The organism is Novosphingobium sp. NDB2Meth1 (assembly GCF_900117425.1).
Lineage (GTDB): Bacteria > Pseudomonadota > Alphaproteobacteria > Sphingomonadales > Sphingomonadaceae > Novosphingobium.
The window spans coordinates 403,003-518,345 of sequence record NZ_FPEH01000012.1 but is presented as its reverse complement, the minus strand read 5'-3'; the positions used below and the strand labels follow the sequence as shown (position 1 = coordinate 518,345).

The window sequence follows — 115,343 nt, the reverse complement described above, 5'->3', positions numbered from 1 at the left end:
CGCCGGCATGCGCACCAGCACCGAGGTGTTCGGCCCGCCCGCCTCGAGCAGCAGCACGCGCATGTGCGGGTCTTCCGACAGCCGCGCCGCCAGCACGGCGCCCGCGCTCCCCGCCCCGATCACGATATAGTCGAACTCACCTTGCGACATGCCGTTGCCTCATCCCGAACACACGGGTGCGAGGCTAGTTAATCGAACGGTTAAGCGCAAGCCACGGCTCACTCCGCCGCCAAGTAGATCCACGCAGCCACCCGGCCTTCCGCAGTCTCCACCATGACTTCGCCGCGCCGGTACTCGTCACCTTCGAACGCATCGAGCCGGTCCCAGTGCGCAGGCAGGTCCGGCGACGTGAACAGGTGAACTCGATAGCCTCACCGTCTTCGTCCAGCACCAAAGCCGGATAGCCCAACGCTGCGCCCCAACCCGTCTCGATCAGGCGCCCCCTGATCGTGCCGGTGGTCCAGGTGCCGGACAGCAACGCGAGCTGATGATGGTTCGCCCGCCCCGGCGCGAGCGGGCCGTACGTCGCAAGGCGATGGTCAATGCCCATTCAGCCCGCCACCAGGCTTGCGAATTCGGCCGCATCGATCGGCCCTGCGCGCAGGAAGCCCTGGAACACATCGCAGCCTTCGGCACGCAGAATGGCGAGCTGGCCTTCAGTCTCCACCCCTTCGGCGATCACCTTGAGCCCCAGCGCACGCGCCATCGCCACCATCGCCGAAAGGATCGCCCGGTCGCGCGGGTCATGCTCGATATCGACCACCAGCGAGCGGTCGAGCTTCAGGGCATCAAGCGGCAATGCCTTGAGCGCGCGGAAGTTCGAGAAGCCCGTGCCGAAGTCGTCGAGCGCAACCTTGACGCCGATGCCTTCCAGCTCGCGCAGCGCGGCGGCGCAGGCCTCGAAATCGGCGATCAGGGTCTGCTCGGTGATCTCGATCGTCAGCCGTTCGGGAAGAAAGCCGCTCGCTGCGATTTCCGCCTTCAGTGCCGCCGCGAAATCGCCGACCGCGAAGTCTTCCGCGGTCACGTTGAGCGAGAGCTTGAGCGGCAGCGAGGCTGGCCATGCCGAGGCCATCGCCAGCGCGCGCCTGCCGATATGGCGCGAAAGCTGCGCCACGTGGTCGCCCCGGTCCGCCACGGCAAAGAGCGTCTCGGCGCAAATGCGGCCAAAGCTCGGATGTTCCCACCGCGCAAGTGCCTCGGCCCCGGCGAGCGCGCCGGTCGCAACGTTGAACTGCGGCTGGAACAGCACGGTGATCTCGTCGCGGTGGAGCGCGCCGAGGAGATCGCCCTCGAGGCTCGCGGCGCTGCGTCCGCGCGCCGGATGGCTGCCGTCTGCCCACAGCACGCGGCGGCCGCTGCGGCGCTGGAGATCGCCGGAAACCTGATCGAGCCTGTCGAGCAATGCACCGCCGCTTTCACCCGGCAGCCCGCGCAGCAATGCGGTGCGCGGGGCAAGGCTCAGCTTCTCGCCGTCGATCACCAGCGGCCGCGCGATGGCGCGGCCCAGCGCTTCGGCCAGCCATTGCCAACGCTCGCGGCTCAGCGCCGCGTGCGATGCGACAAGGAACGCCCCGCCACTCGCCCGCGCCACCAGCGCCTGCGGGCCAAGCTCATCCGCCACGAAATCCCTCAGGCGCCGCGCAATCTCCACCAGCACGCGGTCGCCGCCCGCCATCCCGTAGGCGAGATTGACCGCCGGGAGCCGCTGCAGGCTTACCATCATCGCCTGGACAAAGCCCGTCTCGCTCGAACCATCGAGCCACTGCGCCGCGCTGTCGAGCCCGGGGAGGCCGGTCAGGACATCGCGATCATCGCCGGAGAAAAGAAGCGTGGAACCATTCATCGCGGGTCGTCTTAGGCGATTGGTTTGGCGAAATCATCCACGCTGTGCCATTTGCCATTGCACCAGTTTGGGTCGCTACATATCACTGCGGCGCGGATGCGGATTGCCGCGCCGTGCCCGAGGAGAGCCTTACCCGATGCCCGAAAGCCCCCGGCTGGCGCTGCTCGCCTCCCCCACCGACCGTGCGCAGGAAGCCGAGGCCGCGCTGATGGCGTCGCACGATTGGGTATCGCTCGAAGAAGCCGACATCGCCGTCGTGCTCGGCGGCGACGGGTTCATGCTGCAGACGCTGCATCAGATGCTCGATACGGGCCGGGTGATTCCCGCCTACGGGCTCAATCTCGGCACAGTCGGCTTCCTGATGAACCGTCACAAGGCCACCCGCCCCATCGCCGAGCGCGTCGCCAAGGCGCGCAGCGTAGCGGTCGCCCCTCTTTGGATGGAAGCCACGACCCACAGCGGCGAGCAATTCTCCTCGTGGGCGATCAACGAGGTCTCGCTGCTGCGCGAAACGCGCCAGACGGCCAAGCTCGAAGTCTCGGTCAACGGCAAGGTGCGCATGCCCGAGCTTTCGTGCGACGGCGTGCTGGTCGCGACGCCGGCGGGCTCGACGGCCTACAACCTCTCCGCCAATGGCCCGATCCTGCCGCTCGGCAGTTCGATGCTCGCGCTCACCCCGATCAGCCCGTCCCGCCCCCGCCGGTGGCGCGGCGCGATCCTGCCGGACAGCTGCGAGATTCTGTTCCGCTCGCTTGAGGCGAAGAAGCGCCCGGTTTCGGTCGTGGCGGACCAGAAGGAAGTGCGCGACATCTGCGAAGTGCGGGTCAGCGCCGCGCGCGAGTCACGGCTGACGCTCCTGTTCGACAAGGGCAAGAGCCTCGACGAGCGGATTTTTGCCGAGCAATTCCTCGTCTGAAATCCCGTGTGGATTTTTGGGCAATCAGGCGCTTGCCAAACCCGAAACGCCTGCTATTAGCGCGCTCCTGCCCCGGGCAACTGGGTCTGGTCCCTGATAGCTCAGCGGTAGAGCTCTCGACTGTTAATCGAGTGGTCGTAGGTTCGAATCCTACTCAGGGAGCCACACCCTCCATCGTCAGCCTCAATGAACCGAACCGATGCGTCCGTCGAGGATAGCGTCGAGCACAGCTGGATGCAGCGGCGCTTCGAAGCGCAGGCCGGCCGTGAAGCCGCTTGTCCAGTCGATGATCGCAGGACGGGATTCAAGGCCTGGCAGCGTGATCCAGACCAGCGTGCCAGGCTTCACCGCATCCATCGAATCAATCCGTGCCGAAGAGCAGGTCAGGTCGCTCAGGGCGACTTTCGCGCGCAGCACGCCGCGGCGGTAGGTGGCGGTGATCACCGGGCGGCAGGGTGCCGCGCCGCGCGGATTGGCCTCATGTCCTGCAGCGTGCTTGACCAGCATGGCAATCATTCCCTGTGCAGGAACCGGTGATCGGTCCTCACAAGGAAGAACGGCCCGGTAACCCTGCCTTTTAGGCAAGCAGGGTCCCCGGGCCGCTTATGCGGATTCGTACTTAGCTGCGCGTCCCTCAGGCCACGCGAAGCGCGGCGTCAGTCTCCAACGACTGGTCGATGCTGGCCGCCACCATCTGCGCGGTGACAGCGCTCAGGGTCCAGCCCAGATGGCCATGGCCGGTGTTGTAGAAAACCCGCGAACGCCTCCCGGCGCCGACACGCGGCATCATGTCGGGCAGCATTGGCCTGAGGCCAGCCCACGGCACCACTTCGCCTACGTTGACGCCGGGGAACAGCTGGCGCACCCACTGCACCAGCGGCGCGATGCGATCGGCGCGGATGTCGCGGTTCTCGCCGTTGAACTCCGCCGTGCCCGCCACGCGGAAGCGGTCCTTGCCGAGGCGCGAGGTAACGATCTTGGCGTCCTCGTCGAGCAGGCTGACCCACGGAGCACCGACCTGGCTGGCCTCATCCCGCAGCATGACTGTGATCGAGTAGCCCTTCACCGGATAGACATTGACCCGGTCGCCGATCATCGCGGCGAGGCGGCGGCTGCCCACCCCGGCACAGATGACGAGCCCGTCGAAGTGGCCCACGTCTTCGATCCGCGCATCGGTCAGGCTGGCGGTGCGGATGGTGACGCCGCGGTCATGCACCGCAATCGCCTGCACCGCCCGGTCGAGCTGCAAGACCGCGCCCTTGCCTTCGCAGGCGGCAGCAAGGCCGCGGGTGAACTTGCAGATGTCGCCGGTGGCGTCGGAGGGGGTATAGTACCCGCCGCAGTAGTCACCGGTGACCGTAGGATCGATCCGCTGCATTTCCTCCGGGCTCACCTGGAAGCGGTCGAGCCCACCCGCGCGGACGAGTTCATTGGTACGCGCCGCATCGGCAAAGCTCTGCGCGTTGCGGTAGATGTGCAGGATCCCCCGCTTCTCGCAGTCGAACTGGATGCCTTCGCGCTCGGCAATGTCGAACAGGTACTTGCGCGCCTCGATCGCGAGCCGCACGGTTTCCATCGTGTTGGCATCATGCTTTGGGATCGCGCCAAGAAATTCCGCGATCCATGAGAACTTGTGCCAGCCCGGGCGCGGGTTGAACAGCAGCGGGGCATCGCGCCGCGCCATCCAGCGCAGACCCTTGAACACGGTGCCGACCGAGTTCCACACCTCGCCATTGCTGGCCGAAAGCTGTCCGCCATTGGCGAACGAGGTTTCCATGGCCGGAAGCGGCTGACGATCGATGACAGTAACATGATGACCGCGCTCGAGCAGCGCGTAAGCCGTGGTAATGCCGGTGATGCCGGCGCCGATAACCGCAAAATGCGACATGAGCCTGTGCTCCTTGATGTGAGAAATGCGTCTGTGCCGGCCCGGATGGACCAGCGCGGCGTTCATTTCCCCATCTCTGTCGCTTGTGCCTGAGAGCTTGACCGCTTCGGTCTCACACGCGGACTGCGCCTGACCCTACCATACGGCTTTCTCCGTCGGCGGATGGCCGGGCAGGTGATAAACCTTGCGCGCCATCACTCTCCAGAGTGTCAAGACCACACGGTTCCTGGTGCCTGAGAGTTTCCTGGGGGGTTGCTCCGTCGGCGCCGGATCGAAACGCAGTTTCTACCGGGCTCTCCCATGCGGTCATCAAGACAATGGTTGCGGCAGTCTCCTTCGTCCAAACTGCCATGACTCGTCGGCATGGCTTCATATCATGGGGTTATTGTGCATCAGCGAAGCGGATAGGTCCAGCCCCAAAGCCGCTTATACCCCGTAACATCGATCAATGGGCGGGCTTTGCCGCATCGCCGACGACCACGAACGCCGCCCAGTAGAACGGATGCGAGGTCTGCGGATCGTCCATCAGCGCCGCTTCGGCCCCGGCGAGCGCATCGCCGACCGACTCGCCGCTCCTGCCGGCAATCAGCCCGCCGATGAGGCGGCGTGTGGCGTTGAAGTCATCCGGCACCGGCCAATGGCTGGCGATCACCGCCCGCGCCCCGGCTCCGGTGAAGGCGCGCACCAGCCCATCGAGCGCATAGTTGCCGCCCGTCGTCACGCCCGCCTCGCGGCTCGCGGCAATGGTTGCCATGCCCGCCGTGTCGCAGGCCGAGAGGATCACGAGATCGGCGTCGAGCTTCAGGTCGAATACCTCGCGGAAGGTCAGCAGCCCGTCCGATCCCTTGCCGCCAAAGCTGGTGACCAGCGCCGGGCGCGCCGGGCAATCCTTGCGCGGGGCCGATACGAGGCCGTGCGTGGCGAAATGGAGGACACGGTACTTGTCGAGCGCCGGATCTGACAGGAGGCCCGTATCGGTAAAGCTGCTGCCGGTCTTCACCACGCTCGTGCTGCCGAGTGTCCTGGCCGCAAACAGCAGTTCATCCGCTTTCACTGGACGCTGCCAAAGCGCCAGCGGCCAATCGCAGCTGTCGGCGACCGCCGTTACCGGGCGCTCACGGGGAACGCTGTTGTTGCCGAGGCCCAGATAGGGGCGCTGCGCCGCCGAGGGCGCGAGGGCTCTCAGATCGAGAAAGGCGCGCGGGCTCACCGCGATGGAAATGGCCCGCCCACGCCCGAACCACGCAATGCCGGTGAAGTCGAAGGCATCGGCATCGATGTCCGCCGTACGCGCCTTGTAGGCGGCGATCCCCGCATCGGACGCGACCAGCACCGCAGGCGGCAACTGGAGCATCGCCGCATCGGGTTCGAACACGAGGTGGCGCACCTGGGCCAACTCGGCATCGACCGGGCCGAACAGCGCCTTGTAGAGCGCGCGCGACCGGTCGAGATCGAAGGGCCGGTTGACCGCCTTGCCGTTCTCGACGGTGACGATGCTGTCGCGCACCTTCTGCACTTCGCGCGCGAGCTCCGTGCGCGAAAGCGGCACCGGGATCAGGCGCGCCGAGGCAGGGGTGGCATAGAGGCCGTAGAGGTCCTGACCGACCGCCACGAGCTTGTAGTAGGCCTCGCCCGGCCTCAGCGCGGACTGCATTTCGGCGAGGGCTACGCGTTTGGGCGCCAGCGCGGTGTAGCGGGGATAGGCGGCCAGTTTGGCGAGAATTTCGGTCTGTTCGCGGCGCAGGCCGGCGAGCGCTTCCTGCTGTGCGGCAAGGTCCGCGCTTTCGCTCACACTGGGCGTGGCCAGCGCACCGAGCCGGGCCACTTCACCCTCGGCGCGCACGATGTCGCGGCTGCGCGCGAGCGAGAGGCGGAACAGCGCGGCCGCCGCATCGTTGCCCGCAGCGAGCTGACGCGCGAGGATGGCCTGCGTCTGCGCAACACCGGGGCGTTCCAGCACTTGCGCGGCTGCAAAGGCAGGAGCGGCGCTTGCCACGGGATCGCTGCCTTGCCCTGCCAGCAGCGCGAAATAGGGCGCCAGCAAGTCGCGCAGGGTCGTGCCGCTGTCAGGGATCGCCGCACTGTCATCGACCACGCTGGCAAAGAGCTTCGCCGCCTGATCGCGCTCGCCCGCGTCGAGCAGGAAGGCAGCCTTGCGCGCCCGGGCAGAAAGCACGGCGGGCGAAGAGGGATAGGCCGCTTCAAGCGCCGCGATCGCCCGGTCAAGGCCCGCTTCGGCTTCGTCCTTGCGCCCGGCAGCACCCGCTATCCGCGCCATCTCGATATCGATTTCCGCCGAGAGCCAGATGATCGAACCGACCTGCCCGCCGCGCACCATAGCGAGGCGCGTGCGCGCTTCGGCAAAACCCTTGGCAGCTTCCTCCGTGCGGCCCGCCATCCGCGCCGCCGTCGCGCCGATCGCCAGCGCCTGCCCGTCAAGGATCTGCGCCTTTTCCATGCGGGTCAGCGACGGGTCCGGCACGCCCATGCGCCGGGTCGCCGCGTTCTCGCGGTTGATCGCATCGGCCAGCGGCAGGTTGATCACCCCGTCGGCCAGCCTGGCGCTGTCGAACACCGCGTTCACCGGATCGACGGGCCGGGCCAGTTCCGCTGCCGCCGCATCCGGACGGCGCTGGTTGAGCTGATCGAGCGCGCGGTAGTTGCGCAGCAGGCGCTGGCCAAGCCCGTCCCCTGCCAGCTGCGCCCGCTCGCTCTCGCCAAACAGCCGCGCCGCCGCCGCGAAATTGCCGAGGTTCGATTGCTGCAACCCTTCGTTGGCAAGCGCTTCGGCCATGTCCGCCTGCTCGCCCTTTTCGCCGCGCGCCTTTTCGGCGAGCACTTCGAAGAACGCTGCGGATTCGGCAAAGCTGCTGCCGTTGTTGCGCAGATAGCCCTCGCCGCGCACGCCGAGCGGATCGAGCAGCCCCGCCTGCAGCCGCGCAAAGGCCGCCGCATCGGTCACTTCGGTCGTCGCCACCCTGATCTCGCCGGGGACCGCCTTGCCCAGCACCACGCTCGCCAGCGCGAGCCGCAGCGCGGCGTCGTAGGCGGCAAGGCCTTCGACATAGTAGCTGGTGTCGCCGCGCGTCAGCGCATAGCGGCGGTAGTCGAGCCCACTTGCAGGATCGCGGCAGATCATCGCATCTACCCCGCCGAGCGCATCGATCACCGCGCGTCCAGTCCCGCCGCAGACCTGCTGCGGGCCAGCGGCGGCGGCAATCCCGGCGACAGGCGGCGCGTCGATCGGGAACGCGCGGCGCACGGCAACCAGTGTGCCGACCGGCCCTGCCGCATCACGGCACGACAAGGTGAACGCGCGGTCGAACATGCCGCGCAGCCGGGTATCCCGCGGGGCGACTTGCGCTGCGCAGACCACGCCCGCCGAACCGAGCCGGAAGTTGCTGCGTACCGAAAGCGGCACAGGACGGGCAGCCAGATCGACCGGCGCCAGCCCGCTCCCCAAGGCAGCGAGCGAGACGAGGAACCCAAGCACGCGCTTCACGGCCGCGCTCCTTCCAGCCCGCCACCCGCGATCAGCGCCGGGTTGCCGCTGCCGGCGATCGGCTCGTCGACCTGGCCCGGCAAGGCATCGGGCTGGACCGGCAGTAGCAGCGGCGGCGGCACGATCGCGTCCTTGCTCTGCGGCGGAGGGTTCTCGGGATCAAGCGGCGCGTCGTCGAGGATCGGCTTGTCGACAAATTCAATGATCGTGCGGATGCCCGGATCAGGCTGTAGGCTCACCCCGCAGGTCAGGGCGGTCAGCAGGCAGCCATTGAGGCGGCTGTCGGCGGTGAAGCCCGAGAAATCGAACCCGCTGGCCTTGAACTGGCGCCAGGCGGCCGCCCCGCTGACAAGGCCCGTGGCGGTGCGGAAGGTACCATTTATGATCACGGCAATCGGTGCGGCACTTGCCTGCGTCACCCTGAAAGTATCGAGCGGTTCCTCGAAGCCCAGCGGATCGAAGCCCGCGCCGGTCCGCTGGATATAGAAGCTGCGGCCCACGGTGAAATCAAGCGCCCCCGCGCGCAGCACCGGCCCATTGCCGCCCGCGCTGACCTGATCGAGCGCAGGCTCCACGCCGGCAAAGAACGGATCGACAGCCAACTGTGCGAGGAGCGATCCTGCCGCGACATGAATATCGCGCGCGTTGATACGCAAGGTCCCGGAGAGTGCCCCGCCTGTGCCCTGCACCGCGATGCTGCCCGTGTCAGAGGCGAGCTGGAACTGCCCGGTGCGGAAGACCAGCGCGTTGGTCGCGCGGAAACCGGTGGTGGCTAGAGCACCGGCGACGCGGATCGTCCCGCCGAATGTCCCGGCAGCCGCCGCGCCGGTGGTGAACTGCACGGCCCCCAGCGGATCGTCGATGGTGCTCCCCGCATCGGGGCCGGTCATATCGAGCTTGCCGATCAGGATATCGACCGGCCCGGACACATCAGGCGCGGAAACGAACAACGAACCGCTGTTGATCCGGCTCCATTCCCCGTTGTCGAGCGAGAAACCGCTGGTCGGCACGACACTGGCATCGAGCCCGTCGCCGATGCGCAGGCCCGCCGCATTGCGCGAGACCAGCGTGATCGTGCCCGTCAGACCCGCGTTGAGGCCGGCACCCGTCGGCAGATCGAGGTCGCTGGCGCGCAGTTCGATCACGGGTGATTGCCACACACCGCCAAGCCGCGCGGTACCGCCCGCATCGACCAAAATACTGCGAGTGGCCGAAATGCCCTGCGTCGCCGCATCACCTGCCACCGCGGCGGCAAACGTGGCGCCCGTGGCCGCTCCGACCAGCGTCAGACTACCGCCCGCCGCTACGAGCGGCTGCGCGAACACGGCATCAAAGTTGAACGCACCAATGGTGCCGCCCGCAGCCGCCAAACCATTGCCGGCGGCAAGAATGCGGCCGTTCGGCGACGTAAGGCGATCCGCGCGGATGCTTCCGCCCGCCAGCAGCACCATGTCGCGTGACTGCACCGCGTCCAGCGCAATATCACCTGCCGCGATCAGCGCAGCATCGGTGGCGGCGGTGACGGCGTTCGCCGTGAGCGATCCGCCGTTGGCCCGCACCTCGACCGTGCCAAGCCCCGCGCTCGCATTGCCGATCTGCACATTGCCGGTTCCATTGATCAGGACCGTGTTCGCCGCAGCAAGGTTGCCGAGCGTCACACCTCCCGCACTATTGCCGAGCTGGATCGTGTCGGCGGCGGTGATGGCTCCGCCTGTGATCGTGCCGCTCGCATTTCCGGACACCGTGCCGGTCCGCGCCGAGACATTACCGAACCCCAGCGTGCCATTCGCCGCCATGGTCACCGCCGCACCATCGACGGCGCCGGCCAGCACATTGCGCCCGCCAAGCTGGACCGTACCGCCGCCGGTCACCGCACCGGTCGCGAGATCACCCGCCGCCGTGACCGCCACGTTGCCGCCAGTAGCCGACAGCAGTCCGGTCGTTACCGCACCGAGGCCGGTGATCGTCACCCCGCCCACGCCTGCAAGATCGCCCGCTGTCAGCGCGCCGCCGGCACTCGCCACCAGGACATCGCCGGCAGTGGCGGAAGCGGTGGTCATCGTCGTGCCCGATTGCAGATCGATCCGTCCGCTCGCCCGAACGGCGCCCGTGCCCAGCGCAGTGCCCGCCTGCAGGTTGACCGTGCCGTTCGCGGCGCCCGCCGCCTGCACCGTCACATCCTGCACAATGATGCTGCCCAGCGTCAGCGCCGTCAGCTGTCCTGCACTGGTCGGGCCCGACAGGCTGATCAGCCCGCTCGTGGCAATTGCCGGCTGCGCAAATACCCCGGCGAGATTGTAGGAGACGAGCGGATTGCCGCCGAAGCCTGCCATCTCGTAATCCGCCAGCAGCACCCGCCCGGCTGCGGTGATCCCGCCGAGCACCTGGTTGCCCGCGCCGAGCACGACCACTTCGTTGCCGCTGATCGATCCGCTCGCAATCGCATTCGGCGAGAGCAGCGCGACATCGCCCCTCGCCCCCACATCGCCCAGCGCGATCCCGCCCCGACCCAGCGCGGTAACGCTGTATGTCGCGCCAGGCAGTGCCGAAGGGCTCACCAGACCGGCCGAGACCGCACCCGCGCCGAGCGTGCCGTCGGAATTGAGCAGCACGCTGTCACCGGCTGCGATCGGTCCACCCGAGAGAAGGCTGACGATGCCATCGAGCCTGATCCTCTGGCCCGCGCTGACCCCGCCGGTCACCAGCGCCGCCTGCGAACTCACGGTCGCGGAACCGACCGCGCCGACATTGCCGACGGTCACATTGCCCGGCGCGGTGATGAGGGCAGACCCGCCCGCCTGCACATTGCCCAGCGTTACCGTCGTGTTCGCGGTGACATCGATATCCCCCACCGCGGTCAGGTCATCGAGCCGAACCAGACCCGCCGCCGAGGTCAGGCTGAGCGCACCGCCGCTGTTGGCCGACAGATGGCCGAAGAGATTGCCGGACGTGCCCAGCGCCACCGACCCGCTGCCGAACAGCGTCCCGGCGGCTCCTGCAGGTACGGGTCCTTCGAGCCAGTCCGCCGCCGTCAGCGTGACATTGACGGCCCGCACATCGGCGGCGTCGAACGACGCGGTGAGGGTCCCCGGCGTCACGAAGCTGAGGTCGCCGGTCAGCGTGGTGTTGCCCCCGGCCAGCGCAATGTCGGAGGACGGTGCGGTGGCGGTCGGTGTGCCGACGGCAAGGAAGCTCATGTTCCCGGCATCGATGGTCCCGCCGCTCATACGCCAGGCCAGTGGCCGACCCAGCACGGTGGCATTGCCCGGCGTGCCGCCCTTGCCCGTCTCGGCCGAGGCGCTGAACGTCAGATCGGCGGCGACGAGCGCGCCCTTCTGTGCCGGTTGCCCGCTGCGGCTGCCCACTTCGAGCCGCGCGCCCAGCGGCAACGGCGCGCCGCCCGCATCACCGACGAAGCCATTTCCGGCCGTGCCGCCCAGACCAGTGCTGCCGCCGATGCCACCGGCATCGACCAGTGCAGGCGCGGCGATGGTAACCTTGCCGCCCTGCGCGACAAGGCTCGCGCCGCCGCCATAGCCAACGCCGCCATTGCCAGCGGCGCCAGGTGTCGAGGCGCCCACGCTCGCCGCGCCGCCGCTACCACCTGTCCCGCGGGCAGTGACCGATAGAGGCGCAAAGTCGGCCGATCCGGTGTTGACCGCCCCGGTATCGAGCCCGCTCACCACCCCGATCTGCGCGGTCCCTGCTCTCCCGGTCCCGCCAGCCCCGCCGTTCTGGCCGGTGATCGGAATGCTCGACACCGTAAAGCCGGCGCCGCCATTGCCGCCATTACCGCTCGCATTGATGCTGGTCTCGCCCAGGCTCAGCGCGCCGTTGCCCGCCTCGGCCAGCGCACGCGCGCTGCCGCCGGTGCCATTGCCGCCTGCGCCGCCGGGTGCATCGAAGAAGGCCGGCGAACTGCCCGTCCCGCCATCGCCGCGCGCGCTCACGCTGGCGCCGAGGAACGTCACCTTGGCATCGCCTTCCAGCGCGCTGTAGGCGATCACGTCGGCAGATGTGCCCTGCCCGGCGCCGCCATAGCCGCCATTGAAGCCGCTCCCGCCGATCCCGTCTCCACGCACCACGAGCGCCGAGCCGGTGACCGTGCCATTGCGCGCGGAAACCGCTGCCGTGCCGCCGAGACCAGCTCCCCCGTTGCCGCCAGAGCCGCCAATGCCTTGGGCCGAAACAACGGTGTCGCTCACCGACGAGATCAGCCCGCCGCCACCGATTGCGCTCGCATCGCCGGCGATGAGCCCGGCCGCGCCGCCGGTCCCCCTGCCGCCGGTCCCGCCCGAACCGGGCAAGCCCGAAGCAAAGGCGTTCACGGTCGCGCCCGCGCCGCCAAGGCCGTCGGCCCGCACGACCAGCGACTGCGCGGTGGTGATCCGGCCGCCGGTCGAGCGCACAAACGCGCTGCCGCCCTGTGCCGCGCCGCCGTCCTTGCCGCTATCCGTCGCCGCCGAACCGCCGCGCCCGGAAGCATCGAGCCCGAGCAAACCATCCAGCGTAAAGGTTGCCCCCGACGCGGCAATCACGCTCGCGCTGCCGCCCGTCCCGGTGCCGCCCTCGACCGTGCAGGAAATGCAGCGCTGTCCGTCACCGCCGAAACCGCGCGCATCAAGCGTCGTGCCACCACCCACGCCGAGCGTGCCGCCGCCCGCCTTCCCGTCGATAAGGGCCTGCCCGCCGGTGCCGCTCGCCCCGACCAGTCCGTCGAGCAATGCCGAGCCTCCGACACCGCTGGCATCGAGCAGCAGATTGCCGCGGATGGTCACCGTCGAGGCGCCCTCGAGCGACAGCTGCGCCGTGCCGCCGGTGCCCGCGTTGGGACCGGTCGGCGGGGCTGCGGGACCGGCAGTACCCCCGGCAATGCCCTCGGCTCTTGCGGATATGGTAAGATCGCCGCCGACGCCGACCGTGGCACCGCCGCGTGCCGCGAGCGCGGCGGTGCCGGCCAGCGCATCGAGATCGACCGTGGGGGCGCGAGCACTGCTGATCGTGGCGGAACCGCCGACCGTCAGCGTGCCCTGATCCACCGTGACCGAAGCATTCCCGCTGTCGGTGATCGCCGCTCCCGCAACCTGTCCGGCATCCAGCGCCGTCAGTTGCAGATTGCCTGTGAGATCGAGCGTCGACCCCACACCACCGACCGAAATGAACGCGCCGTCGTCCGTCGCCGCCGCGGGATCACGCACGCCGGAAAGCGAAAGGTTCGAGGCAAAGTTCGATGTGTTCCCGCTGTCCACCGTCAGCGATGCCTGCCCGGTTGCCTTGCCGGTCACTTGCGACGTCGCGGTGATCGCGCCCACGGCAAGCGCCGCCGGGACAGCACCGCCCGCCGCAGAACGGACCAGATCGATCGCCCCGCCGGTCACACCGTAGCCCGCCGAAAGCACCACGGCATTGCCATCGACATCCGCGGCGCCCGCCACGTCGAAACCGAGCGAACTGCCCGCCTTGATCGCCATCGTGATGGCATCGTTGCGCGGCACGGCAACCATGTAGACCCGGTGCGCGGTGTTGATCGTGCCGACCGGGCCGGTGATCGTGCCGTCATGGGTCACCACTTCACCCGCCGCGCTGGTGCCCTGATCGATCTGGATATCGAACAGGCCATTGGGCCGGAACGAGATTGTCGATGCATCCGCCGCGACGATCACGGCCGACCCGTCGACATCGATCGTACCCGATTGCACCACCTTGGGCGCGATCAGTGCGACATAGGCATTGGTCAGCCCTGCCCTGATCTGCGCGCCCTTCTGGACTTCAACCCGGCTGCCAGCATTGGCCGGCAAAAAGTTGAAAGTGCCTGCAGTTCCGAACGCACCGGTTGCGGTATCGTAATTCAGGTCCGATGCTGTCAGCACGAGGTTGCCGATATCGAACACGCCCGTCGAGGACACGAGAATGCCGCCTGGGCTATAGAAGAACACGGTCCCGCCCCGGCTGATCGCGCCGGTGCCAAGATCGACGAGCTGCGACCTGACCGTGCCGTTGAACACGATCGGACGGGTCACGTCATTGGGCACGATCCGGTTCAGCACCGTGAGCACCGTGGCATCCTGATTGGTGAACAGCGCGCTGGTGCCTGCCGTCTGGAATTCGATCGGGCCGCCTCCGATCACTGTATCGTTGGGCGACCAGTTGATCACGACATTCGGCGAATTGGTGGCGACTGTGGTGGTGCCCGCTCCGGTGATGATCGACCCGGCCCCGGCGACGATCGTGCCCGTCGCGTTGAACGACTGCGCCCGGGCGGCCATCGGGGCAGAGGCAAGGATCGCGGCCATCGCGAGCAGCGAAGCGGCGCTGGCAAAGCTCGGGCGCATCAGCGGCCTCCCCACGGCAAGAGACGCGTGGTCAGCGAGACCAGCACGCGCGGCGCCGGCCTGCGGCCGTTGAACCCCGCCGCGTCAAGCGGGACAGCGACGCTGGCATCGAGCCGGAACCGGCTGCCCAGATCCGCGCGCAACCCGCCGCCGACCGAACTCAGCCGCTGCGGCTTGCCCGCGCCGCGATCCCACGCCCACGCGGCATCGACAAACGCGAAAGGCTGGACCACCGGGCCATTGCCGCGCCCGATCGGCAGGCGCGGCCCGCGCAATTCGGTCGCCACGCCGACTCCGCTGTCACCGGTGATGACACCAGGATCATAGCCTCGTCCAACCGTGTAGTTTCCCGGTGCAAAGGCTTCAAACCCAAGCACTTTCCGAAACGCATACTGCCCGCGCGGATGGACCACGAACGACAAGCGTCCCAGCGCGCGTTCGTACTCCACCTCGGCGCGCACCACCGTTGCGGCAGGAGAACCATCGAAGCGGCTCGTCGGCACCCGGCTGCCGCAAGCGATCCCAAGGCACGAAGGCGAGGCTCCCAGCGCGGCGACGCCCTGCCGGACTTCCAGCGATCCATCAAGGCGCCACGCCGGTTCGGCGCGGGACAAATCCATCCGGTCGAAATCAAGCCGCGCCCAGAACACCCGCAGCCGGTCGCGGCTGAGCGGCAGGATCAAGGTGGCGTCCTGGTTGAGCAGATCGAAGCCGCCGCCAAGCCAGAGATCGCCAGCCTGCGAGCGCACCAGCGGGTAACGCGCATAGAGGCTCGCGAGCAAGGTCCGCGCATCGAGCTTCGCGCCGCCGGCCGCCTGTCCGAGATCGGGCTGCGTCCACGCATATGTCAGCGAAGCGCCGACCACGAGGCCTTGGCTGCCAGGCCGGAACTCGTGGCTCGCCTGAAAGATCCGCTGCTCGCGAAAATCGGACGTCGAATAATAGGAGAGCGTTGTCGCATCCCCCATCCCGGTGATGCCAAAGGCCTGCACCCGCAACTGGCCGCCCCAGCGCCCGGTGGCGGCAGAAGCGAGGTTCTGGACCGAGAAGTCGGCGGTAACAGCTTGGCGCAGAACGGTTACATCACCTATCAAGTCACCTGGCGCAGTACCCGCCGGACGCAAGGTGAGCTGCACATTGTAGCCCGGCAGATCGCGCGCCAGCAGCAGATAGCGTTCGGCCTTGTTGCGGTCGAAGATATCGTCCCGCGTCAGCCGACCGAGATAGGCCATCAGCTTGCGCTCGGCCCCGCGTGTCTCACCCCGCGCGCGGATCGCGGTGATCCGGGCATAGAGCACTTCGAGCCGCACCTGCCCGTTCTCGATCCGCTGGACAGGTACTTGCACCGCAGCCAGATAGCCCTTGGCGCGCAGGATCGTCGCCGCCGCATCGCGGATCTCGCAGAGCACGGCAATCGGCTGCGGCGTTCCCGCATAGGGCTTCCACGCCGCTTCCATGTCCTCTGCCGTCGCGCCTTTGAGGCCATTGAAAGCGACGGCGGTGATGGTGGTGGTGATCTTGGCGAACTGCGGATCGGCCAGCGGGCAGCCCGACCGTTCGATCCCGCCGGAAACAGAGAGCCGCGGCGCCTGAACGGCAGGCGCGCGCGTTATCCCGCCCAGTTCGTCACGGCTCGGTCCGGCAATCGTCGGCGTGCTCACTTGTGCGAAAGCGGTGACCGGAACCATGACCGGGCAGAACGCCAGGGCGAGGGCGTTGGCCACCCAGCCCCCAAGGACCGCGAGGCCCTTTCGTTTGCCGCCTTTTTCCCCCTCTCGCATTGCCGAGACCCTTGTTCATACTGCGGCGGTCGTCGCGGCCCCATTCTCGTGTTTTCTCTGCGCGTAGCAAGCGCGGAGTCGAAGAGTCAAACAGGATGTGCGTACCGGTAAGGCCCTGTTTACCAGTGACTTTTCGCACAACTGCACCAAATCGGTACCGATGCGGAGATTGTTGGAGCGAAGATGGCAAACCGGACCGAAAGGCCCGGACGCCAGCCCGGGCGGCAATATACCGCAACAAATCAGTCCGTTACGGTTCTTTGGCGTCCGAGACTCGTGCCAGACACGTCAGGGAGCTAAGGAGCTCCTGCCAGCCACGTACCCCGGATCGCAGCTCCCGGCCTCAGGCCAGCGCGCCATGGCAGTGCTTGTACTTCTGCCCCGACCCGCACGGACAGGCCGCATTCCGGCTGATGCCCATCCCCGCATAGGGATCCGTACCCGCCGCCGCCAGCGCGCCCGAACCGGCCATCGGCGGCGTGAACGTGCCAAACAGCTGCCCCGCAGGCACCGGCCGGGCATCATCCTCGCCGGTCAGCGGATCGATATGGCTGGTGAGGAAGTCGGGCAGTTCGGGCAGCTGGAAGTCCTCCGGCGCGCTCATGCGGATCTCGCTGGTCATGAGAATGCGCGTCACGTCCTCGCGGATCACTTCGAGCATCTTCTCGAACAGCCCGAAAGCTTCCTGCTTGTATTCGTTGATCGGCGTCTTCTGCGCATAGGCACGCAGGAACACCACCTGCCGCAGCGCATCGAGCGTCGCGAGGTGCTCCTTCCAGTGGTGGTCGAGCCGCTCCAGCAGCACCGACTTCTCCAGATTGCGCCACGATGCCGGTTCCACCGTCTCGAGCTTGGCCGCCATCTTCGCCTCGGCGAGCGCGGCGATGCGCTCCTCGATGACTTCCGGCTCCAGCCCGTCTTCCGCCAGCCACGCGTCAAACGGCGGCTCGAGGCCCAGCACCTCGCCCACGCGTTGCGCCAGCGCCGGAACGTTCCACTGCTCGGGGTACGATCCCGGCGGGCACGCATCGCCGACGATCGCGTTGATCGTGTCCGTGCGCATGTCGAGCACGACATCGTCCACCGCCTCGGCATCCATGATGTCCGCGCGCTGCTCGTAGATCACCTTGCGCTGGTCGTTCATCACGTTGTCGTATTCGACGACCTGCTTGCGCACGTCGTAGTTGCGCGCCTCGACCTTCTTCTGCGCGGTCTCGATCGCCTTCGAGAGCCAGCGCGAACCGATCGCCTCGCCGTCCGCGAGGTTCGAATTCATCATGCGGGCAAACAGCGTATCCGGCCCGAAGATGCGCAGCAGGTCGTCCTCGAGGCAGAGATAGAACTTGGAAAGCCCCGGATCGCCCTGACGGCCCGAACGGCCGCGCAGCTGGTTGTCGATGCGGCGGCTTTCGTGGCGCTCGGTGCCGATCACGCAAAGCCCGCCGGCAGCAAGCACCTTGGCTTTCTCCTCGGCGACTTCCGCCTTGATCCGGGCAATCGCGGCATCGCGCTCAGGCCCTTCCGGCATGTCGCGCAGCTCGTCCTCGATGCGGAACTCGGCATTGCCGCCCAGCTGGATGTCGGTCCCGCGCCCGGCCATGTTGGTGGCGATGGTGACCGCGCCGATCCGGCCCGCCTGCGCCACGATATGCGCTTCCATCTCGTGGAACCGCGCATTAAGCACGCTGTGCTTCACGCCTTCCTTGTTGAGGAACTCGGACAGCATTTCCGACTTCTCGATCGATACCGTGCCGACGAGCACCGGCTGCCCGGTCTCGTACCGCTCGCGGATCAGCTTCGCGATGGCCTGGAACTTGTCGGTGGTGTTCTTGTAGAACTCGTCTTCCTCGTCGCGGCGCTGCACCGGCACGTTGGTCGGAATGGTGACGACGTTCATCTTGTAGATGTCGAAGAATTCCGGCGCTTCCGTCGCGGCGGTGCCGGTCATGCCCGAAAGCTTGGGGTACATGCGGAAGTAGTTCTGGAAGGTGATCGAGGCCATCGTCTGGTTCTCGGGTTCGATCTGCACGCCTTCCTTGGCTTCGACCGCCTGGTGCAGGCCATTCGACCAGCGCCGCCCGTCCATCATGCGGCCGGTGAATTCGTCGATGATGACGACCTTGCCGTCCTTCACGATGTAGTCGATGTCGCGCTTGAACATGACGTTGGCCTTGAGCGCCTGATCGAGGTGGTGGACCACCATCGTGTTCTCGACGTCATAGAGGTTCGACCCGACCAGGAGCCCGGCTTCTTCCAGCTTGCGCTCGACCCACTCGACACCGTCTTCGGTGAGCGAGATGTTCTTGGTCTTCTCGTCCGCCTCGTAGAGCGAGGGATCGATCTGCTTCACCACAGCATCGACCGAGACATAGAGCTCGCTCTTGTCGTCCGTGGGCCCCGAAATGATCAGCGGCGTGCGCGCCTCGTCGATCAGGATCGAGTCCACTTCGTCGACGATCGCGAAGTTGAACGGGCGGTGCACCATCTGGGACCGTTCGTGCTTCATGTTGTCGCGCAGGTAGTCGAAGCCGAGCTCGTTGTTGGTGGCGTAAGTGATATCGGCCTCATAGGCCTGCCGCCGCTCGTACTCGTTCATGTTGGGCACAATCACGCCGACCGTCAGGCCGAGGAACTTGTGGATCTGGCCCATCCATTCCGCGTCGCGCCGGGCGAGGTAGTCGTTGACCGTGACGACGTGCACGCCCTTGCCCTCGATCGCATTGAGGTAGGACGCGAGCGTCGCGACCAGCGTCTTGCCCTCGCCGGTGCGCATTTCCGCGATTTCGCCGCGGTGGAGCACGATGCCGCCGATCATCTGCACATCGAAGTGGCGCATGCCGAGCACACGGCGCGAAGCCTCGCGGCAGGTGGCAAAGGCTTCAGGCAGGATGTCGTCGAGCGTCTTGCCCGCTTCCAGCTGGGCGCGCAGCTTGGCCGTCTGGCCCTGCAGTTCCGCGTCGCTGAGCGCCTGCATTTCGGGCTCATAAGCGGCGATGGCGCGCACGATCTTGTCGAGCGACTTGACGTAACGATCGTTGGACGACCCGAAAATGGCCTTGGCAATGCTGCCGAGCATGGCTGGATTCCTGTTGTAGAGAATGGGGTGCGCGGTGAGTGCCGCGTTGGTCAAAGGTCCACGCAACGGGGCGCGGACGCGGGAAGCTTATGGAAGGCGCGCCCTATTCGAGCGGGCGGTCGCAGATCTCGATGCTGATCGTGCGGCCAAGGGCGAGCACGGGCACCACAACGGTGCGGATGAGGCGCCGTCGGCAAGCGGGGCGCTGTGCCCTTGCATGGGCAGCAACGGCCTTCTGCTCGGCACTTGCCACGAGTATCGAGCCCGCCGCCGAACCAACAACTTCCGCACGCGCAGAAGACGCCGTCACTTCGGCAAGCGACAGGCCCGAAAGCAGGGCAAGAAGAACGAGCAGAAGCCGCATCGAGGCGCCAGATAAGCGGTAATGCGAAGAACGTCCACCACCGCGCCGCAGATTTATTGAAGCGCGCCGCTCCGCGCGCTAGGGCCGCTGGCCATGAGCCACGCCATCTCCCCCCTCGCCCAGCCCTTCCCCGCGCTTCCCGCGATTGCCGGAGCAACCCCGCGCATCGCCCGCGCCGGGTACAAGGACTGGGGCCGCTGCGACCTGACCTTTGTCGAACTCGCCGAGGGTACGGCGGTGGCCGGGGTGTTCACCCGCAATATCTGCTGCTCCTCCGAAGTCGACCTCGGGCGCCAGAACGTGGGACAAGGCCGCGCGCGGGCGCTGGTGGTCAATGCCGGCAATTCCAACGCCTTCACCGGCTATCGCGGGCGCGAGGCGGTCGAGGCGATCATGGATCAGGTCGCCGGCCACATCGGCTGCCCGCGCGAGCAGGTCTTCGTTTCCTCCACCGGCGTGATCGGCGTGCCGCTCCCCAAGGACAAGGCGCGCGCCGGGATCGAGGCGGCGCTGCAGGCCAAGCCTTGCACATGGCAAGACGCCGCCAACACCATCGGCACCACCGATACGTTCGCCAAGGGCGCAACCGCCACCGCCATGGTCGGCGGCGTCAAGGTGACGCTCAGCGCCATCATCAAGGGCAGCGGCATGATCGCGCCCGACATGGCGACCATGCTCGGCTATGTCTTCACCGATGCAGCAGTCGACCCGGCCTTCCTGCAGGCCTGCCTGTCGGACGCCAACCAGCGCACCTTCTCGTGCATCACCGTCGACAGCGACACCTCGACCAGCGACACCGTCCTTGCCTTTGCTACCGGCGCAGCCGGCAACGCCCCGCTGGTCTCGGCGGACAGCCCCGGCGCCGACGCCTTCGCCGCCGCGCTGCACGATGTCTGCCGCCAGCTCGCCCACCTCGTCGTGCGCGACGGTGAAGGGGCGCAGAAGTTCATCGCGGTCGCCGTGAGCGGCGCTGTCAGCGACGAGAGCGCCCGCCGCGTCGGTCTCGCCATCGCCAACTCGCCGCTGGTGAAGACCGCCATCGCGGGCGAGGACGCCAACTGGGGCCGCGTCGTCATGGCCGTCGGCAAGGCCGGCGAACCGGCGGACCGCGACCGCCTCTCCATCGGCTTCGGCGGCACCTGGGCCGCGCGCCAAGGCCAGCCCCTGCCGGACTACGATGAAGCCCCCGTCGCAGCGCACCTCAAGGGACAGGAGATCAGCATCGAGGTCGATCTCGGCCTCGGCGAAGGCCGCGCCACCGTGTGGACCTGCGATCTCACCCACGGCTACATCGCCATCAACGCCGACTATCGGTCGTAAGGGTGGCGCTCGTGAGCACCGCGCTCGATACCGCCGTCGCCGCCCTGATGCGCCGCGTTGCGCGGGAGGCCATCCTGCCGCGCTACCAGACGCTGGCGGAGCACGAAGTCATCGCCAAGGCGGCGAACGACACGGTCACGATTGCCGATACCGAGGCCGAAGCCCTGCTCGCCGAGGGCCTCGCGGCGATCCTGCCCGAAGCGGCCATCGTCGGTGAAGAAGCCGTCCACGCCGATCCCGCCCTCATCTCGCGGCTCGATACCGGCCTGTGCTGGATCATCGATCCCGTCGACGGCACCAACAACTTCGCCGCCGGCAAGCCGCCCTTCGGCATCATCCTCGCGCTCAGCGACGGCGGCGAAACGCAAAGCGGGTGGATCTACGACCCGCTGCAAGACCGCCTCTGCATCGCGCACAAGGGCCAGGGCGCGTTCGTAAACGGCGAGCGTGTCACCGCCCGCACCACCGGCGAAACCCCGCCCATAGCGGCGATCAGCACGGTGTTCCTCGATCCCGCGCAGCGCGCCGCCGTGCAGGCCCGCATCGCGCCCTACTACACGCTCGTCGACATCCCGCGCTGCGCCGCCGAGCAGTACCCCCGCCTCGTCCTTGGCGTGAATGACATCTCGGTGTTCGAGCGCACTCTGCCGTGGGACCACGCGGCGGGCGTGCTCTTCGTCAACGAAGCAGGGGGCAAGTCAGCGCGGCCCGACGGGTCACCCTACCGCACCGATCAGCATGGGCAAAAAGGCCTGTTTGCAGCCTCTTCACCCGCACTGTTCGATCAGTTTATAAAGCACAGCACGGTGGACTGACACACCCGACCCCCCATCCCAAACCCCGCTCATGCTGAGCTTGTCGAAGCATCTTGAGCAACCGTGGTTCTGGCACCCTTCGACAAGCTCAGGGTGAGCGGGCATGGAGGAGGCATTGCCCAGCCCCCGACCTCGCCCGACACTCACTGCGAGGGATCGCGCACCTTGAACGGGTCGGTCGGCGCAGGCTGCGTCGGCAGCACGGCGCGCGGCAGTTCCTTGTCGCTGTTGGCCGCCTGCCACAGCATCCCCGCCATCACCACCGCCGCCTGCCGCATATCGTCGGCACGCATGTGGTCCACCGTATCGAGGTTCGAGTGGTGGACGCGACTGTCATAGTCGAGCGGGTCCTGGATGAACTGATACCCGGGCAGACCGATCGCCTGCAGGAACACGTGATCGGTGCCGCCGGTCTTGCTCACCACCAGCTTGTCCGCACCCAGCATGTCGAACGGCGCAAGCCATTCCTTGAGCAGCTTTTCCGCGCCCAGATTGCCCTCGCTGTAGATGCCGCGGAACCGGCCCGAGCCGTTGTCCATGTTGAAGTAGGCCTTGAGCTGGCTGTATTCCGGCTTCGGCGTGATCGGGAAGGCATTGCGCCACGCGATGTAGCTGTCGATGCCCTTGAGCGAGGGATCGACCGGGCGGCTCGCATAGTGCTGGTCGATATAGGCGCGGCTGCCGAGCAGCCCCTGCTCCTCGCCGCTCCACAGCACGAAGCGGATGGTGCGCTTGGGCTTGATGCCGAGCTTGGAAATCAGCCGCGCCGCCTCAAGCACCGTGATGCTACCCGCGCCGTTGTCATTGGCGCCGTCGCCCGCGATCCAGCTGTCGAAATGCGCCCCGGCCATGACGTAGCCCGCCTTGGGATCGCTCCCCGGAATTTCGGCGACAACGTTCTCGGCCTTGAGATTGCTTTCGTCATAGCGCGCCGCGACGGTGATCGCGATGGTCGGCGCATCCCCGGTCTTCGCCAGCCGCACCAGCTTGCGGTAGTCCTCCTGCGCGAGCTCGACGGCGGGCCGCGCAAGGGTCTGGCCGGGCTGGAAATCATAACCCTCGCCGTGGACGAGCTTCCCATCACGGTAGCTCATCTTGACGACGGCGAGCGCGCCCTCGGCCTTGAGAAACGCCGCAAGCTTGCCGAAAAAGCGGCGGTTCTTCACCTGCAAGGCCGCCGCGTCCGGATCGAACACAGGCTTGGTGTAGGTATCAAGCTCGGCGATCTCGGCATCGGTGTAGCGCTGGAACACCGGCCCCTTGCTCTCGCTGGTCTGGCCCGGCAGCGAAACGAGCACGATCTTGCCCGCGAGCTTGCCTTTCCATTCCGCGAAATGCTCCTCGCGCGACATCGGCGCGATGACGACCGGCGCCCGCACCGTGCCGCTGGTGGCCGGCGACCACGCGACGGGAATCGCCGTCAGCGGCAGCGCCCGCGGGGTGACCATGGCCACCGAATAGCTGTCGAGGTTCCAGCCAGCGCCGAAGTCGAACGGCTCGACATGCACGTTGGCAAGGCCGCGCTGCCGCAGCAGGTCCATCGCCCAGCTTTCCGCCTTGCGATGGTTCTCCGAATTGGTGAGGCGCGGGCCGATGCGGTCCATCAGCGCGGAGGCGGTGGTCATCGCCTCGCTGCGGTTCATGCCTTCATCGATGATCCGGGCAATCGCGGCACTGTCACCATCGGGCGCGGCAGCAGCGGCAATCGGGATCGCAGAGGCAAGCAGCGCCGCCGCGAACAGAGGGACAAACCGGCGAGAGGCAGAAAAAGACATCAGGCAAGGCTCCGGAACTGGGTGCAGACTGCGAACCGGCAGTCTTGCACCCCGTTCCGGCCTTGCCAAGCCGCTGTCTTAAAGAACGCTCTCCAGCCAGCCCTTGAGCTGGCTCTTGGGCGCAGCGCCCAGCTTCTGCGCGACCGCCTTGCCGTCCTTGAACAGCACCATCAGCGGGATCGACTGCACGCCGATTTCGCCGGGGATCGAGGTGTTTTCCATGATGTCCATCTTCACGATGGAGACCTTGTCCGCGAGCTCTTCCGAAATCTCTTCGAGCGCGGGGGCGATCATCTTGCAGGGGCCGCACCAGTCCGCCCAGAAGTCGACAAGCACGGGCTTGTCGGCGCCCAGAACGTCGGTGGCGAAGCTGGCATCGGTAACGGCTTTGGTGGCCATGGCAGAGAACTCCTATCGGTTGATCCGGTATGTAAGCGGTCTGGCGCGCCGCGCAAGAAAGAGCGCTAAAAGCTTTCCTGCGCGGCCTGAAGGGCAGGCTTGTGCGCATTGATGACGTCAGCCGAAAGCTCGATCAACCGCGGCGTGTGCGTATACAGTAGCGCGGCTTCGACACGGCGCCCCGGATAGATCACTTCGAGCGCCGCCACATAGGCCGCCATCTGGCGCAAGCTGGCGACTGGGACTTCCCCGATATCCTGCGGCGGGCGACGGTCGGTCTTGAAATCGACGATGCGCACGCGGCCCTCCTGCACCAGCAACCGGTCGATCGTGCCACTCACGACTCGCTCGCCGACCACCGCCGCAACCGGCACTTCGGCAAGCGATCCAGCGCCAAACACCTCGGCCCAGGCCGGTTCGGCCAGCACGCGCAGAGCCGCCTCGGCCATGACGTCACGCTCCTCTGCCGGGAACTCGGCCGCCATGCGTGCCAGCCAGCCCCGCGCGGCACTCGCGCGCGCCTCAGGGGCAAGCTCGGGCAAGCGCTCGATCAGCTTGTGAAGCAATGTCCCGCGCCGCGCGGCAGTCCGCGCTGCCGGACCGGGCCGCGTCGGCGGATCGGGCGCATCGTCCGCCTCACCCAGCCCCGACGGCGCGAGCGGGCGCGGTGGGCGCGGTTCCGCCGGGAGCGCCGCATCGAGCCACGCGGGCAAGTCGTCATGGGCTTCAGTCGGAGGCTGCACCTCGGCAATCGCTGGCGGTAACGGCCCCAACCCGCCCAACTGGCGCGAGGCACCCCAGATCGGATCGTCGCGCCACGGACCATCCACATCGCCAAACAGCGGCGCCAGCTGCGCGTACCAGCTTTCCTCCGGTACGCCCTTGGCCTTGCTGCCCAGTGCCCCGCCGATGAACAGCGCTTCCTCCGCCCGCGTCATCGCAACATAGAGCAGGCGCCAGTGCTCCTCGCGCTCCGCCGCCGCCGCGCGATCCGCCGCTTCGCGCACTGGCCCCGCCTGCTCGGCCTTGCGCAAGGGCGGGAGCGGAACGGTGCGCGCCTCATCCACCACCTGCTCGACAAGGCTCAGCCCGCGCGGGTTCGACTTGTCCGGATCGGCGCAGGCATCGGCGAGAATGACGATGGGCGCCTCTAGCCCCTTCGAGCCATGCACCGTCATCACCCGCACGAGATCGGCCTTCTGCCCCGCCTCGCGCTTCAGTTCGCCGTCGCCGACATCGAACCACTGCAGAAAGCCGACCAAGCTGGGCGTCTGCCCGCCCGCATAGGCCATCGCGGCGTTGAGCAGTTCGTCGATCGGATCATTGGCCTCCGCGCCAAGCCGCGCGACCAGCTTGCGGCGCGCCTGCCACGGCCCGACCAGCAGCCAGTGCAGCAGCTGCGCCGGTGTGCCGAAGTCGGCGCGCGCAAGCACGCCGCGCAGTTGCTCCATTGCCGGATACGTCGCAGGCCCCTCGATCTTGCGCAAGTGATCCCACAGCCGCACTCCCTTGGCGCGGTAGCCATGCTCGAGCAGCATCTCCTGCGACCAGCCCACCAGCGGCGAAACCAGCAGCGATGCAAGGTTGAGGTCATCGAGCGGCTGCGCGCAGAACCGTAGCGCGGCAACAAGGTCCTTGACCGCCAGCGGCGCGCCGAGCCGCAGCCGGTCCACCCCCGCCACCGGCACCCCGCGCGCGTGCAGCCGCGCGACGATCAGCCCCGCCAGCGCCTTGCGCGAACGCACCAGCACCATGATGTCGCCCGGCGTAGCCCGGCGCGGCCCGCCCTTGTGCAGCGGGAAACCGCGCCGCAGCCATTCGCTGACCTGCTGCGCGATCTGATCGGCCATCACCCTGTCCGGACGCGAGAGCCACGTCTCGGCACCCTCGTCGCCCTCGCCCGGCGGCGTATCGTCCTCCTCGTCCGCCGCGCCGCCCACCGGCTTCCACAGCGTGACCAGCCCGGGCCGCTCCTTGTCACCTTGATGCTGCTCGGGCGCGTCGGGCAGGCCAAACCGGTCGGGGCCGATCGCCTGGATCGCGCGGTCGACGAAGGCGAGCACCGAATGGGCCGTGCGGTAGGAACGGCCGAGACCAAGCGGCAGCAGCGCCTTTGCAGGGTCAGCGGTGACTTCAGACAACTCGTCCAGCTGCCGCTTAACGCGCTCTCTAGCAGCGGCGAAGTTTTCCGGACTGGTGCCCTGAAAGCCGAAGATCGCTTGCTTGTAATCGCCGACCACGAACAGCGTCCGGCCCGCGTCCCCGCGCTGCCCTTCCCCGCTGAAGAAATCGCCGACGAGGCCATCGAGCACGATCCGCCACTGCGCGCTGTTGGTATCCTGCGCCTCGTCGACAAGAATGTGGTCGAAGCGCCGGTCGAGCTTGTAGCGGATCCATTCCGCCGGCGCCTGCTTGGTGAGCAAGTCGGCTGCCGCGCGGATCTGGTCGTCGAAATCGATGAACCCCTCGCGCGCCTTGGCCTCGGCCCACGCCAGTGCGAAGCGTCGGCCCAGCGTGAGCGCCGGATCGAGCCGCGCGGCCAGATCGACCAGCGTGCGCATTTCTTGCACGCGCTGCAGGTCCTCGATCACGCAGAGCTGGTACTCGGCGTAGGCCGGCTCGTGCTTCACAAGATAGCGCGGAGATCTTGGCTCGCCCTTCCCGGTAAGGAACTTGCCAGCGAAGTCATCGAGCCCTGCAATGCGGGCTTTGGGCGCAGACTCCAGCCAATCCTGCATCACCGATGCCGCATCAAGGCCTTGTGCAGCCCCCCAGCGCCGGTTCGCTTCCATGCAAACCTCGACCGCGCGCACATCGAACACGCTGTCGTGCACCAGATCGGCGAGGCCCGAACCATCCTCCTCCGCATCCAACCCCAGCAAGCGGTTGATCCGCGGTCGCAGCGGCGGCTGCCATGCCCCCGGACCTTCCCACAGCCCATGCACCGACGCGCAGCGGAGCAGGAACGCCGGCACGGCATCCTCGCCCATGCGCAAGCTGAGGTCCTCCAGCGCGGCAAACAGCGCCTCGTCGCCCTGCTCCTGCGCGGAGATCAGCAGGTCCGCCAGCACTTCGCGCAGCAGCAGATCGCGGTCGCGGTCCTCCATCGCCCGCGTCCCGGGAACGAGCCCGGCCTCCGCAGGAAAAGCGCCCAACAGCCACTGCGAGAACGCATGGATCGTCTCGATGCGCAGGCCGCCGCCGGGGCAATCGAGCACAGCGGCAAACAGGCTGCGTGCGCGGGCGACGGTCTGCGGTCCCATCGAAGCGCCGATATGGCCCAACTCCAGCGCAAGCTCGGTATCAGGCAGCCGCACCCAGCGCGCGAGCACGTCGTTCACGCGCGTCGCCATTTCCGCAGCGCCGGCCTTGGTGAAGGTCAGGCACAGGATCTGATCGGGCGAGACACCCTCCTGCAGCAGCAACCGCAGCACGCGCGCGGAAAGCACCTGCGTCTTGCCCGTCCCCGCCGATGCGGAGAGCCACACGGTCCGCTCCGGCTGCACCGCAAGCCGCTGGTTGTCCTTGAGCGGAAAGACCTTGCTCATGAGGCGTTCCCTTCCCGCCCCTGCCATTCCTCGAGCCGCATCAACTGGTCATAGTCGGTATAGCCCGGCAGGTCCGGATTGGGCCGCGCGGTGAAGGGATCGGTGCCCAATATCCACTTGTCGATCGCCTCGCTCAGGAAGCGCAGGGTCTCAGCAACAAAGGTCTCGCGCGGCAGACCGGTCTTCTTGCGCCCCTCCGGCACCGGTTCCTCGCAATAGCCGAACACATCCGCCTTCTTCTGCAGCGACCAATACTCGAAGCGATGGACTTTGCCGCCCAGCCCCTCGAACCCGCCGCGCTCCGCAATCAGCGCGACGAGGCCCAGCTGCAGCGCAAAACCTTCCTCCACCATCTTCCCCGAGGGCGGCTTGCCGGTCTTGTAGTCGACCACCGCCAGCGTGCCATCCGCCAAGCGGTCGATGCGGTCGGCCCGGCCATGGAGCTTGACCCCCTTGATCTCGGTCACGCCGGTCTCTTCCCACAGCACCGGCTTGCGCCCCTGCAGCGCAAGTTCTGCGTTGTAGTCCTCCACCCATTGCAACGCCGCCAGCAGTCTTGGCCGCCACAGCCCGCGCATGAAGGGGTGCGCGCTCATCTCGGCCAGCGTCTGCTCGGCGAGCGGGAGCAGTTCCCCGCGCCTGCTCCCGCCATCATGCCAGCGCTGCAGCACTTCATGGACCAGCGTACCCCGCCACGCCGGGGTCGGCGCGGCATCGAGCGGATCGAGCGTGCGCAGCCCCATGATCGCCGAAGCATAGAACTGGTAGGGATCGCCGCGCAGCCGGTCGAGCGCAGTCGAGGCAATACTGACCCGGCGCTGCTCGGCGCTGGGCCGGGGCGCGGGCTGCGGATAAGCCGGCGCGGCTTGGGCCTTGTCGAGCGCCCGCGCGATGCGGACAGCCTCGGTCTCCGGCTCCAGCTCGCGCCCCAGCATCGCCCGGATCCGCAAGAGGAAGCGCGAGGGGATCACCGGCCCCGCCGCATCGCGCAAGGCATGGCTGAGCACCACTTCCGGCGCCCCCAGCGCAGCCGCCAGATCGTGCGCGGCAAGCCCGATGCGAAAATCTGCCCCCGGAATGCCCAGCGCGCGCAGCACCGGCGGCGCAAGCAGCGGATCGGGCGCGGGCGAGGCGGGCCACTTGCCCTCGGTCATCCCGGCGCAGATCACGAGGTCAGCCCGGCTCATCCGCGCCTCAAGCAAGCCGTAGATCGCAAGGCGCGGGTGGCCGCCATAGGGCGGGCGTACCGCAATCTCGGCCAGCGCATCGCTCAGCAGCGCATGCAGGTCGGCAGGCTCCACCGGCAAGGCGCTATCCTGCGCCGCCTCACGCCACTGCTCGACGAACGCCGCCAGCGCCCGCCCATCCGCCTCGCCCCAGATCGCCGTCCCGCACAGCGCTTCCGCCGCTTCCGCCAGCGTATCAAGGCCGAGGGCCAGCGACGGCGGCGCGGCAGGATCGACCAGCGGCGCCAGCATGACCGCCGCTTCCTCCCACCATGCGGTGAGCCCCGGAAAGTCCGTCTCCTTCGCCGCCACCGCGTTCCGCACGGCCTTCAGCCCGGGGCCGGGACGCGGCCCGCGCAGCACGAGATCAAGCTGCCGCACCCGCTCCAGCCACGCCGCACGCCCCTCCCCCCGCCGCACCAGCGGATGGCCGAGCAGCGCCAGCAGCGGCACCGGCGCGGCGGACGTCGCGGCCACTTCTGCCAGTTGCAACAGCACCCGCCCCGCCGGCGCCTGCGACAATGGACGGCCCGCCGTATCATCGGCATCGATGCCCCAGCGCTGCAAATGCGCGACAAGCCGCTGCGCGAGATCGCGGTCGGGCGTAATCACTGCGACGCGTTTCTCCGGCTCGGCCAAAGCCTGCCGCACCAGCACCGCGACCGCCTGCGCTTCCTCTTCGGGATGCGCCGTTTCCATCAGCCGCACACCCGAAAGCCTGCGTGCCTCGGCGGGAAGCTGCGCCCACACCGTGCTCGCCTCGGGCGGCAGGAACAGATTGGAAATCGCGCGGCTGCGCTCTGGCGGCGCGGCGGCAGGTCCCGATCGGTGCCAGGCCGACACTTCCCCCCGCGCCACGCCCATGCGAGCGAGCAACAGCTTCAAGTGATACTGCGGATGCGTGGCCACATCGCCGCGCGCGAAGACAGGCCCTTCCGGATGCTCGCGATTGCCCGCCGCCCCCAACGCGTCCCAGACAGGATCAGGCAGCGCCAGATCGAGATCGGGCAGGATCACCGCGCCCTGCGGCAGCTCGGAAACCACCCGCAGCAGCCGCGCGACCGCAGGCGCCGCCGATGTCACACCCGCCGCGACAACCGGATGCGGCGGCGGTTCTCTCCGCCAACGCTCCGCGACATGGCCCAGCAGCCGGTTCCGCCGCACCGGCGCGTCGATCTCGCCCCGCTCATCGCACCGCGCGCGCCACCGCGCCAGAATGCGGGCGAACTGCGCCGTCCCGCGCTGCCAGTGCTCGGCCAATTCGCCGACCAGCCCGACCACCTCGGGATCGAGCAGCGCCTCAAGCTCCACGTCCTCGACCGCGAGCCGGTCCATCGCCTGCGCGATGCTGCGCGCCTGCCGCAGCAGGCCCGGCGCTGAGGTGGTGCGCGTTTCGGGATCGCTGCGCAGCATGTCCGCCAGCGCCAGCAGCCTTGCGGCGGGGTCGGCGGCAGGAGGCAAGTCCGCCCCCTGCCCCAGCGGATCGAGCAGCGGACCCAGCGTTTCGTCGAGATCGAGATCGCCGACGACCACCATGCGCGGCAGCAGCAGCCCGCCATCGACCCCGCTCGCCCGGATAAATGCCTCGGTGACGATCCGCACCGCGCGCCGCGTCGGGAGCAGCAGCGTCAGCCGCGCCAGACCAAAGCCCTCCTCGCGATAGCGCGGGATCAGCCCCGCCACGAGTGCGTCGGCAAAGCCGCGATGGGCGGCAATCGAATAGATGCTCGGTTTTCGCTCAGCCACGCTGCAAGGCGGCTTCGGTCGGCGCGATCATCTCGGGCGCGCCGACTTCGAACCACTGGCCATAATGCGAAATGCCGTAGAGCCGCCCTTCCGCGATAGCGCGATCCCACAGCACCCCGGTCGAAAACGCGCCTTCCGGCGCCTCGCGCAGCAGCTGCTGCGAAACGATCTGGATGCCGGTATAGATGAACGGCGCGACCCGGCCCGGCTTGCGCCGCGTGATCCGGCCCATCGGATCGAGATGAAAATCCCCCCGCCCGTTGTAGTTGAACGCCCGCGCGTGGTTCACCAGCAGCAGCAGCGCGTCCATCTTGGCCGGGTCCCACGCCTCGCTCAGCGCGGCGAACACATTCTGCGGGCCATCGAGCCAGACATTGTCGCTGTTGAGGCAGAAGAACGGATCGGCATCGATGAGCGGCAGCGCCTTGACCAGGCCCCCGCCCGTTTCGAGGAGCGCCTCGCGCTCGTCCGAGATGACTGTGACCGGCGCGCTGCGCTGCGCCAGATGCGCCTCGATCTGGCCGGGCAGGTAATGCACATTGACCACCGCCCGCGAAACGCCGGCCTCGACCAGCTTGTCGAGGCTGTGATCGATCAGCGCCCGGCCATTGACACGCACCAAAGGCTTGGGCCGCGTCGCGGTCAGCGGGCGCATCCGCTTGCCGATCCCGGCAGCCAGCACCATCGCGACGTCGCTTGCGAGCTTCGTCATGCGTTGAACGTCCCGCCAAGCTTTTCGCGCAGATCTGCCGGCACATTGGCATCGAACCAGCGCGCCACCGGGGCGAGCGCCGGATGCGCCAGATCGCGCTCCAGCAGGGCCCAGACGCGCGGGATGTAATCGAGGTAGCGCGGCTTGCCGTCGCGCTGCCACAGCCGCACGAAAATGCCGACGATCTTGGCGTTGCGCTGCGCCCCGAGCCGCGCGTAGTCCTCGGCGAAATGGGTGTCCGCGCCGCTCGCCGCGATGTAATGCTCCAGCATCGCGCGCTCCAGTGCCGGATCGACATCACGCCGCGCATCCTGCAGCAGCGAGACGAGATCGTAAGCCGCATGGCCGACCAGCGCGTCCTGGAAATCGAGCAGACCCTGCTTGTCGAGGCCGCCATCGAGCATGATGTTCTCGGCGTGGTAGTCGCGCAGCACTGTCACGCCGGGCCGCTGGCGGGCGAGCAACTGGCCCAGCACTTGCTCCCACGCCTGGGTCCACCCGGCCAGATCCACGCCAAGCCCCTGCACCGGGCAGTACCACTCAACGAAGAGCCGCGCCTCGCGCTGGTACTCCGCCAGCGAATAGGCCGTGAACGGCCCTGGCGGCAGGCGGTGCAGCTGCAGCAGCGCCTCGACCGCATGGGTATAGACCTCGCGCTCGTCCTGCGGCCAGGCGTCGACATACTCGCGCATGCGCACTTCGCCGAAATCCTGCAGCAGGACAAAGCCCTTGGCCGTATCTTCGGCGTAGATCTGCGGCGCGCGCATGCCGTTGCCATCGAGCCAGCGAGCCGCGCGCAGGAACGGTTCGGGGTCCTCGCCCGGCGGCGGCGCGTGCATCAGCATCGCGGTTGCACCCGGGCGGCGCAGGCGGAAATAGCGGCGCGCCGAGGCATCGCCGGGGATCGGCTCGACCACCGCGGTGTCCCAGCCCGCGGCGGATAGAAACGGATGCGCGCCTTCTGGCAGGGCGCTTGCAGTCAGGGTCACGTCCATCCTCTGCGCTCTAGCCAATCCGGACCGGCTTCCACAATGGCGCTGCGCTCGTTTTCGAGGATTTCCAGCCTTATCGACAGGCACGCCGGTTCATGCGTGAAACCGCCCGCATGCTCGGGCCATTCGGCGATCAGCACGGCATCCGCGCGGTAGTCGTCAAGCCCCAGCTCGGCGACTTCCTCCGGGTCTTCGAGCCGGTAGAAGTCAGCATGGACCACCCGCAGCCGCAGCGCGGGCGGATCGTAGACCTCGATGATCGCAAAGCTCGGGCTCGGCACTTCGCCGGCATACCCCAGCGCAGCAATGATCGCGCGCGCCAGGGTCGTCTTTCCCGCACCAAGACCGCCGCTCAGCGCAATCACGTCACCGGGATGCAGCAGACCGGCAATGCGCTTGGCCAGGGCATCGGTCGCCGCAAGATCGGGCAGCGGAATGATCATGGCAGCGTCACCATCGCGCTTGTTCCCTCGCCTTTCTCGGACAAGAGCTCGAACGTCCCGCCATGCGCCGCCACCAGCTGGCGAACCAAGGGCAGGCCGACCCCGCCTCGCCGTTCGACCGAACGGCCATCGGCGCTGATCTTCAGCCCCTCCAGCGCGCGGGCCAGCTGCGCCGGGTCCATGCCCTCGCCGTTGTCGGAAACGACGACCTGCAGCGCGCCCTTGCCGCTCTTGCCACCCTTGCGGCGCGATGCCTCTACAAGAATGCGCCCACCCTTGGGCGTCGCGGCGATCGCGTTGTCGATCAATTGGCCAAACAGGCGCCGCAGCCGCTTGCGGTCTCCCGTTGCGTTGCCGATGGCCGAAGAGCCGCGCAGATCGAGCGAAATCCCGGCCTCGCTCAGCCGCTCCGCCCGCTCGCGCACGACATCGCTCAGCAGCGCAAACAGATCGACCGCCTCGGCAGCCAGCGGCAGCGTGCCCGCCTCGCTCTGCGACAAGTCGAGCACGTTCTCGATCTGCTCGCCAAGCCGTTCGACCGAGGCGAGAATGGCACCGACATACTCCTGCGCCTGCGGAGTCAATTCTCCCGCGATCCCGCTCTGCAGCAGTTCCGCGAACCCGCCGATCGACGTGAGCGGCGTGCGGAATTCATAGCTCATGTTGGCGATGAAGCGCGTCTTCACCGCGTCCGCTTCCACCAGTGCGGCATTGCGCTCGCGCAGCGCCGCTTCGGCCTTTTCGCTGTCGGTTATGTCGAGCACCGTCAGCAGGCCATTGCCATCGGGCAGCGGCACTCCGGCAATCGCGAACGAGCGGCCATCCGCCAGCAGGATGCGCCCGCTCTGCTGCTTGCGCTCCAATGTGGCGGCCTGGATCACCTGCCCGATCGTGCTCACTTGCGCCGGGCGCTTGAGCAACTTGGCGATCCGGCCGAGCAGCGCGTCGGCGCGGGGATGGGTCCCGAGGAACTCCTCCTCCAGCCCCAATTCGCTGACAAAACGCCGGTTCCACAGCTGCAGACGGCCATCGGGGCCGAACACCGCGAGCGATTCGAACAGGTTGTCGAATGTCGCCGTCCGCGTGCGCAGCAGCGTGTCGCGTGTTGCGGAAAGCTGCAGCTGCTCGGTGCGGTCTTCGAAGATCATCAGCAGGCCGCCGTCCGGCATCGGCTGCCCGATCACGCGCAGATGGGTGCCATCCCCCAGATGCCATGATTCCTCCCGCGGCTCGCGGCTGAGGAACCAGCCTTGCCGCTCGCGCCGCCATTCCGGAAAGTCCCGCACTTCGGGCAGGCGCGCGCTGTCGCGCATGCGGTCGAGCACCCGGTCGAACGGCGGCGTATCGACCACCCAGGCCTGCGGCACACTGAAAATGCGCAGGAACGGCTGGTTCGCGAAAACAAGGTTCCGCTTCTCGTCAAACTGCGCGATGCCGGCGGAAAGCGTATCGAGCATCTCGCGCTGCGCCTCGCGGAAACGGCGGAACTGGCGCTGCAGCTCCTCCATTTCCTCGGTATCGACAGCGTAACCTGCCACCCCATCCTCGCCCAGCGGCAGGTCGGAAACGCGGATCGAGCGGCGCTGCCCGCCGATCGTGGCCGAAACGACCCGCTCCATCGGCAGACGGCGGCTATAGACCTGCTGCGCGATCTTGGCTGCGCTGACGCCCTCGACCGGCTCGATCAGCTCGGTCCCCGTCGCCACGACATCCGCCGCGCTCGTCGCACCCACCGCCTTGACATAGGCGCTGTTGACAAGCCGCAGCGCCATGTCTGGCCCGCGGAACCACATCGGCAGCGGCGCCGCCTCGATCAGCCCGGCCAGTGCCACGAAATCGGCCCGCGCCGAAGCCGCTTCGGCGCGCAGCTTGCGCAGTTCATTGGCGCTGTCGGTAAAGTCGAAGAACCAGACCAGCGCCGCGCCGCCGGGCGAGACTTGCGGATCGGCGAGATGCCCCCGTGCGCCAAGGCTGCGCTTGCCGCCGCGCGGGGTCAGCGCCAGCTCGAACGGCGCACCCGTCTTCTGCGCCCGGCGCACCGCATCGCTCAGCTGCGAGAGCTGGACCTCATCCAGCCCCTTCTCGCCCGCATCGATCTCGCTGAGGAACCCCGGCATCGCATCGAGGCCAAACCAGCCCGCAAGCCGCGCAGGCCCTTCGATTCGCCCGTCGGCGCGCACCAGCAGTGGCAGCGCCGGGGCTTCCTCGATCATCCGCGAGAGCCGCCGGGCGAGCCGCTGCGTCGCCTCGGCCCGCGCGAGCCGCCCCCGCGCGGCAAGCACCGCCCAAGCCGCGCCCAGCGTCCAGGCGGCAAGCACAAGCGCGATGAGAACAAGGGCAAACGGCGGCAGGACCATCGCTGCTTGGCTAGGGTGCCATGCTGCAAATTACAATGCGCCGCGCGGCACAAGCTGTGGGATCGCCCCACGAAAAAGGCCCGCGCTTCCACGCGGGCCTCGTTCTGCCTGCCGCAGCGGGCGAAGGCTCAATAGCGGTAGTGATCCGGCTTGAACGGACCTTCGGCCGAAACGCCGATGTAGCTGGCCTGCTTTTCCGAAAGCTTCGAAAGCTGCACGCCCAGCTTGGCAAGGTGCAGCGCCGCCACCTTCTCGTCGAGGTGCTTGGGCAGCACGTAGACTTCGTTCTTGTACTGCTCGCTCTTGGTGAACAGCTCGATCTGCGCGAGCGTCTGGTTGGTGAAGCTGGCGCTCATCACGAAGCTCGGGTGACCGGTCGCGCAGCCGAGGTTCACGAGGCGGCCCTTGGCGAGCACGATGATCTGCTTGCCATCGGGGAATTCGACGAGGTCGGTGCCCGGCTTCACTTCGGTCCACTTGTAGTTCGACAGCGCCGCGATCTGGATCTCGCTGTCGAAGTGGCCGATGTTGCACACGATCGACATCGGCTTCATCGCCTTCATGTGGTCGGCGGTGATCACGTCCTCGTTGCCGGTCGCGGTGACGAAGATGTCGCAGCGCTTGACCGCTTCTTCCATGGTGACGACTTCATAGCCTTCCATCGCCGCCTGCAGCGCGCAGATCGGATCGATTTCCGTCACCATCACGCGCGCGCCGCCCTGGCGCAGCGAGGCGGCCGAACCCTTGCCGACATCGCCGAAGCCCGCGACGCAGGCGACCTTGCCGGCCAGCATCACGTCGGTCGCGCGGCGGATCGCGTCGACCAGCGATTCCTTGCAGCCATAGAGGTTGTCGAACTTCGACTTGGTGACCGAGTCGTTCACGTTGATCGCGGGGAACGGCAGCTTGCCGTCCTTGGCGATCTGATAGAGGCGGTGGACGCCCGTGGTGGTCTCTTCCGAGACGCCCTTGATGGCCTTCACCGACTGCGTGAGGTAGCCGGGCTTTTTCTTGAGGAACGCGGTCAGCGCGCGCACGAACTCGATTTCCTCGGCGTTGCTCGGCTCGAACAGCTTTTCGCCCGCTTCGACGCGCGCGCCCCACAGCGCGAACATCGTGGCATCGCCGCCGTCGTCGAGGATCATGTTGGCGGTCACGTCATCGCCCCAGTCGAAGATCGAGCCGACATAGTCCCAGTATTCCGCCAGGCTCTCGCCCTTGATCGCGAAGACCGGGATACCGGCCGCGGCAATCGCGGCGGCAGCGTGATCCTGCGTCGAGAAGATGTTGCAGGTCGCCCAGCGCACTTCGGCGCCGAGCGCCACCAGCGTCTCGATCAGCACGGCGGTCTGGATCGTCATGTGGAGCGAGCCGGTGATGCGCGCGCCCTTGAGCGGCTGCGACGGGCCGAATTCCTCGCGCAGCGCCATCAGGCCGGGCATTTCGGTCTCGGCGATCCTGATTTCGGCGCGCCCGAAGTCGGCCAGGCCGATATCGGCGATCACATAGTCCTTCTGGGCTTCAAGCACGCTGGCCACGAGACAGTCTCCAAGATTGCAATCAAACGAACAGGCCTGCCGGAAGGACAGCCCCGATGCCGTCCCCTTAGCGGGCCTCTCGCCAATACGCAATCCGGATATAAAGAAGTCTTTATATCACGCTCTGCAACCGTCCCGCCTCCGAATGGTTGCGCTGTCACACACCGCGCCTATATCGGCCTCTGCGCATCAACGCACAGACCAACACACCAAAAGAGGATCCTTGCCCATGACGATTGCGGTTGGAGACAAGCTGCCTGACGTGAAGCTGGTGAAAGCCACGGCCGACGGCATCGATGCGGTGCAGTCCGCCGAATACTTTGCCGGCAAGCGCGTCGCGCTGTTCTCGGTTCCGGGTGCCTTCACCCCGACCTGCTCGGCCAAGCACCTGCCGGGCTTCGTCGAAAAGGCCGCCGAAATCCGCGCCAAGGGCGTGGACGAGATCGCCTGCACCGCGGTCAACGATCCCTTCGTGATGAAGGCATGGGGCGCCGCCGCCGGTTCGGCCGACGTCACCATGCTGGCGGACGGCAACGGTGATTTCGCCAAGGCGCTCGGTCTCACCATGGACGGCACCGGCTTCGGCCTCGGCATCCGCGGCCAGCGTTTCGCGATGGTCATCAACGACGGGACGGTCGAACAGCTCCACGTCGAAGCCCCGGGCGACTTCAAGGTCTCCTCGGCCGAGTATGTGCTCGAGAACCTGTGACGTAATACTTCGTAATACTCATGCCGCAGTGCAGCGCATACGGCGCGGTACTGCGGCAGGTTATTAGCCCCAAAGGCCCGATTCTACGGGCTTGACGACTGTCAAATATTTGCCATCCTCCCCGACGCTGCACCGCACCATGGGGACGCATGATGGACGGTATTCGAGTCGGAAAGCGGATTGTCGGGACCCAGTCGCCCGTCACCATCGGTTGGGAAAACATCCCGAAGGTCGAAGGCGGCACCTTCAAGCGCTTGTTCTTCACCTGGTTCCAGCCCGCCGTCCTGTTCGGCATGATCGCGTTCTGGTACTATGCACCCAACTCGATCGCGAAGTTCTCGACCGCCATCGGCATCGGCATCGGCTTTCGCATTTTCCTCCAGATCCTCGAATTCGTGAACCCGCGCCACAAGTCGTGGCAGATCACATGGAAGGAACTGGCGACCGACCTGTTCTACGTCGGCATATCCGCTACCTGCGTCCAGCTGGTCGAAAACTACATCGGCAGCGACGCGATCATCGAAGCGCTCCAGAGCACGTTCGATTTCGACAAGTTCGCGTGGTTCACCGGCCTGCCGCTGCTGGTGCAGGCCCTGCTCAGCCTGTTCATCTTCGATCTCGGCCAGTACTGGATGCATCGCGGGATGCACAACTGGTACCCGCTGTGGCTGCCGCATTCGGTGCACCACTATATCACCCAGCTCAACGTCCACAAAGGCGCGGTCGGCAATCCGCTCGAGCTGTTCCTGATCGGCCTCGGCATCGGCGGCCTGTTCGATTTCCTGCCCCGCGCGTTTCTGCTTGCGGGCGCCATCAGCATGTCGATCGGCGCGTACCAGCACATCAACGTGCGCTTTGACAGCCCGCGCTGGTGGCGCTTCCTGTTCAACACGACCGAGCATCACAGCCTGCACCACTCGCAGGATTTCGAATCGACACGCAGCAATTACAGCAACTGGTTCATCGTGATCGACCGGATGTTCGGCACCTGCATCGATGGCGAGGCGGAGCTGCTCGGCATGGAAGGCGGCCGCCGCATGTCGATCCGCGAGCAGATGCTCTATCCCTTCACCGAAGGCTGGAAGGCGTGGAAGGAGCGCGGGGTCCGCGAGCCGATGTTCGGTGATCACCCCACCGCGGTTCCGGCGGAATAGGGCGGCGTGACCTCGCTGAGCGCCTCCGGCATGGAAACCCTCCCCGCCCCCGCCGAAGCGCCTGCGATCCTGCGCCTCATGCAGCGGATCTGGCACATCCGCGGCGAAGTGCCCCTCCCCGCCGATCTTGCCACCGACGAGGCCTTCGCGCGCCTCGATCCGCTCTTCGCGCATGCGGGCACGGTCCATGCGCGCATGGGCGATGTGGTCTTGGTCACCAAGCGCGACCAGCTGGCGCAGGATCCGCTCTCGGTGGTCGACAGCGGCACCTTGCGCATCGAGCCCGGCGAGCAGGGCCCCACGCTGCGTTACCACCTCGTCAGCCGCGCGCTGCTCTACTGCTTCCTCGCGCCGCTGCTGTTCCTCGCGATCAGCCAGCTGACCGTCTTTCTCGGCACGCTCGACAAGCCCACGCCCGAGGAAATCGCCAAGGAAAAGGCGAAGAAGGACAAGCAGGGCGAGATCAAGCTGAACCCGATCGACAAGTTCCTCGGCGCACCCGCTCCGGAGAAGCCGAAGGACGAGAAGAAGGACGCGAAAGACAAGAAGAAAGGCGATGATGAGGAGAACGAAGGGTTCTCGCCCATCACCGCCTATGTCTTCGCCGGCATCTTCGCGGCGCTCTATGTGCTGGGCCGCCTGCTCGAGCCGTGGCTGATCAGGCGGCTGTTCCAGCGTACCCTGGCAGGCTGATCAGACCAGATCGAAGCGGTCCGCGTTCATCACCTTGGTCCAGGCCTTGATGAAGTCGGCCGCGAACTTCGCATTCCCGCCCACTTCGGCATAGACTTCCGCCACCGCGCGCAGCTGGCTGTTCGATCCGAACACGAGATCCGCCCGGCTCGCCCGCCACTTCACATTGCCGGTCTTCCGGTCACGCCCGACGAACAGCTCCTCGTGGCTGCCCTCCACCGCGCTCCACGCCGTGCCCATGTCGAGCAGATTGACGAAGAAGTCGTTGGAAAGCACGCCCACCCGGTCGGTGAACACACCCAGATCGCTCCCGCCCTGATTGGCGCCGAGCACGCGCAGCCCCGCCACCAGCACCGCCATTTCCGACGCCGAAAGACCAAGCAGCGAAGCTCGGTCGATCAGCAGCTCCTCGGTCTTTACCGAGTGTTTGGCCGCGAGGTAATTGCGGAACCCGTCAGCACGCGGCTCCAGCACCGCAAAGCTTTCGGCATCGGTCCATTCCTCGCTCGCATCGCCGCGGCCGCCGGTGAACGGCACCGATCCATCGTAGCCGCCAGCCCTCGCTGCCGCCTCGACTGCCGCCGTACCCGCCAGCACCACGGCATCGGCCACCGAGAGGTTCCCGCGGAGGCTCTCGATCACCCCGAGCACCTGCGCCAGCTCCGCCGGATCATTCACCGCCCAGTCCTTCTGTGGCGCGAGCCGCACGCGCGCACCATTGGCACCGCCGCGATGGTCAGTCCGCCGATAGGTCGAGGCCGAAGCCCAGGCCGCCTTGATCAGCGCCGCAGGAGCAAGCCCCGCGCCAAGGATCGCCGCCTTGAACGCGGCGATCTCGCCTTCCAGCGGCATGCGGCCCGCCGGCACCGGATCCTGCCAGATCAGGTCTTCCGCCGGCACTTCGGGGCCGAGGTAGCGCGCCTTGGGGCCCATGTCGCGGTGGGTCAGCTTGAACCACGCGCGGGCGAAGGCATCCTTGAATGCCGCATGGTCCTTGCGGAACTTCTCGGAGATCGCCCGGAACTCCGGATCGACCTTCAGCGCCATGTCCGCCGTCGTCATCATCGTCGGCACGCGCAGGCTCGGATCATGCGCCGCCGGGGCCATATCCTCCTCGCGCTGGCCGATCGGCTGCCACTGCTGCGCACCGGCAGGTGAGCGGACCAGTTCGTACTCATAGTCGAGCAGCAGGCGGAAGTAGTTCTCCGACCATTGGGTCGGCGTGTTCACCCACGCGCCTTCGATGCCGCTGGTGATCGTGTCACCACCCTTGCCGCTGCCATGCGTGCTCAGCCACCCGAACCCCTGCGCGGTGATGTCCGCCGCTTCTGGTGCCGGGCCGACCAGCGCGGCATCGCCCGCACCATGCGCCTTGCCGAAGGTATGGCCGCCCGCCGTCAGCGCCGCGGTCTCCTCAAGGTTCATTGCCATGCGCGCGAAGGTGATCTTGATGTCGCGCGCCGAAGCGAGCGGATCGGGCACGCCGCCCGGGCCTTCCGGGTTCACATAGATCAGCCCCATCTGGATCGCGGCGAGCGGATCCTCGAGGTCCATCTGCTTCTCGGGCTGGATGCGCGTTTCCTCGGCATCGACCCACTTCGCTTCCTGGCCCCAGTAGATATCGCGCTCGGGCTCATAGATGTCGGCCCGGCCGCCGCCGAAGCCGAACACCGGTCCGCCCATCGATTCGATCGCGACATTGCCCGCAAGGATGAGCAGGTCCGACCACGAGATGTGCTTCCCGTACTTCGCCTTGATCGGCCAGAGCAGCCGCCGCGCCTTGTCGAGGTTGCCGTTGTCGGGCCACGAATTGAGCGGAGCGAACCGCTGCTGCCCGCTGTTCGCGCCGCCACGGCCGTCCGCCGTGCGATAGGTACCTGCCGCATGCCACGCCATGCGGATGAAGAACGGGCCATAGTGGCCATAGTCCGCCGGCCACCAGTCCTGGCTGTCGGTCATCAGCGCGGTCAGATCGGCCTTCAGCGCCGCATAGTCGAGCGCCTTGAACGCCTCGGCATAGTCGAAGCCGGGGGCCGACGGATCGGGCGAAACGCCGTTCTGATGGAGAATGTCGACCGGCAGCGCTTCCGGCCACCAGTCCTTGTTCGTACGGCCCAGCAGGGCGCGCGAGGCGCCCTTGTGAACCGGGCAACCACTCGCTGCGTCACCGGTCTGCATGTTCATGGGGAGAGACTCCATCGCGTTGTCGATGGAGCAAAGCTACGCCCAGGTGCTTAGGGGCGGAAGCGAGTAAACCGCATTTCAGTGATCGGATTTGACTATAAAAGCTGGATCAATGATCGACTGAACTACTCGCTCAGAACGCAAGGCGGACCCGCGCGACAACCCGGTCCCTCACACCGCCAGCGTCCGCAAAGGGCGTCACACGGATCCGCTCCGGCGCGATGCTGTTGCCCACATAGTCCAGCCCGAACGTCAGCGGCCAGCGCGTGTATTCCGCGCCCAGCTTCCAGTCGGCATAGTCTCCGCCGGGCCTGAGCCGCGCCGCGCGGGGATCACTACCGCTGCCGGTCGAATAGCCCACGCTTGCCAGCACGGTGAGCGGCAGGCCCGGCAATCCGGCATCCGCGCCCACCCGCAGATGCAGATTGTCGCCGCCGATCGTGCTCTGGCGCGGCGCAAACCACGCGGTCGCCGCCACGCGCAGCGGGCCGAGGCCGTACCGCGCACCCAGCACCAGTTCGGCGAAATCCATCCGCTGCGCAGCCCCGGCAAACAGATGGCCGACCACCTCGGTCCGCAAGGTCACCGCACCCAGCGCCCAATCGCGCCCCGCCGCCACATCCGCGACCGCGTCCGCCCCGCCATGGCGCGCAGCCCCCCGCAGCGCCGCCACGCGCACTGACGCATCAAGCGGGCCAAGATCGAGCCGCCCGTCAGCCGAAACCGAAGCCCGCGCCCCGCTCCAGCTGATCCCGGCGCGCACCTCGTCGCTGGCCGCTTCAACGCCTCCATCGACCGACTGCGCCCACGCCCTCTCGGTCGGCAGGAGCAGCAAAGCTCCCGCCAGCATGATCAGCGCGCGGCCTCGCTTGACCAGCACCGTCACTTCGCCAGCAGCGGTTCGAGGAAGCGGATCACCCGCGCTTCCAGATCGATGCGGTGATCGGACCAGCCATGATCGGTTGCGACATGCGCCGTCCGGACCCTGGTCCCGCCCACCTTGCGTACCGCCGCGACAAGTTCGTCACCGTCGGCGGCAAGTCCGTCATTGGAGGTCAACACAAGCAGCGGTGTGGCGCTGAGTGCGGACGCCCGCCTCACGAAATCCCACTCGGCCGCATGGGCGCCAAGTTCGTCGACCAGCGCCTGCGCCGGACTGTTCAGCGTCTCGCTGTTCTCGGCGATCAGCTTGGCCCGGTCGCCTTGCGAAAGCTGGCCCTTCTTGCCCATGTTGGCTGCCGAATAGAGGACGAGGGCGCGCAAGTCCGGCTCCTCCGCGCCCGCCATCGCCGTCACCCACCCGCCCATCGAGTGCCCCACCATCGCCATGCGCTGGGTGTCGATGCCATAGCGTGTGGCATTGGCGCGCAGAAAGGCCAGCACCGCCCGCGCATCCTCCGGGTTCTGCCCGAACCGGTACGTGCCGGGGCTGCCCCACGAGCCGCGATAGTTGAAGGTGATCGCGTTCCAGCCCCGCCGCCGCAGCGCCTGCGCCAGATCGAGGTTCTTCTCATTACCCGGCAAGCCATGGCAGATCACCACCGTTGGATGCGGCCCTGCTCCTGCCGCCAGATAACCGACCCCGTTGATCTCCACTCCGCCGCTCGGAACATGGAACACCTCCATCCGCGCCGGATGCGCGACATCGGCCGGAGGATCGGTGTAGATCGCGGGCGGGATGGCAGGTGCCGCCGAAGCCATCGGCGCCGCAAGAGCAAGCGACGCTGCGGCCAGCTTCGGAAATTCCCGCATGGTCCGCACAGATCCTCTCCCCATCAATAGCCCATCAGGCTGAGCACTTCCTTGCGGCTGCGATTGTCCTCGAGGAACGTGCCCATCAGCCGGCTCGTCACCATGCCGACGCCCGGCGTGCGCACCCCGCGCCCGGTCATGCAGCCGTGCTGTGCCTCGATCACCACCGCCACGCCGTGCGGCTTGAGGTTGTCCCAGATGCAGGTGGCGACTTCCGCGGTCAGCCGCTCCTGGATCTGCAGCCGCCGCGCATAGGCGTTGAGCACGCGCGCGAGCTTGGAAATCCCCACCACCTTGTGCCGCGGCAGATAGGCGATCGCCGCTTTGCCGATGATCGGCGCCATGTGGTGCTCGCAGTGCGACTGGAACGGGATGTCCTTCAGCAGCACAAGCTCGTTGTAGCCGCCGACTTCCTCGAACTGGCGCGCGAGGTGCGAAGCGGGGTCCTCGCCATAGCCCTGGCAATATTCCTTCCACGCCCGCGCCACGCGGCGCGGCGTATCGAGCAGGCCCTCGCGCTCCGGATCATCGCCCGACCAGCGGATCAGCGTGCGGATCGCGTCCTGCACATGCTCGGGAACGATGATCTTGCCGTCCCCGCCAAGTTCGTCTTCGCCGAAGTCGTCGTCATCGTGCCCGTGGTGGACGGTCATGGTAAGCGGAGCTCCGTAAGGATCGCGTGTCCGATGCCGCGCGGCATCACTTGCGCTGGATGACGATCTCGTCCGGATGCGCCACATTGAGATCGGACCGCAGCAGTTCGCCGACCAGATCGGGATCGGCATGGTGCGGATCAAGCAGCGCGACACGGTTGCGCAGCCGGTCGCGCTCGGCCAGAAGCTGTTTCACCTCTGCCTGCCGCTGCTCGAGCAGCCGCGCATTCTCGGTCCAGGCGAGCACGCCGCTCGGCCCCGCCAGCGCCACTGCGCCAAGCAGCAGCAACGCAACGAGCGCAAAGCTCTGCGCCATGCTCTCGCGAGGCAGCTTGAGGGATGACCGGCGGCGTTTCATCAAAACGACAGAATCACACTTGCCCCGCCGATACAACCGGAAAAGTGCAATTTTGGTACAGGATGTTTACGAGGTGCGCTGTTCCGCAGGCTTGACGCGGGTGCCTTCCCGCGGCCCGCATCCTGTTCTAGGGCATCCGCAAACGCGAGAGAGACGAGCCAAAAGCATGACGACCGACACGCCGCCCTTCACCGGCAAACTCGAACCTGCTGCCGATCCGGAGTGGGCGGGCTGGTATCACTGGTCGGGCGCCGATCCGTTCGAGGACGATGTCGGCCCGTTCTACGTGCGCCGCGACGAACAGGGTCTGGTCACCGGGTTCCGCCCGCGCGCGAAGAACTGCAACGCACACGGCAGCATCCACGGCGGCTGCCTGATGACCTTCGGCGATTTTTCGTTGTTCATGATCGCAAGCGCCACCGGCGAAGAAATGAGCGGCGTCACCGTCACGTTCAATTCGGAGTTTGTCGGCCCAGCCCGCGCCGGGCAATTGCTCGAAGCGCGCGGGGAAGTGATCCGCGCCGGCTACAGCCTCGTCTTCGCGCGCGGCCTGATCACGGCTGACGGCGAGCCGGCGATGGCCTTCTCCGGCACGTTCAAGCGCGTTCGCACGCGGGCTTGAGGCTTGGGGGAGGAACGCCCTCCCCCGCACGCAATTCAGATGCGCTTGCCCGTCATCGGGAAGCTGCCGAACATGCCGGCCGTCACCGTGCCGTTCAGCGAATCCCCATCAATCGTCGCGGTGCAATCGAGCTTCATCGGCATCGGCACGGTGATATTGCTCGACCAGCTGATCGTGTTTCCATCGACCGTCCCGCCGGTGATTTCCATGTTGCCCATCGGCCCCGAATTGCTGCCGCTGAAGCTGGCGCCATCCACCTCGACAGTCAGGATCGAGGTCTGATCACCCATCGGCGAACGGGTCACGCATTCATACTTGCCGGCAACGGACATGGAACTCTCCCTTTGTGGTTCGAGCGGGAAGGAACCATGCTGTCTACACTGGTGTCAATAGGATTGATCCGCCTTGGCGGTTACCGAGCACGGTTGACCTCGGCGGCGCGAGGCCCGACAACCGTGACGTGACCCCCCAAGTATCTGGCCCCCATCCCGCCTCCATCATGCACGACGGCTTCCTGCTGCTCGGCTTCGCGCTGGCCTTCGTGCTGCTGTTCCGCCGCCTCGGCCTCGGCGCGACCCTGGGTTATCTCATTGCCGGCGCCGTGCTCGGCCCCTTCGTGCTCGGCATGGTCGGCGATGCGGAGCAGAAGCTAGGCTTTGCCGAACTCGGCATCACGCTGCTGCTGTTCCTTGTCGGGCTGGAACTCGATCCCAGCAAGCTGTGGAAGATGAAGCGCGACATTCTCGGCTTCGGCCTGCTGCAGGTCACGATCTCCGGCCTCGCCCTCGCGGGCGCGATCTTGCTGACGACGAACTTCTCGCCCGCCGCCGCGCTGGCACTGGGCCTGCCGCTCGCGCTGTCCTCCACCGCGCAGGTGCTGCCGATGCTGCAGTCCTCCGGCCGCCTCAAGACCCGCTTCGGTGAGCGTGCGTTCTCGATCCTGCTGTTTCAGGATCTCTCGATCATCCCGCTGATCACGATCATCGCCGCGCTCAGCCGCAATCCGGCGGACGTCGGCGGCCCGCCGGGCTGGCTGCTCGCGCTGGAAACGGTCGGGGCGATTGCCGGGCTGGTTGCTGCCGGGCGTTTCCTCATCCGCCCGCTGTTCCGCCTGATCGGCAATCTCGGCGAGCGCGAGATGTTCATCGTCGCCGCGCTGTTCACTGTCATGGCCGCAGGAGCCGTGATGGAATTCCTCGGCCTCTCGACTGCCCTCGGCGCCTTCATCGCGGGCGTCATGCTGGCCGACAGCCCCTACCGCCACGAACTCGAAGCCGATGTCGAACCGTTCCGCTCGATCCTGCTCGGCCTCTTCTTCCTCTCGGTCGGCATGCTGCTCGATCTAGGCGCGATCGCCCGCGATCCGGTTTTCGTCATCTCGATGGCGCTCATGCTGATCACGGTGAAGGCCGCGGTCATGTTCGCCCTCGCGCGGCTGTTCGGCGTGCCATGGCGCGGCGCGCTGGCGCTCGGCCTGCTGCTCAGCCAGGGCGGTGAGTTCGGCTTCGTGCTGTTCGCGCAGGCGAGCCACGCCCTCCTCATTGCACCCGAGGCCGCCAGCCTGTTCGGCGCAGTGGTCACGCTCTCGATGGCGACCACCCCGTTCCTGATGATGGCCACCCGCCGCTTCCGCGCCGATCCCAAGGCCGCCCCGCAGGGGACGCGCGAAGGGCCGAGCAACGACGGCGCCAATGCCCTCATCGTCGGCTATGGCCGCTTCGGGCAGGCCGTCGGCCAAGTCCTGCAGGCCGCCGGCATCAGCGTCACCCTGATCGACACCGATGTCGAGATGATCGACGTCGCGGGCACGTTCGGCGCCAAGGTCTATTTCGGCGACGGCACAAGGATCGACATGCTCCGGCAGGCCGGCGCGGCAGACGCCGAGATGATCCTGTTCTGCATCGACGGCGACCAGCTCGACACGCCGATGCTTGCCGCCGTCCACGAAGCCTTCCCGCGCGCCGCCGTCTATGTCCGCGCCTTCGATCGCCGCGCCGTCATCAAGCTGCGCGATGCCCCGGTCACGCTGGTGGTGCGCGAAACGCTCGAATCCGCCATCGCCATGGCCTCTGCCGCGCTCGACAATGCCGGGCTCAGCAACGAGGCGATCACCCGCGCCGAAGCCTTGTTCCGCCTGCGCGACACCACCCGGCTCGACCGCCAGCTCGAAACCGGCGACCCGCGCGCCGCGCGCGAGCAGATGCTTACCGGCCCCGAGCCGCAGGAGACCGGCGGGGAGCGGACCGTAAGTAGTTGCACTTGCATGGACTTTTCCATGCGAGTGCATCAACTTCCCCATGCAATTGCATGGAAAGCGCCGCCCGCCATGGTCATGCCCGCCGCCACCACACTCCTCGCGTGGACCCGCCTGCTCCGCGCCGCTGACCTCGCCAGCCGGCACTGCGCCGATACCTTGCGCAAGCTCGGCCTGCCGCCGCCCGAGTGGTATGATGTCTTGCTCGCGCTCGAGCGCGGCGGTGCCCGGCGTCCGCGGGATCTGCAGGCAGCCCTCGGGCTCGAGCAATATGCCCTGTCGCGCCTGCTCGACCGCATGGTGAAGGCGGGCCTCCTCGAACGCACCCCCTGCCCCGATGACGCCCGCGGCCACACCCTCAAGCTGACGATCGAAGGCCTCGCCATGCGCGCCGCCATGTGGCCGGTCTATGCCGAAGCGATCGAGGAAGCGTTCGGCGCCCGCGTCGGAGAGGAAGACCGCGCCGCGCTGGCCCGGCTGCTTGCGCCGCTGGCCGAACCCGCCAGCGCCTAATCAGCACCGATGCCGGGCCAGAGAAACCGCTGATAGGTCCGCCCAGCCATCTCGACATCATCGGCATGGCGCACGCCGAACTTGAGCGCGACCGAACGCGAGGCCACGTTATCCGGGTGGATCACCGACATGATCGCAGGATGATCAAGCTGGCTGCGCGCATAGTTCGAAACCGCCCGCGCCGCTTCACTGGCATAGCCCTGCCCCCAGTTCTCCCGCGCGAACGTATAGCCCAGCTCGGGCTGCATCTCAAAAGCGACGCCCTCCGGCACCTGCTTGCGGAAGAACCACATGCGCCGCAAGCGCCCCGGCTCCGGTTGCAGCTCCAGCACCCCGTCGCTGAGCCCAGAACGCCCGAGCCGCTTGCCATCGGCCTTGCGCGTCACGATCAGCGGCCCGAGGCTGGCGATGGCATAGCTCTCCAGCACATCGGCAAACCACTGCTCGGTCTCGGCGGGCGTGCGCGCATTCCCCGTCCCGAGATAGCGCGCCACCACCGGATCGGCATGCACCCCGATCATGAACGCAAGGTCGCGCTCGTCCATCCGGCGCAGCAGCAGCCGTTCGGTCTCGATATGGTCGGTGCCGGGAAGCAGGGTCATGGCGCAGTCCCCATAGCCAGCGCCGCGTCGATGCGCGACCAGATCGCATCGACCTCGGCGTGGGGATTGGCCGCGACCTGCCGCACCCAGAGGCCTTCGCCGATCGTGAAGGCCGAACTCGTGCCCTCCAGCGCGGCGATGACGGCCGCCGGATCCGCCTGAACAGGCCGCCAGTTGAGCACGCCGCTCTCCGGCGCCTGCTTCACTTCGGTGCGCGGATCGGCGTCCAGACGCTGCGCCAGGTCCTCCGCGATTGCCATGCAGCGCTCGATCCGCTCGGCAAGCCCCGCCTGCCCCCACGCGAGCAGCGTCGCCAGCAGTGGCAGCGCCGCCGCGCTGCGCGTCCCCTCCACCCCGCTGTTCGGCCGGGCGAGGTAGGACGAAGTGAACGTGATCAATGCCTTTGCATCGACATTGCGAAACAGCGCCAGCGCCGCGCCCTTGGGCTGGAAGAACCACTTGTGCGCGGAGATCGCGATGCTGTCCGCCGCCGCGATCCCGGCGAGCCGGTCGCGGTACTTTGTGAACTGCAAGGGACCCGCCCACGCGGCATCGACATGCAGCCATTTGGCCGGCAGCGGCGAGAGCTCGTCGATCGCGCCGCGCCCCGTGGTTCCGGCGGTGAGCACAAGCGCGGCATCCGCGAGATCCGGCAGCGCGTCCCGGATCAGCTTGCCCTCTTCGCCCACCGGCACCGCGTGGTAGTCCATGCCCAGAATGCGCGCCGCCTTGGGCACCGAGATATGCGCTTCCGCCGACGCGACGACCTTTCGCGCACCGGCCTCGCGCGCCGCCCACAGCGCGGTGAGATTGGCCAGCGTCGATCCGCTGCAGAACTGGCCCCACGCCATGCCGTAGGTCGGCACGATCCAGCCCAGCACCAGCGCTTCGGCCTGCGTCGCGAACGGGCTTGTCGCCGGGTGCAGCAGGTTCTGGTTCGCCTGCGCGACGAGGTAGGCCATCCGCGCCGCGACCTCCGCCGAGGGCGGATCCATATGCGCCAGCACATCGGGCGCGGCAAGATCGGCACGGCGGTCCATCGCTGCCCCGCCAAGCAGCGCAAGGGCCGCCTCCTCGCCGATCCCGATTGGCGGAAGGGTCTGGGGAAGATCGATCATGGCCTGCCTCGCTGCGGTCAAGGCATGAACCTGCCTCAGCCGCCCGGCCTCGGGCAGGCACAATTCCTTGGCCTATCAGTAGCGAGGCTTGGCGACCCTACCGCGCGTCGGTCCCCGCGCTCAGCACCGCGCCGCCGCGGCCGTCCTGCAGGAACACCGCATTGCGCAAGCCCCCGCTCGCGGGCGCATAGGCGAAGCGCGCCGCGCCGCCGTTCCACGTGCCGAGCTTGGTCAGCTCGCGCACCAGATTCTTGTGCGGCAAGGTGCGCCCGCCGTTCTCGCCCGCCTTGATCGGCACATCGATCGTGCGCGGATCATAGCGGACCAGCCACACATCGGCCGGGCGGGCAGGCGCCGCGCCCTTGCCGATCGAAACGCTGTCCGCACCCACGCTCGGCACCGGCGCCGACGAACGCGCCGCAGCAATCGCCGCTTCCACCCCGCGCGGATTGGCGCCGACAACAGTTTGCGAACCATTGATCCAGAACTGCGGCGTGGCGACTTCGTGGCTTGCCGAACGCGCCGCGAAATCGCGCTGGCGCTGGGTATAGGCGGGGCTGGCGAACTTGTCCTTCCAGCCCAGGTAATCCCAGTAAGTCACCTCGAACGCGAGCGGGATCACATTGGCGCGCCCCGCAATGCCGTTGAGATAGGCCTCGGCGGGCGGGCAGCTGGAGCAGCCCTCGCTCTGGTACAGCTCGACCAGCACCGGCGCGGCGGGCGTCGCGGCGGCAACCGCGCGCGGCGCCGCCGCGGCATTGGCCTGGGCGTCAATGGTCATGAATTGGCCGGCCAGCAGCGCCGAACCGGCAAGGCCCAGCGGCAGGGCAATCGCCGCAAGGCGGCGGAGGGAAGAAGGCGAGCGCGACATCGAAGGGCTTTCTTGGTGCTTTGGTACGCCAGCCAGTTCGCGCGCCGCCTTTCACCGGTTACAACGCCTGCCCGGCCGCCCCCTTGACAGGGGGGCACGCCGCGGCAACGGCCAGCCCCGCCCTATCCGAACGAAAGCCAATCGCACCGTGCACCGCCGTCTTCGCCAAACCGCCCTGATCGCCTTGCTCGCCGGTGCTTCCCTGCCTTCGCTCGCCCGCGCCGACGAAGCCGCGCCGGACCAGATCGTCGTCACCGGACGCGGCCTCGATGCCGCCCCCGCTGCCGTGGCTTACGACGTGCAGGATATCGACGCGGACCGCCTCGCCGTCGCCGCCTCGGGCCGCCTCGAAGATGCGCTCTCCGCCGCCGCCGGCTTCCAGCAGTTCCGCCGCTCGGACAGCCGCGCCTCCAACCCCTCCGCCCAAGGCATCACCCTGCGCTCGCTCGGGGGCAATGCCACGAGCCGCACCGTGCTGCTGCTCGACGGCGTGCCGATGGCCGATCCCTTCTTCGGCTATGTCCCGCTCTCCGCCCTCGCGCCCGAACGCCTCGCATCCGCCCGCGTCACGCGCGGCGGCGGCTCGGGCGCGTTCGGAGCGGGCGCGGTCGCGGGCACGATCGACCTCACCAGCGCCGGCCCCGATCAGCTCGGCTTGCTGAACGGCCGCGCCCTCGTCGATGATCGCGGCGAGACCGAACTCTCCGCCACCCTCGCCCCCAGGCTCGGCGCGGGCTATCTCGTCGCCTCTGGCCGCTGGGACCGCGGACAGGGCTTCTGGACCACCCCCGCCGACCAGCGCGTCCCCGCCAGCGTCCGCGCCCGCTATGAAAGCTGGTCCGCGTCGTTGCGCGCCGTCGCCCCGCTCACCAGCGACATCGAACTGCAGGCCCGCGTCGCCGCCTTCAACGATGCCCGCACCTTGCGCTTTGCCGGTGCCGAGACCGCCGCCAGCGGGCAGGACGCCAGCCTCCGCCTCGTCGGCCGCGGCGCGTGGCAGTTCGATGCACTGGCCTATGTCCAGAGCCGCGATTTCAACAACGTCGTGATCAGCGCGCGCACCTTTCTCCCCACGCTCGACCAGCGCGCCACGCCCTCCACCGGCATCGGCGGCAAGCTCGAACTGCGCCCGCCCCTCGGCAAGGCCCACGTCCTGCGCTTCGGCGCCGACTGGCGCTATGCCGAAGGGCAAACGCAGGAAGACGTCTACACCGCCGGCCGCATCTCGGGCCAGCGCCGCGCCGGCGGCACCAACCGCGATCTCGGCCTGTTCATCGAGGACGACTGGACGCTCGGCCCGGTGATCCTCACCGCCGGCGCCCGCGCCGACCGCTGGTCCAACCGCAGCGGCCTGTTCGAACAGACGCCCCGCGGCGGCACGACCACGACCACGCTCTATCCCGACCGCGCAGGCTGGACCGGCAGCTTCCGCGGCGGCGCGGTGGTGGCGCTCGGCGGCGGCGTCTCGCTGCGCGGATCGGCCTATTCCGGCCTCCGCCAGCCCACGCTCAACGAACTCTACCGCTCGTTCACCGTCTTCCCCATCGTAACCCGCGCCAATCCCGCGCTGGAGAACGAACGCCTGCGCGGCTTCGAAGGCGGGATCGACTGGCGCCCCGCGCCGGGCCTCAGCGTCTCGGCCACCGCCTTCGACAACAAGGTGCGCCACGCCATCGCCAACGTCACCATCGCGCCCAACCTGCGCCAGCGGCAGAATGTCGATGCCGTCCACGCCAGGGGCATCGAACTCGGCGCCGAAGCCAAGCTGGGCGCCTTCTCGCTCAGCGGCTCCTTCGCCTATACCGACGCCAAGGTCGAAGCCCCCGGCACCGCGCTAGACGGCAAGCGCCCCGCCCAGACCCCGCGTTACGCCGCCAGCGCCACCGCCGCCTGGCGCCCCACGCCCCGCACCACCCTCGCCCTCACCCTGCGCCACACCGGCGCGCAATATGAGGACGACCTCGAAACCGACATCCTCCCCCCCGCCACCACGCTCGACGCCTACGCCGAAATGCACATCATCGGCCCCTTCAGCCTCGTCCTGCGCGGCGAGAACCTGTCGGGCGAACTGGTGGTGACCCGCAATTCCGGCGGCTCGATCGACCTCGGCACCCCACGCACGATCTGGGGCGGGGTGAAGGTGGCGTTTCGGTAGGGGGATTGGGGGGGCGGCCGCTGTCGACCAGAATGCGTCGTTCGCCGGTGGCGGCCCCAACGTCGCAATCTGACAAGAGCGGTCTTTCAGCCTGCATCAGGCTGTCTGGCGGGTTGCTGAATTGTTGCCCTTACTATCACCTGATATATTTTTCGAAAGCTGCCTTCGAATCATCACTCTGTCGGTTCATCGGCCTGGCCGATCGCCTGCGACTTTGCTTGTCATTTCCTTCGATCGCCTAGTGGTGAAGCGGTGATTTTAGAAGACTGCCTTGGCGCTTTTCACTTCGCAGATTATTCAACGACAAGGGGTACGTATTTGGCCCATTGAACTGACTGCATTTGTTCGAACGTGGATTGGAGTGCAAGCATGACGGCGGCCCAGGAGCTTTTCGCCCTTTCTGATCGATTGGATGAGGCCAGCCGCTCTCCTGATCTTGAGGCGGCAGGGCCAGCGCTTGAGCGGCTGGATGAATGCGCTGTTGCTGTTGGGCGGGCATTCTCAGGCTCTTGGCTGGGATATCATGCGAGGGTCTACTACGCTGGCTTAAAGGCTCCCCCGCCCGGTGCGCATTTCAGCCAGGAATGGGGCCTCATGGACATGTCATTTACCTCTCTGGGCAGCGTTGGCGAGTGGCGCGAATTTCAGAGCGAAGCCATCCTAGATCACATACGAACCCAGGCCGGAAACCCAGACTTGGCTGCCGTTGCGGCACGCTCTGAGCTCGCTGGGGAACTTTTTCAGGAATGCACCTCTGAAATGCGGTCAATACTGCTGACGGAAAACACCGGTGGTCACGACACGTACTTGTCCAAGCTCCTCACCGACCTTGAGGATTTGCAACTGCTTACTCCAAGTGAAATTTTGGATCATTGGTGTCCTAAGGGCCAGAAAATGACCCGAGATACCATAGTGCTCGGCCAAGGGATGCAAGTTCCGCCACACATGATAATAAAGGCCGAAAGCCAATCTATTCGCCAGTCATTCGTTGTATGTGCGGCTGCTGCCAAAATAGCCCGACAAGCTGCGTCTCACGTACAGCGAAAGTCACGCCAAGAAGTGCGCGACGCTCGTATAGGAACGAGCGTCTTCATTGGACACGGTAGATCACCGCTATGGCGAGAGCTCAAAGACTTCATCCAGGATCGCTTGCAACTCCCGTGGGACGAATTCAACCGGGTACCGGTGGCTGGCGTCACCAATCAGGCCCGGTTGGTGGAGATGCTGGAATCCGCCGCCGTTGCGTTCATGATTATGACGGCGGAGGACGAAACTGCGGAGGGCGGCATGCAGGCCCGGATGAATGTTATTCACGAGGTCGGCCTATTTCAGGGACGCCTCGGGTTTACTAAAGCGATTGTGGTACTGGAAGAAGGCTGCAATGAATTCAGCAACATTCAGGGGTTGGGGCAAATTCGCTTTCCGGCTGGGAACATTGGCGCCTGTTTCGAGGAAGTTAGGTCGGTCTTAGAGCGCGAGGGTTTGCTAGGCTAAATACGTCAACCAAATCTAATGCTGCTGACACCCCGCCGCTTAAATTGGAGGTGTTTTTTGCACAGGGGCCGTTCGGCGCACCGCTGTCAGCAGTGATCGATTCATCAAAGCGCTTGGCTAAGATCCACCTACACACTGGGGAGCATAGGCGGCGATCACGTTGAAGCGGATGAGCGAGATCAAATTCATGTCAAGTCAATCGGCCCAAGGCAGCGTGGTTGTCTTCAGGAAGTCCTGGCGCTGCTCGATTAGGTCTGCGGACAAGGCCGCGAGGGGATCGACCACATCCGCGAGGAAGCTTTCTAAGGCCTGCTGCCGCACGAACGTCACCATGAACGATCCTGACAGTTTGCCGGATTTGAGCTCGCGCTGGAACGAGACGTGGTCGACAGAGATCGGGGAGGGCTGTTCGGCCGTGGCATCGATGAGGAACAGATCGCCCGAGGTCACGACCAGCGGGAAGAATAGCCAAGTGTAGCGCCACTCATCCGGGCGCGAAGACTGCGGCACCGCCTTACGCCGCGCATTTAGCGCCTTTGCCATCGGATAGAAGATTGCATCGTATAGACCGCCGTGATTGGCATGCCAGCCACTACCCTTGCGGTCGATCCGGCAGAACTGCACCGCCTTCCATGGGCGCACGTGCGCTTCGAACACTTGGTCGAAGCCGAGATGGTGGAATGCACTGACCTGGCGGGTCATGCCTTTGCCGGGCCCGAGTTCTTTCTTCATCTCGTAACGGTAGGGAAATAGGAACTCCTCAGGGGAATGGTGGCGGTCCGCTGCGTTCTTTGGCCGGGCGATGAACACGAATGGGTTCGCGCTGTTCTTGCACTCAACCAGAAGCTCGACAAAAGCGGCAAGCTTGGCCACCTCGTCGAACGAGGTGCGCTTCACCGCGACGACGTCGATTTCGCGCGACTTGCTCTCCTCAGGGTCCTCGAAGGCGACATTGGTGCGCACGTAGAGTCCGCGCTGCTCAAGCTGGGTAGCGACCTCCTGCTCTAAGAGATAGCCCGAATCATTGATCGCAGCCATGATTTCGTCGTTGCTTGGTCCCGCGGCCATGCCATTCCTTTACCCTAACCGTCCGCGCTCGGCGGGAAGGCATCTTTCTGCCATGAGATCGCGCCCGCGTCATTCATCGTTCGCACCGCTAATCACCATTGTTGCATCTGGCTGGCGCGGCCGACAGGGAGATCTACTAATGGCCGGTGTCAGCGTAACCGGACGTTCCCAATCGCAGCGTCAATCGGCGGAATTGTCCCACCCCCCCTCACCACCCCATCGGCACCTCCGGATAACACACCGCCACATCCCCCAGCGCTTCCTCCAGAGGGCCGAGCCACGGCGCGAAGGCCTTCCAGTGCTCCACTGCATCGGTGTAGATCGGCCGCCGCACCTGCTCCGAACTCGCGGTGCGCACCGCGCGGGTGTTGCGGTGGAACTCTAGGCAACTCTCCTCGAACGGCAGCCCCAGATAAGCGAGCAGCGCCCGCGTCTCCGCCTCCTGATCCGCCACCATCCGCTCGTAGATCACCCGGTGCACCGCCCCCGGCGCCGCCGCGTCGTAATGCGCCATCAGCCGCACATAATCGCGGTAGTACCGCCCGATCTCGGTCAGATCGTAGGTAAACGTCTGCCCCCGCGCGAAATGCTGTTTCCAGCCCGAAAAGCAGCACGACATCGGATGCCGCCGCGCGTCGACGATCTTCGCATTCGGCAGGATCAGCTTGATCAGCCCGACATGCTGCCAGTTGTTGGGCATCTTGTCGGTAAAGCGCGGGCGCCCCGTCTTGCGATGGACCCGCGTCTTCTCGATGTATTCCTCGCCGAGCCGCAGCCGGTCGCCCGCCGTCAGCGAGCGCACCATCGCCGCGAAATCGGCAAATTCGCCCTCGTCCACCCGCGATTGCAAGCGCGCGGCGATGGTCATCATTTCCGATAGCTCCATCGTCCCTTCGATGGCGCTGTGGCTCGAAAGGATCTGCTCGACCAGCGTGGAGCCCGAGCGCGGCAGGCCGACGATGAAAATGGGGTCCGGCGCCGTGCACCCGCCCTCCCCCATCGCCGCGATGAACGGCGCGGAAAACGTCGCCGCCGCCGCCCCCGCCTCGGCGCTCAAGAGGTCCGCATCATAGCGGATCAGCGTCCGCCGCAGCCGGTTGCCCTTGTCGTAATGCGCAAAGGCCCGCGCGGCATCGCCCGCATCCTCGTAAGCCTTGCCGAGCGAGAAATGCAGATGGAACACATCCTCGTCACGCCCCGCCTCCCCCGCTAGCGCCGCCAGCGCCGCTTCCATAGCGGCCACGTCCTCGGCGCCCAGCTTCACTGTCTTGAGATTGGCAAGGCTCCACCACGCCTCCCCCAGCGTCGGCCGGCGCTCCACCGCCGCGCGGTAGGCCGCGATTGCCTCGCCCTGCTCGCCCAGCGTCTTGAGCACATGGCCCAGGTTCTGCCACAGCAGCGGCTGGTCGGGCTGTTCTTTCAACAAGTCCTCATAGATGCCCCGCGCCCGCTCCTGATCGCCGAGCCGGACGAGCACCGAGGCCAGCACCAGCTTCGCCGCCGAACCACCCACCGGGCTGCGCGCCAGCATCTCGGCATGGCCCAGCGCCTCGGGCAAACGGTTCACCTGCAGCAGCAGTCGCACCAAAAAATCCCGCGCCAGATCAAAGCCCGGCGCCAGCGCCACCGCCCGCTCCACAAGCCGCAGCGCCTCGGCCATGTCGCCGCGCCGCCAGTGGACTTCGCCCAGCATCCGCGTGCCGACAGGATCATCCGGCAGCCGCTTCGCGCGCGCGCGGAGCAAGGCTTCGGCCTCGTCCAACTTGCCGTCATGGATCGCCGCCGCCGCCTGCAGCAATTCCGGATCGCGCGAGGCGGCATGGACGGCGGAAAGGTCCGCACGCCACGCATCCTCCGCGCGCCCTGCCTTGCGCAGTTCGCTCGCCAGCAGGAACCACCCGCTCGCCACGCCCGGCTGCACCCGCGTCAGCGCCTCCAGCGCGTCGATCGCGGCCTCGGCGAGCCCTGCCGCGCTCGCCGCCTGCGCCTGTTCCCACAGCACCATCGCCGGTCGGCGCGCCCCGCCGGGGATCAGCGCAAGCCGCGCCGAGGCCTCCGCCGGCCGCCCAAGCCGCCGCAGCGCCTGCGCCGCAACGAACAGCGCGGGCGGCAAACCCGGCACCGCCCGCAAGGCGCGTTCGGCTTCTGCAAGTGCAAATTCGGGTTCGGTTTCAACACGTTCCGCCGCCACATCCAGCGCCGCGCGCAAGTCCGCCTGCGCGGACCGCGACCCTCTCGAAACGCCAGGATCTCCTATATCCATAGTTAGTGCCGCGACCTCGCCATGCCCCATCATGTGCAGCTTTTGTCACAGGTGCAACGGTCCAATGCGCAGCATGCTGCAATTGCGAAAATGGCTGTTGACTCTCAACTGCAATCTATCATCTTCCGCTTTGGACACGCGTCAAGGTATGGCGCCGGACAGGGGTTACATTTGAAACGATCACGCCGCGCTTCCCGCGCGGTCGGCCAGAGGTCGCTAAGCGGCCATGGCTCATGGGTTTTCCGTCACTGCAAATCTGCAGGGGGAACGCTCTGGTGGTGTCGCTGCCCACGCAGCGACTCGTGCGGCCTAAGGCCGGTTTGCAGGAACGGACACGAAGGAGCCTTTTGCGAATACCGAGTACCCAGAACAGGGAGCCTTACAGGTCATGACAGATAAATCCGGTCGCCGGTCGCAAGCGCTGAGGGCGCTGTGCCTTTCCACGATTCTCACCGGCATCGCCGCACCCTACGCCGCGTTCGCGCAGGAAGCCCCCGCGCCGCAGGCCACTCCGGCAGATGACACGGCCACCACCAATTCCACCGGCGGCTTCGACGAGATCATCGTCACCGCCACGCGCAAGGCCGAAAGCGTCCAGAAGGTTCCGATCGCGATCCAGGCCCTCTCGTCCGATTTCCTCGCCCAGCGCCAGGTCAAGGGCTTGCAGGATTATGCCGCCTTGCTCCCGTCGGTCTCGTTCGCCGGCATCGGGCCGGGCCGCAACGAAGTCTATTTCCGCGGCATCGTGCCCGCCGGCGGCGCCTATGCCTCGGTCGGCTACTATCTCGACGAAATCCCGATCACCGGCCAGGAAGTGCCCGATATCCAGGTCTATGACATGGAGCGGCTCGAGGCGCTTTCCGGTCCGCAAGGCACCCTGTTCGGCGCCGGTTCACTCGCGGGCGTGCTGCGCTTCATCACCGCCAAGCCCAAGATCGGCAAGTTCGAATTCGGGGCCGACAGCGAAGTCAACAAGTTTGGCAAGGGCGGCTACGGCGGCACGATCAAGTCGTACATCAACATTCCGGTGAGCGACCGCCTCGCGATCCGTGCGATGGGCTACTACCGCAAGGAAGGCGGCTACATCGACAATACCGACAACAAGGGCCAGTTCATCAGCGGCACGAGCGACAACCCGCTTCAGCCGGATCCGCGCCCTGCCGTGCTCAATCTCGGCGACGACAACCCGGCCACGTTCTTCAACCTCAGCAACGCGGCGATCGCCAAGAAGGACTACAACCCCGTCTACGAATACGGCGGCCGCCTCTCGATGCTCTGGGACGTTGCGGACGGCTGGGAAGTCACGCCGTCTGCCACCGCACAGCGCCAGATTTCCTACGGCTATTTCGGCTTTGACCCGCGCGTCGGCGATCTTCAGGTCCACGATTATGACCTGACGCGCAATGACGACAAGTGGGTGCAGGCCGCGCTCACCGTGCATGGCCACATCGGCGATTTCGATCTCGTCTCGGCGACCGGCTATTACTACCGCAACCGCAAGATCAACAACGACTACACCTACTACACTGTCACCTATGACAGCTTCGGCGCGGGCTACGAGAACTACCTGCAGTTCTTCGACAAGTCCGGCTGCACCGGATCGGGCGCATCCCTGCGCTGCACCACGCTGCTCAATCCGAACCAGTATTACCACACGGTCCAGCAGAACAAGAAGTTCACCCAGGAAGTGCGTCTCACCACGCCCAAGACCTGGCCGTTCGACGTGACCGTCGGCGCGTTCTACCAGCGCCAGAAGAACCAGACCGACAACAACTACGCCATCCGCGGCCTCGATCAGATCGTCGGCTATACGGAATCGGGCGGCGGCGACAACAATCCCGCCGGTTTCGGCATTCCGCAGGCTCAGGGCGGCACGATGATCCTCGGCACGCCTGCGGTGCGCGGCGATGCCTATTACCTCGAAGAATTCGATACGCTGTACCACGACACGGCGGTCTTCGCCGAAGCGCACTACAACATCCTGCCCAAGGTGAAGATCACCGGCGGCATCCGCTACTTCTGGACCGACTACCAGGTGGTCGGCTTCCAGGGGGTCGGCGCATCGGCGGCCATCGCACCGTCGATCTTCCTGCCAACCGGCGCGGTCGGCTGCCCGCTGCCGCTCACCGGCCCGCGCCTGCAGTGCCGCAACACCAACGCGCTCGATCCCGAAAGCATCGGCCGCTACAGCGAACAGGGCCAGACGCACAAGGTCGTGGTCGATTGGCAGTTCGCCGATCAGAAGCTGCTCTATTTCAACTACTCGACCGGCTTCCGTCCTGGTGGCTACAGCCGCCCGCTGCGCCTGCGCGCCACCGATACCCTGCCGCAGGCCGTGGTCGCCGCGCCGCCGTTCAAGTCCGAGACGCTGACCAACTTCGAGATCGGCTTCAAGGGCACGTTCAACAACGTGTTCCGCTTGAACGCCGCGATCTATCTCGAGAAGTGGAACAACATCCAGTACGGCCTCGTCATCCCCGGCGCGCAGGGCGCCGGCTACACCGGCAATGCGGGCAAGGCCGAAGTCAAGGGCATCGAGTACGACGCCGAACTCAAGCTCGGCAAGATGACTATCAGCTCTAGCGGTGCGTTCAACGATGGCAAGCTGAAGGGCAACTTCTGCAACTTCTTCGCCGATCGCATCAAGGGCACGATCTCGCAGCTGTCGTCATGCGCCCCTGCAGGCGAAGCGGGCAGCTACATCGACGTCAATGGCGACCTGTTCGACAATCCCGATGCCAGCAGCAACATCCTGACGCCGACCCTGGCGGCGAAGAATGGCACCCGGTTGCCGCGCCAGCCCAAGTTCAAGGGGACGACCACGATCCGCTACGATACCGACTTCGGATCGATGAAGGCCTACCTGCAGGGCGCGGCGCTTTACCAGACCGGTGCGACGCAGGATCTGAACGAGGCCAACAATGCGGCGCTGGGCAACACGGCCGGCTTCGTCAGCTTCGATTTCGGCGCCGGTCTCCGCAAGGACAACTGGACGGCGGATATCTTCATCCAGAATGCGTTCGACCGGCGCGGCGAGCTGACGCGCAACACGTTCTGCTCGATCGCGGTCTGCGCGGGCTCTTCCCGCACGTTCCCGATCCGCCCGCAGTTCTTCGGGCTCAAGCTGGGCTACCGCTACTGATCCGCGGATCGTGCCATTCGGCAAAAGTGAGCCCCTCGCGGTCCCGGCCGCGAGGGGTTTCTTTTCTGACCAGATACCCCCCGACAATTTGAGGGCCACGTCTTCAGTTCCCCTCCCGCATGCGGGAGGGGTTAGGGGTGGGCCAGCGACATCAGGGGTGCAGGCACCTGATCTCATCATGACCCCGCCACCCCGGACTGGGCTCCGTGGCAACGAAATCCCCCTCTGCCAACACCCTCGTCATTCCCGCGCAGGCGGGAATCCAGAGCGGCAAACGCAGCGCCAGCACCCCTGGATTCCCGCCTGCGCTGGAATGACGAAGCTATGTGCCTCCACCCTTGACAAAACGAACCATATAGGTTATACGCTCCGCCCAGATCGGGAGCAGGCTAGGCCGGCCTCGCCCTCGCTCCTTTGGCCGTAAAACGCCAACGCGACCGGTGCGGGCTGCGGGTTCAAGGTGGGGCGGTCTCCCCCAAGTCCTTGGCCAGGCAATCTACCGCGCCAGCACGCAGATCATGGCTCCCATCGGCTTCGTCCCGGTGCGAGCAAAGACCGGCACGCACGCGAGCCGCTACCCCGGTCCCGGGCCATGATCGACCAAATGGCTGCGCCGGACCTCTTCTGCCCATCCGGCCACTCGCACCTGCGCGGAACACGACGCCCTCCCCGCAGCGCCAGTGCAGGCGCCGCACCGGTCGCGCGATCAACCCAACTGCCCATCGCCCGAAGCGCCGCGCCCGCAAATCCAACAAGGCGGAAGGACCACTTCCCCCAGCCCCGTTCGCCCCGAGCGCAGTCGAGGGGCCGTTCGTGCCGACCGAAGCCGAGGGGACCGTTCGTGTCGAGCGAAGTCGAGACACCCCCCACGCGCCCCGCCAGCAATCGAGCAGGTTTCACGCAGAGACGCGGAGGAAACAAAGACAGAGAGGCAGAGACATCCCGCTGCGCCGCAGGCCTCCTTCCAAAATCACCGAGCCAAGAGCCGCTGCGCGGCGGTGCCCCAAAACCACCCTTCTGGCGCTCTCTGCGTCCCTTTCGCGTCTCTGCGCGAAACCCCTCCCGCCACAGCAGGAGGGGTCTGCAAAGTCCCGCAAAAAGAGCGAGTTACGCCAAAGTCAGCGGCAAGCTTCGCAGCCGCTTGCCCGTCGCATCCTTGATCGCATTGGCAATCGCCGGGATCACCGGCGGCAGGGTCGGTTCGCCCAGACCCGTCGGCGGATTGTCGGTCACCACCCAGGTCAAGGCGACTTCGCCCGGCGTCTGGTTGATGCGGATCAGCGGGAAATCGCCGAAGTTCTCGGTCGTGATCGCACCCGCCTTCTGCTCGGTCGGCTGCCACACCATCGCCTGCGCGATGCCGTCGATCACCGCGCCTTGCATCTGGTGCTCGGCGCCCATCGGGTTGATCACCTGGCTGCCGATGTCGCCAGCCACCCACACCTTGTCGATGGTGATCTGCCCATCGGTGACCGTCAGGTCGACCACTTCGGCAAAGTATCCGCGGTGGCTGAAGTAGAACCCGAACCCGCGCCCCTTGCCCGGCGTCGTCGAACGCTTGCCCGTCCAGCCCGCAAACTTGCACACCGCTTCCACCACACCGCGCGCGCGGCCCGTGTTGAAGGCAGGCTCATCCGGGTCCGACGAGGGGAACGAGCGCGGCGCGCCCAAGGTCTTGATCATCAGCGAGGGCAGGTCCGTCCCCGCCGCTTCGGCCACTTCGTCAAGGAAGCCCTGGAACACGAAGGCCACCGCGTTCGACGTCGGCGCGCGCAGCCACCCGGTTGTCAGGTTCGTCTTGAGCAGCGACATGCCATAATGCACGTCCGCCAGCGCCGGTCCCGGGAATTCGCTCGCCAGCATCCCCGCCGCGCGCATCGGCTTGCCGTTCTCGCCGAAGGTGATGAAGTGGTCCTTGAGCGCCACCAGCGCGCCGCTCGCATCGACGCCCGCGGTCATCCGGTGCCAACCGCCGGGGCGGAAGTAGTCGTTCCTCAGGTCGTCGGTCCGGTCATAGAGCAGCTTGACCGGACGGCCCGGCACCGCCTTAGCGATGCAGGCGGTCTGGATCATGAAGTCGCTCATCAGGCGCCGCCCGAAGCCGCCGCCGATCCGCGTCATGTGGATCGTCATCGACGCCGGATCGATCCCCAGCACCTTGGCGATATCGCCGCGCGCGGTCGCGGGATCCTGCGTCGGCGCCCAGAACTCCAGCTTGCCGTCCGAATGCCACAGCGCCGTGCAGTTCTGCGGCTCGAGCGTGGCATGCGCGAGGAACGGATAGGCATAGTCCGCCGTCACCACCTTGGCCGCCTTGGCCAGCGCGGCATCGGCATTGCCCGCCTTGAACAGGTCCTTGGCCGGAGCAGCGCCCAGCAGTGCCTTGGCCTGCGCGGCATAGCCCTCGGTCGAGTAGCCGTCGAAGCCCGCCGTATCCCACACCGCCGCCAGCTTCTCGCGCGCCTTGTGGACGCGCCACCAGCTGTCGCCCACGATGGCAACGGCATTGTGCTTGCCCGCCGGGATCTCGCCATCGGTGATCGGCACCACCGCCAGCACGCCCTTCTCCTTGCGGACGGCAGCATCGTCGAAGCTCTTCAAGGTGCCGCTGATCACCGGGCACTTGACCATCGCGGCATAGAGCATGCCTGCAGGATGGGCATCGATCCCGAACAGCGGCTCGCCCCGCACGATCGCCGGCGTATCGACACCGGGCCGCGACTTGCCGATGATCTTGAAGCTCTTGGGGTCCTTCAGCGCCACCTTCTCGAGGTCCGGCGCCGGCATCTTCGCTGCCGCCGAAGCGAGCGCGGCATAGGTCGCCGAACGCCCGCTCGCCGCATGCATCACCTTGCCATCCGCCGTCGTCAGGCTGGCAACCGGCACGCCCCACTGCTGCGCGGCAGCCGCCACCAGCATCGCCCGCGCCCCCGCCCCGGCCTGCCGCGCGGGCAGCCAGTTGAGCGGCGTCGTCATCGAACCGCCGGCAAACTGCGGGCCATACTTGTCCGCATTGTCGTCGGCCTGCTGGATCTTCACCTGGCTCCACGCGACGTCGAGCTCTTCGGCGATCAGCATCGGCAGCATGGTCTTCACGCCCTGCCCGATCTCCGGGTTCTTCGCGAGGATCGTCACCGTGTTGTCCGGCGCGATGCTCACGAACACGCCCAGCATCGCCGGCGCCGCAGCACCCGGCGCGGCGGCGAACGCCAGCCTGGCCTCGAAGGTCAACGCGGCCCCGCCCGCCAGCGAGGCGGCAAGGAACGAGCGGCGGGAAACGGAGACGGCGTTCATGCGGCAGCTCCCGATATGGCCTTGCTCGCTTCGGCAATCGCCTTCTGGATGCGCAGATAGGTCGCGCAGCGGCAGATGTTGCCCGCCATCCCGGCGGTCACTTCATCGGCGGAGGGCTTGGGGTTGGCCGTCAGCATCGCGGTGGCCGACATGATCTGCCCGGCCTGGCAATAGCCGCACTGCGGCACGTCGAGATTGGTCCAGGCCTCGACCACCTTGGCGCCGACCGGCGAAGCGGTCACGCCCTCGATCGTCACGATATCCTTGCCCGCGGCGTCCGCCAGCGGCGTCTGGCACGAGCGCACCGCCTCGCCGTTCAGGATCACGGTGCAGGCCCCGCACAGCCCCGCGCCGCAGCCGAACTTGGTGCCCGGCATATTGAGGTCCTCGCGCAGCACCCACAGCAGCGGCTTGTCGGCTTCGACATCCACGGTGCGCGGTTTGCGGTTCACGGTCAACGAGATCGCCATTGCGGTCCTTTCGAGACGCCGGCGGCAGCGCTGTGCCCGTCCGGCCCATTCGGGAATGATGCGAGCCAGTCCTGCTGTCGACGACAACTTGGTATCGAACAGCGCATGGCCGAGTAATAACACAATACTATCAGATATTTGATATTAACCCCAAAAGTCTGGCCAAACTTGCGGATTCCGTCAAGAGCGATTTCCCGGAAAGGCGCTCTGGTGGGGGTCCGCGCCGCGTGCTACGCGAAGGGGATGGCGCGTAATACCGATACCCTGGCCGCGGAGCCCCGTGCTGATAGTATCGCTGCCGACGAGGCCATGGCCACCGGCCCCCGCCCCGGCACGTATGCGCGCGGCACCGAAACGGTCGGCACCATTCTCAAGGCCGCGCACGATGTGCTGATCGAGGAAGGCGCCAGCGCCTTCACCATCCGCCGCATCGCCAGCGCCTGCGGGATGAAGGTCGGCAATGTCAGCTACCATTTCCCGCGCAAGGAATTGCTGATCAAGATCATGCTGGACGATCTGCTGGAGAGCTATGACAAGCTGCTCGAAAGCGAAGTCCGCCGCCCCGATATCTCGCCCGAGGACCGCCTGCGCCTGATCGTCAAGCTCTGCCTCGACGATATAGCCGGCAAGCGCACTACGCGCCTGTTCACCGAGCTGTGGGCGCTTGCCAACCACAACGCCTTCGTCGCCGACCGCGTCCGCGCCTTTTACCAGCGCGTGCACGATTTCATCGGCGAGGTGCTCGTCGAACTCAACCCGGCGCTCTCGCCGGACGAGGTCCACACGCTCGCGCTCTATGTCAGCGCCTCGATGGAAGGCACCACGCCGTTTCTCGGCTTCGAGAAGCCGTGGGCCGCCAAGATGCCGCAGATCACGGCTATCGCCGCCGAAGCGATGGTCATGCTTGCAAAGTCGATCACACCGGCGCAGATTGCCGGCAAGCCATAAGGCTGCGCGGGGTCCAGGCTGGGCCGACGCCGCAGCACCGCAGGAGCCAGCATTGAACGGAGCCGGCGCGCCAAGCACGCCGCGATGCGAGTCTGCGTGATGTCGATGGTTTTCTTTTGCCCGTTGCCTGCTGCGCAATCCATCGGATCGACGCGCGCCGCGGTCGTTCGCACAACGGACGGAAAAAGCGCGACAAAGCGCTTGACTAAAACTGGACACCCGTCAAAACTTTATTGCAGCCGCACAAGGCATGGCGGCAGGCTCGCTGTCCGAACGCATTTCCCATTGCGCGAACGGGTTGCGGGAACAGGGAAAATCGCAAGTTTCAGGGTTTCAGGCAAAAGGGGCCAGGCCAGATGAAAATGATGAAGGTTCAGCGCAAATCATCGCTTTCCGCCCGCGCCAGGTACAGCGCTGCAGCCCTCTGTGCGCTGGCTCTGCTCGGCTCGGCCAATGCCGCGAACGCAGCCGATCCGCTGCAGCCGGATCCAGAGCTCGAAGCCGTCACGCTATCGGCGCCCAAGCCCAGCTGGGTTTTCGTAGAGCGTGGTTTCGTTGCGCCCGGCACCACCATCTATGATACGGATACGGGCAAGATGCTCGGACAGGTCGAGACGTCGCACCTCTCCGATCTCGGGCTCGATCCGAACGGCAAGGCCTACTACGTCGCCGAAAGCATCTGGAGCAAGGGCTTGCGCGGCACGCGGCAGGACATGATCACGGTCTATGATTCCGCCACGCTCAAGCTGAAGTCGGAAATCACCATCCCCGGCCGCATCCTGATCGGCGGGCGCAAGTTCAACTTCGTCATCGCCGATGCGGGCAAGACGGCCTACGTCTACAATCTCGACCCGGCCTCCTCGGTCAACGTGGTCGATCTCACCAAGGGCAAGTTCGTCAAGAAGATCGAGCTGCCCGGCTGCGCCAGCCTGATGCCCGTCACCGGCGTCGGCTTTTCGGCACTCTGCTCGGACGGCTCGCTCGCCACGGTCAAGGTCGCCGCCGCCAAGCCCGAGATCACGCGTTCGGCGCCGTTCTTCTCGGCCACCAACGATCCGATCTTCGACAACTTCGGCTACGACGGCGTGAAGCAGGAAGCCGTGTTCCTGACTTACACCGGCCAAGTCTACACCGTGAAGCTCGGCGCCACGCCGACCATCTCCGAACCCTTCTCGATCCAGGCCGCGGCCGGGGTCTCGCCTGCCGATACCAAACCGCTCGACGTGCACTGGTATCCCGGCGGCCGTCAGGGTCTTGCGTATCACTCCGGCACCGGCCACGCTTTTGTGCTGATGCACACCGGCGAATACTGGACCCACAAGGAACCCGGCACCGAGATCTGGGAACTCGATGTCGCGGCCAAGAAGGTCGTCAAGCGCATCCCGCTTGAGGATCCGGCGGAGGAAATCGCCGTCACGCAGGAACCCAATGCCAAGCTGATCGTCTCAGGCTCGGCGGGTGCGGGTGGTAGCGGCGCGCTCTACATTCTCGATGCCAAGACCGGCGAGGAGAAGTTCAAGCTCGAGAAATCGGGCGGCGGCGTGATCCGGACGCTGGAGCCCTGATGGCAGACGGGGGTGCCTCGACTTTGGCCGTACTGGGCGCAGCGCAGCTCGGCGTGCTTGGCTATGCGGCTTCGCTGGGTGTCGGTCTCGTGTTCATGCAGGCCGCCGTTCCGAAGCTTCGCAACACGCAGCTCTTCGCCGGTGTGCTCGCCAACTACCGCCTCCTGCCCGGCTTTCTGATCGCACCGGCCGCCTTGCTGCTGCCTATTGCGGAGTTGTGGGTCGGGCTTGCCCTGATGCTGGACCACGCCAGCCATTTCGCGCCAGTGGCCATGGCGCTGCTCCTGCTCTTTGCAATTGCCATGGGGATCAACATCGCGCGTGGTCGCCGGGAAATTGACTGCGGGTGTGGAAGGTCCGATCTCCGGCAGCCGCTCAGCTGGCTGCTCGTGGTTCGCAACGTGCTGCTGGCCGCGTTGCTCCTTCCCTATCTCGGTACGGTTCCGGACATCGGGCTCAATCTGGTCGACAGTGCAATCGCCATGGCCGGGGGCATCACCATCTACCTGCTCTATCTGCTTTTCAACGCCATCGGGGCGCTGGCGGCATCGCCGCTTGCCGCTCAGCGGAGGTAACCGAATGCTGCAAGCCCTGCTCGTCTCGACGGTCCTGTCGTGGATTGTCATCCTCCTGCTGGTGACCGCGCTGCTCGCGCTGGCCCGTCAGGTCGGCGTGCTGCACATGCGCGTCGCCCCCGCCGGAGCCTTGACCACCTCCGCCGGCCCCTCGGTCGGCAGCGCCGCCGCGGCGATCCCGGCAACCACGCTCGATGGCCAGAAGGTCACCGTCGGCGGCCACCAGCACGGCGTGCCGCTGCGCCTGCTGATGTTCGTCTCGCCTTCGTGCCCGCTGTGCAAGAACCTCATCCCGATGGCGAAATCCTTCGCCCGCGATGAACGCGTCCAGCTCGTCTTCATCGGCGACGACGATGCCGCCGCGCAGCGCCAGATGATCGCCGAGCACAGTCTTGGCGGCTATCAGTTCATCAACGGTCCCGAGGTCGGCCAGGCCTATGAAGTGGCCAAGCTGCCCTATGCCGTCCTGATGGACGAGCACGGCACGATCCTCTCCAAGGGCCTCGTCAACAGCCGCGAGCACCTCGAAAGCCTGATCATCGCCCACGAAATGGGCATCCAGTCGGTCCAGGACTACATCGGCAAGCTCAAGGCCGTCGCCAATTGATCACCCGCATCCTTCTTCACTCAGGTTCCAGCGCATAACAGGGGACAAGCTCATGAAGACCTTCAATCCCGACGCCATGGGCGAAAAGCTGCTCCGCCGCTTTGCCGGCGGCACTTCGCGCCGCGGCATTCTCGCCCGGCTTGGCCTCGCGCTGGTCGCCGCGCCGGTGTTCCCGGTCCTGCCCGTCAGCCGCGCCAGCGCCGCGAAGCCCGACCGCTCCCCCGAAGCCAAGACCACTTTCGCCCGCAACGCGCAGTCGAAGGACGACACCAAGTGCGATTACTGGCGCTACTGCGCAATCGACGGCTCGCTCTGCTCATGCTGCGGCGGCGCGGTCAATCGCTGCCCGCCGGGCGCCGAGCACTCGCCGGTCTCGTGGGTCGGCACCTGCATCAATCCTGATGACGGCCGCGCCTACCTGATCGCCTACCGCGATTGCTGCGGCAAGTCCTACTGCAACAAGTGCGATTGCGACGGCACCGACCGCGAGACGCAGCTTTACGTGCCCCAGCTCAACAATGACGTCATCTGGTGCTTCGGCACCACGAGCATGGAGTACCACTGCTCGACCGCCGTTCTCGTCGGCACAGCCTGACGGGACTTTCGCGGCGCGGCAAGCGAGGCTAAGATACGGCGTATGACAATCCGTGCAGGCCTTCTTGCCGCCGCCACGCTGCTGGGCGCACTCTCGCTCGGCGCGCTGAACGCGGCTGAACCGGACAACCATTCGCCGGAAATCACCCCTGCCGCACGCGCGATGATGGTCGATCCCGAACTCGCGCAAAGCGACTTCATCGAGAACTGCGCCGGCTGCCACGGCCTGCGCGGCACCACGGTCCCGGCGCATCTGCCCGAGATCAAGGACCGCGTGGGCTGGTTCATGTGCACGCCGGAATCGCGCGCCTACCTGCTGCGCCTCCCCAATGTCGCGCACAGCCGCATCACCGACAACGCGCAGCTGGCGGACCTGATGAACTACGTGGTCTTCGTGCTCGGCGGCAAGAGCGTGCCCGCCGGCACCAAGCCGTTCACTGGCCCTGAAGTCGCGCACGAACGCCAGTTCGCGCTGACCAGCGTGTCGCTCAAGGCCGAACGCCTGCGCCTCGCCAACGAGTCCATCCGCAAATGCCGCGCCCCCGCGTCGCTGCGGCTGCAATACCCGGGCTCGACGCAGTGATCGCGCACGACGATCGCAGCATTCTCGGCCTCCTCGTCGAAGGTGCGGCCGAAGGGATTGAAGGCGTCCTCGTCACGCTCACCGGCATCGAAGGCGGCTCCTCGCGCGGGATCGGTGCGCAGATGGCTGTCCTTGCCGATGGCCGCAGCGCCGGATCCTTCTCCGGCGGCTGCGTCGAAGCCGCCGTCATCGCCGAGGCGCAGGAAGTCTTGGCGCGGGGGCATGGCCGCACCGTCCGCTACGGCATCGGCTCGCCCTATCTCGATATCCGCCTGCCCTGCGGCGGCGGCATCGATCTGCTGTTCACCCCGCGCCCCGATCCCGCCGTGCTCGCGCAGGTCCTTGCCCGCACCGCCCAGCGCAAGGCCGCCGTGCTGCGCCTTAACGAAGCCGGTGCGACGCTCTCGGACACGCCCGGCGCACAAGGCTTCCAGCGCGCCTACGCCCCGCCGCTGCGCCTGATCGCGCTCGGCCACGGCGAGGACCTCACCGCGCTCGTCCGCCTCGCCCGCGCCTTCGGCATCGCGGTCGAGGCCCATGCCCCGGCGAGCGACCGCCACGCCGCCGTCGAACCCGGCGTCAACCTGCTCCGCAGCCGCACCGCGCTGCCCGCCCTGGTCGGTGACCCATGGACGGCCTTCGTTTTCCTGTTCCACGATCACGACTGGGAAGAGGAACTCCTCCCCCATGCGCTCGCGCAGGACGGGTTCTACCACGGCGCCGTCGGCAGTGCCCGCACCCACCGCGCGCGCATGGCCGGGCTGCGCACCATCGGCGTGCCGCAAGCCAGCCTCGAGACGCTGCGCGGCGGCATCGGCCTGATCCCGGCGACGCGCGATCCCGCCACGCTGGCGCTGTCGATCCTCGGCGAAGTGGTGCAGGACTATCAGGCCTGCGCCGGCATGCCCGGCTGGAGCGGCCGCGCGCCGGGCCGGATGGGACACGATCCCACCGCGCATGTCCCCACCCGCAACTGAGGCGCACTTTACCAGGCTGGCGCTGGTCCTGCTCGCCGGCGGCCAATCGCAACGCTTTGGTGGTCCCAAGCTGCTGGCCCCGCTGGCTGGCAAGCCGCTGGCCCTCCACGCCGCCGAAATGCTGGCCGCGCTGCCCTTTGCAAACCGCTACGCCGTCGTCGGGCCGCACGTGCCCGACTTGTTCGCGCTCGGCTTCCAATGCGTTCCCTTGCAGCCAGAGGGAGCGCCTCAGGCCCGCTCGCTCGCACTGGGCGTCGCAGCCGCGCAAGCAGGCGGTGCCCGCGCGGTACTGGTGGCGTTAGCGGATATGCCGCTTGTGCCGGAGGCGCACATCCACGCCCTCGCCGCGCACTTTGACGGCGGCCGCATCGCCACCTCGGCGGACGGCATCACCATGCCGCCCGCGATCTTCGGCGCGCAGCACTTCGCCGCGCTCACCGCCCTAGACGGCGACCGCGGCGGCGCCGCCCGCCTCAAGGGTGCGCCAACCGTCGCGCTCGATCCGCACCTCGCGCTTGATGTAGACCGTCCCGAAGACCTCGCCCGCGCCGCAGCCCTTTTCGGACGCTGATCCCTTCCTCGTCACCCCCGCGAAGGCGGGGACCCAGAGCGGCATACGCGGCATTTCCGGCCCTGGATTCCCGCCTTCGCGGGAATGACGAGACGTTGGGCGTGCACGCCCGTCAAAGCAGCGCCCGCTCCACCGCCTTGTGCCACCCGGCGACGAGTTCGCTGCGCAGGCTTGCGCTCATCTTCGGCTCGAAGCGGCGGTCGCTCGTCCATGTCGCCTCCAGCGCGGCGAGGTCGCTCCACACCCCCGTCGCCAGCCCCGCGAGGAACGCCGCGCCCAGTGCCGTCGTCTCCACGCTCACCGGCCGCTCGACCGGCGCGACGAGCACGTCGGACAGGAACTGCCCCAGCCAGTCGTTCGCCGCCATGCCGCCATCGATCCGCAGCGCGGCATCGCCCGGATTGGCGTCCTCGCGCATCGCGTTGATCATGTCGAGCGTCTGGTACGCCACCGACTCCAGCGCCGCGCGAGCGATATGGCCAGCGCCCGCATCCAGCGTCAGGCCGCAGATCAGCCCCCGCGCATCGGGGTTCCAGTGCGGCGCGCCAAGGCCGACGAAGGCCGGCACCATGTAAACGCCGTGGTTGTCCGGCACGCGCACGGCCATGTCGTGCGTGTCGGAAGCATGCGTGATGATCTTGAGGCCGTCGCGCAGCCACTTCACCGCCGCGCCCGCCACGAAGATCGCGCCCTCCAGCGCATACGTCGTCTCGCCGTTGAGGCGGTAGCCCACCGTGGTCAGCATGCGCTTCTTCGAAGGGATCGGCTTGTTCCCGATGTTCATCAGCGCGAAGGCACCTGTCCCGTAGGTCGATTTGGTCATGCCCGTGCGGAAGCAGGCCTGCCCGAACAGCGCCGCCTGCTGGTCCCCCGCCATCCCCGCAATCGGGATCGCGCGGCCAAGGATCGCCGGGTCACACTCGCCGAAGATGTGGGAATTGTCCTTCACTTCGGGCAGCACCGAAGCGGGCACGCGCAGCAGCCGCAGCAGTTCCTCGTCCCATTGCTGCGCGCCGATATCGAACATCAAGGTGCGCGAGGCATTGGTCGGATCGGTCGCATGCACCTTCCCCCGCGTCAGGCGGGAAAGGAGAAAGCAATCGATCGTGCCGAACGCCAGCTCCCCCCGGTCCGCCGCCGCCCGCGCGCCCGCCACTTCATCGAGGATCCACGCGAGCTTGGTGCCCGAGAAATAGGGATCGAGCAGCAGCCCGGTCTTGGCGGCAAACAGCGGTTCCGCCCCGTCGGCCTTGAGCCTTGCGCACGTATCCGCCGTGCGCCGGTCCTGCCACACGATGGCGCGGTGGATCGGCTTGCCCGTCGCGCGGTCCCATACCGCCACCGTCTCGCGCTGGTTGGTGATGCCGATGGCGGCAACGTCCGCGACATCGATCCCCGCCTTGCCGACCGCCTCGCGCAGCACGGTGACGACATCCTGCCAGATGTCCTCCAGATCATGCTCGACCCAGCCCGAAGCCGGATAGTGCTGCGCAAACTCGCGCTGCGCCACCGCGATCGGCTTGGCGGCGGCATCGAACACGATGCAGCGGCTCGATGTCGTGCCCTGGTCGATGGCGAGAATATAAGGGGGCTGCATGGTTCTCCTCTCGTGGGCTTGCGGCTTTGGCTCCTGCCTATCCAAGCCGCGCGCGCACCGGAAGCACCCTTTGCTCGCCCTCCATAGAAAATTGCGATAGCCGCCCGGGAGGCTCAGGCGTTCAGGCGGAAATGGAACACCCGGCTCGGCCCATCCTCAGGCAGCACATAGACATCGCGCCCCTCGATCGCCATGCCTTCACCGGTCACCGGGCCGCCCCGTCCGAACGGCCGCACCGGGCCGATCGAACCCGCCTTGAGCGAGCGCGTCACCCGCATCGTCGCCGGATCGATCCAGTCGAGCGTGCCCGCCAGCCAGCTCGTATTGCCGCCCGCGACCAGCAGGCCATCCACGAACTTCATGTCCTGGAAATGCGTGCCCGAAGGGTTGTCCACCACGCGCACCGGTGCGGTCCCGCGCTTGAGATCGAACTGGTAAAGCTGCCGGCTGTCCCAGTTGCCCGCAACCAGCTTCGTGCCATCCGCCGCCACGCAACCGATATGGTCCGCCACCGCGATCCGTCGGCGCACGGTCAGCGTCTCGGCGTCGATCTCCATCAGCACCGCCGAGCTGTCCGGCCTGAGTTCCGCCAAGGGCACCCACAGCGAACGGCCCGAAAGCGAAAGCCCGCCCGGATGATAGCGCGCCCCGTCGGTCAGCTCGATCCGCCGCAGGAAGCGCCCGCTCGCCCGGTCGAACACATGAAGGAAAGCGCGCTGTCCGCCATGATCGACCGAGGTCACCCACACATGCGCGGGATCGAGCGCCAGCCCCTGCACGTGGAACACTTCGCCTTGCAGCTGCAGCGCCCCTACGTATTTTCCGTGCTCCAGTTCGCCATCCAGTGATGATGGCCCGAACGTTCCGGGTGAAGCTGACAGCGAAATGCTGGAGGCCAGAGCGAATACGGCTGTAAAACCGCCACGTAGAAGCTTGCCGATCATCGTCGTAATGCTTTCCGAAGCCCTTGGGTTTCGGCGCTCCGGTGACGATGTTCAGAGGCAGCTGCGTGGCAATTCTCAAAATCTGCCGCAGGACTGCAATATTGGCGGTATCCCCCGGCTTATCCACAGGCCATTACCGGCCGAGTGCGACCTTTTTGCCACGCTGATAGACCAGCTTCCCGCCGACGAAGGTCATCTCCACCTTGCCGGTGAGGAAGGTCTCCTCCGGCGCGGTCAGCGGGTCGAACGGCAGCACGATCATGTCGGCCAGCTTGCCCGGCTCCAGCGTGCCCTTCTCGTTCTCCTCCCACGAAAGGTACGCGCCGTTCGCGGTATACATGCGGATCGCCTCGGCGCGGCTGACCGCTTCCTCCGGCCCGCGTGGCACGCCCGCAGGCCCCTTGCGCGTCGTTGCCGCATAGAGCCCGACCAGCGGTCCGATCGGCAGGTTGTCGCTGGCAAAGGCCATAAACAAGCCGAACTTGTAGACCGGCGTGCTGATCGAATTGTTGTGCGCGAGCCGCCAGTCATCGAGCAGTGCCGAATAGCGGTCATCGAGATTGTAGAGGAAGTTGGGCTGCTGCGAGATCATCACATGATCCTGCGCCATCGTCGCCATCGTGTCTTCGGGCGGCATGATCGTGAAGTGATCGAGGAACCAGCGCCGGTCATTGGGTGCATGGGCAGAATCGGGGATCGTCGTCAGCGCGTTGTGGTAGGCCTTGACCGCCTGCACGATGGCCGCATCGCCAATGGCGTGAAGGCCCATCTGCCAGCCCAGCTTCGCGGAAGTATCGACCATCTCCTGCAATTCGGCATCGCTGAACGAGCCCTTTCCGCGAAACCCCGGTTGGCCTTTGTAGTCAGCGAGAAGCCACGCGGTCGGACCGGTAAAGCCCCCGTCGACCTGATTTTCCCCGATCGCGCCAAGGCGCACTCGGTTGTCGCCAAAGCCTGTATGGTAGGGAAATGCCTTCAGCCGCTCCGCACCCGGGTAAACGATGTACATTGTGATGCGCGGCAAACTGTCCCCAAGCGCTGCGTAGAGTTCACGGGCGCGGCGAAACGTCATGGTGCCAGCGCCGCCAACAGTTCCTGCCTTGATTGGTTTTGCGGTACCACCCTTGTCGATCGGCTCATCGTCGATCGTTCCGCTGGCGTCATGAAAGCTTGTGATTCCAAGTTCGAGAATCTTGCGCAGCCATGCAATCGTCGCAGGCCGCATCTCCTGCCAGCTTGGTTCAGGGATGAACTGATCGACGATATCGAAACGCTCACGGATAATGCCGTTCAACTCGCCGGTCTGGTCGTGTTCGATGAGCCCGTTCACGGGGTCAGGCGTGTTGCGATCCACGCCCGCAATGCGCAAAGCCGCCGAGTTAGACGTCGATGAGTGACCTCCAGCACGGACGAGCATGACCGGATTGTTGGGCGCGGCGGTATCGAGATCGGCGCGGCTCAGATTGCGCTTCTCTGCAAAGTTCGATTCCTGCCAGCCATAGCCGGTGATCCACTTGCCCGGCCCCAGCTCCTTGGCCTTGGCGCGCAGCATGGCCTGCACTTCGGCGATGCTCTTGGCGTCCTGCACCGCGATGTCATTGGGCAAGACGGGCTTGGGATGCAGGTGCGTATCGATGAAGCCCGGCATCAGCGTCTTGCCGGCAAGGTCGATCACCTTGGGCGCCGAATAGGCCTCGAGCAATTCCTCGCCGCCGACCGCCACGATGCGCTCGCCTTTCACCGCAACCGCCGTCTTCAGCGTGAACGCGCGGTCGACCGTGATGACCTGGCCGTGGTGGAGGATGAGATCGACCGCTTCCTTTGCCGAAGCAGGCAGCGCCCATGCGGCTGCAATCAGTCCACCCAAAAGCCCGATGCGCCGCGAAACCGTCATGCCTTACCCCCCAACCTGAACAGTTGTCCTAGATCGTATCAAGGGGACGAGGGGCTGTCGACCAACTCATGCTGACCACCCATAAATAGGGACAGTCCCCATTTATTCAGCAATCTGTGTTCGCATTGGCAAAGGCGACCCGAATAAATGGGGACTGTCCCTATTTATGGAATAGCGCCCCCCCTCAGCACTCCACCACGTTCACCGCGAGCCCGCCCTGCGAGGTTTCCTTGTACTTGTCGCGCATGTCGAACCCGGTCTGGCGCATCGTCTCGATCACCTTGTCGAGGCTGACCATATGCTCGCCGTCGCCCAGCAGCGCGAGGCGCGAGGCGTCGATGGCCTTCACCGCGCCCATCGCATTGCGCTCGATGCAGGGAATTTGCACGAGGCCCCCGACCGGATCGCAAGTGAGCCCGAGGTTGTGCTCCATCCCGATCTCGGCGGCATTCTCGATCTGTGCATTGGTTCCCCCGAGTGCCGCCGTCAGCCCCGCCGCCGCCATCGAGCAGGCCACGCCCACTTCGCCCTGACAACCGACTTCCGCGCCGGAGATCGAAGCATTGCGCTTGTACAAGGCGCCAATCGCCGCCGCTGTCAGCAGGAACGTCCGCCGACCCGCCACGTCGCCGCGATAGCACCGCTCGTAATAGCGCAGAACCGCCGGGATGATCCCTGCCGCGCCATTGGTCGGTGCCGTCACCACGCGGCCCCCGGCGGCGTTCTCCTCGTTGACTGCCATGGCCCAGAGGTTGATCCAGTCGAGCACCACCAGCGGATCGCTGAGTGCCGCCTGCTGGCGCGAGACGAGTTCCGCCGCGATCCCCTGCGCGCGGCGCTTCACCCTGAGTCCTCCGGGCAGAATGCCGCCCTGCGAAGTGCCACGATCGATGCATGCCGCCATCGTATCGGCGATCAGGTCGAGACCCTGCTGCACGTCCTCCAAGGGCCGCAGCGCCGTCTCGTTCGCCAGCATCAGCTCGGCAATCGAAAGGCCCGCCTCGCCCGCCATCTTGATGAGTTCGTCGCCGGTCGTGAAGGGATAGGGCACCGGCGCCGCATCGCCAGCAGGCGCATTGCGTCCGGCTTCTTCCTCGTCGAGCACGAAGCCGCCGCCGACCGAATAGTAGAACCGCCGCAGCAACAGCACGTCGTCCGCGCCATAGGCATTGAGCGCCATGGCATTGGAGTGGAACGGCTGCCGCTCGCGCTGGTGAAAATGGAGATCGTCCGCCGGCGCAAACCGCACCCGGTGTCTGTCCAGCAGATCAATCTGCCCCGTCTCATGCACCGCCGCGATCCGGCCCGGCGCCGCATCAATATCGACCTCCGAAGGCGTCTCGCCCATCAGGCCCAGCAGCACAGCGGTATCCGAAGCGTGCCCCTTCCCCGTCAGCGCCAGCGAGCCGTAGAGATCGACTTCGACGCGGACGGTAGGCTCCAGCAGACCGCGCTCTTCGAGCAGCAGCCCGAACCGCCGCGCCGCCACCATCGGCCCCACGGTGTGCGAGCTCGAAGGCCCGACGCCGATCTTGAACAGCTCGAAAGTCGAGACGGTCATGTGCGTTCGGGAATGGCTGCGATCAGCGGATCATGCCCCCAGGCGCCCAGCGCGCGAACAAGATCTGCCCCCGAAAGCCCGACAGTCGCCGTATTGCGCAGCGGGTGGACGTTCACGATATCCACCGCCGCCAGCTCGGAATCGAGCACCACGCGCACCGCGCCGCCGGTATCATTCAGCGCAGCCAGCGGCGTTACCGACCCCGGCGTCACGCCCAGCAGGCGCTCCATGTCCTCGGCCTTGCCGAAACTCAGCTTCTTCGCGCCGATAACGCCCGCCAGCGCCTTGAGGTCCACCCGGCGCATATGCTCGACCGTCACCAGCCAGAACTGCCCGCCCGCATCCTTCAGAAACAGGTTCTTGGTATGCGCGCCGGGCAGCGCGTCGTGGATGGCAAGGCTTTCCTCGACCGTGTAGACCGCCTCATGCTCGAGGATCGACCACCCGATCCCCAGCGCGGCAAGCGCATCCTTCAAAGCGGCATCGCTCATCCGTGCGCACCCGGAATCGCGGCAAGGAACGCATTCCAAAGCCACGTCGCAAAGCTGCGCCAGACTTCGACATGCCAACGATCCTCCGCCTCGCGCCACACGATGATCTCGACCGTTTCGAACACCGTCCGCGTCGCGCGGCCCACCGCCATCTTGCCAAGATCGAGCGGGCACCCGCTCGACAGAACGCCAAGCGCACCCGGCCCTTCGAGCACCAGCCCCAATGCGCGCGACGAGATGTCGGTCACGCTCACCGGCAGCCCCTCACCGCGCGGCATCGCCGTACCTTCGGGCAAGATGGCATACCACTCGTCCGGCCCGAGGCAGATTGCGCCATCGGCCTGATCCCCGATCCTGCCTGGCAGCGCACGGCCGATCACGTCCGATAGCACTTTGGCATCACGCGCCCGCAGCGAATACCGCGCGCGCGGCGCTGCATGCGACAGCGTCACACTAGCGCCCGCAACCGGCTCCGTGCCCAGCTTCAGCTCGGCCGCCGAAACCGCTATTTCTGCGATCTCAACCATTGAGGCGGCTCCCTTCGGCATCATAGAACATCGGGGCGACGACCTTCGCGCTAATCGTCTTGTCAGGCATCGGAATATGCAGCGTCTCGCCCATCCGGTCGCGTCCACCCGCCACCAACGCCATCGCGATCGAACGGCCCAGCGTCGCGCTGTGGTACGACGAGGTCACGTGCCCGATCATCGTCATCGGCACCGGCTGATTGGGATCGGCGACAATCTGCGCGCCTTCCTCCAGCACCGCCTGCGGATCATCCGTCAGCAGGCCGACCAGTTGCTTGCGGCCCGGCGCGACGATGTCCGGACGGCTCAGCGAACGCTTGCCGACGAAATCGGGCTTCTTCTTGCCGACTGCCCAGCCCAGCCCCGCATCGTCCGGGGTCACGGTGCCATCCGTGTCCTGACCGACAATGATAAAGCCCTTCTCCGCGCGCAGCACGTGCATCGTCTCGGTGCCATAGGCCGCCGCGCCGTGCTTCTGCCCCTCGGCCCAGATCGCTTCCCACACCATGCGGCCATGCTGCGCGGGCACGTTGACTTCGAAGCCCAGCTCGCCGGTGAAGCTCACCCGGAACAGCCGCGTATCGACGCCGCAGATCATGCCCTCCCGCACCGACATATGCGGGAACGCTTCGGGCGAAAGGTCGATGCCTTCCACCAGCGGCTCGATCACGCGGCGGGCCTTGGGGCCCTGCACCGCGATCACCGCCCACTGCTCGGTCGTGCTGGTCAGCCACACATCGAGGTCAGACCACTCGGTCTGGAGGTAGTCCTCCATCAGGTTCAGCACGCGCGCCGCGCCGCCGGTCGTCGTCGTCAGGTGGAACCGGTCCGGCGCAAGCCGCGCCGAAACGCCGTCGTCGATGATGAACCCATGCTCGCCGAGCAGCAGGCCATAGCGGCACCGCCCCGGCTCCAAGGACTTCCACGGGTTCGTGTACATGCGGTTGAGGAACTCCGCCGCATCCGGACCCACGACCTCGATCTTGCCCAGCGTCGAGGCATCGAACACGCCCACCGCCGAACGAACGGTACGGCACTCGCGCGCCACCGCCGCGTCCATGTCCTCGGACCCTTGCGGGAAATACCGCGCACGCCGCCACTGCGCGACGTTCTCGTAGACCGCGCCTTGCGCAGCCGCCCAATCGTCGATCACCGTCTTGCGCAAAGGCTGGAACAGCGCTTCCTTGTGATGCCCCAGGATCGCGCCGAAGCTCTGCGGCGTATAGGGCGGGCGGAAGGTCGTGAGACCAATCTCGGTCACCGGCCGGTGCAGCACGCCCGAGGCGATCTGCAGGCCATTCAGGTTCGAGGTCTTGCCCTGATCGGTCGCCATGCCATTGGTGGTGTAGCGCTTGATATGCTCGATCGAGCGGAAGCCTTCCTGCACCGCGAGGCCAATATCACGCGCCTTCACGTCGTTCTGGAAATCGACGAAGGCCTTGCTTTCATGGAGCGGCTTGGGTGCCGGCAGCAGCCCGCCCGATAGGCCCTTGCCGAAGTCCCAATCGCCCGCGCAGGCCCCGACGCAGCGCAGATTCTCGTGCGTCTTGTCAGGCACATAGGCGCCCCATCTCTCTTCCCAGCGCAGCGTGCCCTTGGCGTGGCTCCACAGATGCACAGTCGGGGTCCAGCCACCGGCCATCAGCACGGCGTCGCAATCAAGCTGCTGACCCTTGCCGATCCCGGCCAGCGCGATCGTGACGCCCTTCACCGCCTGGCCGCCGGACACGCTCGTCACCGCATAGCCTTGGTAGCACGCAATCCGCGCATTGCGCGCAGCCTCGGTAAGCTCGGACGCAACATCGCGCCGCAGATCGACAATCGCAGCGATATTCACGCCTGCCTTGTGCAGCGCAAGCGCATCGCGCCAACCGCTGTCATGCACCGCCATGACGACGAGCTTGCGGCCCACCGCGACACCATAACGCAGCGCGAAGGTCTTCGCCGCGCTCGCCAGCATCACGCCGGGCACGTCGTTGCCCTCGAACACCAGCGGCCGCTCGATCGCGCCCATTGCCAGCACGACCTCGCCCGCCCGGATGCGCCACAGCTTCTCGCGCGCACCTTCGGCTTCGGCCAGCGAGAGGTGATCGGTCAGCCGCTCGGCGGCGACCACAAAGTTCTGGTGATAGTGGCCGATGGCGGTCGTACGTGGCAGCACTGTCACGTTGTCCATGGCAGCGAGCTTTGCGCTGGCTTCGGCCAGCCACGCCCACTGCGCCGGATCGCTCAGCGCACCGCCGCCGATCTCTTCCTGCTCGTCGATCAGGATCACCCGGCCACCGTTCGCCGCCGCCTCCAGCGCCGCCGCGATGCCCGCCGGCCCCGCGCCGACGACCAGCGTCTCGCAATGGGCATAAGTGGCGTCGTAGTGGTCCGGATCGCGCGTCGTCGGGCTGTCGCCCAGACCCGCGAGACGGCGGATGATCGGCTCGTAGACCTTCTCCCAAGCCGCGCGCGGCCACATGAAGGTCTTGTTGTAGAAGCCCGCCGGGAAGAACGCCGAAAGCACATTGTTGACGGCGATGAGGTCGGTCTTGAGAGTCGGGAACCGGTTCTGGCTCGTCGCCTTGAGCCCGTCATGCAGCGCCACCGAGGGCGCGCGCAGATTGGGGGTCACCCGGCCCGGACCGCGATCCACCGTCACCAGCGCATTCGGCTCTTCCACGCCGGCACCCAGAATGCCGCGCGGACGGTGGTACTTGAACGAGCGCCCGAACAGCATCTGCCCTTGCGCCAGCAGCGCAGAGGCAAGGCTGTCGCCCGCATAGCCCCAGCGGGCCTTGCCGTCGAACGTGAAATTGCGCTTGGTCCTGCGGTCGATGCGGCCGCCATCCGCCAGTCTGAAGCCGCTCACTTGCGGGCCTCCCCGGCCTTGTAGGTTGTTTCAAAGACGTCGGTCACCGTATCGCGCACCGCATTGAAGAAGCGCCCGCAGCCGTGCGTGTGCCGCCAGCGCTCATGGTGCCGGCCGCGCGGATTGCTGCGGATATAGAGAAATTCCTCCCACTGTTCGTCGGAGTAGGTGGAAGGATCGAGGGGCCGCGCGATATGCGCCTCGCCGCCATAGACGAACTCGACCTCCGGCCGCGCCTCTTCGCAATAGGGGCAATGAATCAAGAGCATGGATTGTGCCTCAGTGCGCGACGGCGGCCGCAGCCGCCTCGTCGATCAGCCGGCCATTGCGGAACCGGTCGAGATTGTAGGGCGCGTTGATCTTGTGCGGCTCGTCGTGCGCGATTGTATAGGCGAGGAGATCGCCCGCCCCCGGCGTCGCCTTGAAGCCGCCGGTGCCCCAACCGCAGTTCACGTAGAGCCCCTTGACCGGCGTCTTGCCAAGGATCGGCGAGCGGTCCGGCGTCACGTCGACGATGCCGCCCCAGGTGCGCAGCATCCGCATCCGCGTGAAGATCGGGAAGATCTCGCAGATCGCCGCCAGCGTGTGCTCGACGATATGGAACGCGCCGCGCTGCGAATAGCTGGTGTACTGGTCCGTGCCCGCACCGATCACCAGCTCGCCCTTGTCGGACTGGCTCATGTAGGCATGGACCGTGTTCGACATGACCACGCAAGGGAAGATCGGCTTCACCGGCTCCGACACCAGCGCCTGCAGCGGATAGCTCTCCAGCGGGAAATCGAGCCCGGCCATCTTCATCACGAGCGAAGTGCTGCCCGCCGCCGAAACGCCGACCCGGCGCGACGCGATGAAGCCGCGCTCGGTCTCGACGCCTTCCACCGCCCCGTCCGCGCCGCGCCGGATGCCCGTCACCGCGCAGTTCTGGATGATGTCCACGCCCAGCGCCGCAGCGGCGCGCGCGTAGCCCCAGGCCACGCTGTCATGCCGCGCCGTGCCGCCGCGCCGCTGCAGCGCGCCGCCCAGCACCGGATGGCGGGTACGCGGCGAGATATCGAGCGGCGGGCAATAGGCCTTGCACTCTTCTGCCGTCAGCCATTCGTTGTCGACGCCGTTCAGCCGGTTGGCGTGGATGTGCCGCTTGAAGCTCTGCACATCATGCACATTGTGCGCGAGCATCAGCACGCCGCGCTTCGAATACATGATGTTGTAGTTGAGCTCCTGGCTGAGCCCGTCCCACAGCTTCACCGCGTGATCGTAGAGATGCGCGCTCTCGTCATAGAGGTAGTTCGAGCGGATGATCGTGGTGTTGCGCCCGGTGTTCCCGCCGCCCAGCCAGCCCTTCTCGATCACGGCCACGTTGGTGATGCCGTACTTCTTGGCGAGGTAATAGGCCGCGCCGAGGCCGTGCCCGCCCGCGCCGACGATGATCGCATCGTAGCTCGCCTTCGGGGCCTTGTCGGGCCAGTGCTCGGGCCAGCCCTGATGGCTGCGAAACGCCTCGCCGATCAGGTTGAAACCGGAAAACCGCTTCATCGTCAGTCGATCCCCAGGGCAGCGCGGCTGCGCTCGACATAGAAGGCCTTGAACGCGTCCACCAGCTTCTCCTCGACCGAATACATCCCCGGGCGATAGCCATCGCCCTTGATCCCGGCGTGGTTGATTGCCGAGAAGTGGCTGTCCTGCGCGTTGGTCGCGCGCCACACGGCAGCGAGGTTCTCGGGATCGTAGTCGACGCCTTCAACTGCATCTTCGTGCACGAGCCAGGTCGTGCGCAGCAGCGTCTTGTCCGGGCCCAGCGGCGTGAGCGAGAACGTCACCACGTGATCGCAGCAGAAGTGGTGCCAGGAATTGGGCTGGGTCCAGACCGAAAGGCTGGTCTGCTCCTTGTCGCCATGCGGCCAGATCAGCTTCTTCGAGGCAGGCTTGCCGTCGAGCGTCTGCGAAACGGCGCCGTTCGCCAGCGGCAGGCGCGCCACGCGGTGCCACCAGCCCTCCGGAAACTCGATCAGATCGTAGTAGATCCCAAGATCCTTCCAGCGCTGGCGCTGCGCTTCGAGCATGGCATCGAACGCGGCGTCATCGACCACATCGGCTTCGCCATCTTCGGGCAGGCCCTTGCCGAAGCCATAGGTCGACAGCGACTTCATCAGCTCCGGATGGCCCGCGTCGCAGTGATAGCACTCGCGGTTGTTCTCCATCACGAGCTTCCAGTTGGCGGGCTCGATCAGGTCGTCCTGCACCGCCACCTTGAGCTTGGTCATGTCGAAGATCGCGATCTGCTCTTCGATATCGGCCTTCACGCGGTCGATTGGCGGGGGATTGTCCGAAAGGCACAGGAAGATCAGGCCGCCGATGTTTTCGAGCGCAACAGGGCGCAGGCCGTTATCGGCCTTGTTGAAGTCCTCCGGCATGTTGCGCGCGGCCAGCAGCTTGCCATCGAGCGCGAAAGTCCACTGGTGATAGGGGCAGGTAATACGCGCAGACTTGCCCGCGCTCTCGCACAGCTTGGCGCCGCGATGCGTGCAGGTGTTGTGGAAGGCGCGGATTTCGCCCTGCTTGTCGCGCACCACGATCACCGACGTTTCGCCCAGCTCGAACAGGAACTGATCACCCGGGTTCTTCACGTGCGCGACGGTGCAGGCATAGAGCCACACCTGCTTGAGCATGACCTCGGTATCGAACCGGTAGGCCTCCTCGCTCACGTAAAGCTTCTGCGGGAGGGTGAAGCCCGGCTTGTCCGCCTTCAGGCTTTCGGCGATCGCGTCAAAGTGCATCATGTGCGTCAGCTCCGCAATGCGTTGTTGTCCGGGTCGAAGGGCGAGTCCGGGATCACGACCGCCCGGTGTGGTTCACCCAGGATCACGATTTCCAGTTCCGTGCCGACGGCCGCGTGCTCCGGCGCGACCATCGCGAGCGCGAGGCTCTTGGCCGTTCGCCAGCCATAGCCGCCCGAAGTCGCGCGGCCCACCAGCGCGCCATCGCGGAAGATCGCTTCCGAGCCGCGCGCATCGGCATCGGTCACGCCCAGCACTTCGAGCGTGACGAACTGCCACTTTAGGCCCGCTTCCTTGCGCGCCAGCAACCCCTCGCGGCCCTTGAACGCGGGCTTCTTGAAGCTGACGAAACGTTCGAGGCCCGATTCCAGCGCGGCATATTCGATCGAAAGCTCGCGCGGGATCAGCTTGTAGCTCTTCTCGATCGCCATCGCGGTCATCGCGCGGATGCCGAATGGCTTGATCTGGAACTCCGCGCCCGCCGCCATGATCTTGTCGAATATGTAGTTCTGCATCTCGATGGGATGGTGGATCTCGAAGCCCAGCTCGCCGATGAAGTTGACGCGCAGCAGGTCGACCTTGGCCGAGCCGAGAGAGACCGACTGGCCGGTCAGCCAGGGGAATGCCTCGTTCGAAAGGTCGGCGTGGGTCAGCTTCTGCAGCGTCTCGCGCGACTTCGGACCCGCGACCACCAGCACACCCATCGCCGTCGTCAGCCGCTCGAAGCGCACCGAACCATCGGTCGGCAGGGCCTTGAGCAGATAGTCCTGGTCATGCCGCTCCAGCGCACCCGCCGAGACGAGGTAATACTGCTGCGGGCCCTTCTTGTAGACGGTGAACTCGGCGCGCACGCCGCCGCTGTCCGTCAGCAGGTACGAAAGCGTCACGCGGCCGATCTTCTTCGGGACCACGTTGGAAAGCAGGCCATTGAGCCAGTCTTCCGCGCCGGGGCCGGAGATCATGCACTTCGCAAAGGCCGACATGTCCTGAATGCCGACGTGGCTCGTCACGTGGCGGCATTCGTTGCCGACATGCTCGAAGTAGTTCGAGCGCCGGAACGACCACTTCTCGCGGATCGGCTCGCCCGGCACATCGGGGTGGTTGTGATTGAGGATCACGTCGGGCCGGTCGAGATCGGCATCGGTCAGTTCATAACCTTCGGGCGCAAACCAGTTCGGACGCTCCCACCCGAACACAGAGCCGAACACCGCGCCCAGCGCCTTCATCCGGTCGTAGCACGGCGTGCGGCGCAGCGGGCGCGCGGCCTCGCGCTCTTCGTCGGGGTAGTGGACGGTGAAGACTTTGGCGTAGGCTTCCTCGTTCTTCTCGATGAGGTAGCCCTCGCCCGCATAGTCGCCGAAGCGGCGCGGATCGACGCCCATCATGTCGATGCTTGGCTCGCCCTCGACGATCCACTGCGCCAGCTGCCAGCCCGCACCGCCGGCCGCTGTAATGCCGAACGAGTGGCCTTCGTTGAGCCAGAAGTTCTTCTTGTCCCACGCCGGGCCGACGATGGGGGAACCGTCAGGCGTATAGGCGATCGCGCCGTTGTAGACTTTCTTCACGCCGACTTCGCCGAATGCCGGCACGCGTTCGATGGCCGAGAGGATATAGGGTTCCAGACGCTCCAGCGCGTCGGGGAACAGCTCGTATTCGCTGTTGGCTGCCGGGCCCTTCACATAGCACGCGGGCGCGCCGATCTCGTAGGGCCCGAGCAGCAGACCGCCGGCTTCCTCGCGCATATACCAGCTGGCGTCGGACTCGCGCAGCACGCCCATTTCGGGGAGGCCCTGCTTGCGGCGCTCCATGATCGCGGGGTGCTGCTCGGTGACGATGTACTGGTGCTCGACCGGGACGACCGGGATGTCGAGCCCGACCATCGCGCCCGTCTGGCGGGCAAAGCTGCCGGTGGCGGAGACGACGTGCTCGCAGGTGATCTCGCCCTGATCGGTCGTGACCACCCATTCGCCATTGGCCTTCTGGGTGATGCCTGTGACGGTCGTGTTGCGGTAGATCGTGGCGCCGCGCTGGCGGGCACCCTTGGCGAGCGCCTGCGTCAGGTCCGCGGGCTGGATATAGCCGTCCGCCGGGTGCTGTATCGCGCCGATCACGTTCTGCATCTCGGCCAGCGGCCAGATCGCCTTGACCTCGTCGGGCGTGAGGAAATTGACCTCGACCCCGATCGTCCTGGCGACGCCGGCGTAGTACTTGTACTCGTCCATGCGGTCACGCGTCGTGGCGAGGCGGATGTTGGAGACGTTGGAGAAGCCGACGTTGAGCTCGGTTTCGGCCTCCAGCGAGGGATAGAGATCGACCGAATACTGGTGCAGCTTGCCGACCGAGTACGAGAGGTTGAACAGCGGCAGCAGACCAGCAGCGTGCCAGGTCGAACCCGAAGTGAGCTCCTTGCGCTCGATGAGGACGCAGTCGCTCCAGCCCAGCTTGGCGAGGTGGTAAAGGGTGCTCACGCCCACCACACCGCCGCCGATCACCACTACCCGCGCTGTCGTCTTCATTTCGCCCTCGGCTTTCGCGTTTCTTATATCAGGAATCCGGTATGCCAGCCAAGCGCGCGCGGCTGAACCGCTCATTGCGGCTATCGCGAAGACTAATGCTGCATATTAGGCAAAAGGACCCCTCCGACCTGCCTGCGGCAGGCCACCTCCCCATTTCTGCTTCGCAAAAATGGGGAGGACAATTTTTCCTCTCCATTTTTCCCGAAGGGACAAATGGGGAGGTGGCTCGCGAAGCGAGACGGAGGGGTTCTTCTACCCCACCGGCACCGGCAGCTTCGCGAGGCTATGCGCCGCGAACACCACCAGCGCCGCCCCAGCAAGCGCCACCCACGGCAGCACCCCCGCCCGCTTCACCGCCGGGCTTTCCGCAAAATCCTCCGACAGCGCCGCCGGAAACACACCCTTGTCCTGCACATAATGCCGGAAGGCAAAGACCGGCAGGATCAGCAGCACGCCGATGAGGCCATTGCGCAGCGTCCCCGCGCCATAGACGTCGGCCCCCGCCCCCATGAAGGCCATGTTGACGAAGCCGAGCACCGCACCAAGCCCCAGCAGCCACGTCGGGCAGCGGAACGGGCGCTCCCACTGGCTGCGGTCCATGCGGTGGATCCAGCCCGATTGCAGGTTGAGGAAGTTGAACGCCATGTAGCAGACGTTCGAGATCATCAGCACCGCGAAGTAGTCCGAGGCAAGCAGCAGGATCAGGTTGAAGCCGAGGTCGGTCCACATCGCCGCCGTCGGCGCGCCATGGCTGTTCACGCGGGCCAGGTACTTGGGCAGCCAGCCGTCGACCGCCGCCTGATAGAGCGTGCGCGAGGAGCCCATCATCGAGGTCATCACGATCAGCAGCAGGGAGAGGATCAGCATCGCGATAAAGAGGTTGGCGACGACCACCGCACCGCCTGCCGTGACGCCCAAACCTTTGGTCACGATCGTGGCCAGCGCGAGCGCCACGCCCGACCCATCGCCGATGCGCGGGTCCATCATCGCCTCGAGCCCCAGCGAGGCCTGAAATGCCAGCGGCACCAGCGCGAAGATGACGATGCACAGGATGCCCGAGGCGATCAGCGCGCGCGGGGTATCCTTTGCCGGGTCCTTGAACTCGCGCGTGTAGCACACCGCCGTCTCGAACCCGTAGGTCGACCAGCCCGCGCCGAACATTGCGGCGGCCATCAGCGTCAGGCCATAGCCGTCCCACGTGCCGAAATGCGCATGCCCCGCCGCATCGCGCACCAGCGGCAGGATCGGAAACAGGTTCTGCGTCGGCAGGTCACCCGTGATCAGCGGCACCAGACCGACGAGGATCAGCGGAGCGAGGCAGGCGATGCCGAGGATCTTCTGCACATTGGCCGCCTTGGCCGCGCCGCCATGCTGCAAGGCAAAGGTCAGCAGCAGAAACGCCGTCCCGATGATCGAGACGGCGTTGATCCGCAGCGTCAGCTTGTCACGAACGAAGCCCAGATCGAGCAGCGTGATATGCCAGGTGTTGATGGCGCTGTCGGGCGCAAACAGGCTTGCCATGATATAGCCCGCCGCCAGACTGGTGCCCATGGTCAGCACGGGTGACCACGCCAGCCAGTTGCACCACACCGAAATCGGCGCGACGAACTTGGAATAGGGCAGCCACGCCGCCGCGCCATAGACCGAGGCGCCGCCCGATTTGTGCGGATAGAGCCCGGCAATCTCGGCGTAGACGAAGCTCTGCAGGAACCCCATCATGATCGAGGCGATGAAGATCACCCAGCTGGGCTGGCCGATCATCGTGGCGACGCCGCCGATGGTCATCAGCACGCCCGCCGGAACCCCGGACGACGCCCAGAAGGCACCCTTCCAGTCGAGCGAGCGCAGCAGCTCGCCGTTCTCTTCCAGTCCGGCGACGTCGGCTACGGCGGCTCCGCTCATCGCTGGGAAGTCTCCCAGTTCGGGGCGACATAATAGGGCGCGTTGGACGGCGCGAGCAGGTCCTTGCCAAGGATGTGGTCGGCGCCCTTCTCACCGATCATGATCGTCGGCGCGTTGAGGTTGCCCGTCGTCACCGAGGGCATGACCGAACTGTCCACCACGCGCAGGCCTTCCACGCCGATCACGCGCAGTTCGGGATCGACCACCGCAAAGGGATCATCCACGGCGCCCATCTTGCAGGTGCAGGAGGGGTGATAGGCGCTTTCCACCTTCTGCCGGATGAAGGCGTCGATCGCCTCGTCGCTGGTCACATCCGCGCCCGGCTGGATCTCGCGGCCCCGCCACGGCGCGAAGGCCGGCTGCTGGAAGATCTCGCGCGTCAGCCGCACGCAGGCGCGCATTTCCTCGATGTCGTCGGGGTGCGAAAGGTAGTTGAAGCGGATCACCGGTTTGTCGGCGGGATCGGCGCTGCGCAGCGTGACCGAGCCACGACTCTTCGAGCGCATCGGGCCGACATGGGCCTGGAACCCATGCTCGCTCGCCAGCGAATTGCCGTCGTAGCTTACCGCCATCGGGAAGAAGTGGTACTGGATATCGGGATAGCGGATGCCCGCCTTGCTGCGGATGAAGCCGCAGGTCTCGAAATGGTTGGTCGCCCCCAGCCCCGATTTCAGGAACAGCCAGCGCGCACCGACATAGCCTTTGCCCAGCAGGTTGGCATACCTGTAGAGCGTGACCGGCTGGGTGCAGGCCATCTGGAAATAGAACTCGAGATGATCCTGCAGGTTCGCGCCCACACCCGCGCGGTCCGCCACGACCTTGATCCCGTGCCGCGCCAGTTCCTCCGCCGGACCGATGCCGGAAAGCTTCAGCAGCTGCGGCGAATTGATCGGCCCGCCGGCGAGGATGACCTCGCGGTTCGCCTTCACGACAGACCGCTTGCCATAGCGCTCCATCTCCACGCCGACCGCGCGCTTGCCTTCCATCACCACCCGCGTTGCAAGGGTGTGTTGCAGCACGGTCAGGTTCGGCCGCCGCATCGCGGGGCGCAGATAGGCCTTGGCTGCACTGCACCGCTCGCCATCACGGACGGTCATGTCCATCCGGCCGAAACCTTCCTGCCGGAAGCCGTTGACGTCATCGGTCAGGCTGTAGCCCGCCTGCTTCGCCGCATCGAGCCAGGCCTGGTTGAGCGGGTTCTGCAAGGTGCCATAGCGCGTATCGAGCGGGCCATCGCCGCCGCGATATTCGTTGCCGCCCTCGTCGCGCCGCTCGGCCCGCTTGAAGTAGGGGAGCACCGAGGCATAGTTCCACCCGCGTGCGCCTTCCTCTTCCCAGCGCTCGAAATCGAGCGGATTGCCGCGAATGTAGACAAGCCCGTTGATCGAGGAGGAGCCGCCCAGCCCCTTCCCGCGCGGGGTGTGCAGCACGCGGCCATCGAGGCCCGGCTCGGGCTCGCTTTCGTACTGCCAATTCCACCGCGCGGTGTTCATCGGAATGGCGAGCGCGCTCGGCATCTGGATGTAGATCGACTGGTCCGACCCGCCGAACTCGAGCACCAGCACCTTGTGCTTGCCGTCTGCCGAAAGCCGGTCCGCCAGCACGCAGCCCGCCGACCCGGCGCCGACGATCACATAGTCCCACTCACCCTCAGTAAGGGGCATCGATAGGCTCCATCGCGACATAGACGCCCTTGAGGCGCGTGAAGTGGTGGATCGCCTCGCGGCTGTTCTCGAAGCCGATGCCGGACTGCTTGAAACCGCCGAAGGGCATTTCGACCGGGCAGATATTGAACGTGTTGATCCAGCACGACCCCGCATCGAGTGCGGCGATCACGCGGTGTGCGCGGGTCAGATCCCTGGTGAACACACCCGCCGCCAGCCCGAACTCGGTATCGTTGGCCCGCGCGATCACTTCCTCTTCGGTATCGAACGGCAGCACGGTCATGACCGGCCCGAAGATTTCCTCCCGCACCACGGTCATGTCGTCGGTGCATGCGGTAAACACCGTGGGCGCCACGTAAAAACCGGCGGCTGGTACACCTTCAGTCACGCGGTGGCCGCCGGTGAGGACTTCGGCGCCCTCGGCCTTGCCCTTCTCGATATAGCCCATGACCTTGTTCAGGTGGGCTTCGGATATCAGCGAGCCCATCTGCGTGGCCGGGTCGATCGGATCGCCCAGCTTGATCCGCTCGGTGCGCGCCTTCAGGCTGGCGAGGAACTCGGGAAGGATGCTGCGCTCAACGAACACGCGCGTGCCGTTCGAGCAGACTTCGCCCGCCGAGTAGAAATTGGCGAGATGCGCCCCCGAAACCGCGTTTTCGATATCCGCATCGGCGAAGATGATCAGCGGGGATTTGCCGCCCAGCTCCAGTGTGACGTTCTTGAGCGTCGAGGCTGCGCCCGCCATGATCTTCTTGCCCGTCGGCACGCTGCCAGTGAGCGAGATCTTGGCAATGCCGGGATGCTCGGTCAGCATCGCGCCCGTCGCACCGAAACCATGGAGCACCTGGAACAGGCCTTCCGGCAGCCCGGCCTCAAGGTAGATCTTCTCCACCTCGATCGCGGTGAGCGGAGTCAGTTCGGACGGTTTGAAGATGACCGCATTGCCGCAGGCGAGCGCGGGGGCGGACTTCCAGCAGGCGATCTGGATCGGATAGTTCCACGCGCCGATCCCTGCGCAGACCCCCAGCGGCTCGCGCCGGGTATAGCCGAAGGCGGAGGGTCCGAGATCGATATGCTCGCCCGCAATCGTCGGGGCGACACCGGCGAAAAACTCGAGGCAGTCGATGCCCGAGACCACATCGACGACCAGCGTTTCCTGGATCGGCTTGCCGGTGTCGCGCGTTTCAAGCGCCGCCAGCTCATCATTGCGCTCACGCAGGATTTCTGCCGCGCGCCTCAGGATGCGGCCGCGCTCGGTGCCGGTGCGCTTGGCCCATTCCTTCTGCGCCGCCGCCGCTTTGGCGACAGCGGCATTGACTTCGGCCTGCCCGGCGATGGGCAGCGTTGCCAGCACTTCGCCCGTGGCGGGATTGATGGTCTGGAAGGTGTCGGTCATTGCTGTTCCAAATTGAAGGAAGGACCCCTCCGACCTGCCTTCGGCAGGCCACCTCCCCATTTGCGTCTCCGACGAAAATGGGGAGGTGGCCCGCGAAGCGGGTCGGAGGGGTACTGCTTCCTCTTACTTCCCGAAGTGCCACACCGCGTTCACACCCCAGGTGCGCGGCTTGGCATAGACGCCCGTGGTATAGCCCCAGTAGGTCGAGGCATCGAAGGCGTAGACGCGGTACCGGCGCTCGAACAGGTTGTTCACGAAGAACGCCAGATCGAGATTGGTGCCTTTGGGGCTCAGGCCCACGCGCATGTTCGCGACCGCATAGGCCCGCTCGCGCTCGACCGGCGCGCAAAGCACGGTGAAGCAGAACTTGCCCGTGTAGAGCGCGTCCGCCTGCAGGGAGGCGCGGCCGATGCCGGTGTCGAACTCATACCGCACCAGCGCATTGCCTGCGAAACCGGGGGCCTGCGGCAGGTTGCTGGTCTTCACCGTCGTCGCGTCGGGCAGCAGCACGTCCTTCACTTCGCTGTCCTGCAAGGCGCCCGAAAGCTGCAAGGTCAGGCCCGGGATCGGACGGCTGGTGATGTCCGCCTCGATGCCCTTGATCTTGGCCGGCAGGTTGCGAACCACCTGCGCCGCGAAGACCTGCACGAAGGCCTGGTAGTTCTTGTAGTCGTAGTAGAACGCCGCGAGGTTGAACTGCGTGTTCCCCGGCAGCTTGGCCTTGAGACCCACTTCATAGGCGTTGAGCGTTTCCGGGCGGTACGGAATGTTGTTCAGCACGTCGACTAGCTGCGTCGGGAACGGCGTACCGGTCGAGAAGGTGAACCCGCCCGACTTCGAGCCGCGGTTGTAGCTGGCGTAGATCAGCGTGTCGGGCGTCGGCTTGTAGTCGATTTCCGCGCGAGCCGTGACGCCGCGGAAGGTCGGGTTGGCCGCACTGGGACGCGTGGTGACGCCCGAGGGCGCACCGCTGCTGAAGCTCCACGAACCCGGCGTCACCGTGCCGGTCGTGTCGTTGTAGCGGATGTCATCCGGACCGAAATAGAGCGACAGCGCATAGGGCCCGGTCGGCGCGACGGCATTGTAGATGCCGCGCTTCTTGTCCTGCCAGTAGCGGATGCCGCCGATCAGCTTCCACTGGTCGTCGATCTTGAATTCGTTCTGCGCGAAGAAGGCAAAGCTCTCGGTCCGCTGGCTGAACGCGACATCGGGATCATAGCCGATGAACGGCACCGCGTACTTCGCATTGAACTTGCCATCGATGATCATCCCGAAGGCGCCGACGGTCAGGTAGTTCTTGCCGAAGGTGGCGGCGGCGCGGATTTCCTGGCTGACCTGGTTGGTCTTCGCGCGCTGGAAGAACACGGTGCCCGAGGTGTAGCAGGTCACGCTCTGTGCCGGTGCGGGGCACGGACCGGGATCGCGGAACGGGCCTTGCGGCACGTACGGGAACTCCGGAACGCTGTCGCCCTGCTCGATGTAGAACTTCTTGAGGTGCTGGTAGTCGGTGATCGAGGTCACGTCGAACGCGCCGATCTTGGCATCGAGCCGCAGCGAGGCGCCGAACACATCGCGGTCGACGTAGGCATCGCCGGTGCCCGCCGTGCGCCACGGATTGCCGCCCTGCGACGGCGTGATCGCCGGGTTGGCATAGCCGTTGCCGGTCGTGCCGGTGACGCCCCAGTACGAGCAGAACTCGTTGGGGCCGAGGAATTCGCCCTGGAACTGCGCATTGGGACAAGTCGGCTCGAGCGAGTAGATGCCCGCCTGCCGCTCGCGGTCCGCCTTGGCGTAGCGCAGCGTCAGCTTGGCCTTGAAGTCGCTGCTGGGCTTCCACAGCAGGATACCGCGCAGCGCCCAGTGGTTGTCCGCGCCACGGTCCGGCTGGCCGGGAGTGATGTTCTTGATATAGCCGTCATCGCGCGTGTACTGGCCCGAAACACGCGCCGTCAGCGTGTCGGACAAGGCGCCCGAGAGCGCGCCTTCCGCGATCACCTGATTGAACCGGCCATACGTGATGGCGCCGTAGCCTTCGAACTCTTCGGTCGGCTGCGCGGAGATGAACTGCACCGCGCCGCCGGTGGCATTGCGGCCGAACAGCGTGCCCTGCGGACCGCGCAGCGCTTCGACGCGGGCAAGGTCGAACACCGGGAAGCTCGCGGCGGTGATCGACGAGGTATAGCTGTCGTCCTGATAGACCGCGACCGGCGGCTCCTGCTGGTCGCCGTAGTCGTTCTGCGAGACGCCGCGGATGTTGTAGACGACCTGGCTCGAACCGTAGGCGTTGAACTTGAGGTTCGGGATCGCGCGCACGACATCGGTCGCGTTGACGATGTTGAGCGCCTTGATGTCCTTGGCGCCGACGACGCTGACCGCGATGCCGACATCGTTGGCCTTCTGCTCGCGGCGCTGGGCGGTGACGACGATCTCGCCGGTCTCGGCAGGCGCTGCGGCGGTTTCGCTGGCCTGTGCGTCCTGCGCAAGGGCGGGTGCTGCGATCAGGCCGAGGACAAGTGCCGCGAAGCCCGTGCCCGCCTGCATGGCGCGGCGGATGATGGTCATGTTGCTCATGGTCATTGTTCTTTCTCCCCGGAGGACAGCGTCCCTCCCGCTTCTCCAGATGCGCGAAAGGTGCCTCAAGCCCGGAGGACGCGCAAGCACGGCTGCCACGCGCCAAACCGAAGTCCGGCGCGCGGTGCAGAGCTGCAACAGGAATTTCAAGGACTTATGCCAACCAAACCGCTTGTTTGTTTGCTAATAGTATCCATTAGATGTTGGAATAGGGCAGTTTCTGTGCCTATCACCCCTCCAGAAACAGCTCCGCGGCCGCATCGATGATCGCATCGGCATCGAGCCGGTAGGTGCGGTAGAGGTCTGGCAGGTCCCCTGTCTGGCCGAAGCGCTCGATCCCGAGCGGGCTCACACGCATGCCCTTGACCGCACCGAGCCATGACAGCGCCGAGGGCGAACCGTCGATCACCGTGACGAGCCCTGCGCCCGGCGCCAGCGCGCCGAGCAGCGTATCGATGTGGCTCGGTTCCGGCTTCCTGCCGGTCCAGCGCGCCGCACGGCGGGCCGCCCAGCCCCTATGGAGCAGATCGGGCGACGTCACGTTGAGCAGGCCCAGCCCGGGCAGATCCTCACGCAACGTTTCCCACGCGGCAATCGCTTCCGGCGCGATGGCTCCGGTGAATACAATGGCAGCATCGGCCCCCACATCCGGGCGCTTGAGCCAGTACGCTCCTTTCAGCGCATCGGCCTCCCAGCTCGCGTCCTCGCGCGTCACCTGCTGGATCGAGCGGGTGCTGAGGCGGAGATAGACCGATGCACCATCCGGCTTCTGCATGTGCTCGAAGGCATGGCGCATGAGCAGCGCCACTTCATCGGCAAAGGCCGGTTCGAAGTAATCGAGATTGGGCTGGCCCATGCCGATCAGCGGCGTGTTGATCGATTGGTGCGCACCGCCCTCGGCGCCCAGCGTCAGCCCCGAAGGCGTGCCCACCAGCAGGAACCGGGCATCCTGATAGCACCCGTAGTTCAGCGCATCGAGACCGCGCGCGATGAACGGATCGTAGACTGTCCCCACCGGCAGCAGCCGCGTGCCGAAGTGCGGCGCGGAGAGGCCGAACGCCGCCAGCACGAGAAAGAAGTTGGTCTCGGCAATGCCCAGCTCGACATGCTGCCCCGCCGTGTTGCCCACCCACTTCTGCGCCGAAGGAATGCGCGCGGCCTGGAACACGTCCTTGAGCTCGCCCCGGCGGAACAGCCCGCGCCGGTTGACGAAGCCGCCGAGGTTGGTGGTCTGCGTGACGTCCGGCGCGGTCGTCACGATCCGGTCGCCCAGCGCATCGCCGGGCCGCGCGAGATCCATCAGGATGCGCCCGAAGGCCGACTGGGTGGATTGCTCCTCACCCTCCGGCACCGGCAGGCGCGCAGGGACCGGGATCGCGGGCGGGCTGTGCTCGGCAGGCTTTGCAGCCAACGCGCTCTTCTGCACAAACGCCTTGAGTTCAGCGGCGACGTTGTCGCCGAGCCCGCCCCACGGTTCCCACTCGGAACCCTCGGCAATGCCCATGCTGGCCCGCAGACCCTCGATCTGGGCGGTGTTCATCATGCCCGAGTGGTTGTCCTTGTGCCCCTGCAGAGGCAGGCCGTAGCCCTTGACGGTGTAGGCGATGAACAGCGTCGGCTTGTCGTCATCGGCCTGCGCAAAGGCCTCGACCAGCGTCTCGGCGCAATGCCCGCCGAGGTTGGTCATCAGCTGCGCCAGCGCGGCATCGTCGAAGCTTTCGATCAGCGCCCGGGTGGCGCTCTGGTCACCAAGATCCTTCAGCAGCCGCTCGCGCCACGCCTCTCCGCCCTGATAAGTCAGCGCCGCGAACTCGGCATTGGGGCAGTTGTCGATCCAGTCCTCCAGCGCCTGCCCGCCGGGCCGCGCGAAAACCGCCTTCTGCAGCTTGCCGCTCTTCAAGGTGATGACCCGCCATCCGCAAGTCTCGAAGATATCGTCGAAGCGGCGGAACATGCGGTCCGCCGTGGTGGCGTCGAGCGACTGGCGGTTGTAGTCGACCACCCACCAGCAATTGCGGATGTCGTGCTTGTAGGCCTCGATCAGGCATTCGTAGATGTTGCCCTCGTCGAGCTCGGCATCGCCCATCAGCGCGATCATCCGGCCCGCATCGGCCTCGCTCATGTGCCCCTGCGCGATGCAGTAGTCCTGCACGAGGCTGGCAAAGGCGGTGATCGCTACGCCGAGACCGACCGAGCCGGTGGAAAAATCGACCGGGATCTGGTCCTTGGTCCGCGAGGGGTAGCTCTGCATGCCGCCCAGCCCGCGAAAGCGCTGCAACTGGTCAAGCGACTGGTTGCCAAGCAGGTAGTGGATCGCATGGAGCAGCGGCCCGGCATGCGGTTTCACGGCCACCTTGTCCTGCGGGCGCAGCGCATGAAAGTAGAGCGCCGCCATGATCGTTGTCATCGAGGCGCAGCTCGCCTGATGGCCGCCCACCTTCATCCCGTCGCGCTTGGTGCGGATGTTGTTGGCATTGTGCACTGTCCAAGCGGAAAGCCAGCGCAACCGGGCATCGAGCGCTTCGAGCGCGGGGATCAGATCGGTGCGGTCGTCGGCGAGAACGGCGGTCATGGCGGGCTCGAATCCGTTTTGGACATGGAAGATGGAGATATAACGCGGGGCGCAGCGCAGCGTCTTGCGAAGTTTGCCCAGAACGGGCAGGCTATTGGCATATTCTGCCAATCAGGGTCCCATGAGTAAAAGATAATGCCAGATACCGATCTAGACGCGATTGACCGCAAGATCCTGCGCCGCCTCCAGCAGAACGGTCGCCTGACCAACCAGCAGCTGTGCGAGGACGTTGGCCTCAGCCCCAGCCCGTGCCTGCGCCGTGTCCGCGCGCTGGAGGAGCGCGGCGTGATTTCCGGCTACGTCGCGCTGGTCGAACCCGAGACGATCGGCCTCCCCGTCAATGCCTTCGTGCGCATCCGGCTCGATCAGCAGGACGACCACCACCTGGCGACGTTCGAGAGTGCGGTCGCCGAGTTTCCCGAGGTGATGGACTGCTACCTGATGACGGGCGAGGCGGATTACCAGTTGCGCGTGCTTGTCCCGTCGCTCGCCGCGTTTGAGGATTTCCTCAGGAAGCGGCTGACGCGGATCGCGGGCGTGGCCCAAGTCACCACCAGCTTTGCCCTACGGCCGATTGTGAACCGGACGGCCTTGCCGGTGCCGGACTGAACCGCGGGGGTCCCGACCCCAAACATCCAGAACCGCTCATGCTGAGCTTGTCGAAGCATCATACGCGACCGCCGCGCCAGCACCCTTCGACAAGCTCAGGGTGAGCGGGCATGGGAGATATTGACCAGCATTCACCCCGTTCGTTTCAGGTGAATTCGAGACATTACCCCTCGAAATCGACAGCTGCCCGCCCGCCCCCCTTTCCTTAACCGCTCGATTGATTACACGGTTGCGGCAGAAGCAAGCCACCGCCTGAAAGCCCGCCAATCCATGTACAACCTGCTCTCCGGCATCACCGTGATCGAGGTGTCCTCGTTCGTCGCCTCACCGACCATCGGGCTCTATCTCGCCCAGTTCGGGGCCGAAGTGATCCGCGTCGACCAGATCGGCGGTGGGCAGGATTTCAAGCGCTGGCCGTTGACGCCCGAGGGTCATTCGCTCTCGTGGGAGAACCTCAACCGCGCCAAGAAGAGCGTCGCGCTCGATCTCGCGAGCCGCGAGGGGCGCGATGTGCTCACCCGGCTCATCCAGAGCGTCGGCACCCTCGTCACCAACCTCCCCGTCGGCGGCTTCCTCGCCCACGAAAAGCTCGCCGCCGGCCGCCCTGACCTCATCACCGTGCGCGTCATGGGCTGGCCGGACGGCGCCATCGCGCTCGATTACACCGCCAACGCCGCGGTCGGTTACCCTGCGCTCACCGGGCCGCTGAACGACCCCGCTCCGGTCAACCACGTGCTTCCCGCCTGGGATCTCCTCACCGGCGCTTACGGCGCCTTTGCGCTTGTCTCGGCGCTGCGCCGCCGCGATGAAACCGGCCACGGCGGTGAGGTTCGCCTGCCCCTTACCGATATCGCCATGGGCTCCGCCGCCAATCTCGGCCGCGTCGCCGAAGTGCTGCAATCGGGCGAGGACCGCGAGCGGCTTGGCAACGGCGTCTACGGGACCATCGGGCGCGATTTCGTGACCGCAGACGGCGTCCGCGTCATGATCGTCGCGATCAACGAACGCCAGTGGCAGGGCCTCGTCCGCGCGCTGGACCTGCAGGCAGGGCTGGCCGCGCTGGAGGCGCAGCACGGCGTCTCGTTCACTGGCGACGACGGTGTGCGCTATCGTCACCGCGATGCGATCTATGCCCAGATCGAGCAGGCTATCGCTCCGCTGTCATACAGCGCTCTGGCCGAAAAGCTCGATGCCAACGGCGTGACCCATGGCCCCTACAAGACGATGCCCGAAGCGGTGCAGGACCCGCGCCTTGTCGGCGAGAACCCCCTATTCCAGCACACTACGGACAACCCCAGCGGCTTTGCCTATCCGGCGGCTGGCGCCTTCGCGACTTTTCCCGCGATGGAGCGCCTGCCCCCCGCCCCAGCCCCCGTTCTCGGCGCCGACACACGTGATGTCCTCGCCCGCCACCTCGCCCTTGATCCCCAAGCCATAGACCGGCTGCTTGAAGCCGACATCGCAGGAACCCCCGCATGACCAAGCTCACTCGTGCCGCGATTTGCGCCCCCATCCGCACCGCTGTCGGCAAGTTCGGCGGCGCACTGGCCGATCTCAACGCCGGCCAGCTCGGCGCGGTGATCCTGAAAGCGCTGATGGAGCGCACGAAGATCGACCCGGCGCGCGTCGACGACGTCGTGTTCTCGCAGGGCTATGGCAACGCCGAGGCCCCGGCCATCGGCCACTGGTCGTGGCTTGCCGCCGGGCTGCCGCTCGAAGTGCCCGGCTACCAGCTCGACCGCCGCTGCGGCTCGGGCCTGCAGGCGGTGATCAACGCCGCGATGATGGTGCAGACCGGCCAGTCCGACGTCGTCGTCGCGGGCGGGGTCGAATCCATGTCCAACGTCGAATACTACACCACCGAAGGCCGCCGCGGCGTGCGCGCGGGCGGCATGATGCTGCATGACCGCCTCACGCGCGGACGCCTGATGTCGCAGCCGATCGAGCGGTTCGGTGTCATCACCGGCATGATCGAGACTGCCGAAAACCTCGCCCGTGATTACGAAATCAGCCGGGAGGCCTGCGACGCCTATGCCGTCCGCAGCCACCAGCGCGCGGCTGCGGCATGGCGGAACGGCTTGTTCGACGATGAACTGGTCCCCGTCGAAATCCCCCAGCGCAAAGGCGACCCGAGAATCTTCGCGCATGACGAAGGCTACCGCGCGGATGCCACGATGGAGTCGCTGGGCGCCTTGAAGGCGCTCGAAGCCAAGACCATCCCCGGCGCGGTTGTCACCGCCGGCAATGCCAGCCAGCAGAACGATGCGGCGGCGGCGTGCCTCGTCGTTGCCGAGCACAAGCTCGAGGAACTGGGCCTCGAACCCATCGCCTGGTTCCATTCGTGGGCGGCCGCGGGCTGCGACCCGGCGCGCATGGGCATCGGCCCCGTGCCGGCCGTCGAACGCCTGTTCGCGCGTACCGGCCTTGGCTGGAATGACATCGATCTCGTCGAACTCAACGAAGCCTTCGCGCCGCAAGTCCTCGCCGTGCTCAAGGGCTGGGGCTGGAGCGCGGACGACAGCCGCCACGATGTGCTCAACGTCAACGGTTCGGGCATCTCGCTCGGCCACCCCATCGGCGCGACGGGCGGGCGCATCCTCGCCAACCTCACGCGCGAACTGGTGCGCCGCGATGCGCGCTATGGGCTCGAGACGATGTGCATCGGCGGCGGCCAGGGCATCGCAGCGGTGTTCGAGCGCGCGGCCTGACGCAACCGGGCAATGATCCTTTCCCCACTTCCGTTCGTGTCGAGCGAAGTCGAGACACCACGCACCGCGCATGGTGTCTCGACTTCGCTCGACACGAACGGGGAGTTTGATTGAGTAATCGCTATGTCCGTGGCCTTGCGCCCATTACTCGAAGCGGCTGAAACCTATCGCGACGCCGCCCGCAGCGCGCTGGCGAGCCGCCTCGCCAACCGTCCGGTCGAGGCGGAGCAGCGGGCCGCGCATGGCTTTGCCTGGATCGCGACGAGCGTCGCCGCGCTGGAGGCTGTCGCGGCTTGGGCCGAAGGCAGCAGCAATCCGCTCGACGCCCATGTCGCGCAGCTCGCCTTTGCCGAGACGCTGGGCCAACTCACCGGCGCGCTCCTGATGGGCCCCGCCGAAATGCTGCGCCCGGCAGATCTCGGGCTTGCAGCCGAAGCGCGCGCATTGGCAGCAGCCGTCGCGCCGCTGCTTGACGCTGACATGGCAGACACCCGCGCTGCCCTCGCCGCTGCACTGGCGGAAGGGCAATGGCCGAGCGAAACCTTCCACGACGAAGCACTCGATGAAATCCGCGCCCAGTTCCGCCGTTTCACCGATGCCGAAATCATCCCCCACGCGCACAAGTGGCATCTCGCCAATGCGCTGATTCCGGAGGGGACGGTGGAAGCCATGGCGCAGCTCGGCACCTTCGGCGTGTGCATTCCGGAGGAATACGGCGGCCTCGGCCTCGGCAAGCTCGTGATGTGCCTCGTCAGCGAAGAACTGTCGCGCGGCTGGATTGGTGCGGGATCGCTGGGCACGCGCTCCGAGATCGCAGGCGAACTCATCATGCTCGGCGGCACCGAGGCGCAGAAAGCGCACTGGCTGCCCCGCATCGCCAGCGGCGAGACGCTGCCGGTTGCGGTCTTCACCGAACCCGACGTCGGCTCCGATCTCGGCGCGCTCACCACGCGCGCCGTGCAGGATGCCGGCGGCGACTGGGTGATCCATGGCGCCAAGACCTGGATCACCCACGCCGCCCGCTCGGACGTGATGACGCTGCTGGTGCGCACGAAGCCCGATACGCCGGGCTATGCGGGCCTTTCCATGTTGCTCGTCCCCAAGCCGCGGGGCAGCGAGGACAACCCCTTCCCCGCCGAGGGCATGACCGGCAGCGAAATCGAAGTGCTCGGCTATCGAGGCATGCGCGAGTATGCGCTCCAGTTCGACGGCATGCGCGCGCCCGCCGAGGCGCTGCTGGGCGGCAAGGAAGGGGCCGGGTTCAAGCAACTGATGCAGACCTTCGAAGGCGCCCGCATCCAGACCGCCGCGCGCGCCGTTGGCGTTACTCGCCGCGCGCTGGAACTGGGGCTGGACTATGCGCTCCAACGCAAGCAGTTCGGGCAGGCCTTGATCCGGTTCCCCCGCGTCGCTGATAAGCTGGCGGTGATGCTCGCCGAATATGTCACCGCGCGTGAACTCAGCTACGCCGCCGCCCGCGCCAAGGATGCTGGACGACGCTGCGACATCGAGGCTGGCATGGCGAAGCTCCACGCCGCCCGCGCAGCATGGACCGCCGCCGACGCCGCGCTGCAGATTCACGGCGGCAATGGTTATGCGCTCGAATACGAGATCAGCCGCGTACTGTGCGACGCGCGCATCCTCTCGATCTTTGAAGGTGCGGCGGAAATCCAGGCGCAAGTGATCGCGCGCGGGTTGATGGCAGGAAGAGGCTGATGGGCGATCACAGCGCATGGATCGGCCGCGAGGAAATCCGGCGCGATGTTCTGACGGAAAGCCTCCTTGTTCGCTGGTGCGCCACGCTGGACCGCGAGGTGCCTGAAGAAATAGCGCCCCAAGGCCTCCACTGGTGCCTCTGCACGCCCGATGCGCCGACTGGAACTCTGGGTCCGGACGGCCACCCTAAGCGCGATGACAGCCCCGCCAGCCTGCTCCCGCCGCTCCATCTCGAGCGCCGCATGTGGGCGGCCGGTTCGGTCGAGTTTCTCGGTTCGATCACCGTAGGGTCCGCCGTCAAGCGTCGCACCCGCGTGCTGGCCATTACGGAGAAGCAGGGAGGCACCGGTCCGCTGGTCTTCGCCGAACTTGCACACGAGACGTTCGCGGGCGATGCGCTGGCCGTGCGTGAGACGCAGACCCTCGTCTACCGCGACGCCCCGCCGCCCGGCAGCCCGCCCGCGCCGCCACCGCCCGGCGAAAGCCGCTTCGATGCATCGGCATGGGATGTGACCCGCGACGTGCTGCCCTCGCCCGCGCTGCTGTTCCGCTATTCCGCGCTTACGTTCAACACGCACCGCATCCACTATGATCACCCCTACGCGACCGGCACCGAAGGCTATCGCGGCCTTGTCGTCCACGGCCCGCTGATCGCCACGCTGCTGCTCGATCTTGCCCGCCGCACGCTGGAGAGCGAGGCGGCACTCGCGAGGTTCAGCTTCCGCGCGGTCTCCCCCGCCGTGGCCGACGAGCCGCTGCACCTTGCCCTCAGGCAGGAAGACGGCAGCCTCATCCTCGCCGCCCACGCTGCCGACGGGCGGCAGGTCATGGCGGCGAAGGCAGCACCCGCCGCATGAGCCGCGTCGCCCTGCTCGGCGCCACCGGGACCATCGGGCGGGCGACGGCGCAGGCCCTGGTCGCGGCAGGGCACGATGTCGTCGCGATGGTCCGCAAGGAACCTGCCCTACACCTCCCCGGCGCAACCCTGCGCCGCGCCGACGCGGGCGACCCGGCAAGCCTGATGCATGACGGCTTTGCAGGCGAGCACTTCGACGCGGTCGTCTCGTGCATGGCCTCGCGCACCGGGGTGGCGCGCGATGCCTGGGCGATCGACCACACGGCACACTGCCACGCCCTCGCGCTTGCCGAGCGCTGCGGCGCGGCTCACTTCGTGCTGCTCTCGGCGATCTGCGTGCAGAAGCCGCGCCTCGCCTTCCAGCAAGCCAAGCTGGCGTTCGAGGCGGACCTTATCGCTTCGGGCCTGCGCTATTCGATCGTGCGCCCAACGGCCTTCTTCAAGTCGCTTTCCGGCCAGATCGAGCGGGTCCGCGGCGGCAAGCCCTTCCTGCTGTTCGGCGACGGGACGCTCACCGCCTGCAAGCCCATCAGCAACCGCGATCTGGCCGCCTACATCGCAGGCTGCCTTATCGAACCGGAGCGCTGGAACAAGGTGCTCCCCATCGGCGGCCCCGGCCCGGCGATCACGCCGCGGCAGCAGGGCGAGGCGTTGTTCGGCATGTTGGGCATGGAGCCGAAGTTCCGCTCCGTTCCGCCCGGCTTCCTCGGTAGCATCGCCGGTGCACTGGGTTTCGCGTCCCGGCTGATCCCCCCGCTTGGGACCAAGGCGGAACTCGCACGGATCGGTCATTATTACGCGACCGAGTCGATGCTCGTGCTCGATCCCGCAACCGGCCGCTATGATGCCGCCATGACGCCGGAAACCGGCAGCGACACCCTGTTCGATCACTACCGCGCGATCATCGCCGGCGAAGCTGCGCCCGATGATCGCGGCGACCACGCGGTGTTCTGATGCTGATGCGGATTGTGCGGTGGGCTTGCGTGTTCCTGCTTCTCGCCATCGCCGCACTTGCCATCTGGCTCTATGCGCCGGACAGGTCGCGCGCCGCCCTCGAAGCCGCCTATCCGGGCGAGTACCGCATCGTCCTCGGTCAGCGCCTGCGCTACCGCGATACCGGCCCGCGCGACGCTCCGGCGCTGATCCTGCTGCACGGCTTCGGCTCCAGCCTCGATACCTGGGAGCCTTGGGCCACGGCGCTTTCCGCACAGTACCGCGTAGTCCGGCTCGACCTGCCCGGCTTCGGCCTGACCGGGCCTGACCCGACCGGCAATTACTCAGACGACCGCACCCTCACGATCCTCGCCGGACTTATGGACCAGCTCCACCTCCAGCGCGCGACTTTCATCGGCAACTCTCTCGGCGGTCGCTTCGCGTGGGAGCTCGCCGCGCGCTATCCGCAGCGGGTGGACAAGCTGGTGCTGATCTCGCCCGACGGTTTTGCCAGCCCCGGCTTCGAATATGGCAAGGCGCCCGAGGTCCCGCTTGTCATGAACCTCATGCCATGGGTCGGCCCCCGTTCGCTGATCCGTGCCAATCTGGCCCCGGCCTGGGCGCATCCGGAAGCGTTGCCCGATGCCGTGCTCGAACGCTACCGCGACATGCTGCTCGCCCCCGGCGTTCGGCAGGCGATCCTTGATCGGACCCGGCAGACGGTGCTCACCGATCCCTCCGTCCGGCTGCGCAGCATTGCCGCCCCCACCTTGCTGCTCTGGGGCGAGCAGGACCAGATGATCCCCGTCCGCAATTCGCAGGACTATCTGCGTCTGATGCCCCGCGCCACGCTCGTTCGCCTCCCCGGCATGGGGCACGTGCCGTTCGAGGAAAGCCCTGCCGCAGCGCTACCACCGCTGCAACGCTTCCTTGCCGGCGCCAGGCCTTGAAACCAATCCGTGCCGCCGCGCGAATAACCGCAGAGCGGGAGGGACGGGACTTGCCAAGACCAGCAGCGCAGCGCGCGATCTGACCGATGGAGGGCATCGCACTCCTCAGCCCGGTGTTTGTCCTTGCCGCATGCTGCTCAGGCGTGATGGGCTATGCCATCCAGCGCAGCGGCACCTGCATGGTCACTGCCATCGACGAAATACTCGACGGCCGCCGCACCGAGCGGCTCTTCGCGCTTGTCGAAGCCGGGCTTTGGGTATCCGGCTCGATCCTCGTCTGGCGCCAGCTCGGCGGCCATACCGCCCTGCCCGTCGGCTATCCGCCCAGCGCAGCGAGCGCGCTTGGCGGCGTGCTGCTTGGTCTGGGAGCCTTGCTGTCCGGCGCCTGCATGTTCGGCGCCATCGCCCGCATCGGCTCGGGCCAATGGGCCTACCTGCTCACGCCGCTGGGCTATTTCCTGTCCTGCGCCATGTTTTCCGCGCGCTTCGGCCAGCGCCCGCCGATGGTCGGCGGTGCGCCGCTGCTGGACGCCGGCTGGCTGATTGTGCCGCTGACGGTCTTCGCCGCATGGCGCGCCCGCAGTGCATGGCAGGCCGCCCGGCGCGGCGAACTCGCCGCCCATGTCTGGCATCCGCATCAGGCGACCACTGTCATCGGCATCGCCTTCAGCCTGCTGCTCATCCTCGTCGGCCCATGGGCCTATACCTCGGCGCTGCTTGCGCTCGCTGAAGGGCGCCATTCGGGCCTCGTGATCAAGCTGGCGCTGTTCGCCGTCCTCCTCGTCGGTGCCATTGTCGGCGGGTGGAGCGAGGGTTCGCTGCGCCTGCGCCTCCCGCCGCTGGCCGACGCGCTGCGCTGCCTTGCGGGCGGAGCGCTCATGGGTCTGGGCAGTCTGCTGGTACCCGGAGGGAACGACGAACTGGTCCTGCTCGGCCTGCCATTGCTGCAGCCCTATGCTGCACTTGCCGCAGCTTCCATGGCGCTGGCGATCGTGCTCGGTCGTTTCCTTGTGCGGTCGCAGCCCGCCCACGCGCGCTAGGCAAAAACTGCAAGTATCCTTGCGCAAAACGCCCGCAAGCGGCTTGACGAAGTGAACGTTCTCATCTAGGTGAACGTTCACAATCGGCACTCAACCGGACAAAAGCGCCGGAATTCAGGGGGAAGAATCGCTATGAAAGCATCGCGCAAGCCTGCCTATGCCCACCTCATGCTCGGGGCCTCGGCAGCCGCACTCGCTCTCACCGCGCAGCAAGCCGTCGCGCAGGAAGCGGCCCAACCCGCACCGCAGGCGGCCAGCAACGACGCGCCCGACGCCATCGTTGTCACCGGCATCCGTGCCTCGCTGAAGAGCTCGCTGAACATCAAGAAGACCGGGATCGGCGTGATCGACGCGATCTCGGCGGAAGACATCGGCAAGTTCCCCGACACCAACCTTGCGGAATCGCTGCAGCGCATCACCGGCGTGTCGATCGACCGCAGCAATGGTGAGGGCCAGTTCGTCACTGTCCGCGGCTTCGGCCCCGATTACAACCTCGTCCTGCTCAACGGCCGCCAGATGCCCGCCTCGAGCCTCGGCGGTTCGAGCGGCGCACCGGCTTCGCGCAGCTTCGATTTCGCCAACCTCGCCTCCGAAGGCATCGCGGGCGTCGAGGTCTACAAGTCGGGCCGCGCCACGCTGGCCACCGGCGGTATCGGCTCGGTGATCAACATCAAGACGCCGCGCCCGCTTGATCGGCCCGGCCTCCATGGCAGCATCGGCGCCAAGGCGCTCTACGACACCTCGGTGTTCCAGGGCGCGGCGGTGAAGCCGGAATTCTCGGGCGTCATCAGCGATACTTTCGCCGACAACCGCATCGGCATCTCGATCAGCGGCTCCTATCAGGATCGCCGCGCGAGCCAGGCCCAGTTCAACGCCGGCTGGCGCGAAGGTTATCTCGGCAACGAGAACAACTGGGGCTCGCTCCCGGTCGACGCCAACGACTGGCGCGGCAACTTCGCGCGCACCGAAAACCGTCCGGGTCCCAACACGGTCTATCAGGTGACGCAGAACGCCGGTTACGACTTCACCACGTTCCGCCGCGAGCGCATCAACGGCCAGGCCGTCGTGCAGTTCAAGCCGACCGACACGCTGGTGGCGACGGTCGACTACACCTTCTCGCAGAACACCATCGATGCCCGCACCAACAGCATCGGCGTGTGGTTCAATCACAACCAGACCAGCAGCAGCTGGACCGATGGCCCCGCTGCCGGCCCCAACTTCTACGCTGAAAGCTTCGGCCCGAACGAAGGCAAGGACCTTGCCATCACCGGCGCGGTCGCGGCCAACCGTTCGCGCAACAAGTCGATCGGCGGCAACCTCAAGTGGGACGGCCCGGGCGGCCTGCGCCTTGAGCTCGACGGCCACCATTCGACCGCCGAGAGCAAGCCCACCGCGCCCTATGGTACCGGCATCGCTGTCGGCAGCGCGATCTATGGCGTGAAGAACCAGAAGGTCGATTTCACCAAGGGCATCCCGGTGATCTCGGTCGAGATGTATCCCGGCGCCGAAATCACCGCCGCGAATATCCGCCCGGCCGGCAACGCCTTCCGCACCGCCTACCAGCGTGACGAGATCAACGAAGTCAGCTTCCGCGGCGGCTATGATTTCGACGCCTCGTTCATCAACAGCCTCGACTTCGGCGTGACCTACACCGAAAACAAGGTGCGTTCGGCCTTCGGCGTGATCCAGAACGACACCTGGGGCGGCACGCTCTCGAAGGCCGATACGCCCGATGATCTCTACACGATCCGTGACTTGCCCAAGGACCTTGCGGGGATCAGTGGTTCGAACGATCCTGCGATCATCCCGAGCTATTTCGACATCAACACTCGCGGGCTGATCACGTTGCTCAACGACCGGATTGGCATCTGCGCCACGGCGGTCACGCCCGGTACCTGCCTTGCCCGGTTCGACCGCGACCGGACGACGCGCGAGCGCACCATCGCGCCCTACCTCCAGACAACGCACACTTTCGATCTCGGCGAGAACCCGGCACACCTGCGGCTTGGTCTGCGCTACGAGCGGACCAAGGTTGACTCGACCGCGCTCGTTCCCGTGCCCACCGGCACCGTGTGGACCGGCGGCAACGAAACCGCGATCGTCTACGGCAGCGAAAGCTCGTTCGTCACCCGCAAGGGCGAATACTCGAACTGGCTGCCGGCAGTCGATTTCGACATGTCGCCGTTCAAGAACTTCAAGTTCCGCGTGTCGTACAGCCACACGATCACCCGTCCGGATTACAACAGCCTGCAGGGCGGGACGACGCTTGACTCGCCGATCCGCATCGGTGGCAGCACCGGCGCGAGCGGCAACCCGGACCTGCTTCCCTACAAGTCGAAGGGCGTCGATATCTCGGGCGAGTGGTACTACGGGCCGACCAGCTACATCTCGATCGGCTTCTTCCACAAGGTGGTGAAGAACTACATCAACCAGACGCAGGTCAATCAGCCCGCGTTCGGCTTGACCAACGCCGCTGCCGGCGATCGGGCGCGTGAAGCGCGTGCTGCACTGGGTGCCGATGCCACCGCACAGTCGATCCTGAACTATATCGGCAACAAGTATCCGCAGACCGTCGCCGGCCGGGATGGCGCCGGAAACGTGACGGGCGTGAAGTCGCTGGCTGACGATCCGCTGGTGAACTTCATCATCACGCAGCCGACCAACAGCGATCAGCAGGCACGCGTCTATGGCTGGGAATTCGCCATCCAGCACAGTTTCTGGAACACCGGTTTCGGCACGATCCTGAACTACACCATCGTCAAGAGCGACACCAAGTTCAACAATGCCTTGCGCTACACCGTCCCGCAGTTCGCTGTCACCGGCATCAGCGACAGCGCGAACGCGGTGCTCTACTACGACAAGAAGGGCCTTCAGGCCCGTATCGCCTACAACTGGCGTGCCGGCTTCCTTGGTGGCTACGGGTTCGATCCCTACTACACCAATGCCTATGGCCAGTGGGACATGAGCGCGAGCTACGAGATCAAGAAGGGTGTCACGGTGTTCGCCGAAGGCATCAACATCACCAACGCGAGCCGCAAGGGTCACCAGCGCAACGACCAGACCGTGTTCTTCGCGGCTCCCGGTTATGCGCGCTGGGCAGGTGGTGCCCGCTTCACTTTCTGACAAGTTCTCCCCTTCCAGAAGGTCTGCAACCTGCAAGAGCCGCACTGCATCGCGCGGTGCGGCTCTTCTTTTTGGCAAGCACGGCCCATGTGCGCTAAGGTCGCATTTCAATGAGCAACCCGGTCCAGCATATCGTGATCGTCGGCGGCGGCACCGCCGGGTGGCTCTCCGCGTGCCTCCTCGCCGCGCGGCTGCCGGACAAGCGCATCACGCTGGTCGAAGCGCCCGATATCCCGACCATCGGCGTCGGCGAAGGCACTTGGCCGACGATGCGCGAGACGCTGGCGACCATCGGCATCCCGGAGGCCGAGTTTCTCACCGAATGCGACGCCGCCTTCAAGCAAGGCTCGCGCTTTGATGGCTGGCGCGATGGTTCGGCGCACGACAGCTACCTCCACCCCTTTAGCGCGCCAGCGGCCGCCGACATGCGCGATCTTGCGGCGGGCTGGCAGGCCGGCGGCCAGCAAGGTCCGTTTGCTGCAGCAATCACTCCGCAGCATGCTGTCTGTGCAGCAAACCTTGCACCCCGCCAGCGGGCTATGCCGGACTACGCCGGCGCACTGAACTATGGCTACCACCTCGACGCCGGCAAGTTCGCCGCGCTGCTGATGCGGCACGGCACCAAGCGCCTGCGCGTCAAGCGGATTGCCGCGCATGTCAACGGCGTCACGCGCGCAGCAAACGGTAACATTGCTGCACTCATGCTGCGGGATGGCGAGCCGCTCTCGGGGGACCTGTTCCTCGACTGCTCCGGTCAGGCGGGCATCCTCATCGCGGGCGAATGCCGCGCCGATTGGATCGACCGCAGCGATGTCTCGTTCAACGACCGCGCGCTCGCCGTTCAGGTCCCGGTCGAACCCGGCAGTTCCATCGCCGCGCAAACCATCGGCACCGCGCACGAAGCGGGCTGGCTGTGGGACATCGGCCTGCCCACCCGCCGGGGCATCGGCTGCGTCTATGCCTCGCGGTTTCTTTCGGATGAGCGCGCGGAGGAAATCCTGCGCGGCTATGTCGCGGCCAAGGTGCCCGGCGCCGACGTGGCCAGCCTCACCCCGCGCAAACTTGCTTTCAAGACCGGCCACCGTGACCGCTTCTGGGTCGGCAATTGCCTCGCGGTTGGCCTCTCGGCCGGGTTCATCGAGCCACTCGAAGCTTCGGCCATCGTGCTGATCGAACTTTCGCTGAAAGCGCTGGCCGAGAACTTCCCGCAGAGCCGCGCCAGCATGGATATCCACGCCGCGCGATTCAACGAGCTGTTCCGCTATCGCTGGGACCGCGTGGTCGAATTTCTCAAGCTTCACTACGTGCCGAGCCAGCGCACCGAGCCCTATTGGCAGGCCCAGCGCGCGCCCGAGACGATCCCGCCGCGCCTCGCCGAATGCCTTGCCCTGTGGCGCGAGCAGCAACCCTCGGCATGGGATTTCCCGCGTGTCGACGAGATGTTCCCCGCCGCCAGCCAGCAATTTGTGCTCCACGGAATGGGCCTGCCGGTTCCGCTGAGCGGAGCGTCTCCCTCGCCCGCCCGCCTCGCCGATGTGGCTGCCAAGGCCCGCGCGCTCGCCGCTGCGCTGCCGACAACCCGCGACTACCTCGACCGTCTCGCCGCGCAGACCGCGGCTGCCAGGATACCCGCATGAGCCAGCACCAGATCCTCAACCCCGCCGACCACGGCCAGCTTCGCATCCACACCGAAGCCGGCGCAGAGTATGGCGACAATGTCATGGCCAGCCTTGCCATGCCGGCCGAATTCCGCGAGGTTCAGGCGCACTATCCTATCGTTTTCCGCCGCGATGCCGAAACCGGCAAGCTTGCCGCGCTGGCGCTGTTCGGGTTCGAGGCGGGCGAGAACCTGTTCCTGAACGGCAGCATGTGGGAAGCCCGCTACCGCCCGATGGCCCATGCGGTACAACCCTTCCTCATCGGCCGCGCGGCTGAGGAAGGCGCCCCGCCGCAAGTCCATATCGACATGGGCCACGCGCGCGTTTCCACCAGCGGTGAAGGCATGCGCGTGTTCGACGATGCGGGCACGGCGACGCCCTATCTCGAAGCCATCGCCAACATGCTCGGCGATCTCGATTATGCCTGGCATGAGAGCGAGGCCTTCTTCACCGCGCTCGAAGCCTACAGCCTCGTCGAGCCGTTCAGCCTCGAAGTCACGCTCGACAACGGCGCGGTCCAGACGCTCGTCGGCTTCCAGACGATCCATGAGGAGCGGCTTGCCGGTCTTGACGGCGAGGCGCTGGCGGCGCTGATGGCGGAGGGACACCTTGCGCGCATCTATATGGTGCTCGCCAGCCTCGCGCAGTTCGGCGGCCTTGTCGCACGCAAGAACCGCAAGGTCGCGATTGGCTGAGGCTGACGCCTCGATCTTCGCCGCGATGCCTGCGGTGGAGGAGCGCACGGTGCAGGATGCCGCCGCGCTCGATGCCATGCTGAAGGGCGCGCGCACGCCGTTCGTGATCCGCTGGCTGGTGCGAGATTGGCCGCTGGTGCAGGCGGGATTGACGTCGGCCCGCGCGGCCCGCGCCTACCTGGTCGAACGCGCGCGCCCCGTCCCGTTCTCGGTTTCGCTCGGCCAGCCCGGCAAGGACGGCCGCCTGTTCTACGCCGACGACATGGAAATGAATTTCCGCGAGGCGCGCGGCAAGCTGGCGGATATCTTTAGCGGCATGGACGCCAACGAAGGCCGCGCCGATGCGCCCGCGATCTACCTCGGCTCGATCGACGTGCCGACGCACTTCACCACCGTCGCCGCCGAAAACACAGTCGACCTCGGCAAGCGGGAGCCGATCGTCAGCCTCTGGATCGGCACCCCCACCCGCATCGCCGCGCACAACGACTTCCCGGACAATCTCGCCTGCTGCGCCGCCGGACGCCGCCGCTTCACGCTGTTTCCGCCGGACCAGTTCGCCAACCTGCACCTCGGGCCCATCGACAATACCCCCGCGGGGCGCGCCGTTTCGATGGTCGATTTCCACGCGCCCGATCTCGATCTGCACCCGCGCTTTGCCGAGGCGCTCGCGCATGCGCAAGTCGCGGTGCTGGAGCCGGGCGATGCGCTGTTCATCCCTTCGATGTGGTGGCATCATGTCGAGGGGCTCGCTCCGTTCAACGTGCTGATGAACTACTGGTGGCGCGATACGCCGCGCTGGCTCGGGCAACCGCAGGACGCCCTGAACCACGCGATCCTCTCGATCCGCGACTTGCCGGCCGAAGACAAGGCGATCTGGCGCGCGCTGTTCGACCACTACGTCTTCGAAAATGGCCCCGACGTCACCGCCCATCTCTCCGAAGGCGGGCGCGGCATTCTGGATCCGCTCGATCCTGCCGCCGCCGGACGCCTCCGTTCGTTTCTGCTAAGGACACTCAGCAAATGACTGGAACTTACGCCAAGCGCCGTGTCGTGATCGCGGGCGGCGGCACCGCCGGATGGATGGCTGCCGCCGCGCTTGCCCGCACGATGGGCGATGCGATCGAGCTCGTGCTGGTCGAATCCGAAGCCATCGGCACGATCGGCGTCGGTGAAAGCACGATCCCGCCGTTGGTTGCCTACAATCGCCTGCTCGGCATTGGCGAGGCCGATTTCATGCGTGCGACGCAGGCCACCTTCAAGCTCGGCATCAATTTCGAGAACTGGCGCGTGGAGGGGGAAAACTACTTCCACTCGTTCGGGATCACCGGCCGCGACCACTGGAGCGCGGGCTTCCAGCACTTCTGGATGCACGGCCTGACGAAGGGCCACAAGGCGAGCTACGACGACTATTGCATTGAACTGCAGGCCGCGATGAAGTCCAAGTTCGCGCACCTGCCGGACAACCGCATCAACTACGCCTACCAGCTCGATTCCGGCCTCTACGCCGTGTTCCTGCGCAAGCTGGCCGAGGCGGACGGCTGCCGCCGCGTCGAGGGCAAGATCGCCGAAGTCCAGCTTCATCCCGAGACCGGCGACATCGCCGCGCTGCGGCTAGAATCCGGCCAGCGGATCGAGGGCGATCTGTTCCTCGACTGCACCGGCTTCCGCGCGCTGCTGATGGAAGGCGCACTCCACGTCGGGTATGACGACTGGACGCACTGGCTGCCCTGCGATTCCGCCATCGCCGTGCAGACCGCCAGCGTCCGCCCGCCGGTGCCGTACACCCGCGCCATCGCGCATGATGCGGGTTGGCAGTGGCGCATTCCGCTGCAGCATCGTGGCGGCAACGGCATCGTCTATTGCAGCCGCTATCTTTCGCAGGACGCCGCACTCGAAAGGCTGCTGGGCACGGTAGAAGGCGAGGTTCTCACCAAGCCCAACGTGATCCGCTTCACCACCGGCGCGCGGCGCAAGCAGTGGCACCGCAATTGCGTCGCCATCGGGCTTTCCGGCGGGTTCATGGAGCCGCTGGAATCGACCTCCATCCACCTCATCCAGCGCGCCATCCTGCGCATCGTGCGCATGATGCCGATGGGCGAGATCAGCCCGCGTGATGTCGCGGAATTCAACGATCAGCAGCTCACCGACATGGAGCAGATCCGCGACTTCCTTATCCTCCACTACAAGGCGACCGACCGGCGCGACAGCCCGTTCTGGCGCCAGTGCGCGGGCATGGATATCCCGGACAGCCTCACTCACAAGATCGAGCTGTTCCGCGAAACCGGCCGCGTCTTCCGCAAGAACGAGGAGCTCTTCGTCGAGAACAGCTGGGTGCAGGTGATGATGGGCCAGGGCATCATGCCGAAGAGCTACCACCCCGTCGCCACGAAGCTGTCGGATGCCGAGCTCGCGCATCTCCTCGCGGGTCTGCGCGACAGCGTCGCGAAGACGGTGGCGGGGCTTCCCGATCACCACGCCTATGTCGCGCAGTATTGCGGCGCGCAAGAGGCGCGGGCGGCGTGATCCGGCACTGGCTCACGCTCGTCGCGCTGGCATTGCCGCTGCAAGCGAAGGCTGCATCGGATTGGCAACTCGTCTGGTCGGATGAGTTCAATGGCCCGGCCATCGATGCTTCGAAATGGAGCTTCGATGTCGACTGCTGGGGCGGCGGCAACAACGAACGCCAGTGCTATTCCGACCGGCCGGACAACGCGCGCATCGAAAACGGCGCGCTCGTGATCACCGCGCTGCGCGAGAACGTGACTGGTCCTGCCCTCCCCGCCAATCAGCGCAGGGATCCGTCAAAGCCGGGCGATCTGGTGAAGCGCGACTTTTCCTCCGCCCGCCTCACCACGCGCGGAAAGGCCGCATGGCGCTATGGCCGCATCGAGGTGCGCGCCAGCCTGCCGAAAGGCCAGGGGACTTGGCCCGCCATCTGGATGCTCCCCGAAGCCAGTACCTATGGCCCATGGGCGGCCTCTGGCGAGATCGATATCCTCGAAGCCGTCAACCTTGGCGTGCCGTGCAAGGAATGCCCCGGCGGCAAGGAAGACACAATCCTTGGCACTCTCCACTTCGGCAAGCCTTGGCCGGGCAACGCGCACAAGGGGGACGAAGTCCACCGCCCTGCCGTGCTTTCAGGCTTCCACACCTACACCATCGAATGGCAACCGGACCAGATCGTCTGGCAGTTCGACGGCGAGACTTATGCCGTCCGCAAGCGCGAGGAGTGGTTCACCTCCGGCTCCAACGCGTCGGGCGCGCCGTTCGACCAGCCCTTTCACCTCATCCTCAACCTTGCCTTCGGTGGCGGGCTTGCGGAATCTCGGGGGCTTAAGGGCATCTCGAATGCCAATTTTCCCAAGCGCTTCTTGATCGATTGGGTGCGCGTCTGGCAGAAGCCGGAAATGACCGCCAGCACTGCGCCGGGCGGACCAGCGGGGAGCGAGTAAGCGCATGGCGAGGCGTCGTCAGGCGGTCACGATCAGGCACGTTGCGGCAGATGTCGGGGTCTCGCTCCAGACCGTCAGCCGCGTCATCAACAACGAGCCGAACGTCCGCCCCGAACTCAAGGAACGCGTGCAGGAGGCGATCACGCGCCTCGGCTATGTGCCGTCCATCGCTGCCCAGCGCATGAGCGGTTCGCGCTCGTATCTGATCCTCGCCTTGAACGACCGCGACCGCACCATCGCCGATTGGCGCGCGCGGCAGGGCACCGACTGGGTCGACCAGATGCTGCTCGGCGGCATGCTCAAGTGTGCCGAACATGGCTATCGGATGATCGTCGAACTGGTCGATACGCACAGCGACCATGTCGAGCGCGAACTCCTCGCCGCGATTGCCGCGCTGCAGCCCGATGGAATCATCCTCACCCCGCCACACTCGGACAATCCGCAGATCGTGCGCTGCCTTGCCGATCAGCAGATCCCGTTCGCGCGCATCGGCTCCAAGGCCAGGGATGCCGGGATGCCGATCCTGATGGACGACGAAGGCGCGGCCGCCACCGCCACGCGCCATCTGGTCGATCACGGCCACCGCCGCATCGGCTTCATCGCGGGCGCGGCGGAATACAACCTGAGCGGCTGGCGCGTTGACGGCTGGAAAGCCGCGATGGCAGAGGCCGGACTGCCGACAGACGATCTGCTGCAGAAAGGCGACTTCACCTACGCCTCGGGCGAATGTGCCGCGCGTGCCCTTCTCTCCCTGCCGAACCCGCCCACTGCCATCATCGCAAGCAGCGACCAGATGGCGCTGGCAACACTCGAAGTCGCGCGTCAGGCGGGCCTTGCCGTGCCCCGCGATCTTTCGCTTATCAGCTTCGACAACACGCCGATGATGCAGTTCACCCAGCCCCCGCTGACCGCAGTCGACCAACCCATCGCGGCGACCGCCTCGAAGGCGGTGGAACTGATCATCGCGGCGCAAAAGGGCGATTGCCTGCCCGAGGCGGTCACCGTGATACCCGCCAGCCTCGTCGCGCGCGGTTCGATCGCCGATGTCAGGCAAACCGTGAGTGCCTGATCAGCCCGGCGCGGCCCCGCTGCGCCAGCCCTTGTGGTTCCTCGTGCTCTATGCGCTCGCATGGGCCGGCGGCGCGATTGCCTATGTCCCGTTCCTCACCATCCTGCTGCCTGTACGCATCGCCGCGCTGGTGCCGGGCGAGCAGGCGATCATGTGGCTCTCCGCCATCGCCTTCTGCGGCGCAATCTCGGCAAGCCTCGGCCATATCCTGTTCGGCTGGCTGAGCGACATAACGGGAGCGCGCCGTCCGTGGGTCGCGCTCGGCCTTGTGCTGTCGTGCGTGCTGCTGCTCGTCGTCCCTGCGGCGCACAGCCTGCAGGCGATCATCGCGGTCGTGGTGCTGTGGCAGCTCGGGCTGAACATGATGCTGGCGCCGCTGGCGGCATGGGGTGCGGACTGCGTGCCCGATGGCCAGAAGGGTCTGCTCGGCGGCTTGCTGGCCTTTGCCCCCGGCCTTGGCGCGCTGGCAGGCGCAGTGGTCACGATCCCGGGCCTCGCGACCGCCGATGGCCGGCTAGTCGTTGTCGCAGCCATTGTTGCAGCGGCAGTGCTCCCGGCGCTCCTGATGTGGAACCGTGCCGGAGCCAACACCCCGGCAGTGCCCGCCACGCCGCGGACAGGACCGCAGAACCGCCGTCACGCTGCCATCCGCATGTGGGCGGCGCGGCTGCTGGTCCAAGTTGCCGAGGCTGCCTTGTTCTCGTTCCTCTACCTCTGGCTGCGCTCGATCGATCCCGGCGTGCAGGATCACCTCACCGCGCGGGTATTCAGCACGGTTCTCGTGCTGTCGGCTCCCGCCGCGCTGCTTGCCGGGCGGTGGGCGGACAAGCGGCGGCACCCGTTCCTGCCGCTGGTGATCTGCACCCTCGTCGCGCCCATCGGCCTTGTCGGGATGGCGCTTGC

Annotated in this window: 83 protein-coding genes, 1 tRNA gene, 1 pseudogene and 1 riboswitch (2 of these 86 only partly in view); of the genes and pseudogenes, 37 read left to right on the top strand and 48 right to left on the bottom strand. The window is 66.4% G+C overall.

Annotated features, from left to right (window positions below):
• From NDB2M1_RS06905 to NDB2M1_RS06895, 3 genes are all read right to left on the bottom strand, one after another.
• On the bottom strand, positions 1–150 hold the start of the coding sequence (locus NDB2M1_RS06905) for a choline dehydrogenase (protein WP_072380754.1). The gene continues 1,485 nt to the left of window position 1, outside the view; 150 of the gene's 1,635 nt are visible here — the first part of the coding sequence; the start codon lies at positions 148–150; the stop codon falls past the left edge of the window.
• Positions 151–218: 68 nt separating this feature from the next.
• The gene (locus NDB2M1_RS23080) at positions 219–338 is read right to left on the bottom strand and encodes a gamma-glutamylcyclotransferase (protein WP_253185804.1); all 120 of its coding nucleotides are present in this window, start codon (positions 336–338) and stop codon (positions 219–221) included.
• Between the two features lie 212 nt (positions 339–550).
• Positions 551–1,846, bottom strand: a complete 1,296-nt coding sequence (locus NDB2M1_RS06895; protein ID WP_072380752.1) for a GGDEF domain-containing phosphodiesterase — start codon at positions 1,844–1,846, stop codon at positions 551–553.
• Between the two features lie 136 nt (positions 1,847–1,982).
• On the opposite strand from NDB2M1_RS06895, the gene NDB2M1_RS06890 reads away from it, so the two are divergent.
• Together NDB2M1_RS06890 and NDB2M1_RS06885 are read left to right on the top strand one after the other, a co-directional pair.
• Positions 1,983–2,762 (top strand): NAD kinase, encoded by a 780-nt coding sequence (locus tag NDB2M1_RS06890; protein ID WP_072380750.1) that lies wholly within the window; start codon positions 1,983–1,985, stop codon positions 2,760–2,762.
• 90 nt (positions 2,763–2,852) lie between these two features.
• A tRNA-Asn gene (locus tag NDB2M1_RS06885) sits at positions 2,853–2,927 on the top strand.
• 18 nt (positions 2,928–2,945) lie between these two features.
• On the opposite strand, the gene NDB2M1_RS06880 is transcribed toward NDB2M1_RS06885, so the two are convergent.
• The 7 genes from NDB2M1_RS06880 to NDB2M1_RS06850 all read right to left on the bottom strand — a co-directional run bounded on the left by NDB2M1_RS06880 (position 2,946) and on the right by NDB2M1_RS06850 (position 19,705).
• Entirely contained in the window at positions 2,946–3,269 is a 324-nt protein-coding gene (locus tag NDB2M1_RS06880) for a PilZ domain-containing protein (RefSeq protein WP_143146655.1), read from the bottom strand.
• Positions 3,270–3,396: 127 nt separating this feature from the next.
• Positions 3,397–4,650: a D-amino acid dehydrogenase gene (locus NDB2M1_RS06875; RefSeq protein ID WP_072380748.1), complete on the bottom strand. Its 1,254-nt coding sequence runs from the start codon at positions 4,648–4,650 to the stop codon at positions 3,397–3,399.
• A 210-nt stretch (positions 4,651–4,860) separates the two neighbouring features.
• A riboswitch (glycine riboswitch) is annotated at positions 4,861–4,961 on the bottom strand.
• Positions 4,962–5,095: 134 nt separating this feature from the next.
• Positions 5,096–8,152, bottom strand: a complete 3,057-nt coding sequence (locus tag NDB2M1_RS06870; protein ID WP_083554700.1) for a CHAT domain-containing protein — start codon at positions 8,150–8,152, stop codon at positions 5,096–5,098.
• Positions 8,149–14,484 carry a beta strand repeat-containing protein gene (locus tag NDB2M1_RS06865; RefSeq protein ID WP_072380746.1) on the bottom strand — a complete coding sequence of 2,112 codons (6,336 nt, stop codon included), beginning with the start codon at positions 14,482–14,484 and terminating at the stop codon, positions 8,149–8,151. The genes NDB2M1_RS06870 and NDB2M1_RS06865 overlap by 4 nt, the downstream gene beginning before the upstream one ends.
• A complete protein-coding gene (locus NDB2M1_RS06860) occupies positions 14,484–16,265 on the bottom strand; it encodes a ShlB/FhaC/HecB family hemolysin secretion/activation protein (protein ID WP_072380744.1) in 1,782 nt (593 codons plus the stop codon). Before NDB2M1_RS06860 ends, NDB2M1_RS06865 begins: the two co-directional genes overlap by 1 nt.
• A 343-nt stretch (positions 16,266–16,608) precedes the next feature.
• Positions 16,609–19,341, bottom strand: coding sequence for a preprotein translocase subunit SecA (gene secA / locus NDB2M1_RS06855; RefSeq protein ID WP_072380742.1), 2,733 nt, complete (start codon positions 19,339–19,341; stop codon positions 16,609–16,611).
• Between the two features lie 103 nt (positions 19,342–19,444).
• Positions 19,445–19,705 (bottom strand): hypothetical protein, encoded by a 261-nt coding sequence (locus tag NDB2M1_RS06850; RefSeq protein WP_072380740.1) that lies wholly within the window; start codon positions 19,703–19,705, stop codon positions 19,445–19,447.
• A 93-nt stretch (positions 19,706–19,798) separates the two neighbouring features.
• Between NDB2M1_RS06850 and argJ the strand changes: the two genes are divergently transcribed.
• Entirely contained in the window at positions 19,799–21,025 is a 1,227-nt protein-coding gene (gene argJ, locus NDB2M1_RS06845) for a bifunctional glutamate N-acetyltransferase/amino-acid acetyltransferase ArgJ (RefSeq protein ID WP_072380738.1), read from the top strand.
• A gap of 11 nt (positions 21,026–21,036) precedes the next feature.
• Positions 21,037–21,840, top strand: a complete 804-nt coding sequence (locus tag NDB2M1_RS06840; RefSeq protein WP_083554713.1) for an inositol monophosphatase family protein — start codon at positions 21,037–21,039, stop codon at positions 21,838–21,840.
• A 143-nt stretch (positions 21,841–21,983) separates the two neighbouring features.
• Here the strand turns inward: NDB2M1_RS06840 and NDB2M1_RS06835 are convergent, their stop codons facing one another.
• The 9 genes from NDB2M1_RS06835 to ahcY all read right to left on the bottom strand — a co-directional run bounded on the left by NDB2M1_RS06835 (position 21,984) and on the right by ahcY (position 36,576).
• Positions 21,984–23,615 (bottom strand): M20/M25/M40 family metallo-hydrolase, encoded by a 1,632-nt coding sequence (locus NDB2M1_RS06835; RefSeq protein WP_072380736.1) that lies wholly within the window; start codon positions 23,613–23,615, stop codon positions 21,984–21,986.
• A gap of 78 nt (positions 23,616–23,693) precedes the next feature.
• The gene (trxA, locus tag NDB2M1_RS06830) at positions 23,694–24,014 is read right to left on the bottom strand and encodes a thioredoxin (protein WP_054120442.1); all 321 of its coding nucleotides are present in this window, start codon (positions 24,012–24,014) and stop codon (positions 23,694–23,696) included.
• A gap of 65 nt (positions 24,015–24,079) precedes the next feature.
• The gene (addA, locus tag NDB2M1_RS06825) at positions 24,080–27,562 is read right to left on the bottom strand and encodes a double-strand break repair helicase AddA (RefSeq protein ID WP_143146654.1); all 3,483 of its coding nucleotides are present in this window, start codon (positions 27,560–27,562) and stop codon (positions 24,080–24,082) included.
• Complete coding sequence (addB, locus tag NDB2M1_RS06820) at positions 27,559–30,534, bottom strand: double-strand break repair protein AddB (protein WP_072380732.1); 2,976 nt, start codon at positions 30,532–30,534, stop codon at positions 27,559–27,561. Before addB ends, addA begins: the two co-directional genes overlap by 4 nt.
• Complete coding sequence (locus NDB2M1_RS06815) at positions 30,527–31,246, bottom strand: nucleotidyltransferase family protein (RefSeq protein WP_072380730.1); 720 nt, start codon at positions 31,244–31,246, stop codon at positions 30,527–30,529. The genes addB and NDB2M1_RS06815 overlap by 8 nt, the downstream gene beginning before the upstream one ends.
• On the bottom strand, positions 31,243–32,241 hold the full coding sequence (locus NDB2M1_RS06810; RefSeq protein ID WP_072380728.1) for an aminoglycoside phosphotransferase family protein: 999 nt from the start codon (positions 32,239–32,241) through the stop codon (positions 31,243–31,245). Before NDB2M1_RS06810 ends, NDB2M1_RS06815 begins: the two co-directional genes overlap by 4 nt.
• On the bottom strand, positions 32,232–32,681 hold the full coding sequence (gene tsaE / locus NDB2M1_RS06805; RefSeq protein WP_054123687.1) for a tRNA (adenosine(37)-N6)-threonylcarbamoyltransferase complex ATPase subunit type 1 TsaE: 450 nt from the start codon (positions 32,679–32,681) through the stop codon (positions 32,232–32,234). The genes NDB2M1_RS06810 and tsaE overlap by 10 nt, the downstream gene beginning before the upstream one ends.
• Complete coding sequence (locus NDB2M1_RS06800) at positions 32,678–35,038, bottom strand: sensor histidine kinase (RefSeq protein WP_072380726.1); 2,361 nt, start codon at positions 35,036–35,038, stop codon at positions 32,678–32,680. Before NDB2M1_RS06800 ends, tsaE begins: the two co-directional genes overlap by 4 nt.
• A 128-nt stretch (positions 35,039–35,166) precedes the next feature.
• Positions 35,167–36,576, bottom strand: a complete 1,410-nt coding sequence (gene ahcY / locus NDB2M1_RS06795; RefSeq protein WP_054123689.1) for an adenosylhomocysteinase — start codon at positions 36,574–36,576, stop codon at positions 35,167–35,169.
• Between the two features lie 229 nt (positions 36,577–36,805).
• Here ahcY and NDB2M1_RS06790 point away from each other — a divergent pair, with 229 nt between their 5' ends.
• The 3 genes from NDB2M1_RS06790 (at position 36,806) to NDB2M1_RS06780 (ending at position 39,132) form a co-directional block, all read left to right on the top strand.
• A complete protein-coding gene (locus tag NDB2M1_RS06790) occupies positions 36,806–37,285 on the top strand; it encodes a peroxiredoxin (protein ID WP_072380723.1) in 480 nt (159 codons plus the stop codon).
• Positions 37,286–37,437: 152 nt separating this feature from the next.
• Positions 37,438–38,439 (top strand): sterol desaturase family protein, encoded by a 1,002-nt coding sequence (locus NDB2M1_RS06785; protein WP_072380860.1) that lies wholly within the window; start codon positions 37,438–37,440, stop codon positions 38,437–38,439.
• A 6-nt stretch (positions 38,440–38,445) separates the two neighbouring features.
• The gene (locus NDB2M1_RS06780) at positions 38,446–39,132 is read left to right on the top strand and encodes a hypothetical protein (protein ID WP_253185797.1); all 687 of its coding nucleotides are present in this window, start codon (positions 38,446–38,448) and stop codon (positions 39,130–39,132) included.
• Here the strand turns inward: NDB2M1_RS06780 and katG are convergent, their stop codons facing one another.
• The 5 genes from katG to NDB2M1_RS06755 all read right to left on the bottom strand — a co-directional run bounded on the left by katG (position 39,133) and on the right by NDB2M1_RS06755 (position 44,079).
• A complete protein-coding gene (katG, locus tag NDB2M1_RS06775) occupies positions 39,133–41,316 on the bottom strand; it encodes a catalase/peroxidase HPI (protein WP_072380721.1) in 2,184 nt (727 codons plus the stop codon).
• Positions 41,317–41,449: 133 nt separating this feature from the next.
• Positions 41,450–42,202 carry a TorF family putative porin gene (locus tag NDB2M1_RS06770; protein WP_253185796.1) on the bottom strand — a complete coding sequence of 251 codons (753 nt, stop codon included), beginning with the start codon at positions 42,200–42,202 and terminating at the stop codon, positions 41,450–41,452.
• Positions 42,199–43,068, bottom strand: coding sequence for an alpha/beta hydrolase family protein (locus NDB2M1_RS06765; RefSeq protein WP_253185795.1), 870 nt, complete (start codon positions 43,066–43,068; stop codon positions 42,199–42,201). Before NDB2M1_RS06765 ends, NDB2M1_RS06770 begins: the two co-directional genes overlap by 4 nt.
• A gap of 23 nt (positions 43,069–43,091) precedes the next feature.
• The gene (folE, locus tag NDB2M1_RS06760; RefSeq protein WP_072380717.1) at positions 43,092–43,721 is read right to left on the bottom strand and encodes a GTP cyclohydrolase I FolE; all 630 of its coding nucleotides are present in this window, start codon (positions 43,719–43,721) and stop codon (positions 43,092–43,094) included.
• 46 nt (positions 43,722–43,767) lie between these two features.
• On the bottom strand, positions 43,768–44,079 hold the full coding sequence (locus tag NDB2M1_RS06755) for an FtsB family cell division protein (RefSeq protein ID WP_072380715.1): 312 nt from the start codon (positions 44,077–44,079) through the stop codon (positions 43,768–43,770).
• Positions 44,080–44,245: 166 nt separating this feature from the next.
• On the opposite strand from NDB2M1_RS06755, the gene NDB2M1_RS06750 reads away from it, so the two are divergent.
• Entirely contained in the window at positions 44,246–44,701 is a 456-nt protein-coding gene (locus NDB2M1_RS06750) for a PaaI family thioesterase (RefSeq protein ID WP_072380713.1), read from the top strand.
• Positions 44,702–44,736: 35 nt separating this feature from the next.
• On the opposite strand, the gene NDB2M1_RS06745 is transcribed toward NDB2M1_RS06750, so the two are convergent.
• Positions 44,737–45,033: a hypothetical protein gene (locus tag NDB2M1_RS06745; protein WP_054123699.1), complete on the bottom strand. Its 297-nt coding sequence runs from the start codon at positions 45,031–45,033 to the stop codon at positions 44,737–44,739.
• A gap of 167 nt (positions 45,034–45,200) precedes the next feature.
• Here NDB2M1_RS06745 and NDB2M1_RS06740 point away from each other — a divergent pair.
• Together NDB2M1_RS06740 and NDB2M1_RS23075 are read left to right on the top strand one after the other, a co-directional pair.
• Positions 45,201–46,910 (top strand): annotated as a pseudogene (locus NDB2M1_RS06740) (cation:proton antiporter); the annotation flags it as partial.
• Positions 46,902–47,468 (top strand): MarR family winged helix-turn-helix transcriptional regulator, encoded by a 567-nt coding sequence (locus tag NDB2M1_RS23075; RefSeq protein WP_371328191.1) that lies wholly within the window; start codon positions 46,902–46,904, stop codon positions 47,466–47,468. The pseudogene NDB2M1_RS06740 and the gene NDB2M1_RS23075, both read left to right, overlap by 9 nt.
• On the opposite strand, the gene NDB2M1_RS06730 is transcribed toward NDB2M1_RS23075, so the two are convergent.
• From NDB2M1_RS06730 to NDB2M1_RS06720, 3 genes are all read right to left on the bottom strand, one after another.
• Positions 47,465–48,070 carry a GNAT family N-acetyltransferase gene (locus tag NDB2M1_RS06730; RefSeq protein WP_072380711.1) on the bottom strand — a complete coding sequence of 202 codons (606 nt, stop codon included), beginning with the start codon at positions 48,068–48,070 and terminating at the stop codon, positions 47,465–47,467. The genes NDB2M1_RS23075 and NDB2M1_RS06730 overlap by 4 nt on opposite strands.
• Positions 48,067–49,188 (bottom strand): pyridoxal phosphate-dependent decarboxylase family protein, encoded by a 1,122-nt coding sequence (locus tag NDB2M1_RS06725; protein WP_083554698.1) that lies wholly within the window; start codon positions 49,186–49,188, stop codon positions 48,067–48,069. Before NDB2M1_RS06725 ends, NDB2M1_RS06730 begins: the two co-directional genes overlap by 4 nt.
• Before the next feature lie 97 nt (positions 49,189–49,285).
• Complete coding sequence (locus NDB2M1_RS06720; protein WP_072380709.1) at positions 49,286–50,059, bottom strand: DUF1223 domain-containing protein; 774 nt, start codon at positions 50,057–50,059, stop codon at positions 49,286–49,288.
• Between the two features lie 148 nt (positions 50,060–50,207).
• Here NDB2M1_RS06720 and NDB2M1_RS06715 point away from each other — a divergent pair, with 148 nt between their 5' ends.
• The gene (locus NDB2M1_RS06715) at positions 50,208–52,214 is read left to right on the top strand and encodes a TonB-dependent receptor plug domain-containing protein (RefSeq protein WP_072380707.1); all 2,007 of its coding nucleotides are present in this window, start codon (positions 50,208–50,210) and stop codon (positions 52,212–52,214) included.
• A 369-nt stretch (positions 52,215–52,583) separates the two neighbouring features.
• Complete coding sequence (locus NDB2M1_RS06710; RefSeq protein WP_072380705.1) at positions 52,584–53,708, top strand: TIR domain-containing protein; 1,125 nt, start codon at positions 52,584–52,586, stop codon at positions 53,706–53,708.
• 195 nt (positions 53,709–53,903) lie between these two features.
• On the opposite strand, the gene NDB2M1_RS06705 is transcribed toward NDB2M1_RS06710, so the two are convergent.
• Complete coding sequence (locus NDB2M1_RS06705) at positions 53,904–54,776, bottom strand: hypothetical protein (RefSeq protein ID WP_072380703.1); 873 nt, start codon at positions 54,774–54,776, stop codon at positions 53,904–53,906.
• Positions 54,777–54,984: 208 nt separating this feature from the next.
• The gene (locus tag NDB2M1_RS06700; RefSeq protein WP_072380701.1) at positions 54,985–57,039 is read right to left on the bottom strand and encodes a tetratricopeptide repeat-containing sulfotransferase family protein; all 2,055 of its coding nucleotides are present in this window, start codon (positions 57,037–57,039) and stop codon (positions 54,985–54,987) included.
• Between the two features lie 388 nt (positions 57,040–57,427).
• On the opposite strand from NDB2M1_RS06700, the gene NDB2M1_RS06695 reads away from it, so the two are divergent.
• Entirely contained in the window at positions 57,428–60,181 is a 2,754-nt protein-coding gene (locus NDB2M1_RS06695) for a TonB-dependent receptor (protein WP_171955333.1), read from the top strand.
• Between the two features lie 1,107 nt (positions 60,182–61,288).
• Here NDB2M1_RS06695 and NDB2M1_RS06690 read toward each other — a convergent pair.
• Positions 61,289–63,475, bottom strand: a complete 2,187-nt coding sequence (locus tag NDB2M1_RS06690; protein WP_072380699.1) for a xanthine dehydrogenase family protein molybdopterin-binding subunit — start codon at positions 63,473–63,475, stop codon at positions 61,289–61,291.
• Complete coding sequence (locus NDB2M1_RS06685; protein WP_054120494.1) at positions 63,472–63,945, bottom strand: (2Fe-2S)-binding protein; 474 nt, start codon at positions 63,943–63,945, stop codon at positions 63,472–63,474. Before NDB2M1_RS06685 ends, NDB2M1_RS06690 begins: the two co-directional genes overlap by 4 nt.
• A 309-nt stretch (positions 63,946–64,254) precedes the next feature.
• Here NDB2M1_RS06685 and NDB2M1_RS06680 point away from each other — a divergent pair, with 309 nt between their 5' ends.
• The 8 genes from NDB2M1_RS06680 to NDB2M1_RS06645 all read left to right on the top strand — a co-directional run bounded on the left by NDB2M1_RS06680 (position 64,255) and on the right by NDB2M1_RS06645 (position 70,365).
• Positions 64,255–64,893, top strand: coding sequence for a TetR/AcrR family transcriptional regulator (locus NDB2M1_RS06680; protein ID WP_072380852.1), 639 nt, complete (start codon positions 64,255–64,257; stop codon positions 64,891–64,893).
• Between the two features lie 356 nt (positions 64,894–65,249).
• Positions 65,250–66,458, top strand: a complete 1,209-nt coding sequence (locus tag NDB2M1_RS06675; protein WP_072380697.1) for an amine dehydrogenase large subunit — start codon at positions 65,250–65,252, stop codon at positions 66,456–66,458.
• Positions 66,458–67,033, top strand: a complete 576-nt coding sequence (locus NDB2M1_RS06670) for a MauE/DoxX family redox-associated membrane protein (RefSeq protein WP_054120492.1) — start codon at positions 66,458–66,460, stop codon at positions 67,031–67,033. Before NDB2M1_RS06675 ends, NDB2M1_RS06670 begins: the two co-directional genes overlap by 1 nt.
• A gap of 4 nt (positions 67,034–67,037) precedes the next feature.
• Positions 67,038–67,640: a thioredoxin domain-containing protein gene (locus NDB2M1_RS06665; protein WP_072380695.1), complete on the top strand. Its 603-nt coding sequence runs from the start codon at positions 67,038–67,040 to the stop codon at positions 67,638–67,640.
• A 52-nt stretch (positions 67,641–67,692) separates the two neighbouring features.
• Positions 67,693–68,235 (top strand): methylamine dehydrogenase light chain, encoded by a 543-nt coding sequence (locus tag NDB2M1_RS06660; RefSeq protein WP_054120490.1) that lies wholly within the window; start codon positions 67,693–67,695, stop codon positions 68,233–68,235.
• A gap of 42 nt (positions 68,236–68,277) precedes the next feature.
• Positions 68,278–68,817: a cytochrome c family protein gene (locus tag NDB2M1_RS06655; protein WP_072380693.1), complete on the top strand. Its 540-nt coding sequence runs from the start codon at positions 68,278–68,280 to the stop codon at positions 68,815–68,817.
• Positions 68,766–69,794, top strand: coding sequence for an XdhC family protein (locus NDB2M1_RS06650; protein WP_083554697.1), 1,029 nt, complete (start codon positions 68,766–68,768; stop codon positions 69,792–69,794). Before NDB2M1_RS06655 ends, NDB2M1_RS06650 begins: the two co-directional genes overlap by 52 nt.
• Positions 69,775–70,365, top strand: a complete 591-nt coding sequence (locus NDB2M1_RS06645; RefSeq protein ID WP_072380689.1) for a nucleotidyltransferase family protein — start codon at positions 69,775–69,777, stop codon at positions 70,363–70,365. Before NDB2M1_RS06650 ends, NDB2M1_RS06645 begins: the two co-directional genes overlap by 20 nt.
• 112 nt (positions 70,366–70,477) lie before the next feature.
• Here the strand turns inward: NDB2M1_RS06645 and glpK are convergent, their stop codons facing one another.
• From glpK to NDB2M1_RS06565, 16 genes are all read right to left on the bottom strand, one after another.
• Positions 70,478–71,962, bottom strand: coding sequence for a glycerol kinase GlpK (gene glpK, locus NDB2M1_RS06640; RefSeq protein ID WP_072380687.1), 1,485 nt, complete (start codon positions 71,960–71,962; stop codon positions 70,478–70,480).
• Between the two features lie 113 nt (positions 71,963–72,075).
• Complete coding sequence (locus NDB2M1_RS06635) at positions 72,076–72,906, bottom strand: DUF6454 family protein (protein WP_143146652.1); 831 nt, start codon at positions 72,904–72,906, stop codon at positions 72,076–72,078.
• Between the two features lie 133 nt (positions 72,907–73,039).
• The gene (locus NDB2M1_RS06630) at positions 73,040–74,800 is read right to left on the bottom strand and encodes an amidohydrolase (RefSeq protein WP_072380683.1); all 1,761 of its coding nucleotides are present in this window, start codon (positions 74,798–74,800) and stop codon (positions 73,040–73,042) included.
• A 184-nt stretch (positions 74,801–74,984) separates the two neighbouring features.
• Positions 74,985–76,361: an L-serine ammonia-lyase gene (locus NDB2M1_RS06625; protein ID WP_072380681.1), complete on the bottom strand. Its 1,377-nt coding sequence runs from the start codon at positions 76,359–76,361 to the stop codon at positions 74,985–74,987.
• Entirely contained in the window at positions 76,358–76,852 is a 495-nt protein-coding gene (locus NDB2M1_RS06620; protein ID WP_072380680.1) for a prolyl-tRNA synthetase associated domain-containing protein, read from the bottom strand. Before NDB2M1_RS06620 ends, NDB2M1_RS06625 begins: the two co-directional genes overlap by 4 nt.
• On the bottom strand, positions 76,849–77,379 hold the full coding sequence (locus NDB2M1_RS06615) for a sarcosine oxidase subunit gamma (protein WP_072380678.1): 531 nt from the start codon (positions 77,377–77,379) through the stop codon (positions 76,849–76,851). The genes NDB2M1_RS06620 and NDB2M1_RS06615 overlap by 4 nt, the downstream gene beginning before the upstream one ends.
• On the bottom strand, positions 77,372–80,236 hold the full coding sequence (locus NDB2M1_RS06610; RefSeq protein ID WP_072380676.1) for a glycine cleavage T C-terminal barrel domain-containing protein: 2,865 nt from the start codon (positions 80,234–80,236) through the stop codon (positions 77,372–77,374). The genes NDB2M1_RS06615 and NDB2M1_RS06610 overlap by 8 nt, the downstream gene beginning before the upstream one ends.
• Entirely contained in the window at positions 80,233–80,505 is a 273-nt protein-coding gene (locus tag NDB2M1_RS06605) for a sarcosine oxidase subunit delta (RefSeq protein WP_072380674.1), read from the bottom strand. The genes NDB2M1_RS06610 and NDB2M1_RS06605 overlap by 4 nt, the downstream gene beginning before the upstream one ends.
• Before the next feature lie 10 nt (positions 80,506–80,515).
• Positions 80,516–81,769, bottom strand: a complete 1,254-nt coding sequence (locus NDB2M1_RS06600; RefSeq protein WP_072380672.1) for a sarcosine oxidase subunit beta family protein — start codon at positions 81,767–81,769, stop codon at positions 80,516–80,518.
• Positions 81,770–81,771: 2 nt separating this feature from the next.
• The gene (locus NDB2M1_RS06595; protein ID WP_072380670.1) at positions 81,772–83,013 is read right to left on the bottom strand and encodes an aromatic ring-hydroxylating oxygenase subunit alpha; all 1,242 of its coding nucleotides are present in this window, start codon (positions 83,011–83,013) and stop codon (positions 81,772–81,774) included.
• 5 nt (positions 83,014–83,018) lie between these two features.
• Positions 83,019–85,526 (bottom strand): GcvT family protein, encoded by a 2,508-nt coding sequence (locus NDB2M1_RS06590; RefSeq protein WP_072380668.1) that lies wholly within the window; start codon positions 85,524–85,526, stop codon positions 83,019–83,021.
• A gap of 252 nt (positions 85,527–85,778) precedes the next feature.
• On the bottom strand, positions 85,779–87,428 hold the full coding sequence (locus NDB2M1_RS06585) for an APC family permease (RefSeq protein ID WP_072380666.1): 1,650 nt from the start codon (positions 87,426–87,428) through the stop codon (positions 85,779–85,781).
• The gene (gene betA / locus NDB2M1_RS06580; protein WP_072380664.1) at positions 87,425–89,092 is read right to left on the bottom strand and encodes a choline dehydrogenase; all 1,668 of its coding nucleotides are present in this window, start codon (positions 89,090–89,092) and stop codon (positions 87,425–87,427) included. The genes NDB2M1_RS06585 and betA overlap by 4 nt, the downstream gene beginning before the upstream one ends.
• The gene (gene betB, locus NDB2M1_RS06575) at positions 89,079–90,488 is read right to left on the bottom strand and encodes a betaine-aldehyde dehydrogenase (RefSeq protein WP_072380662.1); all 1,410 of its coding nucleotides are present in this window, start codon (positions 90,486–90,488) and stop codon (positions 89,079–89,081) included. Before betB ends, betA begins: the two co-directional genes overlap by 14 nt.
• A 123-nt stretch (positions 90,489–90,611) precedes the next feature.
• On the bottom strand, positions 90,612–93,059 hold the full coding sequence (locus tag NDB2M1_RS06570) for a TonB-dependent receptor (protein WP_253185793.1): 2,448 nt from the start codon (positions 93,057–93,059) through the stop codon (positions 90,612–90,614).
• A gap of 229 nt (positions 93,060–93,288) precedes the next feature.
• Positions 93,289–95,631 carry a transketolase family protein gene (locus NDB2M1_RS06565; protein WP_072380849.1) on the bottom strand — a complete coding sequence of 781 codons (2,343 nt, stop codon included), beginning with the start codon at positions 95,629–95,631 and terminating at the stop codon, positions 93,289–93,291.
• 135 nt (positions 95,632–95,766) lie between these two features.
• Between NDB2M1_RS06565 and NDB2M1_RS06560 the strand changes: the two genes are divergently transcribed.
• The 16 genes from NDB2M1_RS06560 to NDB2M1_RS06485 all read left to right on the top strand — a co-directional run.
• Positions 95,767–96,240 carry an Lrp/AsnC family transcriptional regulator gene (locus tag NDB2M1_RS06560; RefSeq protein ID WP_072380658.1) on the top strand — a complete coding sequence of 158 codons (474 nt, stop codon included), beginning with the start codon at positions 95,767–95,769 and terminating at the stop codon, positions 96,238–96,240.
• A 270-nt stretch (positions 96,241–96,510) separates the two neighbouring features.
• Positions 96,511–97,719, top strand: coding sequence for a CoA transferase (locus NDB2M1_RS06555; RefSeq protein WP_072380656.1), 1,209 nt, complete (start codon positions 96,511–96,513; stop codon positions 97,717–97,719).
• Entirely contained in the window at positions 97,716–98,948 is a 1,233-nt protein-coding gene (locus NDB2M1_RS06550) for an acetyl-CoA C-acetyltransferase (protein ID WP_072380654.1), read from the top strand. Before NDB2M1_RS06555 ends, NDB2M1_RS06550 begins: the two co-directional genes overlap by 4 nt.
• Before the next feature lie 123 nt (positions 98,949–99,071).
• Positions 99,072–100,664, top strand: a complete 1,593-nt coding sequence (locus NDB2M1_RS06545) for an acyl-CoA dehydrogenase family protein (protein WP_072380652.1) — start codon at positions 99,072–99,074, stop codon at positions 100,662–100,664.
• The gene (locus tag NDB2M1_RS06540; RefSeq protein WP_072380650.1) at positions 100,664–101,521 is read left to right on the top strand and encodes an HTD2 family dehydratase; all 858 of its coding nucleotides are present in this window, start codon (positions 100,664–100,666) and stop codon (positions 101,519–101,521) included. The genes NDB2M1_RS06545 and NDB2M1_RS06540 overlap by 1 nt, the downstream gene beginning before the upstream one ends.
• Complete coding sequence (locus NDB2M1_RS06535) at positions 101,518–102,474, top strand: NAD(P)H-binding protein (RefSeq protein WP_143146651.1); 957 nt, start codon at positions 101,518–101,520, stop codon at positions 102,472–102,474. The genes NDB2M1_RS06540 and NDB2M1_RS06535 overlap by 4 nt, the downstream gene beginning before the upstream one ends.
• Positions 102,474–103,403 carry an alpha/beta fold hydrolase gene (locus NDB2M1_RS06530; RefSeq protein ID WP_216233961.1) on the top strand — a complete coding sequence of 310 codons (930 nt, stop codon included), beginning with the start codon at positions 102,474–102,476 and terminating at the stop codon, positions 103,401–103,403. The genes NDB2M1_RS06535 and NDB2M1_RS06530 overlap by 1 nt, the downstream gene beginning before the upstream one ends.
• 86 nt (positions 103,404–103,489) lie before the next feature.
• Entirely contained in the window at positions 103,490–104,443 is a 954-nt protein-coding gene (locus NDB2M1_RS06525; protein WP_072380647.1) for a YeeE/YedE thiosulfate transporter family protein, read from the top strand.
• A 132-nt stretch (positions 104,444–104,575) separates the two neighbouring features.
• The gene (locus NDB2M1_RS06520) at positions 104,576–107,566 is read left to right on the top strand and encodes a TonB-dependent receptor (RefSeq protein ID WP_072380645.1); all 2,991 of its coding nucleotides are present in this window, start codon (positions 104,576–104,578) and stop codon (positions 107,564–107,566) included.
• A 110-nt stretch (positions 107,567–107,676) separates the two neighbouring features.
• Positions 107,677–109,203, top strand: coding sequence for a tryptophan halogenase family protein (locus NDB2M1_RS06515; protein ID WP_072380643.1), 1,527 nt, complete (start codon positions 107,677–107,679; stop codon positions 109,201–109,203).
• Entirely contained in the window at positions 109,200–109,919 is a 720-nt protein-coding gene (locus NDB2M1_RS06510; RefSeq protein ID WP_072380640.1) for a SapC family protein, read from the top strand. Before NDB2M1_RS06515 ends, NDB2M1_RS06510 begins: the two co-directional genes overlap by 4 nt.
• Positions 109,912–110,943 carry a cupin-like domain-containing protein gene (locus NDB2M1_RS06505; RefSeq protein WP_072380638.1) on the top strand — a complete coding sequence of 344 codons (1,032 nt, stop codon included), beginning with the start codon at positions 109,912–109,914 and terminating at the stop codon, positions 110,941–110,943. Before NDB2M1_RS06510 ends, NDB2M1_RS06505 begins: the two co-directional genes overlap by 8 nt.
• A complete protein-coding gene (locus NDB2M1_RS06500) occupies positions 110,940–112,442 on the top strand; it encodes a tryptophan halogenase family protein (protein WP_072380635.1) in 1,503 nt (500 codons plus the stop codon). The genes NDB2M1_RS06505 and NDB2M1_RS06500 overlap by 4 nt, the downstream gene beginning before the upstream one ends.
• A complete protein-coding gene (locus NDB2M1_RS06495; RefSeq protein WP_143146650.1) occupies positions 112,439–113,371 on the top strand; it encodes a glycoside hydrolase family 16 protein in 933 nt (310 codons plus the stop codon). Before NDB2M1_RS06500 ends, NDB2M1_RS06495 begins: the two co-directional genes overlap by 4 nt.
• 4 nt (positions 113,372–113,375) lie before the next feature.
• Positions 113,376–114,440 (top strand): LacI family DNA-binding transcriptional regulator, encoded by a 1,065-nt coding sequence (locus NDB2M1_RS06490; protein ID WP_054123449.1) that lies wholly within the window; start codon positions 113,376–113,378, stop codon positions 114,438–114,440.
• Positions 114,433–115,343 carry the 5' portion of an MFS transporter gene (locus tag NDB2M1_RS06485; protein ID WP_072380633.1) on the top strand. The gene runs 298 nt beyond the window's last position, so only the first 911 of its 1,209 coding nucleotides appear in the window; it begins with the start codon at positions 114,433–114,435; the stop codon falls past the right edge of the window. Before NDB2M1_RS06490 ends, NDB2M1_RS06485 begins: the two co-directional genes overlap by 8 nt.

What these genes read in the sequence shown, in the direction of transcription:
- NDB2M1_RS06545 (WP_072380652.1), top strand. Translation starts at nt 99,072, where the DNA reads ATGTCCGTGGCCTTGCGCCCATTACTCGAAGCGGCTGAAACCTATCGC.
- betA (WP_072380664.1), bottom strand. Translation starts at nt 89,092, where the DNA reads ATGCCCCTTACTGAGGGTGAGTGGGACTATGTGATCGTCGGCGCCGGG.
- NDB2M1_RS06725 (WP_083554698.1), bottom strand. Translation starts at nt 49,188, where the DNA reads ATGATCGATCTTCCCCAGACCCTTCCGCCAATCGGGATCGGCGAGGAG.
- NDB2M1_RS06670 (WP_054120492.1), top strand. Translation starts at nt 66,458, where the DNA reads ATGGCAGACGGGGGTGCCTCGACTTTGGCCGTACTGGGCGCAGCGCAG.
- NDB2M1_RS06750 (WP_072380713.1), top strand. Translation starts at nt 44,246, where the DNA reads ATGACGACCGACACGCCGCCCTTCACCGGCAAACTCGAACCTGCTGCC.
- NDB2M1_RS06665 (WP_072380695.1), top strand. Translation starts at nt 67,038, where the DNA reads ATGCTGCAAGCCCTGCTCGTCTCGACGGTCCTGTCGTGGATTGTCATC.
- folE (WP_072380717.1), bottom strand. Translation starts at nt 43,721, where the DNA reads ATGACCGTCCACCACGGGCACGATGACGACGACTTCGGCGAAGACGAA.
- NDB2M1_RS06515 (WP_072380643.1), top strand. Translation starts at nt 107,677, where the DNA reads ATGAGCAACCCGGTCCAGCATATCGTGATCGTCGGCGGCGGCACCGCC.
- NDB2M1_RS06815 (WP_072380730.1), bottom strand. Translation starts at nt 31,246, where the DNA reads ATGACGAAGCTCGCAAGCGACGTCGCGATGGTGCTGGCTGCCGGGATC.
- NDB2M1_RS06570 (WP_253185793.1), bottom strand. Translation starts at nt 93,059, where the DNA reads ATGAGCAACATGACCATCATCCGCCGCGCCATGCAGGCGGGCACGGGC.
- NDB2M1_RS06800 (WP_072380726.1), bottom strand. Translation starts at nt 35,038, where the DNA reads ATGGTCCTGCCGCCGTTTGCCCTTGTTCTCATCGCGCTTGTGCTTGCC.
- NDB2M1_RS06650 (WP_083554697.1), top strand. Translation starts at nt 68,766, where the DNA reads ATGCCGCGCCCCCGCGTCGCTGCGGCTGCAATACCCGGGCTCGACGCA.
- NDB2M1_RS06605 (WP_072380674.1), bottom strand. Translation starts at nt 80,505, where the DNA reads ATGCTCTTGATTCATTGCCCCTATTGCGAAGAGGCGCGGCCGGAGGTC.
- NDB2M1_RS06555 (WP_072380656.1), top strand. Translation starts at nt 96,511, where the DNA reads ATGTACAACCTGCTCTCCGGCATCACCGTGATCGAGGTGTCCTCGTTC.
- NDB2M1_RS06790 (WP_072380723.1), top strand. Translation starts at nt 36,806, where the DNA reads ATGACGATTGCGGTTGGAGACAAGCTGCCTGACGTGAAGCTGGTGAAA.
- NDB2M1_RS06865 (WP_072380746.1), bottom strand. Translation starts at nt 14,484, where the DNA reads ATGCGCCCGAGCTTTGCCAGCGCCGCTTCGCTGCTCGCGATGGCCGCG.
- NDB2M1_RS06645 (WP_072380689.1), top strand. Translation starts at nt 69,775, where the DNA reads ATGTCCCCACCCGCAACTGAGGCGCACTTTACCAGGCTGGCGCTGGTC.
- NDB2M1_RS06785 (WP_072380860.1), top strand. Translation starts at nt 37,438, where the DNA reads ATGGACGGTATTCGAGTCGGAAAGCGGATTGTCGGGACCCAGTCGCCC.
- NDB2M1_RS06535 (WP_143146651.1), top strand. Translation starts at nt 101,518, where the DNA reads ATGAGCCGCGTCGCCCTGCTCGGCGCCACCGGGACCATCGGGCGGGCG.
- tsaE (WP_054123687.1), bottom strand. Translation starts at nt 32,681, where the DNA reads ATGATCATTCCGCTGCCCGATCTTGCGGCGACCGATGCCCTGGCCAAG.
- NDB2M1_RS06560 (WP_072380658.1), top strand. Translation starts at nt 95,767, where the DNA reads ATGCCAGATACCGATCTAGACGCGATTGACCGCAAGATCCTGCGCCGC.
- NDB2M1_RS06550 (WP_072380654.1), top strand. Translation starts at nt 97,716, where the DNA reads ATGACCAAGCTCACTCGTGCCGCGATTTGCGCCCCCATCCGCACCGCT.
- NDB2M1_RS06680 (WP_072380852.1), top strand. Translation starts at nt 64,255, where the DNA reads ATGGCCACCGGCCCCCGCCCCGGCACGTATGCGCGCGGCACCGAAACG.
- NDB2M1_RS06510 (WP_072380640.1), top strand. Translation starts at nt 109,200, where the DNA reads ATGAGCCAGCACCAGATCCTCAACCCCGCCGACCACGGCCAGCTTCGC.
- NDB2M1_RS06705 (WP_072380703.1), bottom strand. Translation starts at nt 54,776, where the DNA reads ATGGCCGCGGGACCAAGCAACGACGAAATCATGGCTGCGATCAATGAT.
- NDB2M1_RS06655 (WP_072380693.1), top strand. Translation starts at nt 68,278, where the DNA reads ATGACAATCCGTGCAGGCCTTCTTGCCGCCGCCACGCTGCTGGGCGCA.
- NDB2M1_RS06690 (WP_072380699.1), bottom strand. Translation starts at nt 63,475, where the DNA reads ATGAACGCCGTCTCCGTTTCCCGCCGCTCGTTCCTTGCCGCCTCGCTG.
- NDB2M1_RS06635 (WP_143146652.1), bottom strand. Translation starts at nt 72,906, where the DNA reads ATGATCGGCAAGCTTCTACGTGGCGGTTTTACAGCCGTATTCGCTCTG.
- NDB2M1_RS06530 (WP_216233961.1), top strand. Translation starts at nt 102,474, where the DNA reads ATGCTGATGCGGATTGTGCGGTGGGCTTGCGTGTTCCTGCTTCTCGCC.
- NDB2M1_RS06585 (WP_072380666.1), bottom strand. Translation starts at nt 87,428, where the DNA reads ATGAGCGGAGCCGCCGTAGCCGACGTCGCCGGACTGGAAGAGAACGGC.
- NDB2M1_RS06520 (WP_072380645.1), top strand. Translation starts at nt 104,576, where the DNA reads ATGAAAGCATCGCGCAAGCCTGCCTATGCCCACCTCATGCTCGGGGCC.
- trxA (WP_054120442.1), bottom strand. Translation starts at nt 24,014, where the DNA reads ATGGCCACCAAAGCCGTTACCGATGCCAGCTTCGCCACCGACGTTCTG.
- NDB2M1_RS06695 (WP_171955333.1), top strand. Translation starts at nt 57,428, where the DNA reads ATGACAGATAAATCCGGTCGCCGGTCGCAAGCGCTGAGGGCGCTGTGC.
- secA (WP_072380742.1), bottom strand. Translation starts at nt 19,341, where the DNA reads ATGCTCGGCAGCATTGCCAAGGCCATTTTCGGGTCGTCCAACGATCGT.
- NDB2M1_RS06890 (WP_072380750.1), top strand. Translation starts at nt 1,983, where the DNA reads ATGCCCGAAAGCCCCCGGCTGGCGCTGCTCGCCTCCCCCACCGACCGT.
- NDB2M1_RS23075 (WP_371328191.1), top strand. Translation starts at nt 46,902, where the DNA reads ATGCTTACCGGCCCCGAGCCGCAGGAGACCGGCGGGGAGCGGACCGTA.
- NDB2M1_RS06675 (WP_072380697.1), top strand. Translation starts at nt 65,250, where the DNA reads ATGAAAATGATGAAGGTTCAGCGCAAATCATCGCTTTCCGCCCGCGCC.
- NDB2M1_RS06500 (WP_072380635.1), top strand. Translation starts at nt 110,940, where the DNA reads ATGACTGGAACTTACGCCAAGCGCCGTGTCGTGATCGCGGGCGGCGGC.
- NDB2M1_RS06565 (WP_072380849.1), bottom strand. Translation starts at nt 95,631, where the DNA reads ATGACCGCCGTTCTCGCCGACGACCGCACCGATCTGATCCCCGCGCTC.
- NDB2M1_RS06660 (WP_054120490.1), top strand. Translation starts at nt 67,693, where the DNA reads ATGAAGACCTTCAATCCCGACGCCATGGGCGAAAAGCTGCTCCGCCGC.
- NDB2M1_RS06685 (WP_054120494.1), bottom strand. Translation starts at nt 63,945, where the DNA reads ATGGCGATCTCGTTGACCGTGAACCGCAAACCGCGCACCGTGGATGTC.
- NDB2M1_RS06835 (WP_072380736.1), bottom strand. Translation starts at nt 23,615, where the DNA reads ATGTCTTTTTCTGCCTCTCGCCGGTTTGTCCCTCTGTTCGCGGCGGCG.
- NDB2M1_RS06600 (WP_072380672.1), bottom strand. Translation starts at nt 81,769, where the DNA reads ATGAAGCGGTTTTCCGGTTTCAACCTGATCGGCGAGGCGTTTCGCAGC.
- NDB2M1_RS06540 (WP_072380650.1), top strand. Translation starts at nt 100,664, where the DNA reads ATGGGCGATCACAGCGCATGGATCGGCCGCGAGGAAATCCGGCGCGAT.
- NDB2M1_RS06745 (WP_054123699.1), bottom strand. Translation starts at nt 45,033, where the DNA reads ATGTCCGTTGCCGGCAAGTATGAATGCGTGACCCGTTCGCCGATGGGT.
- katG (WP_072380721.1), bottom strand. Translation starts at nt 41,316, where the DNA reads ATGAACATGCAGACCGGTGACGCAGCGAGTGGTTGCCCGGTTCACAAG.
- NDB2M1_RS06720 (WP_072380709.1), bottom strand. Translation starts at nt 50,059, where the DNA reads ATGTCGCGCTCGCCTTCTTCCCTCCGCCGCCTTGCGGCGATTGCCCTG.
- NDB2M1_RS06895 (WP_072380752.1), bottom strand. Translation starts at nt 1,846, where the DNA reads ATGAATGGTTCCACGCTTCTTTTCTCCGGCGATGATCGCGATGTCCTG.
- NDB2M1_RS06875 (WP_072380748.1), bottom strand. Translation starts at nt 4,650, where the DNA reads ATGTCGCATTTTGCGGTTATCGGCGCCGGCATCACCGGCATTACCACG.
- NDB2M1_RS06810 (WP_072380728.1), bottom strand. Translation starts at nt 32,241, where the DNA reads ATGGACGTGACCCTGACTGCAAGCGCCCTGCCAGAAGGCGCGCATCCG.
- glpK (WP_072380687.1), bottom strand. Translation starts at nt 71,962, where the DNA reads ATGCAGCCCCCTTATATTCTCGCCATCGACCAGGGCACGACATCGAGC.
- betB (WP_072380662.1), bottom strand. Translation starts at nt 90,488, where the DNA reads ATGACCGACACCTTCCAGACCATCAATCCCGCCACGGGCGAAGTGCTG.
- NDB2M1_RS06595 (WP_072380670.1), bottom strand. Translation starts at nt 83,013, where the DNA reads ATGATGCACTTTGACGCGATCGCCGAAAGCCTGAAGGCGGACAAGCCG.
- NDB2M1_RS06765 (WP_253185795.1), bottom strand. Translation starts at nt 43,068, where the DNA reads ATGCGGGAATTTCCGAAGCTGGCCGCAGCGTCGCTTGCTCTTGCGGCG.
- addA (WP_143146654.1), bottom strand. Translation starts at nt 27,562, where the DNA reads ATGAGCAAGGTCTTTCCGCTCAAGGACAACCAGCGGCTTGCGGTGCAG.
- NDB2M1_RS06880 (WP_143146655.1), bottom strand. Translation starts at nt 3,269, where the DNA reads ATGCTGGTCAAGCACGCTGCAGGACATGAGGCCAATCCGCGCGGCGCG.
- NDB2M1_RS06710 (WP_072380705.1), top strand. Translation starts at nt 52,584, where the DNA reads ATGACGGCGGCCCAGGAGCTTTTCGCCCTTTCTGATCGATTGGATGAG.
- NDB2M1_RS06525 (WP_072380647.1), top strand. Translation starts at nt 103,490, where the DNA reads ATGGAGGGCATCGCACTCCTCAGCCCGGTGTTTGTCCTTGCCGCATGC.
- NDB2M1_RS06590 (WP_072380668.1), bottom strand. Translation starts at nt 85,526, where the DNA reads ATGAAGACGACAGCGCGGGTAGTGGTGATCGGCGGCGGTGTGGTGGGC.
- NDB2M1_RS06730 (WP_072380711.1), bottom strand. Translation starts at nt 48,070, where the DNA reads ATGACCCTGCTTCCCGGCACCGACCATATCGAGACCGAACGGCTGCTG.
- NDB2M1_RS06620 (WP_072380680.1), bottom strand. Translation starts at nt 76,852, where the DNA reads ATGAGCGATGCCGCTTTGAAGGATGCGCTTGCCGCGCTGGGGATCGGG.
- NDB2M1_RS06625 (WP_072380681.1), bottom strand. Translation starts at nt 76,361, where the DNA reads ATGACCGTCTCGACTTTCGAGCTGTTCAAGATCGGCGTCGGGCCTTCG.
- NDB2M1_RS06755 (WP_072380715.1), bottom strand. Translation starts at nt 44,079, where the DNA reads ATGAAACGCCGCCGGTCATCCCTCAAGCTGCCTCGCGAGAGCATGGCG.
- NDB2M1_RS06850 (WP_072380740.1), bottom strand. Translation starts at nt 19,705, where the DNA reads ATGCGGCTTCTGCTCGTTCTTCTTGCCCTGCTTTCGGGCCTGTCGCTT.
- NDB2M1_RS06700 (WP_072380701.1), bottom strand. Translation starts at nt 57,039, where the DNA reads ATGGATATAGGAGATCCTGGCGTTTCGAGAGGGTCGCGGTCCGCGCAG.
- NDB2M1_RS06630 (WP_072380683.1), bottom strand. Translation starts at nt 74,800, where the DNA reads ATGACGGTTTCGCGGCGCATCGGGCTTTTGGGTGGACTGATTGCAGCC.
- NDB2M1_RS06615 (WP_072380678.1), bottom strand. Translation starts at nt 77,379, where the DNA reads ATGGTTGAGATCGCAGAAATAGCGGTTTCGGCGGCCGAGCTGAAGCTG.
- NDB2M1_RS06490 (WP_054123449.1), top strand. Translation starts at nt 113,376, where the DNA reads ATGGCGAGGCGTCGTCAGGCGGTCACGATCAGGCACGTTGCGGCAGAT.
- argJ (WP_072380738.1), top strand. Translation starts at nt 19,799, where the DNA reads ATGAGCCACGCCATCTCCCCCCTCGCCCAGCCCTTCCCCGCGCTTCCC.
- NDB2M1_RS06860 (WP_072380744.1), bottom strand. Translation starts at nt 16,265, where the DNA reads ATGCGAGAGGGGGAAAAAGGCGGCAAACGAAAGGGCCTCGCGGTCCTT.